113 protein-coding genes, 2 tRNA genes, 1 pseudogene and 1 riboswitch (2 of these 117 running past the window's edge) are annotated in these 110161 nt (G+C 72.3%); of the genes and pseudogenes, 68 read left to right on the forward strand and 48 right to left on the reverse strand.

Annotated features, from left to right (window positions below):
* Positions 1-4199, reverse strand: the 5' portion of a protein-coding gene (locus tag ACN27D_RS13605) for an HAD-IC family P-type ATPase (protein ID WP_421499223.1). It extends 316 nt beyond the left edge of the window; only the first 4199 of its 4515 coding nucleotides appear in the window; its start codon is at positions 4197-4199; its stop codon lies off the left edge, out of view.
* 211 nt (positions 4200-4410) lie between these two features.
* On the opposite strand from ACN27D_RS13605, the gene ACN27D_RS13610 reads away from it, so the two are divergent.
* The 4 genes from ACN27D_RS13610 to ACN27D_RS13625 all read left to right on the forward strand — a co-directional run bounded on the left by ACN27D_RS13610 (position 4411) and on the right by ACN27D_RS13625 (position 7748).
* Positions 4411-5787, forward strand: a complete 1377-nt coding sequence (locus ACN27D_RS13610; protein ID WP_421499224.1) for an MFS transporter — start codon at positions 4411-4413, stop codon at positions 5785-5787.
* Positions 5788-6126: 339 nt separating this feature from the next.
* A complete protein-coding gene (locus tag ACN27D_RS13615; RefSeq protein ID WP_421499225.1) occupies positions 6127-6906 on the forward strand; it encodes an SDR family oxidoreductase in 780 nt (259 codons plus the stop codon).
* A gap of 36 nt (positions 6907-6942) precedes the next feature.
* The gene (locus ACN27D_RS13620; protein WP_421499226.1) at positions 6943-7140 is read left to right on the forward strand and encodes a hypothetical protein; all 198 of its coding nucleotides are present in this window, start codon (positions 6943-6945) and stop codon (positions 7138-7140) included.
* Positions 7141-7199: 59 nt separating this feature from the next.
* The gene (locus tag ACN27D_RS13625) at positions 7200-7748 is read left to right on the forward strand and encodes a YbaK/EbsC family protein (RefSeq protein WP_421501144.1); all 549 of its coding nucleotides are present in this window, start codon (positions 7200-7202) and stop codon (positions 7746-7748) included.
* Positions 7749-7784: 36 nt separating this feature from the next.
* On the opposite strand, the gene ACN27D_RS13630 is transcribed toward ACN27D_RS13625, so the two are convergent.
* The 4 genes from ACN27D_RS13630 to ACN27D_RS13645 all read right to left on the reverse strand — a co-directional run bounded on the left by ACN27D_RS13630 (position 7785) and on the right by ACN27D_RS13645 (position 11186).
* Entirely contained in the window at positions 7785-8417 is a 633-nt protein-coding gene (locus tag ACN27D_RS13630; protein WP_121685758.1) for a DsbA family oxidoreductase, read from the reverse strand.
* Positions 8418-8437: 20 nt separating this feature from the next.
* The gene (locus tag ACN27D_RS13635; protein WP_013283255.1) at positions 8438-8863 is read right to left on the reverse strand and encodes a SufE family protein; all 426 of its coding nucleotides are present in this window, start codon (positions 8861-8863) and stop codon (positions 8438-8440) included.
* Between the two features lie 79 nt (positions 8864-8942).
* A complete protein-coding gene (locus ACN27D_RS13640) occupies positions 8943-9362 on the reverse strand; it encodes a CBS domain-containing protein (RefSeq protein ID WP_120572489.1) in 420 nt (139 codons plus the stop codon).
* 54 nt (positions 9363-9416) lie between these two features.
* Positions 9417-11186 carry a proline--tRNA ligase gene (locus ACN27D_RS13645; protein WP_421499227.1) on the reverse strand — a complete coding sequence of 590 codons (1770 nt, stop codon included), beginning with the start codon at positions 11184-11186 and terminating at the stop codon, positions 9417-9419.
* A 94-nt stretch (positions 11187-11280) separates the two neighbouring features.
* Between ACN27D_RS13645 and ACN27D_RS13650 the strand changes: the two genes are divergently transcribed.
* Positions 11281-11655, forward strand: a complete 375-nt coding sequence (locus ACN27D_RS13650) for a VOC family protein (protein ID WP_120572487.1) — start codon at positions 11281-11283, stop codon at positions 11653-11655.
* 24 nt (positions 11656-11679) lie between these two features.
* On the opposite strand, the gene ACN27D_RS13655 is transcribed toward ACN27D_RS13650, so the two are convergent.
* The 4 genes from ACN27D_RS13655 to ACN27D_RS13670 are packed head-to-tail and all read right to left on the reverse strand — an operon-like array spanning position 11680 to position 13977.
* A complete protein-coding gene (locus ACN27D_RS13655) occupies positions 11680-12444 on the reverse strand; it encodes an ABC transporter permease (protein WP_121685754.1) in 765 nt (254 codons plus the stop codon).
* Positions 12441-13253: an ABC transporter ATP-binding protein gene (locus ACN27D_RS13660; RefSeq protein ID WP_421499228.1), complete on the reverse strand. Its 813-nt coding sequence runs from the start codon at positions 13251-13253 to the stop codon at positions 12441-12443. Before ACN27D_RS13660 ends, ACN27D_RS13655 begins: the two co-directional genes overlap by 4 nt.
* On the reverse strand, positions 13250-13627 hold the full coding sequence (locus ACN27D_RS13665; RefSeq protein WP_421499229.1) for a DUF1048 domain-containing protein: 378 nt from the start codon (positions 13625-13627) through the stop codon (positions 13250-13252). The genes ACN27D_RS13660 and ACN27D_RS13665 overlap by 4 nt, the downstream gene beginning before the upstream one ends.
* A 2-nt stretch (positions 13628-13629) precedes the next feature.
* Positions 13630-13977, reverse strand: a complete 348-nt coding sequence (locus ACN27D_RS13670) for a PadR family transcriptional regulator (RefSeq protein ID WP_013473327.1) — start codon at positions 13975-13977, stop codon at positions 13630-13632.
* Between the two features lie 128 nt (positions 13978-14105).
* Between ACN27D_RS13670 and ACN27D_RS13675 the strand changes: the two genes are divergently transcribed.
* Positions 14106-14873: a class I SAM-dependent methyltransferase gene (locus tag ACN27D_RS13675; RefSeq protein WP_013473328.1), complete on the forward strand. Its 768-nt coding sequence runs from the start codon at positions 14106-14108 to the stop codon at positions 14871-14873.
* Here ACN27D_RS13675 and ACN27D_RS13680 read toward each other — a convergent pair.
* Entirely contained in the window at positions 14848-15042 is a 195-nt protein-coding gene (locus ACN27D_RS13680; protein WP_364811130.1) for a DUF397 domain-containing protein, read from the reverse strand. The genes ACN27D_RS13675 and ACN27D_RS13680 overlap by 26 nt on opposite strands.
* A complete protein-coding gene (locus ACN27D_RS13685) occupies positions 15033-15731 on the reverse strand; it encodes a DUF5753 domain-containing protein (RefSeq protein WP_421499230.1) in 699 nt (232 codons plus the stop codon). Before ACN27D_RS13685 ends, ACN27D_RS13680 begins: the two co-directional genes overlap by 10 nt.
* Here ACN27D_RS13685 and ACN27D_RS13690 point away from each other — a divergent pair.
* From ACN27D_RS13690 to ACN27D_RS13715, 6 genes are all read left to right on the forward strand, one after another.
* Positions 15730-16065, forward strand: coding sequence for a hypothetical protein (locus tag ACN27D_RS13690; RefSeq protein WP_252451212.1), 336 nt, complete (start codon positions 15730-15732; stop codon positions 16063-16065). The two genes, ACN27D_RS13685 and ACN27D_RS13690, sit on opposite strands and share 2 nt — an antisense overlap.
* Positions 16062-16619, forward strand: coding sequence for a putative immunity protein (locus ACN27D_RS13695; protein ID WP_421499231.1), 558 nt, complete (start codon positions 16062-16064; stop codon positions 16617-16619). The genes ACN27D_RS13690 and ACN27D_RS13695 overlap by 4 nt, the downstream gene beginning before the upstream one ends.
* Positions 16616-17131, forward strand: a complete 516-nt coding sequence (locus ACN27D_RS13700) for a putative immunity protein (RefSeq protein ID WP_421499232.1) — start codon at positions 16616-16618, stop codon at positions 17129-17131. The genes ACN27D_RS13695 and ACN27D_RS13700 overlap by 4 nt, the downstream gene beginning before the upstream one ends.
* A gap of 114 nt (positions 17132-17245) precedes the next feature.
* A complete protein-coding gene (locus tag ACN27D_RS13705) occupies positions 17246-17776 on the forward strand; it encodes a SigE family RNA polymerase sigma factor (RefSeq protein WP_421499233.1) in 531 nt (176 codons plus the stop codon).
* A complete protein-coding gene (locus ACN27D_RS13710; protein ID WP_421499234.1) occupies positions 17773-18903 on the forward strand; it encodes a hypothetical protein in 1131 nt (376 codons plus the stop codon). Before ACN27D_RS13705 ends, ACN27D_RS13710 begins: the two co-directional genes overlap by 4 nt.
* Before the next feature lie 170 nt (positions 18904-19073).
* A complete protein-coding gene (locus ACN27D_RS13715; protein ID WP_421499235.1) occupies positions 19074-20087 on the forward strand; it encodes a hypothetical protein in 1014 nt (337 codons plus the stop codon).
* A 52-nt stretch (positions 20088-20139) separates the two neighbouring features.
* Here the strand turns inward: ACN27D_RS13715 and ACN27D_RS13720 are convergent, their stop codons facing one another.
* Both ACN27D_RS13720 and ACN27D_RS13725 read right to left on the reverse strand, forming a co-directional pair.
* Positions 20140-21543 carry a PQQ-like beta-propeller repeat protein gene (locus ACN27D_RS13720; RefSeq protein WP_421499236.1) on the reverse strand — a complete coding sequence of 468 codons (1404 nt, stop codon included), beginning with the start codon at positions 21541-21543 and terminating at the stop codon, positions 20140-20142.
* A 19-nt stretch (positions 21544-21562) separates the two neighbouring features.
* On the reverse strand, positions 21563-23047 hold the full coding sequence (locus ACN27D_RS13725; protein WP_421499237.1) for a hypothetical protein: 1485 nt from the start codon (positions 23045-23047) through the stop codon (positions 21563-21565).
* A 255-nt stretch (positions 23048-23302) separates the two neighbouring features.
* Between ACN27D_RS13725 and ACN27D_RS13730 the strand changes: the two genes are divergently transcribed.
* The 3 genes from ACN27D_RS13730 to ACN27D_RS13740 are packed head-to-tail and all read left to right on the forward strand — an operon-like array spanning position 23303 to position 25465.
* Positions 23303-24073: an SGNH/GDSL hydrolase family protein gene (locus ACN27D_RS13730; protein ID WP_120572474.1), complete on the forward strand. Its 771-nt coding sequence runs from the start codon at positions 23303-23305 to the stop codon at positions 24071-24073.
* A gap of 2 nt (positions 24074-24075) precedes the next feature.
* Positions 24076-24522 carry a hypothetical protein gene (locus ACN27D_RS13735; RefSeq protein ID WP_357823348.1) on the forward strand — a complete coding sequence of 149 codons (447 nt, stop codon included), beginning with the start codon at positions 24076-24078 and terminating at the stop codon, positions 24520-24522.
* Positions 24523-24562: 40 nt separating this feature from the next.
* Complete coding sequence (locus tag ACN27D_RS13740) at positions 24563-25465, forward strand: sulfurtransferase (RefSeq protein ID WP_121685746.1); 903 nt, start codon at positions 24563-24565, stop codon at positions 25463-25465.
* A gap of 84 nt (positions 25466-25549) precedes the next feature.
* Here the strand turns inward: ACN27D_RS13740 and ACN27D_RS13745 are convergent, their stop codons facing one another.
* Genes ACN27D_RS13745 through ACN27D_RS13755 form a run of 3 tightly spaced genes read right to left on the reverse strand, consistent with a single transcriptional unit; the run spans position 25550 to position 27886 of the window.
* Positions 25550-26743, reverse strand: a complete 1194-nt coding sequence (locus ACN27D_RS13745) for a hypothetical protein (RefSeq protein ID WP_357823344.1) — start codon at positions 26741-26743, stop codon at positions 25550-25552.
* Complete coding sequence (locus ACN27D_RS13750) at positions 26740-27270, reverse strand: SigE family RNA polymerase sigma factor (protein WP_184977550.1); 531 nt, start codon at positions 27268-27270, stop codon at positions 26740-26742. The genes ACN27D_RS13745 and ACN27D_RS13750 overlap by 4 nt, the downstream gene beginning before the upstream one ends.
* Positions 27271-27286: 16 nt before the next feature.
* Entirely contained in the window at positions 27287-27886 is a 600-nt protein-coding gene (locus tag ACN27D_RS13755) for a TetR family transcriptional regulator (RefSeq protein ID WP_121686476.1), read from the reverse strand.
* Between the two features lie 90 nt (positions 27887-27976).
* Between ACN27D_RS13755 and ACN27D_RS13760 the strand changes: the two genes are divergently transcribed.
* From ACN27D_RS13760 to ACN27D_RS13800, 9 genes are all read left to right on the forward strand, one after another.
* Positions 27977-29116, forward strand: coding sequence for an FAD-dependent monooxygenase (locus ACN27D_RS13760; protein WP_421499238.1), 1140 nt, complete (start codon positions 27977-27979; stop codon positions 29114-29116).
* A 163-nt stretch (positions 29117-29279) separates the two neighbouring features.
* Positions 29280-31073, forward strand: a complete 1794-nt coding sequence (locus tag ACN27D_RS13765; RefSeq protein ID WP_421499239.1) for an HSP90 family protein — start codon at positions 29280-29282, stop codon at positions 31071-31073.
* Positions 31066-33909, forward strand: a complete 2844-nt coding sequence (locus ACN27D_RS13770) for a hypothetical protein (protein ID WP_421499240.1) — start codon at positions 31066-31068, stop codon at positions 33907-33909. The genes ACN27D_RS13765 and ACN27D_RS13770 overlap by 8 nt, the downstream gene beginning before the upstream one ends.
* Positions 33910-33980: 71 nt before the next feature.
* Positions 33981-34595, forward strand: coding sequence for a TetR/AcrR family transcriptional regulator (locus tag ACN27D_RS13775; protein ID WP_120572441.1), 615 nt, complete (start codon positions 33981-33983; stop codon positions 34593-34595).
* A gap of 77 nt (positions 34596-34672) precedes the next feature.
* A complete protein-coding gene (locus ACN27D_RS13780) occupies positions 34673-36040 on the forward strand; it encodes an acetyl-CoA carboxylase biotin carboxylase subunit (protein WP_421501145.1) in 1368 nt (455 codons plus the stop codon).
* Positions 36041-36081: 41 nt separating this feature from the next.
* Positions 36082-37002, forward strand: coding sequence for a hydroxymethylglutaryl-CoA lyase (locus ACN27D_RS13785; protein WP_358170645.1), 921 nt, complete (start codon positions 36082-36084; stop codon positions 37000-37002).
* 204 nt (positions 37003-37206) lie between these two features.
* On the forward strand, positions 37207-38739 hold the full coding sequence (locus ACN27D_RS13790; RefSeq protein ID WP_421499241.1) for an acyl-CoA carboxylase subunit beta: 1533 nt from the start codon (positions 37207-37209) through the stop codon (positions 38737-38739).
* Positions 38740-38826: 87 nt separating this feature from the next.
* The gene (locus ACN27D_RS13795; RefSeq protein ID WP_030499564.1) at positions 38827-39975 is read left to right on the forward strand and encodes an acyl-CoA dehydrogenase family protein; all 1149 of its coding nucleotides are present in this window, start codon (positions 38827-38829) and stop codon (positions 39973-39975) included.
* A 100-nt stretch (positions 39976-40075) separates the two neighbouring features.
* The gene (locus ACN27D_RS13800; RefSeq protein ID WP_421499242.1) at positions 40076-42613 is read left to right on the forward strand and encodes an ATP-binding protein; all 2538 of its coding nucleotides are present in this window, start codon (positions 40076-40078) and stop codon (positions 42611-42613) included.
* Positions 42614-42851: 238 nt separating this feature from the next.
* Here the strand turns inward: ACN27D_RS13800 and ACN27D_RS13805 are convergent, their stop codons facing one another.
* The gene (locus ACN27D_RS13805; protein ID WP_120572439.1) at positions 42852-43343 is read right to left on the reverse strand and encodes a MarR family winged helix-turn-helix transcriptional regulator; all 492 of its coding nucleotides are present in this window, start codon (positions 43341-43343) and stop codon (positions 42852-42854) included.
* Between the two features lie 101 nt (positions 43344-43444).
* Here ACN27D_RS13805 and ACN27D_RS13810 point away from each other — a divergent pair, with 101 nt between their 5' ends.
* Complete coding sequence (locus tag ACN27D_RS13810; RefSeq protein ID WP_120572438.1) at positions 43445-44026, forward strand: YceI family protein; 582 nt, start codon at positions 43445-43447, stop codon at positions 44024-44026.
* A gap of 255 nt (positions 44027-44281) precedes the next feature.
* Positions 44282-45760 (forward strand): glutamate--cysteine ligase, encoded by a 1479-nt coding sequence (locus ACN27D_RS13815; protein ID WP_120572437.1) that lies wholly within the window; start codon positions 44282-44284, stop codon positions 45758-45760.
* 135 nt (positions 45761-45895) lie between these two features.
* Here the strand turns inward: ACN27D_RS13815 and ACN27D_RS13820 are convergent, their stop codons facing one another.
* Positions 45896-47425: a hypothetical protein gene (locus ACN27D_RS13820; RefSeq protein WP_421499243.1), complete on the reverse strand. Its 1530-nt coding sequence runs from the start codon at positions 47423-47425 to the stop codon at positions 45896-45898.
* Positions 47426-47528: 103 nt separating this feature from the next.
* Here ACN27D_RS13820 and ACN27D_RS13825 point away from each other — a divergent pair, with 103 nt between their 5' ends.
* The gene (locus tag ACN27D_RS13825) at positions 47529-48200 is read left to right on the forward strand and encodes a PASTA domain-containing protein (RefSeq protein ID WP_421499244.1); all 672 of its coding nucleotides are present in this window, start codon (positions 47529-47531) and stop codon (positions 48198-48200) included.
* A 97-nt stretch (positions 48201-48297) separates the two neighbouring features.
* Complete coding sequence (locus ACN27D_RS13830; RefSeq protein ID WP_421499245.1) at positions 48298-49317, forward strand: PASTA domain-containing protein; 1020 nt, start codon at positions 48298-48300, stop codon at positions 49315-49317.
* Between the two features lie 13 nt (positions 49318-49330).
* On the opposite strand, the gene ACN27D_RS13835 is transcribed toward ACN27D_RS13830, so the two are convergent.
* Both ACN27D_RS13835 and ACN27D_RS13840 read right to left on the reverse strand, forming a co-directional pair.
* A complete protein-coding gene (locus ACN27D_RS13835) occupies positions 49331-49807 on the reverse strand; it encodes a hypothetical protein (RefSeq protein WP_421501146.1) in 477 nt (158 codons plus the stop codon).
* A gap of 104 nt (positions 49808-49911) precedes the next feature.
* Positions 49912-50199 carry a hypothetical protein gene (locus ACN27D_RS13840; RefSeq protein WP_120572432.1) on the reverse strand — a complete coding sequence of 96 codons (288 nt, stop codon included), beginning with the start codon at positions 50197-50199 and terminating at the stop codon, positions 49912-49914.
* Positions 50200-50932: 733 nt separating this feature from the next.
* Between ACN27D_RS13840 and ACN27D_RS13845 the strand changes: the two genes are divergently transcribed.
* From ACN27D_RS13845 to ACN27D_RS13855, 3 genes are all read left to right on the forward strand, one after another.
* Complete coding sequence (locus tag ACN27D_RS13845) at positions 50933-51814, forward strand: helix-turn-helix domain-containing protein (protein WP_121686539.1); 882 nt, start codon at positions 50933-50935, stop codon at positions 51812-51814.
* The gene (locus ACN27D_RS13850; protein WP_013283299.1) at positions 51784-52005 is read left to right on the forward strand and encodes a DUF397 domain-containing protein; all 222 of its coding nucleotides are present in this window, start codon (positions 51784-51786) and stop codon (positions 52003-52005) included. Before ACN27D_RS13845 ends, ACN27D_RS13850 begins: the two co-directional genes overlap by 31 nt.
* 149 nt (positions 52006-52154) lie before the next feature.
* Positions 52155-52553: a hypothetical protein gene (locus ACN27D_RS13855; protein WP_091413673.1), complete on the forward strand. Its 399-nt coding sequence runs from the start codon at positions 52155-52157 to the stop codon at positions 52551-52553.
* On the opposite strand, the gene ACN27D_RS13860 is transcribed toward ACN27D_RS13855, so the two are convergent.
* From ACN27D_RS13860 to ACN27D_RS13875, 4 genes are all read right to left on the reverse strand, one after another.
* Positions 52521-53123, reverse strand: a complete 603-nt coding sequence (locus ACN27D_RS13860; protein WP_121686538.1) for a hypothetical protein — start codon at positions 53121-53123, stop codon at positions 52521-52523. The genes ACN27D_RS13855 and ACN27D_RS13860 overlap by 33 nt on opposite strands.
* Before the next feature lie 86 nt (positions 53124-53209).
* Entirely contained in the window at positions 53210-54016 is an 807-nt protein-coding gene (locus ACN27D_RS13865) for a WecB/TagA/CpsF family glycosyltransferase (protein WP_120574068.1), read from the reverse strand.
* Positions 54013-55122, reverse strand: coding sequence for an NAD-dependent epimerase/dehydratase family protein (locus ACN27D_RS13870; protein ID WP_175438584.1), 1110 nt, complete (start codon positions 55120-55122; stop codon positions 54013-54015). The genes ACN27D_RS13865 and ACN27D_RS13870 overlap by 4 nt, the downstream gene beginning before the upstream one ends.
* Positions 55123-55193: 71 nt before the next feature.
* Positions 55194-55279, reverse strand: a tRNA-Leu gene (locus ACN27D_RS13875).
* A 209-nt stretch (positions 55280-55488) separates the two neighbouring features.
* Between ACN27D_RS13875 and ACN27D_RS13880 the strand changes: the two genes are divergently transcribed.
* The 8 genes from ACN27D_RS13880 to ACN27D_RS13915 all read left to right on the forward strand — a co-directional run bounded on the left by ACN27D_RS13880 (position 55489) and on the right by ACN27D_RS13915 (position 64892).
* Complete coding sequence (locus tag ACN27D_RS13880; RefSeq protein WP_026267912.1) at positions 55489-56277, forward strand: FhaA domain-containing protein; 789 nt, start codon at positions 55489-55491, stop codon at positions 56275-56277.
* Between the two features lie 6 nt (positions 56278-56283).
* A complete protein-coding gene (locus tag ACN27D_RS13885; protein WP_013283305.1) occupies positions 56284-56769 on the forward strand; it encodes an FHA domain-containing protein FhaB/FipA in 486 nt (161 codons plus the stop codon).
* Positions 56766-58208 carry a PP2C family protein-serine/threonine phosphatase gene (locus ACN27D_RS13890; RefSeq protein ID WP_120572428.1) on the forward strand — a complete coding sequence of 481 codons (1443 nt, stop codon included), beginning with the start codon at positions 56766-56768 and terminating at the stop codon, positions 58206-58208. Before ACN27D_RS13885 ends, ACN27D_RS13890 begins: the two co-directional genes overlap by 4 nt.
* A gap of 28 nt (positions 58209-58236) precedes the next feature.
* Entirely contained in the window at positions 58237-59730 is a 1494-nt protein-coding gene (locus ACN27D_RS13895; protein WP_121686537.1) for an FtsW/RodA/SpoVE family cell cycle protein, read from the forward strand.
* Positions 59727-61235, forward strand: a complete 1509-nt coding sequence (locus ACN27D_RS13900; RefSeq protein ID WP_421499246.1) for a peptidoglycan D,D-transpeptidase FtsI family protein — start codon at positions 59727-59729, stop codon at positions 61233-61235. Before ACN27D_RS13895 ends, ACN27D_RS13900 begins: the two co-directional genes overlap by 4 nt.
* 1 nt (position 61236) lies before the next feature.
* Positions 61237-62622, forward strand: a complete 1386-nt coding sequence (locus ACN27D_RS13905) for a serine/threonine-protein kinase (protein ID WP_120572425.1) — start codon at positions 61237-61239, stop codon at positions 62620-62622.
* Positions 62619-64442: a Stk1 family PASTA domain-containing Ser/Thr kinase gene (gene pknB, locus ACN27D_RS13910; protein WP_121686499.1), complete on the forward strand. Its 1824-nt coding sequence runs from the start codon at positions 62619-62621 to the stop codon at positions 64440-64442. Before ACN27D_RS13905 ends, pknB begins: the two co-directional genes overlap by 4 nt.
* A gap of 237 nt (positions 64443-64679) precedes the next feature.
* Positions 64680-64892: a hypothetical protein gene (locus tag ACN27D_RS13915; protein WP_233586222.1), complete on the forward strand. Its 213-nt coding sequence runs from the start codon at positions 64680-64682 to the stop codon at positions 64890-64892.
* Positions 64893-65200: 308 nt separating this feature from the next.
* Here the strand turns inward: ACN27D_RS13915 and ACN27D_RS13920 are convergent, their stop codons facing one another.
* The 4 genes from ACN27D_RS13920 to ACN27D_RS13935 all read right to left on the reverse strand — a co-directional run bounded on the left by ACN27D_RS13920 (position 65201) and on the right by ACN27D_RS13935 (position 69340).
* On the reverse strand, positions 65201-66637 hold the full coding sequence (locus tag ACN27D_RS13920; protein WP_121686498.1) for an IS1380 family transposase: 1437 nt from the start codon (positions 66635-66637) through the stop codon (positions 65201-65203).
* Between the two features lie 148 nt (positions 66638-66785).
* Positions 66786-67871: an IS630 family transposase gene (locus ACN27D_RS13925; RefSeq protein ID WP_121686497.1), complete on the reverse strand. Its 1086-nt coding sequence runs from the start codon at positions 67869-67871 to the stop codon at positions 66786-66788.
* Positions 67872-68903: 1032 nt separating this feature from the next.
* Entirely contained in the window at positions 68904-69164 is a 261-nt protein-coding gene (locus ACN27D_RS13930; protein ID WP_158614828.1) for a transposase domain-containing protein, read from the reverse strand.
* On the reverse strand, positions 69143-69340 hold the full coding sequence (locus ACN27D_RS13935) for a hypothetical protein (RefSeq protein WP_233586221.1): 198 nt from the start codon (positions 69338-69340) through the stop codon (positions 69143-69145). Before ACN27D_RS13935 ends, ACN27D_RS13930 begins: the two co-directional genes overlap by 22 nt.
* Before the next feature lie 26 nt (positions 69341-69366).
* Here ACN27D_RS13935 and ACN27D_RS13940 point away from each other — a divergent pair, with 26 nt between their 5' ends.
* Positions 69367-69612: a hypothetical protein gene (locus ACN27D_RS13940; RefSeq protein ID WP_358170657.1), complete on the forward strand. Its 246-nt coding sequence runs from the start codon at positions 69367-69369 to the stop codon at positions 69610-69612.
* On the opposite strand, the pseudogene ACN27D_RS13945 reads toward ACN27D_RS13940, so the two are convergent.
* The 5 genes and pseudogenes from ACN27D_RS13945 to ACN27D_RS13965 form a co-directional block, all read right to left on the reverse strand.
* A pseudogene (locus ACN27D_RS13945) lies at positions 69507-69794 on the reverse strand (transposase family protein); the annotation flags it as partial. The gene ACN27D_RS13940 and the pseudogene ACN27D_RS13945 sit on opposite strands and share 106 nt — an antisense overlap.
* Before the next feature lie 427 nt (positions 69795-70221).
* On the reverse strand, positions 70222-70872 hold the full coding sequence (locus tag ACN27D_RS13950; RefSeq protein WP_121686501.1) for an aminodeoxychorismate/anthranilate synthase component II: 651 nt from the start codon (positions 70870-70872) through the stop codon (positions 70222-70224).
* Positions 70873-70877: 5 nt separating this feature from the next.
* Positions 70878-71150 (reverse strand): hypothetical protein, encoded by a 273-nt coding sequence (locus tag ACN27D_RS13955; RefSeq protein ID WP_120572423.1) that lies wholly within the window; start codon positions 71148-71150, stop codon positions 70878-70880.
* Positions 71151-71153: 3 nt separating this feature from the next.
* The gene (locus ACN27D_RS13960; RefSeq protein WP_421499247.1) at positions 71154-72851 is read right to left on the reverse strand and encodes a class E sortase; all 1698 of its coding nucleotides are present in this window, start codon (positions 72849-72851) and stop codon (positions 71154-71156) included.
* The gene (locus ACN27D_RS13965) at positions 72848-73654 is read right to left on the reverse strand and encodes a DUF881 domain-containing protein (RefSeq protein WP_120572421.1); all 807 of its coding nucleotides are present in this window, start codon (positions 73652-73654) and stop codon (positions 72848-72850) included. Before ACN27D_RS13965 ends, ACN27D_RS13960 begins: the two co-directional genes overlap by 4 nt.
* A 230-nt stretch (positions 73655-73884) precedes the next feature.
* Between ACN27D_RS13965 and ACN27D_RS13970 the strand changes: the two genes are divergently transcribed.
* The gene (locus ACN27D_RS13970) at positions 73885-74148 is read left to right on the forward strand and encodes a cell division protein CrgA (RefSeq protein WP_018785565.1); all 264 of its coding nucleotides are present in this window, start codon (positions 73885-73887) and stop codon (positions 74146-74148) included.
* Between the two features lie 179 nt (positions 74149-74327).
* Positions 74328-76571 (forward strand): (Fe-S)-binding protein, encoded by a 2244-nt coding sequence (locus tag ACN27D_RS13975; protein WP_121686615.1) that lies wholly within the window; start codon positions 74328-74330, stop codon positions 76569-76571.
* Positions 76572-76637: 66 nt separating this feature from the next.
* Here ACN27D_RS13975 and ACN27D_RS13980 read toward each other — a convergent pair whose 3' ends face one another.
* A complete protein-coding gene (locus ACN27D_RS13980; protein WP_121686614.1) occupies positions 76638-77315 on the reverse strand; it encodes a GOLPH3/VPS74 family protein in 678 nt (225 codons plus the stop codon).
* Positions 77316-77396: 81 nt separating this feature from the next.
* Here ACN27D_RS13980 and ACN27D_RS13985 point away from each other — a divergent pair, with 81 nt between their 5' ends.
* The 3 genes from ACN27D_RS13985 to ACN27D_RS13995 all read left to right on the forward strand — a co-directional run bounded on the left by ACN27D_RS13985 (position 77397) and on the right by ACN27D_RS13995 (position 80882).
* Entirely contained in the window at positions 77397-78704 is a 1308-nt protein-coding gene (locus ACN27D_RS13985) for a hemolysin family protein (protein WP_421499248.1), read from the forward strand.
* The gene (locus tag ACN27D_RS13990; RefSeq protein ID WP_120572417.1) at positions 78697-79701 is read left to right on the forward strand and encodes a hemolysin family protein; all 1005 of its coding nucleotides are present in this window, start codon (positions 78697-78699) and stop codon (positions 79699-79701) included. The genes ACN27D_RS13985 and ACN27D_RS13990 overlap by 8 nt, the downstream gene beginning before the upstream one ends.
* 170 nt (positions 79702-79871) lie before the next feature.
* The gene (locus ACN27D_RS13995; RefSeq protein WP_120574067.1) at positions 79872-80882 is read left to right on the forward strand and encodes a C40 family peptidase; all 1011 of its coding nucleotides are present in this window, start codon (positions 79872-79874) and stop codon (positions 80880-80882) included.
* Between the two features lie 71 nt (positions 80883-80953).
* Here the strand turns inward: ACN27D_RS13995 and ACN27D_RS14000 are convergent, their stop codons facing one another.
* Positions 80954-82987 carry an N-acetylmuramoyl-L-alanine amidase gene (locus tag ACN27D_RS14000; protein WP_421499249.1) on the reverse strand — a complete coding sequence of 678 codons (2034 nt, stop codon included), beginning with the start codon at positions 82985-82987 and terminating at the stop codon, positions 80954-80956.
* Positions 82988-83224: 237 nt separating this feature from the next.
* Positions 83225-83359: riboswitch (cyclic di-AMP (ydaO/yuaA leader) on the forward strand.
* A gap of 13 nt (positions 83360-83372) precedes the next feature.
* Here ACN27D_RS14000 and ACN27D_RS14005 point away from each other — a divergent pair.
* Positions 83373-84407, forward strand: a complete 1035-nt coding sequence (locus ACN27D_RS14005) for an NlpC/P60 family protein (protein ID WP_421499250.1) — start codon at positions 83373-83375, stop codon at positions 84405-84407.
* A 63-nt stretch (positions 84408-84470) separates the two neighbouring features.
* On the opposite strand, the gene dcd is transcribed toward ACN27D_RS14005, so the two are convergent.
* The gene (dcd, locus tag ACN27D_RS14010; RefSeq protein ID WP_013283324.1) at positions 84471-85049 is read right to left on the reverse strand and encodes a dCTP deaminase; all 579 of its coding nucleotides are present in this window, start codon (positions 85047-85049) and stop codon (positions 84471-84473) included.
* 78 nt (positions 85050-85127) lie between these two features.
* Between dcd and ACN27D_RS14015 the strand changes: the two genes are divergently transcribed.
* Positions 85128-85673: a pyridoxamine 5'-phosphate oxidase family protein gene (locus tag ACN27D_RS14015; RefSeq protein ID WP_421499251.1), complete on the forward strand. Its 546-nt coding sequence runs from the start codon at positions 85128-85130 to the stop codon at positions 85671-85673.
* A gap of 69 nt (positions 85674-85742) precedes the next feature.
* Here the strand turns inward: ACN27D_RS14015 and ACN27D_RS14020 are convergent, their stop codons facing one another.
* Complete coding sequence (locus tag ACN27D_RS14020) at positions 85743-86735, reverse strand: zinc metalloprotease (protein WP_350814404.1); 993 nt, start codon at positions 86733-86735, stop codon at positions 85743-85745.
* A gap of 269 nt (positions 86736-87004) precedes the next feature.
* On the opposite strand from ACN27D_RS14020, the gene ACN27D_RS14025 reads away from it, so the two are divergent.
* Positions 87005-87078: transfer RNA gene (locus ACN27D_RS14025), tRNA-Gly, on the forward strand.
* Between the two features lie 371 nt (positions 87079-87449).
* Here ACN27D_RS14025 and ACN27D_RS14030 read toward each other — a convergent pair.
* Entirely contained in the window at positions 87450-87734 is a 285-nt protein-coding gene (locus ACN27D_RS14030; RefSeq protein WP_358191693.1) for a barstar family protein, read from the reverse strand.
* A 453-nt stretch (positions 87735-88187) separates the two neighbouring features.
* Here ACN27D_RS14030 and ACN27D_RS14035 point away from each other — a divergent pair, with 453 nt between their 5' ends.
* A complete protein-coding gene (locus tag ACN27D_RS14035) occupies positions 88188-88607 on the forward strand; it encodes a hypothetical protein (RefSeq protein WP_421499252.1) in 420 nt (139 codons plus the stop codon).
* Between the two features lie 116 nt (positions 88608-88723).
* On the opposite strand, the gene ACN27D_RS14040 is transcribed toward ACN27D_RS14035, so the two are convergent.
* Positions 88724-88921: a hypothetical protein gene (locus ACN27D_RS14040; RefSeq protein WP_421499253.1), complete on the reverse strand. Its 198-nt coding sequence runs from the start codon at positions 88919-88921 to the stop codon at positions 88724-88726.
* Positions 88922-89001: 80 nt separating this feature from the next.
* Between ACN27D_RS14040 and ACN27D_RS14045 the strand changes: the two genes are divergently transcribed.
* The 5 genes from ACN27D_RS14045 (at position 89002) to ACN27D_RS14065 (ending at position 92548) form a co-directional block, all read left to right on the forward strand.
* Positions 89002-89394, forward strand: coding sequence for a hypothetical protein (locus tag ACN27D_RS14045; RefSeq protein ID WP_364807882.1), 393 nt, complete (start codon positions 89002-89004; stop codon positions 89392-89394).
* 220 nt (positions 89395-89614) lie between these two features.
* Positions 89615-90034 (forward strand): hypothetical protein, encoded by a 420-nt coding sequence (locus tag ACN27D_RS14050; protein WP_364807884.1) that lies wholly within the window; start codon positions 89615-89617, stop codon positions 90032-90034.
* A gap of 105 nt (positions 90035-90139) precedes the next feature.
* Positions 90140-90985, forward strand: a complete 846-nt coding sequence (locus tag ACN27D_RS14055) for a helix-turn-helix domain-containing protein (protein WP_121686601.1) — start codon at positions 90140-90142, stop codon at positions 90983-90985.
* A 98-nt stretch (positions 90986-91083) separates the two neighbouring features.
* Positions 91084-92061, forward strand: coding sequence for an alpha/beta hydrolase (locus ACN27D_RS14060; RefSeq protein ID WP_421499254.1), 978 nt, complete (start codon positions 91084-91086; stop codon positions 92059-92061).
* A 37-nt stretch (positions 92062-92098) separates the two neighbouring features.
* On the forward strand, positions 92099-92548 hold the full coding sequence (locus tag ACN27D_RS14065; RefSeq protein WP_421501147.1) for a CPCC family cysteine-rich protein: 450 nt from the start codon (positions 92099-92101) through the stop codon (positions 92546-92548).
* A 50-nt stretch (positions 92549-92598) separates the two neighbouring features.
* Here ACN27D_RS14065 and ACN27D_RS14070 read toward each other — a convergent pair whose 3' ends face one another.
* Positions 92599-93375, reverse strand: coding sequence for a hypothetical protein (locus tag ACN27D_RS14070; protein ID WP_421499255.1), 777 nt, complete (start codon positions 93373-93375; stop codon positions 92599-92601).
* 159 nt (positions 93376-93534) lie between these two features.
* On the opposite strand from ACN27D_RS14070, the gene ACN27D_RS14075 reads away from it, so the two are divergent.
* Complete coding sequence (locus tag ACN27D_RS14075; RefSeq protein WP_421499256.1) at positions 93535-94146, forward strand: dihydrofolate reductase family protein; 612 nt, start codon at positions 93535-93537, stop codon at positions 94144-94146.
* On the opposite strand, the gene ACN27D_RS14080 is transcribed toward ACN27D_RS14075, so the two are convergent.
* Together ACN27D_RS14080 and ACN27D_RS14085 are read right to left on the reverse strand one after the other, a co-directional pair.
* Entirely contained in the window at positions 94125-94646 is a 522-nt protein-coding gene (locus ACN27D_RS14080) for a GNAT family N-acetyltransferase (protein WP_421499257.1), read from the reverse strand. The genes ACN27D_RS14075 and ACN27D_RS14080 overlap by 22 nt on opposite strands.
* Positions 94647-94655: 9 nt before the next feature.
* Positions 94656-95051: a VOC family protein gene (locus ACN27D_RS14085; RefSeq protein WP_121686597.1), complete on the reverse strand. Its 396-nt coding sequence runs from the start codon at positions 95049-95051 to the stop codon at positions 94656-94658.
* A gap of 88 nt (positions 95052-95139) precedes the next feature.
* On the opposite strand from ACN27D_RS14085, the gene ACN27D_RS14090 reads away from it, so the two are divergent.
* From ACN27D_RS14090 to ACN27D_RS14105, 4 genes are all read left to right on the forward strand, one after another.
* Positions 95140-96033, forward strand: coding sequence for a LysR family transcriptional regulator (locus tag ACN27D_RS14090; protein ID WP_421499258.1), 894 nt, complete (start codon positions 95140-95142; stop codon positions 96031-96033).
* A gap of 32 nt (positions 96034-96065) precedes the next feature.
* Entirely contained in the window at positions 96066-96632 is a 567-nt protein-coding gene (locus ACN27D_RS14095) for an NUDIX hydrolase (protein ID WP_421499259.1), read from the forward strand.
* A gap of 77 nt (positions 96633-96709) precedes the next feature.
* Positions 96710-97762 (forward strand): MerR family transcriptional regulator, encoded by a 1053-nt coding sequence (locus ACN27D_RS14100; protein ID WP_421499260.1) that lies wholly within the window; start codon positions 96710-96712, stop codon positions 97760-97762.
* 50 nt (positions 97763-97812) lie between these two features.
* Entirely contained in the window at positions 97813-98694 is an 882-nt protein-coding gene (locus ACN27D_RS14105; protein ID WP_121686617.1) for an LLM class flavin-dependent oxidoreductase, read from the forward strand.
* Here ACN27D_RS14105 and ACN27D_RS14110 read toward each other — a convergent pair.
* Both ACN27D_RS14110 and ACN27D_RS14115 read right to left on the reverse strand, forming a co-directional pair.
* Positions 98691-99104: an ASCH domain-containing protein gene (locus ACN27D_RS14110; RefSeq protein WP_151500991.1), complete on the reverse strand. Its 414-nt coding sequence runs from the start codon at positions 99102-99104 to the stop codon at positions 98691-98693. The two genes, ACN27D_RS14105 and ACN27D_RS14110, sit on opposite strands and share 4 nt — an antisense overlap.
* A gap of 53 nt (positions 99105-99157) precedes the next feature.
* Entirely contained in the window at positions 99158-99706 is a 549-nt protein-coding gene (locus tag ACN27D_RS14115) for a phosphoribosyltransferase (RefSeq protein ID WP_421499261.1), read from the reverse strand.
* Between the two features lie 160 nt (positions 99707-99866).
* Between ACN27D_RS14115 and ACN27D_RS14120 the strand changes: the two genes are divergently transcribed.
* The 4 genes from ACN27D_RS14120 to ACN27D_RS14135 all read left to right on the forward strand — a co-directional run bounded on the left by ACN27D_RS14120 (position 99867) and on the right by ACN27D_RS14135 (position 104123).
* Positions 99867-100499, forward strand: a complete 633-nt coding sequence (locus ACN27D_RS14120; RefSeq protein WP_421499262.1) for a septal ring lytic transglycosylase RlpA family protein — start codon at positions 99867-99869, stop codon at positions 100497-100499.
* Positions 100500-100567: 68 nt separating this feature from the next.
* Complete coding sequence (locus ACN27D_RS14125; RefSeq protein WP_421499263.1) at positions 100568-101695, forward strand: PP2C family protein-serine/threonine phosphatase; 1128 nt, start codon at positions 100568-100570, stop codon at positions 101693-101695.
* A 116-nt stretch (positions 101696-101811) separates the two neighbouring features.
* The gene (locus ACN27D_RS14130; RefSeq protein WP_120572400.1) at positions 101812-103668 is read left to right on the forward strand and encodes an acyl-CoA dehydrogenase; all 1857 of its coding nucleotides are present in this window, start codon (positions 101812-101814) and stop codon (positions 103666-103668) included.
* A 185-nt stretch (positions 103669-103853) separates the two neighbouring features.
* Positions 103854-104123 (forward strand): DUF6458 family protein, encoded by a 270-nt coding sequence (locus ACN27D_RS14135; RefSeq protein WP_013283345.1) that lies wholly within the window; start codon positions 103854-103856, stop codon positions 104121-104123.
* Positions 104124-104132: 9 nt separating this feature from the next.
* Here the strand turns inward: ACN27D_RS14135 and ACN27D_RS14140 are convergent, their stop codons facing one another.
* On the reverse strand, positions 104133-104999 hold the full coding sequence (locus ACN27D_RS14140) for an aldo/keto reductase family oxidoreductase (protein ID WP_357235707.1): 867 nt from the start codon (positions 104997-104999) through the stop codon (positions 104133-104135).
* A 139-nt stretch (positions 105000-105138) separates the two neighbouring features.
* Here ACN27D_RS14140 and ACN27D_RS14145 point away from each other — a divergent pair, with 139 nt between their 5' ends.
* On the forward strand, positions 105139-105546 hold the full coding sequence (locus ACN27D_RS14145; protein ID WP_120572398.1) for a winged helix-turn-helix transcriptional regulator: 408 nt from the start codon (positions 105139-105141) through the stop codon (positions 105544-105546).
* Between the two features lie 9 nt (positions 105547-105555).
* On the opposite strand, the gene ACN27D_RS14150 is transcribed toward ACN27D_RS14145, so the two are convergent.
* Positions 105556-106092 (reverse strand): SixA phosphatase family protein, encoded by a 537-nt coding sequence (locus ACN27D_RS14150; RefSeq protein ID WP_120572397.1) that lies wholly within the window; start codon positions 106090-106092, stop codon positions 105556-105558.
* A gap of 117 nt (positions 106093-106209) precedes the next feature.
* Between ACN27D_RS14150 and ACN27D_RS14155 the strand changes: the two genes are divergently transcribed.
* Positions 106210-106500, forward strand: coding sequence for a DUF6458 family protein (locus tag ACN27D_RS14155; RefSeq protein WP_120572396.1), 291 nt, complete (start codon positions 106210-106212; stop codon positions 106498-106500).
* A 109-nt stretch (positions 106501-106609) separates the two neighbouring features.
* On the opposite strand, the gene trhA is transcribed toward ACN27D_RS14155, so the two are convergent.
* Positions 106610-107287, reverse strand: a complete 678-nt coding sequence (gene trhA, locus ACN27D_RS14160) for a PAQR family membrane homeostasis protein TrhA (RefSeq protein WP_121685723.1) — start codon at positions 107285-107287, stop codon at positions 106610-106612.
* A gap of 75 nt (positions 107288-107362) precedes the next feature.
* Here trhA and ACN27D_RS14165 point away from each other — a divergent pair, with 75 nt between their 5' ends.
* The 3 genes from ACN27D_RS14165 to ACN27D_RS14175 are packed head-to-tail and all read left to right on the forward strand — an operon-like array spanning position 107363 to position 109576.
* Positions 107363-107977, forward strand: coding sequence for a 5-oxoprolinase subunit B family protein (locus tag ACN27D_RS14165; RefSeq protein ID WP_421499264.1), 615 nt, complete (start codon positions 107363-107365; stop codon positions 107975-107977).
* On the forward strand, positions 107974-108843 hold the full coding sequence (locus ACN27D_RS14170; RefSeq protein WP_421499265.1) for a biotin-dependent carboxyltransferase family protein: 870 nt from the start codon (positions 107974-107976) through the stop codon (positions 108841-108843). The genes ACN27D_RS14165 and ACN27D_RS14170 overlap by 4 nt, the downstream gene beginning before the upstream one ends.
* Positions 108827-109576 (forward strand): LamB/YcsF family protein, encoded by a 750-nt coding sequence (locus ACN27D_RS14175; protein ID WP_421499266.1) that lies wholly within the window; start codon positions 108827-108829, stop codon positions 109574-109576. The genes ACN27D_RS14170 and ACN27D_RS14175 overlap by 17 nt, the downstream gene beginning before the upstream one ends.
* 9 nt (positions 109577-109585) lie before the next feature.
* On the opposite strand, the gene ACN27D_RS14180 is transcribed toward ACN27D_RS14175, so the two are convergent.
* Positions 109586-110161, reverse strand: the 3' portion of a protein-coding gene (locus ACN27D_RS14180; protein WP_421499267.1) for an NHL domain-containing thioredoxin family protein. The gene runs 1263 nt beyond the window's last position; 576 of the gene's 1839 nt are visible here — the last part of the coding sequence; its start codon lies beyond the right edge, outside the window; it ends in the stop codon at positions 109586-109588.

The following is a 110161-nucleotide window of genomic DNA, read 5'->3' on the forward strand; positions in this document are numbered from 1 at the left end:
CGCCGCTGGGTGCCGGTCCACCTGGCGATCGTCCAGCCGGCGGTCGCGCCCAGCGTGGTCGACGCCGCGCGCAGGCCGATCTCCCGGGTCATCGTGACGCCGAGCGAGGAGTCCGGCCCCTCCCGCAGCAGGTGGTCGGCGCTGTCGTCGGCGGGCGGACGGACCGCGATGGCGAGCGCGGGCGCCAGGTCGGTGAGCAGGTTGACCAGCAGGAGTTGCCGGCCGTTCAGCGCGGACCGGCCGGTCGCGGCGGCGGTCAGCACGCTGAACGCGATCTCGCCGAGGTTGCCGCCGACCAGGATGCTCAGCGCGTGCCGTACCGACGACCACATGGCCCGTCCCTCGACGAGCGTGGCGATGATCGTCTCCAGCCGGTCGTCGGTGACCACCAGGTCGGCGGCGGCGCGGGCGGCGGGAGTGCCCCGTTGACCGAGAGCGATACCGACGTCGGCGAGCCGGATCGCCGGGGCGTCGTTGGCGCCGTCACCCGTCATCGCGACGGTGCGGTCCTGGCGCTGCAACGCCTGGATGATCCGTACCTTGTGGGCGGGCGTGCAGCGTGCCACCACGTCGGTCGCCATCAGGCGCTCGGCGAGCGCGGCGTCGTCCAGCCGGTCCAGGTCGCTGGCCGTGACGACGCGCTGCCCGCCGTCGTCCGGGCTGATCGCGGCGGCGATCGCCTCGGCGGTGGCCGGATGGTCGCCGGTGATCATGACGGTGTGCACGCCCGCGGCCCGGATCCGGGCCACCGCCGGCCGGGCGCTCTCCCGGACCCCGTCGGCGAGCGTCAGGAAACCCACGAAGACCAGGCCGTCGACCTGCTCGTCGCTCACCTGCTCGGTGGAGACCGGGCACTCGGCCACGGCGAGGATGCGGTGCCCGGCGCCGGCCCGCCCCGCCAGCATGGCCTGCACCTCCTCGCGTCCGGCCGCGTCGAGCGGCCGGTCCCCCTCGGCGGTTCGGCGGGACGCGCAGCGCGGCAGCACCGACTCGGGGGCGCCCTTCACGCTCAGCAGCAGCCCGCCGGCGGCACGGCCGACAGCGGCGCTGTAGCCGCGGGACGGCTCGAACGGCAGCCCGGCCGTGGCGGTCCAGTCCGCCGCTCCGGTCCGCTCGTCCACCCCGGCGGCCTCCGCGCCGTGGCGTACCGTCCGGTCGGTCTGCTGCGGCAACTCGTCCGGGTCGGCGGCGGACGGGGTGGCCCGCACCGCGGCGGCCAGCGTCGACCGCAGCGGCTCGTCCAGGTCGTCCAACGCGGCGTACCGGCCGTCGCCAGTACCCACCCCGGCCAGCAGCAGCTTCCCCTCGGTGAGCGTGCCGGTCTTGTCGAAACAGAGCACGTCGACCCGGCCCAGCGCCTCGATCGTCCGGGGGTTGCGGACCAGGGCGCCGTGCTCGGCCAGCCGCCGCGCCGCCGCCAGCTGCGCGGCGCTGACCAGGAACGGCAGCCCCTCCGGCACCGACGCCACGGCCAGGTTCGCGGCGGTCGCCGCCGTTTCGGCAAGGGGTACGCCCCGAAGCAGTCCCGCCCCGGCCACAGCGATCGCCGAGGCGGCCGCCAGGGGTACGGCGCTGCTGGTCAGCTTGCCGAGCCGCGCCTCCACGCCACTGGCGGGCGGGGCCTCCCGGGCCATGGCGAGGCTCCGCCCGGCCTCGGTCTCCGCGCCGGTGGCCACCACCACCGCGGTGCCGTGGCCGGCGGCGACAGTGGTGCCCTCGAACAGCATCGAGTGCCGTTCGGCGATGGCCGCCGCCACCACCGGATCGGGGCTCTTCGCCACCGGCAGCGACTCGCCGGTCAGCGACGACTCGTCCGCCTCCAGCCCGTCGCTGGTCAGCACCCGGCAGTCGGCCGGTACGGCGTCCCCGGAGCTGACGGTGATCACGTCGCCGCGTACCAGGTCCTCGGCGGGTACCACCCGCTCCTCGCCGTCGCGCACCACCCGGGCGGTGACCGCCGAGCGGGACAGCAACTCGGCCAGGGACCGTTCGGTGTTGCGCTGGTGCACGGCGCCGACCAGCGCCGAACCGCCCACCACGCCGCCGACCAGTGCGGCGTCGACGAGGGAGCCGAACGCGGCGGAGAGCACCGCGCCGGCGGCCAGCACCGGGGTGAGCGGGTTGGACAGCTCCTCGACGAACGAGCGGAGCAGCCCGGCCGGGCCGTGCTCGTCCCCGACCTCGACCCGCCGGCGGCGGGCCGCCTCCTCGTCGGTCAGCCCGGACGGGCCGGTGTCGAGCTGGTCCAGGACGGTCTGCGCCGGCATGAGATGCCAGGCGGTGAGCGCGGGCATCGGGGCGCCGGTACGGTCCGGCAGCCGGTGCGCCCGGAACACGCCGTGCGCGAACGCGAGCGCCGCCGCGCCGTTCACCGCCGCCAGGGCCGGTCGGGGCAGGCGCCGCCGGTCGGCGGTGAACGCGCCGAGCGCACCGAGCCCGCTGCCGGCCATGGCGATCCGGATGTTCTGCTCGGTCATCCGGCGGGCCACCCCGGCGGCGTCGATCAGCAGGGCCGGCACGCGCAGGTCGTCGCCGACGAGCAGGTGCGCGCCCCACGGCGGCAGGTCGTCCGGGCCGTACACGCCGAGGCCGCAGTCGGACGCGGCGAGCGCCGACCGCTCACCGGAGACGACCATCACCACAGCGCCCTCGCGTTGCAGGTCGTGCACCGAGTCGGCGAGCCCGGGGCCGCCGGGCACGAGCAGGTCCGCGAAGTCGTACCGGCCGTCGTCCGGGCCGCCGACCACGAGCCGCAGGCCCGCCTGGCGGGCGGCCGACGCCAGCGCGTCCACGCCGGGCGCGGGCTCCGGCTCGACCCGCAGTACGGCGGCGAGCCGGCCGTTCTCGGCCAGCCCGAGCAGCCGTCCACCGTCGGCGCGCAGCCGGGCGCTGTCCGGGGTGTCCCCGGGATCGTCGGCGCCGAGGCGGTCCAGCGGGCCGATCCGCCAGCCGCCGTCGGCGCGTACCGCGTCCGGCTCGTCCGGGTCGAACAACGCGAACGCCCGGGCGGAGACCCGCCCGGTGTCGGCGTCGGCCAGCGGCGCGAGGTCGGCCAGGACCCCCCGGTCCGAGCCGAGCACCGCGGCGTCCAGCACCACCGTGTCGATCCGGTCCAGCTCACGCAGCACGCTGCGGTCCATTGCGATCACACCGCGCCGGGCGAGCATCCGGCCGAGCTGGGCGCCGTACCCCTCGCGGCCGGAGCCGGGTGCCTTCGGCAGCGAGGACAGCGCCAGCGCGGCGGCCCGCTTCGGTCCCAGCACCGGCAGCGCCGCCGCCCCGGCGACCGCGCCGGCCGGGAGCACCCGCTTGGCGTACCGCTCGGGCTGCCCGTCCGGCACCGGGCAGGGCCGCTCGCCGTCGGGTACCCGGGCGACCGCGTGCTCCGGGTCGCCGGTCAGGCGCGGTTCGGCCCGGCTCCACGCGGCCAGTTGGGCACCCGCCTCACCCCACTGCACGACGCGCTGCGCGCCGTCGAGCACGATCCCGGCCCACCCGCCGGTGAGGCCCTGCACCACGGCCTCGGCCAGGGGGAACAGCACTTCGGCGCGCGGGTCGGCACGGATGCCCAGGCCGGCCAGCGCGTGCAGCTTCGGGTGCAGGTCGACAGCGCCCAGCAGACCGGCCACCTCGGCCGGAATCGGGGTCAGCGGCAGCACGCGGGTGGCGGCGGAGATACCCAACCCGAGCACGTCGGACAGCAGCGCGCCGAACGTCCGCGCGGTACGCGGGCCGTCCTCGGGCGGCTGCGGCGGTTCGATCTCCGGGTCCGGCTCGTACGGGCAGGTCCGCTCGACACGGGCCACCGTGGCGATCAGGTCGCGCAGCTTCGGCGCCGGATCCCCGGTGGCCACCACCACCCGGCCGGACGGCGCGTTCACCCGCGCCCAGGTCACACCCGGCATCGACTCCAGCGCCGCCTCGACCTGACGGGCCAGCCGGTCACCGCCGTCCTGGCAGACGCCGTGCACCTCGATGTGATGGCGGCCGTCCTGCGACCACACCCGGCGGCTGGTCAGCCCGGTGAGGCGAGCCAGCCGGGCCGCGGCCGTACCGACGCTGCCCGCGACCTCGGTGACCCGGGCCGGCACGGCGTCCGTGGGCAGGGCCGACCCGACGGTACGCGCGACGCGCGCGGCGGCCTCCGGTACGACCGTCGGCGACAGCAGGAGGCCGGCGAAGCGTCCCAGCGAGGTCATCGAGTCGTACGGCCGGGCAGTCGGTTGAAGGTGTCGCAGCCGTACGCCATCTCGCCTCCCGGTCTCGTCCCGGCGGCCCGACTTCCCGGCGCGGCGTCCGTTATGCCACCTCGACGGCAGAAGTTTCCGGCGTCGGCCCGCCGTTGCCGCGCGGGGCGAGACGCGCGACACAGTTGACCTCAACCGGGGGTGAGGTCCGAGGCTGAACGCCATGACCAGCACCACCGCCGTACCGGCTGATCCACCCGTCGACCTGTGGTCGCCGCGCCTGCGGGCGATGACCGTGGGCAGCGTCGCCCTGGTGTCCCTGCTCGCGTTCGAGGCGCTGGCGGTGGGCACCGCCATGCCGACAGTGGCGCGCAGCCTCGACGGGCTCGGCCTGTACGCGCTGGCGTTCGGCGGCTCGTTCGCCTCCGGCGTGGTGGCGATGGTCGCCTCCGGCATCTGGTGCGACGCGCGCGGGCCACGCCCGGCCATGTGGCACGGGGTCGTCTGGTTCGTCGCCGGCCTGGTGGTGGCCGGTGCCGCCACGACCATGGAGGTGCTGGTCGTCGGGCGGGTGGTGCAGGGCTTCGGCTCCGGACTGGTCTCGGTGGCGCTCTACGTGGTCGTCGGCCAGGCGTACCCGGAGCAGTTGCGGCGTCGGATCTTCGCCGCGTTCGCCGCGGCGTGGGTGGTGCCGTCGCTCGTCGGTCCGGCACTGGCCGGGCTGATCGTGGAACATCTGGGCTGGCGGTGGGTGTTCCTCGCGGTGCCGGCGGTGGCGATCCCGGCGGCGCTGCTGGTCCAGCCGGGTCTGCGGGCGCTGACCGCCACCGTGGCGACCCGGCCGCCGGCGGGTGCCCTGGCCCGGATCGGCTGGGCCTGCGGGGCGGGGGCGAGCGCCGCACTGCTGCACTACGGGGGGCAGCAGCGCGGCGTGCTCGCCGCCGCACTGATCGCCGGGGCGCTGGCCGGGCTGTTCGTCTGCGTGCCGCACCTGCTGCCGGCCGGTTTCCTGCGCGCGGCACGGGGACTGCCGACGGTGATCGGGCTGCGCGCGCTGGCGTCGGCGGCGTTCGTGGCCGCCGAGGTGGTGATCCCGCTGATGCTGTCCCGGGAGCGTGGTTTCTCGCCCACCGGCGCCGGCCTGGTGCTGACCGTCGGTGCGCTGTCCTGGTCGGTGGGCTCGTGGATCCAGGGCCGGATCGGCTCACCCCGTTCGGCGGCGACGCTGCCCCGGGCCGGGCTGGCCTGCATCACCATCGGTACGGCGGGCGTGGCGTCTGCGCTGGTGCCCGGACTGCCGGTGCTGCCGGCCGTGCTGAGCTGGTCGGTGGCCGGGCTGGGCATGGGCCTGCTCTATCCGTCGCTGTCGGTGCTCACCCTGGAGCAGTCCGCCCCCGCCGAGCAGGGCCGCAACAGTTCCGCGCTGCAACTGGGCGACTCGCTCGCCGCCGCCACGGTGCTGGCGCTCACCGGCGCGGTCCTGGCCGCCGGTTCGTCCCCCGGCCCGGCCGGCTACGCCACCACGCTGGCCGTCGCAGCCGCCTGCGCCCTGCTCGGCCTGGTTCTGGCCGGTCGAGTCTCCCCCCGCCCCGCCATGTGACCGCCCCCGCCCCCGGCCACCTGACCGCCCGGAGCCCGACCGCCCCACCCGTTACCCCTGCTCCCTGTCCCGCCCTTCCCGGTTGATCAAGGAGTTCGGGTGAGATTCCGGGCCGCCGTCCGACACAAACTCCTTGATCAACCGGGAGGGCGAGGGGAGCGGAGGGGCCGAGGGGGTGGGGTGCGGGCTGAGGTGGGGTGATCCGGGCCGGGCGGGCCGTCGGATGGCGCAGGATCGGGTGGAGGGCTGCCGAGCGGGCGGCTGTCACGATCCGGGTCGGCGTTCCGTCCCACCGGGGAGCCGCGGTGTGGCGGCTGCGCGTGAGCGGGAGGAGTGGCGATGCGGGTGCTGGTGACCGGGGCGACCGGGCGGCTCGGGCGGGTGGCGGTACCGCGGCTGCGGGACGAGGGCTTCACGCTCCGGGCGGCCAGCCGCCGGCCGCGTACCGGGGACGGGGTCGAGTGGGTCACCGCCGACCTGGCCACCGGCGCCGGGCTGGCGGAGGCGGTCGCCGGGGTGGACGCGGTGCTGCACCTGGCCTCGTCGCCGCAGCGGCGCACCCACGACGTCGATGTGCTCGGTACCCGTCGGCTCGCCGTGGCCGCCGGTCACGCCGGGGTGCGTCACCTGGTCTTCGTGTCGATCGTCGGCGTCGACCGGGTGCCGCTCGGCTACTACCGGCACAAGCTCGCGGCCGAGCAGGTGGTGGCCGCCGGGCCGGCGCCGTGGAGCGTGCTGCGGGCGACCCAGTTCCCGGAGTTCCTGGCCGGGCTGCTGAGCGGCGCGAGCCGCCTCGGCCCGGTGATCGGGGACCGGGCGGTGCTCGCCCAGCCGGTCGACCCCGGTGAGGTGGCGGACCGGCTCGCGGTCCTGCTGCTGGCCGGGCCGTCGAACCGGGTGGAGGACTTCGGCGGACCGGAGGTGCTGCGCTTCGACGAGGCGGCCCGTACCTGGCTCGCGGCCCGGCGGGTACGCCGTCCGCTGCTGCCGGTCCGGATTCCCGGCCGGCTCGGGCGGGAGCTGCGCGCGGGTGGTCTCACCACGACCGCCACGCCGACGGGCACCCGGACCTGGGCCGACTACCTCGCGGACACGTACGGGGGAACCGGCGGAAGGTGAGAACCGGTCGGGTCCGCACCGGCCTACGGTGACGGCATGCTGGTCTTCGTCGCCACAGTGGTCCTCTACGTCTTCGGTTTCGTCTTCCTCTACGGCGTGATCCGGGTCGGCGTCCGGCACGGCATCGAGGACGCCGAGGCGAACCGTCCCGAGGTGCTGCGCCGCCGGCAGCTCACCACCACCGAGAACCGGGACTTCGCCCAGGAGAACGCCTTCCTCAGCAATCCCAACTGAAGGGCGCGGGCGGGGTCCGGCAGGTCGATCCGCCGGGCGGGTGCGAGGATCGCGGCATGATGGGGACGCTGAAGACGGAGCCGGCCCGGACGCGGCTCGACCTGCTGGCCCCGCCGGTCGCCGCCGCGGTGCAGGCGTGGCCGGGCGAGGCCCCGGTGGACGTGGACGACGTGCTGGTCGCCCCGATCGACGCCGACCTGGCCGACACCGCTGCCTTCTGCGAGGCGTACGAGGTGGGGCTGGAGGAGTCGGCCAACTGCGTGGTGGTCGCCGGTAAGCGCGGCGGCGAGACCCGGTACGCGGCCTGCGTCGTGCTCGCCACCACCCGCGCCGACGTGAACGGCGTGGTCCGCAAGCTGCTCGACGTGCGCAAGGCGAGCTTCGCGCCGATGGCCGAGGCGGTCGAGCTGAGCGGCATGGAGTACGGCGGGATCACGCCGATCGGCCTGCCGGCGGACTGGCCGATCCTCGTCGACTCCCGGGTGGTCGCCACGGCGCACGTGATCATCGGGTCGGGCGTACGGCACAGCAAGATCGCCCTGCCCGGGCCGGCGCTGGGTGCGCTGCCCGGGGCGAGGGTGGTGGAGGACCTGGCCAAACCGGCCTAGGTCCTCATCCGCATCGATCTTGTTCCACGTGAAACATCAGGCTGCCGCTTCGCGCTGCTCCACCTCGCGCAGCGCGGCGAGCAGCGTCTCCGGCTCCTGGGCGCCGGTGACCGCGTACTTCCCGGCCAGCACGAACGTCGGCACGCTGGAGACGCCGAGCTGGTGGGCGGTGCTCAGGTCGGCGGCGACCTCCCGGCGGCCTAGGTTCGACTCCAGGTACTGCCGCGCCTCGGTCTCGTCCAGCCCGGCCTCACCGGCCAGCGTGACGAGCGCGTCGATCGAGCCGACGTCGACGCCGTCGTGGAAGTGCGCCCGGTAGAGCCGCTCGACCATCTCGGCGGAGCGCCCGTGCTCGGTGGCGAACCGCACCAGCCGGTGCGCGTCGAACGTGTTCGCGGCCACCGCGCGGTCGAACCGCAGGTCGAGGCCCGCGCCCGCGGCGACGCCCGTCACGTGCGCGGCCATGCCCTCGGCCTTGTCCCGTCCGCCGAACTTGTCGCCGAGCGCCTCCAGTAGCGGCTTCGGCTCGGTGACCGGCGTCGGGTCCAGCTGGAACGGCCGGAACCGGACGGTCACCTCGCCGTCGTACGACTCCAGGGCCTGTTCCAGCCGGCGCTTGCCGATCCAGCACCAGGGGCAGACCACGTCGGCGTAGATCTCGATGTCCATGACCAGCGACAACCCGCGGGTCAGGAGATCTGTTCCCGGACCTGTCGCTTGAGCCGGGCCAGGATGGCGGTGCCGCCGCGCACCCGCAGCGGGCTGATCGCCTGGGCCAGGCCCATCCGCTGGTAGAGGTCGTCCGGTACGGCCAGCACCTCCTCGGCGCTCGCCCCGGCCAGCCCTTCGGCGAGGATGCCGGCGAACGCCCGGGTGGTGGGCGCCTCCGGCGGGCAGTCGAAGACGGTGCTCACGGTCTTGTCCGCGTTCACCTCGGCACGCAGGAAGAACGCGGTCTGGCACTCGGGGACCTGCTCCAGCTCCTCCCGGTTCACGCCCTCGGGCAGGGGCGGGATCACGTCGGCGAACTCCAGCAGCATCTCCAGGACGACGTCGCGGGGCGCGGCGGCGAACTCGTCGACGATCTCGGCCAGCTTGGTCGGCATCTCGGGCATGGGTCGAGGCTATCCGCCGCCGCGCGTCGCCACCCGGCGGTGCCGGGCGAGGCCCCGCCGCACGTGCGGGGCCCCGTCCTCACGCGTTCGGTGCGGCCTCGCTGATGTCGCTGAGCGCCGACTGGGGGTCGAGCTGCATGGCGAGGTCGCCGAGGGAGACGATGCCGACGAGCTTGCGGTCGCTGTCGCACACGAGCACCCGGCGGATGTTGCGCTCGCGCATCAGCGCCGCCGCCTCGTTCGCCGTGCAGTGCTGCTCGATCATCACCACCTCGCGGGTGATGATCGAGCCGATCGTGGTGGTGCCGGGGTCGGCGCGCTCGGCGACCGCCCGGACCACGATGTCGCGGTCGGTCAGCATGCCGGCGAGCGTGGCGCCGTCGGTCACCACCACGTCGCCGATGTCCGACTCCTTCATCACCCGGGCCGCCTCGTCCAACGGGGTCTCCGCCGAGAGGTAGACCACCTGCCTGGTCATCACGTCACTGACGCGGAACATGAGAGCCTCCGAAAGCTTCGGTCGATCCGTCTGCGGTACCCGGTGGCGCGCTCGCTACACCCCGTCGCGGCGCGTCGCGTCCACCTCGTCGCGCAGGCGCTCCACGATGGCCTCCACCGGCAGTTCAATGCGCTCGCCGGTGGCCCGGTCGCGCAGTTCCACGTACCCCTCGGCCAGGCGGCGGCCGACCACGACGGCGCGCGGGATGCCGATCAGCTCGGCGTCGGTGAACTTCACCCCGGCCGACACGTGCGTGCGGTCGTCGACCAGCACCCGCAAGCCGCCGGCGGCGAGGCGCCCGCCGAGGTCGAGCGCCGCGTCGAGCTGCGGCCCCTTCCCGGCGGCGATCAGGTGTACGTCACACGGCGCGACAGCGGCCGGCCAGACCAGCCCACGGTCGTCGTGGTGCTGTTCGGCCACGGCGGCGACCGCCCGGGACACGCCGATGCCGTAGCAGCCCATGGTGGGCCGGACCGGCTTGCCCTGAGGGCCGAGCACGTCGACCGCGAACGCGTCGGTGTACCGGCGTCCGAGTTGGAAGATGTGCCCGACCTCGATGCCCCGCCGGATCGTCAGCTCGCCGTCGGCGCAGGCCGGGCAGGGGTCGCCGGGCCGCACCTCGGCGGCCTCGATCGTGCCGTCCGGTACGAAGTCGCGCCCGCACACCACGTCGGTGGCGTGCCGGCCCGGCTCGTTCGCCCCGGTCAACCACGCGGTGCCGGACACCACGCGGGGGTCGACCAGGTAGCGGATGCCGTGCTTGGCCAGGATCTGCGGCCCGATGTAGCCGCGGACCAGTTCCGGGTGCGCGTCCCAGTCCTCGAAGACCGCCACCGTGGCGGGGGCCAGCACCGCCTCGACCCGCTTGAGGTCCACCTCGCGGTCGCCGGGCAGGCCGATCACCAGCGGCTCGCCCTGTTCGACGCCGGGCCGGCGGACGGTGAGGACCACGTTCTTCAACGTGTCGGCGGCGGTCCAGCCGGTGCGCCCGCCCAGTTTCCGGGCCTCGGCCAGCTCCACCAGGGCGGCGATGGTCGGCGTCTCCGGGGTGTCGTGCACCTCGGCGGGCGGGTGCGCATCCGGGTCACCGGCGGCCGGGGCGCGGGTCACCACCGCCTCGGTGTTCGCCGCGTAGTCGCAGGCGGTGCAGCCGACGAACGTGTCCTCGCCGACGGGCGTGGCGGCCAGGAACTCCTCCGACGCGGACCCACCCATCGCGCCGGACATCGCGTGGACGGTGGTGAAGTCCAGCCCGAGCCGGGTGAAGACGCGCGCGTAGGCCGCCCGGTGCCGGTCGTACGCCGCCTGGAGCCCGGCCTCGTCCAGGTCGAACGAGTAGGCGTCCTTCATCAGGAACTCGCGCCCGCGCAGCAGACCGGCCCGGGGCCGCGCCTCGTCGCGGAACTTGGTCTGGATCTGGAACAGCGTCACCGGGAAGTCCCGGTACGAGGTGAACAGATCCTTCACCAGCAGCGCGGCCAGTTCCTCGTGGGTCGGTGCGAGCAGGTGCTCGGCGCCCTTGCGGTCGGCGAGCGTGAAGATGTCGTCCCCGTACTCGGTCCACCGCCCGCTGGTTCGGTACGGCTCGGCCGGGAGCAGCGCCGGGAAGTGCACCTCCTGGTCGCCGATCGCGGTCATCTCGTCCCGCACGATAGCGGTGATCCGGTCCAGGACGAGCTTGCCCAGCGGCAGCCAGGTGTAGCCGCCCGGCGCGGCCCGGCGGACGTAACCGGCGCGCAGCAGCAGCCGGTGGCTCGGCACCTCCGCGTCGGCCGGGTCCTCGCGCAGGGTCCGGAGCAGCAGGGTCGACATGCGCAGCAGCATTGCCGCAGCTTATGGCGCGAGCGGACGACCGGGCGATCCCTTTCCGCGCCCGTGCCGGGTGAGGTTGTCGCAGGAGCGGGGTAGGAAGGGCGGCATGGTGGATCGACCGACGTTGGAGCTGAGCAGTTTCGTGCTCGACGCACCGTCCGCACAGGACCTGGCCGCGTTCTACGAGCGGCTGCTCGGCTGGTCCCGCCGCGAGGACGAGCCCGACTGGGTGGTGCTGGCCCCGCCGGCCGGCGGGACGTGGCTGGCCTTCCAGGACGAGCCGGCCTACGTGCGCCCGGTGTGGCCCGCCGGGCCCGGCGACCCGCCGATGATGACCCACCTGGACATCAAGGTCGACGACCTGGAGGCCGCCTCGGCGTACGCGGTGTCGGTGGGCGCGACGGTGGCCGACTTCCAGCCGCAGGACGACGTCCGGGTGCACCTCGACCCGGCCGGTCACCCGTTCTGCCTCTACCTGTGACGGGTGACCGGCTCCCACGGCCGGCTAGCTGACCTTGGTGCGGTAGATCGCCGTCGCGGCGGCGTAGGCGGCCAGGAGCAGGCCGGCGCACCAGGCGAGCGCGATCCAGACGTCGTTGCCGACGGGTTGCTGAGCGAAGAGCGCGCGGAGGGTGTTCACGATCGATGTCACCGGCTGGTTGTCGGCGAACCAGGCGACCGGGCCGGGCATCGAGTCGGTGGGGACGAACGCCGAGCTGATGAAGGGCAGGAAGATCAGCGGGTAGCTGAAGGCGCTCGCGCCGTCGACGGTCTTGGCGGACAGGCCCGCGATGACGGCGACCCAGGTCAGGGCGAGGGTGAACAGGATCAGGATGCCGGCTGCGGCGAGCCAGCCGACCACCGATGCGCCCGTCCGGAATCCCATGATCAGGGCGACGCCCGTGACGATCACGAGCGAGGCCAGGTTGGCGACGAGCGAGGTCAGGACATGCGCCCAGAGCACTGAGGGCCGCGGGATCGGCATCGACTGGAAGCGCTCGAAGATGCCGCCCTGCATGTCGAGGAACAGGCGGTACGCCGTGTAGGCGATGCCGGACGCGATCGTGATCAGGAGGATGCCCGGCAGCATGTAGTTGATGTACGACTCGCCGGATCCGGTGTTGATGGCTCCACCGAGCACGTACACGAAGAGCAGCATCAGCGCGACGGGGGTGACAGCCGTGGTGATGATGGTGTCCGGGCTGCGGAGGATGTGCCGCAGGGAGCGGCCGGTGAGGGTTCCGGTGTCGCTGAGGACGTGGGTGGTCATCGGGATTCCTCTCCTGCGGGCACGGCTGCCTTGTCGGCGGCCCTGGCGGTGTGGCCCACGAGGGCGAGGAAGACGTCCTCAAGGGTCGGCTGCTTCTCGACGTACTCGACCTTCGCGGTCGGGAGGAGCTGCTTCAGCTCGGCGAGAGTGCCGTTCTGGATGATCGTTCCCTCGTGCAGGATCGCGATCCGGTCGGCGAGTTGCTCGGCCTCGTCGAGGTACTGGGTGGTGAGCAGGATGGTGGTGCCGTCCTCGGCGAGCTGCCGCACTGTCCGCCAGACCTCGATGCGGGCCTGCGGGTCGAGGCCGGTGGTCGGCTCGTCGAGGAACACGACCGGCGGGTTGCCGACGAGACTCATCGCGATGTCCAGCCGCCGGCGCATGCCGCCCGAGTACGTCCCCGCCCGGCGGTTCCCGGCGTCGGTGAGGGAGAAACGGGCCAGCATGTCGTCGGCGACCGCACCCGGATTCCTCAGGTGGCGGAGCTTCGCGACCAGGACCAGGTTCTCCCGGCCGGTGAGCACTTCGTCGACGGCGGCGAACTGGCCGGTCAGGCTGATCGACTTGCGTACCTCGGCGGGAGCCGAAGCGACGTCGAAGCCGTGGACGGTCGCGGTGCCGGTGTCCGCCTTGAGCAGCGTCGACAGGATCCGCACGAGCGTGGTCTTTCCGGCGCCGTTCGAGCCGAGCAGAGCGAAGATGCTCCCGGCCGTCACCTCGAAGTCGACGCCCCGCAGCACGTGCAGGTCCTTGTAGGACTTGGTGATGTCCCGAACCCGGATGGCGGGTTCGCGCGTCGCGGTGGTCATGAGTGTTCCTCCCCGCTGTCGCCGGCGGCGGCTTCGATCGCCTTCCGGAGGCGCTCGCGCTCCTTGTCCATCCACTGCCTCCCGGAGTACGCGGACACGAACGTCTCGGCGAACTCGACCGGGTCGTCGCCGACGATCGCGCGGACGGGCGTGTTGTCGGCGACCGCGCGCTCCCAGAGGTCCACGGAGTCGCCGAGCATCGCGACGAGTGTGTTCCCGTCGACGATCCCGCCCTGGTACATGAAGTACCGCTGGAGCGCCTTGGCCGCGCTGCGATGGGGTTCCGGCAGGGCCTCCATGCGGGCCATGTGCCGCTTGTACTGCTTCTTCTGGTCGAGCGATCCGACGAGCGTCTCGATCCACTTCGCGGCCATGCTCATGCTCCTTCGTCGTGCCGGTCGTCGTTGTCACGAAGGTGGTCGATGCGTTCCGCGAGGACGCTCCACGTCCGCCAGAACTCGGCGAGCTGATCCCGCCCCTTTGCGTTGATCGAATACACCTTCCGCGGGGGCCCCTTCTCGGAGGGAACCTTCTCCACGTCCACGAAACCGCGTTGCTCGACGCGGACGAGCAGCGCGTAGATGGTGCCTTCCGCGATGTCCGAGAATCCGCGGTCGCGCAGCCAGGCGGTGATCTCGTAGCCGTACGCGGATCGGCGGGCCAGGATCGCCAGGACGATGCCTTCGAGGGTGCCCTTCAGCATCTCCGTCATCTGGTTGGCCATGTCCTCGTTCCCTCGTTCCCTCGCTATCAAGCGTCGCTGAGTACCAGTAGAAAGTAACACTAGGTACCGGTAGTTAGCAACGCTTAATACCGGGGATCCCGGAGAGCCGCTTCCTCTAGGTTCGGCGGATGACCACCACTCCGTCGGCTCGCGCCGTGAGCCAGTACGCGACGACCACCGGCAACCTGACCGCCCGCATCGCACTGCACTCGTACGGCACGAACCCGCAGGGCTGGTTCGCCTGGCTGGGCGAGCGGCTGCCGCTGACCGGGGACGTGCTGGAGGTGGGTGCCGGCACCGGCGAGCTGTGGCGCCGGGTCGGCCGTCGCGGCCGGCTCACCCTCACCGACTTCTCACCCGCCATGTGCGCGCGGCTGCGCGAGGTGCCCGGCGCCCGGGTGCTGCGCTGCGACGCCACGTACCTGCCGTTCCGAGCCGGCGTCGCCGACGCGGTGATCGCCAACAGCATGCTCTACCACCTGGACGACCCGGACGCCGCGCTGCGCGAGTTCGCCCGGGTGCTGCGCCCCGGCGGGCGGCTGGCCGTCGCCGTGAACGGCCGCGACCACCTGGCCGAGCTGAACACGCTCGGCCCGGTGATCGGCCGTCCGGACCTGGCCGTCCGGTTCCACGACCGGAACGACGTGACCGCCGAGGCGACACCGGCCCGGGTCGCCGCCCACTTCGACGACGTGACGGTCGAGCGCTACCCGGACGAGCTGGTGGTGCCCGCCGCGGAGCCGATCCTGGCGTACGTCGCCAGCATGATCGGGCCGCTCACCGCCGCGCAGGAGGCGGCCGCCCGCGCCGCGATCCAGGCCCGCATCGACGCCGAAGGCGCCTTCCGGGTACGCAAGCACACCGTGCTGATCAGCGCGGCGCGCGGCTCCCGCTGACCCGGACGAAGGCACGCCAGGCGTCGGGCGTGAAGGTCAGCACGGGTCCGGCCGGGTCCTTGCTGTCCCGTACCCCGACCACACCGGCCAGATTGTCCGCCACCTCGACACAGTCGCCCTGGGTGCCGCTGCGGCTGGACTTCCGCCAGATCGCTCCGGTCAGCTCCACGAGGTCATCACGTCCTTCATCAGCTCGACCGACTGTCGGCGCGGTAGTGCCTCGCTGCGGACACTCTCCCATCTGGACAGCAGGATAGCCACGTCCTCGTCCTTGTCGACCACGACGCCGCCGAGTTGGTTCTCCAGGTGGCCGACCCAGCCGCCGTCTGTTCCCCGGGCCAGCGCGAACGGTCCGACCAGGCCGACGTGCATGGTGACCGAGGCCGGCACGATGTGGATGTCGACCTGCGGGCGCTCGGCGCACTCGACCAGGTGCGCGATCTGCTCGGCCATGAGTCCGCGGTAGCCCTCGTCGGCGCGGCGCAGGACGGACTCCTCGATGACGGCGATGTACTTCGGGCGGCTCGGGTCGGACAGGATGGACTGCCGGTCCAGCCGCACCCCGAGCCGCCGTTCCACCTCGTCATCCGTGATCAGATCGTCCGTGCGGATCATCGCCCGGGCGTAGTTTGCGGTCTGGAGCAGTCCGGGCACCAGGGTCAGTTGGTAGGTGCGCAACTGCTGCGCCTGGCGTTCGGCTTCCAGCCAGGGGCGGAACCAGCTCGGCTGGCCGTCGCGCTCGGCGAGCTTGAGCAGCGACGTCAACAGCCCGCCGGTGCCGAGCACCTCCCGGCCTCTCCCCGGACCGGCCGCGACGGCTTCCGAGCGTAGTGGTGTCGTCAGCAGACTGTCACGCATGAACCTTCCCGTACCGCGGCTCGGGCCGTACCCCGATCGGCCCCGCCCCTACCCGCCGGACCACCCGGCTCACCTGCCGATCCGGCCGCTCTGGCTCTGCCGCGCCTGCGGCGGACCGTGGCCCTGCGCGCAGGCCCGGCTGCTGCTCAAGGTCGAGTACGCGGACCACCCCGTCGACCTGGCGGTCTACCTGTCCGGGCTCTACCACGAGGCCACCCACGACCTGTTCCGCCTCAATCCACACGACGGGCCGACCCCGCGCGAGCTGTTCGAGAGGTTCGTCGGCTGGGGCCCGTACCGGCGGAGCATCACCGATACGATGCCCGCGACATGACAGCGCCCGGGGACTTCGACCTGACGACGGACGAGCTGCGCGAGGTGGCGCGGTACGCGGTCCGGCACGCGGAGGACGTCCTCCCGGTCTACGAGCGGGCGGTTCCCGGTGACCCGCGTCCCCGTGCGGCCGTCGACGCGGCCTGGACGTTCGTGCGCGGCGCCGCCCGGACGAAGCTCCAGCGGGTCACGTCCCTCGACGCGCACCGGGCCGCCCGGTCCGCGCCCACCGAGGCCGCGCGCCTGGCCGCCCGGGCCGCCGGTGACGCCGCGGCGGCCGCGTACCTGCACCCGATCGCGAAGGCCACCCAGGTCGGCCACATCCTGCGGGCCGCCGCCAACGCCGCGCGCGTCGCCGAACTGGAGGCGGGCGGCGACGAGACCGCCGGCGAGGCGCCGCTGGAACGATCCCGGCGGCTCGCCACGCCCGTGCTCGTCGACGTGCTCCGCCGCTACCCGCCGGTGACCGGCGGCGGCAGCCGGGTCGCCCGGCTAATGAGCAGCCTCGACCACGACCTGCGCCGGGGTGACGCCGGGGCGGAGGTCGCGCCGTGATCCTGCCGAAGATCCGCGATCCCCGGTTCACTACGATCCGCCGGGGCGGCACGCTCACCGACGATCACCACCACCTGCTGGCGCTCTGGGCGGCCACGTGCGCCGAGCACGTCCTCGGGCTGTTCGAGGCGGTCCGGCCGGACGATCCGCGTCCGCGGGAGGCGATCGAGCACGCCCGGGCCTGGGTGCGGGGCGAGGTCAGGATGATGCAGGCGCGCGCGGCCGGCGGGCACGCCATGGGCGCGGCCCGGGACCTGCGCGGGGCGGCACGCAACGCCGCGTACGCCGCCGGTCAGGCCGCCGTCGTGGCGCACGTGGCCGCCCACGAACTCGGCGCCGCCGCGTACGCGATCAAGGCCGTACGCGCGGCGGCGCCCGCCGGTCTCGGCGAGGCGGCCGGGCGCGACGAGTGCCGATGGCAGCGCGACCAGCTCCCGGCGGAGATCCGCGACCTGGTCCTGGACGACCAGCGCCTGCGCAACGACATCTGCTGGTCTGTCTTCGACTGCTGACGCCGGCGGTGCCGGTCGAGAAGGAGTCACCGGCGGCGGCAACCATGGCGTGGACAACTGGCGTCTCGGAAGGCATCACGCTGATGCACCACCTGACCCCAAGGACCGGCTCGTGTGGACCCTCTCCTGAATGAGTTCGACCTGTTCGTCCGAACTCGCACCCCCGCGTTACTGCGATCCGCCTACCTGCTGACCGGCGACCAGCACCTGGCCGAGGATCTCGTCCAGTCCGCGCTCGCCCGTACCCACCGTGCCTGGAACCGGTTGCACGAGACCGGCAACGTGGAGGCGTACACCCGAAAGATCATGTACCACCTGCAGGTCTCCTGGTGGCGGCGCCGCCGGGTGGCCGAGTCGATGCCGGGCGACATGCCCGAGCCGCGCGGAGGCGACTCGACCCCCGACCACGCCCAGCAGACCACGCTCCGGCTGACCCTCCGGTCCGCGCTGGCCCGGCTGTCCGCCAAGCAACGGGCCGTGCTGGTCCTGCGGTTCTTCGAGGACCGCACCGAATCCGAGGCCGCCGAACTGCTCGGCGTGACCGTCGGCACCGTCAAGAGCCAGACCTCCAAGGCGCTGGCGAAGCTGCGCAGCGTGGCCCCGGAGCTCGCCGAGCTGTACGTCACGGAAGGAACCGCCCGATGAACCAGGACCGACTGCGTTTCGACCTGGCCGACCTGGCCGAGGAGGTCACCCCGGTCGACCTGCGTGACCGGGCGCTGCGTACCTCGCGGCGGCTCGGCATCCAGCGGGCCGTCGCCACCTCCGCCGCCGCACTCGTGGTGCTGGCCGCCGCGACCGGGACGGCACTGGCGATCCGGCCGAACAGCCAGGCGCCCGCACCGGCCGGCCCGTCGGTCACAGTCACCGCCCCGCCGGTCGAGCCGTCCCGTACGCCCTCCACCGACCCGTCCCGCACGTCGTCCGCCGACGCGAGCACCGCCACGGGTCAGGCGCAGTCGGCGCTGACCGGCACCCGCTACTACCTGGAGCAGACGTCCACCCGATCGCGGATCCACGAGGTCCGTGGCACCCGGGACCGGGTCGTCCACGAGGTCGTCCACGAGGCTGACTCTCGCTGCGAGGCCAACAGCGTCAGCATCTCCCCGGACGGCAAGCGGGTGGTGTGGGTGCAGGACAGCACCGACAACGCGAACGGGGTGCTGCTGATCGCCACCGTCGGAGAGAAGGGGGCGACGACCCTCGCGGAGGGGATCAGTTGCCTCGGTGCCCGGCCGCTGCGGTGGAAGGGCGACGACCTGTTGATGGTGCAGCGGAAGAACCGCCAGTCCGTGCTCTACGACGTGACGGCCAACAAGCAGGTCGTCGGCGACCCGGGCCAGGAGACCAAACGCTGCTGGTCCGCCGACGGCACCTGGCTGGCCGCCGAGTCGGACGGCAAGCCCTACGTCTCGGACACCACCGACCTGCGGCAGTACACCTACACCCCACCCGCGCAGGAGGCCGCGAAGTGGGGCGGCTGGGAGGCCCGCAGCGTGTCCACCGACGGCCGCTACGTGGCAGTGGGCTGGATCGGCACCGACCCGTCCCGCCGGGACGGCAGCTTCGCGGTGGTCGACACCAGGACCAGCAAGGTGGTCGACCTGCCCGGCACGGGCGAGGTGCGGAGCATCCTGTTCAGCGCCGACGGTACGGTGCTGCTGCGGCGCGGTACCGGCATCACGGTCCTCGACCGTGAGTTCAAGCCACTCCGCACGGTGACCGAGCCGGCCCCGACCCGGAGCCGGGCACTGCTGGCGTACGTGCCCTGAGCCGCCTCAGACAACCCCTACAGGCCCCTGGCGCTTCGTGCGCCGGGGGCCTGTCCGCGTCCGCCGACCCGGGCCGAAGTTCTTTCGATCAAGCGGCAACCATGCAGATCGAAACCGACGTCTGGGAGTGCATCAGAGACGCGCACCAACCAACCCCCGAGGATCGAATCGTGAACGTCATCGTCACCAGCGCCCGCGGACTACGTACCGTCGCCGCCCTCGCCGCCGCCGCGTTCGTCGCCGTGGGCGTGAGCGCCTGCGGCGACGGCGGGTCCACGCCGTCCGCCCCCGCAGCCGGGCAGTCGTCCGCCGCCGCACCGTCGTCCGCCGCCCCGAGCCCGTCGGACGCCTCCTCCGCCGCACTGCCCGGCACCCGGTACTACCTGTCGTTCGGCGAGCAGGCCGCGGAGGTGCACGTCGTCAAGGGCGGTACCGACCGGGTGAGCGCCAGCGTCCCGTACGGCGGCGGCGACTGCGTCCGGAACACCATCACCATCTCGCCGTACGGCGAGCGGCTGGCCTGGGTGGAGGGAGCGGCCGGAGCGGAGGCCGGCAAGCTCGTGACCACCCGGATCGACGGCAGCGACCGGGCCACCATCGCGGCGGAGCCGCCCTTCTCCGGCAAGGCGCCCTGCGACGGCGGCGACCCGCTCGTGTGGAACACCAACGACCGGGTGCTGGTGCAGCAGGACGGCCACATGGCGCTCATCGACCTGAGCAGCCGCAAGCCCGCCGACGGCGACGCCGGCAACGAGACTCTGAAGTGGTGGACGCCGGACGGCCGCAACTGGGCCGCCGTCTCCGAGGGCCGGCCGTACGCGACGACCGACCCGAAGGTGACGTTCTACCACTACACGCCGCCGGCGGCCCAGGCGGCCCGCTACGACGGCTGGCGGGTCCGCAGCGTCTCGGCGGACGGCCGGTACGTGGCCGTCGGTTGGATCAACAAGGACGAGACCCGCAACGACGGGAGCTTCGCGGTGGTCGACACCAGGACCAGCAAGGTGGTCGACCTGCCCGGCACGGGCGAGGTACGGAGCATCCTGTTCAGCACCGACGGCACGGTGCTGGTCCGGCGCGACAACGGCATCAGCGTGCTGGACAAGCGTTTCCAGCCGGTCGGGACGGTGACCGAGCCGGCCGGGCTGAGCGGGGCGCCGCTGCTGGCTTACGTGCCTGCCTGACGACAGGCGACGCGGGGCGGGTCACCGGCGGGTGGCCCGCCCCGCGTCGTACTCAGCGCAGGACGGTGATCGCCGCGTCCGCGGTGACGTGCTTCCACGGCACCAGCACCACTGTGCCGTCGCGCTCCAGCACCTTCGCGTCGCTGCCCTCGGTGCCGGCCGACAGCGGCGCCTCGGCCAGCACGCTCACCGCGCCGGTGGCCGGGTCGATGCGGACCAGCCGCGGGGCGAGATCCCGCCGGTCGCCCACCTCCCACGCCAGCACGCCCTGCTCGTCGAGGCGGATGAGTTCCACCTCGCCGTCGGTGTGCCCGGCCGACACCCAGCGCCGCTTGCCGGTGGCCAGGTCGATCGCCACCACCTGGTTGGCCTGGCGCATCTTGCCGCCGACGTTCGTCGCCTCGGTGGGCAGGTAGAGCGTGTCCGCGTCGGCCAGGTACGGCCGGATCTCCGGCCCGCTGACCGTGTTGGAGCGGTTGATCGGAAGGTCGCTGAACCGCGTACCGTCGACGGGGTTGCCGAACGTGGCCCGCGCCTTGCCGGCGGCGTCGCGCGCGACGAACGTCTCGCTGACCAGGCCGGGCAGGCTGACCAGCGGGTCGACGCTCAGCACCCCGGCGCTCTGCTGCGCGGCGGGCAGTTTCTGCTGCCAGCGCGGCTTGCCGGTGGCCGGGTCCAGGCCGAGCAGCGCGCCCTGGTCGCCGTCACAGCGCGCGGTGACCACCGCCTGCGTCCCGGCGGCCTGCGCCTGGGTCAGACGGCAGTCGCGACCGGGCAGCAGCCGGTCGGCGTCGGTCTGCCACAGCCGCTTGCCGTCGGCCAGCGAGTAGCCGAGAACGCTCTCGCCGCTGCGCACGACCACCTGCCCGGCGGCCACGGACAGGTCCGGGGCGACGATCTCGGACCGGCCCGTCCGGCGTTCGACCGGGAACGTGGCCCGCCACGTCTGCGTGCCGCCGGCCGCGTCGAAACCGACGAGCGTGTCGCAGGAGTCGGCGGAACCGAGCGCCACCACACCCCGCCCCTCGGCCAGCGTCTGGGCGGCCGCGCACAGCGAGGACGCCTGCGGCGCGGGCACGCCCCACGCCTGGGCGCCGTCGCCGAGCCGGTAGGCGATGATCCCGTCCGGCTGGGCCCGGACCACGGCGTCACCGACCAGCCAGGCGCCGAACATGTCCTGCCCGTCGTACGTCTTCAGCCCGTTGCGCTGCCGCTCCGGGAAGTCCAGCACCCACGCGGTGCGCAGCTTCTTCCCGTCGTCGTCACCGCCGCCGACCAGCCGGGACACGCCGTAGGCGGTGCCGCCCGCGACCGCGAGCACCGCCACCAGGCCACCGGCGACGAGCAACGCCATGCGCCCGCGCCGCTTCGGCGCCGACGGCGGCGCACCGGCCGGACCCGGCCGGCCCACCGGCGGGTACGCGGGCGGCGGGTACTGCTGGTGCTGATAGGTCATCGGTCGTCTCCCGTTTCCGTCAGCCGTCCAGTTCGCGGACGTAGTCGGCCCAGCCGGCCCGGAACTCGTCGAGCGACACGCCGAGCACGTCCCGGGCGGCGCGGTCGGTCGGGGTGCCGGCGTAGACCGCCTCGACGAAGCGGAACAGCTTCGGCTCGCCGTGCTTCTCGGCGAGGTGGTTCATCGCGGTGTGCCCGAGCCAGTAGTGGAAGGTCAGCATCCCGGGGTTGTCCCAGTCGCTGTTGCCGGGCAGCGCGCCGTTCCAGCCGTTGCGGACCATCTGCCGCGACGGCGCGGTACGGTCGCTGGCGGCCAGCGGGCGGCCGTGGAAGGCGATGTACTCGGCGAAGCCCTCCACCACCCACTCGTCGAGCTTGCTGAACTCGTCCACGGCGGCCAGGTCGGTGCGGAGTGTCATCAGGGAGTGCGCGATCTCGTGCCGCAACACCATGTGGGCGTCGTTGTCGCCGCCGGAGCGGGTGAAGTAACGATCGCTGGTGTCCACCACGACGCGGGTGCCGCCGATCGTGTCCTTGCCGTCCTTGCGTTCGGCGGCGACCATGCCCACCGAGTAGCCCGCCTCGGTGGCCTTCTCGGTGCCGATCCGGTAGAGCGAGGTCATCTCGTCCTTGCCGTGGGCGAGCGTGACGACGAACTTGTCCGACAGCGGCTCGGGCGGCGCGTTGGCCCGCCACACGGCCAGGTTGCTCGTCACCGCCTTGTCGACGGCCGGGGCGTACCGCCTCGCCACGCCGGCCCGGGCCGCGTCGGTGATGATCAGGGCGAACGGGGTCCGCTCGACGTGGATCTCCTGCCACTTGTCCCACGGCCCGGGGTAGTAGACGGTCTTCGAGTCGCCGTTGCCGCCGGCCGGCGCGCCGGTCACCGCGGTGACCTGGATGGGCGCGTCCTTGCCGGCGCGGACGATCGTCCAGCGGTACCACTCGGCGACCGGTGCCAGGTCGAAGCCGTCCAGCTGGTGCACGAAGGAGACGTCGAGCTGGAACGTGATGCCCTGCCCGAAGGTGTCGCTCACGCGGCCCTGCTTCTCGATCATCTCGTAGCGGGCCACCGACAGCGGCAGCTTCGCCAGGTTGCGGAACAGCTGGGCCTGCCCGGTGACGAGCTCCTTACGGGCCGGGTCGAACGCGGCCAGGTAGCCGTCCAGGTCCTTCGCCGCCAGCGCCGTGCTGTGCCGGTCGAGCAGGGCGGTCAGCTCGGCGTCCGTGACGGTGACGCCGTTCGCGCCGGCCGCCGCCTTCGGCGCCGGGCCGTCCTCGTCGTCGCCGCGCATGCCCAGCCCGACGCCGACCGCCGTGCCGGCGCAGACCGCCAGCGCGAGCGCGCCCGCAGCGAGCCCGATCCAGAGCCCACGGCGGGACTTCGGTGCCGGGGGCGGCGGCCCCCACGGCCCCGGCTGCGCGGGCGGCGGTGCCGCGCCGTACCGGGGGTCGGCGTTGCCGGGCGGTGGCCAGCCCGCCGCCGGTGGGTGCCCCTGCGTCATGTGGTTCCTCGCTCGTGCCGGGTGCGGGACCGGCCGGACGGTTTTCGCACAGCCGGATGACGGCAGACATCATCCCCGGTCCGGGCGACGGATTCTGCCCCGCCGGACGTGTCGGACGGATTTGTCCCGCCGGGTGGCGCTCGTGAACAGGACGTCGAGACATCCGCCACGTCCGGCGTCCAGGGCCAGCGGGACCGGCCCGCGCGGTGACAGACTGTGCGACGCACTTCTGCCGGGACGTCTGAGGGAGGCGCCGTGCGCTGGCGCAGCTACGTGGCGGTGGGCGACAGCTTCACCGAGGGCATGGACGACGCATATCCGGACGGCAGCTACCGGGGCTGGGCCGATCTGGTCGCCACCCGCCTCGCCGCCGAGGCCGGTCCCGACTTCGGGTACGCCAATCTGGCCATCCGGGGCCGGCTGTTCCCGAACGTGGTGGCCGAGCAGGTGCCCGCCGCGCTGGCGATGAAGCCCGACCTGATCAGCTTCGCGGCCGGCGGCAACGACGTGCTGCGCCGCAGCTTCGACGCGGACGCGTTCGTCCCCCGCTTCGACGCGGTCGTGCAGCGGCTGCGGTCCGGCGGCAGCGACGTGGTGCTGTTCCGGTTCGCCGACGTGATGTCCCGGCTGCCCGGCCAGCGCATGATGGCCCCGCGCGTGGCGCTGCTCAACCGGGTGGTCGGCGAGGTGGCCGAGCGGCACGGCGCGATCCTGGTCGACCTGTACGCCGACGACACCTACCTCAACCCGCTGCTCTGGAGCACCGACCGGATTCACCTGTCCGCGGAGGGCCACCGCCGGGTCGCCGCGCAGGTGCTCACCGCGCTCGGCGTCGGCTGCGAGGAGGAGTGGCTGCTGGTGCCGCCGCACCCGGCGCCCAGCCCGTGGCTCGCCGCGCGCGCCGCCGACCTGCGGTGGGCCGGCAAGCACCTGGCGCCGTGGATCAAGCGCCGGCTGACCGGGCGGTCCTCCGGCGACTTCATCACCGCGAAACGGCCGGTGCTCGGGCCGGTCGAGGCCGACTGAGCGTGCGTACGGTCCACGCCGCCGACCTGCTGCGGCTGACCGTCGACGACCCGCCCCGCGCCGGGCTGGCGGTCGTGGTCGCCGGTGACCGGGTCGAGGCGATCGTGCCGGCGGCCGAGCTGTCCGGCGCGTACCCCGGAGTGCGGGTGCGGCGGTGGGCCGGCACGCTCGGGCCGGCGCTCGTGCACGACGGCCCGTTGCCCCCGGCGCCCACGCCCCGCGAGCGGGTGCACGCGCTGTTCCGGCTCGGCGCCGCCGCGGTGCTCGACGACCATGTCACCGATCCCGCACTGCGGTCCGCCGCGGCCCGTAACGACGTGGCGGTGCTGCCGGTCGCCCGGCCGCCCGCGCTGGTGACCGGCGGGCGGGCCGACCTCGCCGTGTTCGGCCCGGACGGCTCCTGCCTGGCGACAGTGGTCGCGGGCCGGCTGGTACACCGCCGCGCCTGACCGGCACCGCACTCCACTGATCCGGCGTACCTTGGGGATCATGCCTGTGCCGAGCGATCCGCATCCCCACCTCCAGTCGTACGCCGACCCGCAGCGCCTCGTCACCACCGAGTGGCTGGCCGAGCACCTGGGCGACGAAGGGCTCGTGGTGGTCGAGTCCGACGAGGACGTGCTCCTCTACGACACCGGCCACATCCCCGGCGCCGTCAAGGTCGACTGGCACACCGAACTCAACGACCAGGTCACCCGCGACTACCTGGACGCCGCGAGCTTCGCCGAGCTGTGCGCGGCCAAGGGCATCGGGCGGGACGACACGGTCGTCTTCTACGGCGACAACTTCAACTGGTGGGCGGCGTACGCCCTCTGGGTCTTCTCCCTCTTCGGTCACGCGGACGTGCGGCTGCTCGACGGCGGCCGGCAGAAGTGGATCGCCGAGGGGCGGGAGCTGACCCGGGACAAGGTGAGCCGGCCCCGCGCCTCGTACCCGGTGCCGGAGCGCAACGACGCGCCGATCCGCGCGTACCGGGAACAGGTCATGGCGCACGTGGCGGCCGGCCGGCCGCTCGTGGACGTGCGGTCGCCCGGCGAGTACACCGGCGAGATGCTGCACATGCCGGACTACCCGCAGGAGGGCGCGCTGCGCGGCGGGCACATCCCGGGCGCGGTGAGCAAGCCGTGGAAGTCCGCCGCGAACGACGACGGCACGTTCAAGTCCGCCGACGAGCTGCGCGCCATCTACGCCGACCAGCTCGGGCTGAGCCCGTCCGACGACGTGGTGGCGTACTGCCGGATCGGTGAGCGGTCCAGCCACACCTGGTTCGTGCTGCACCACCTGCTCGGGTTCCCGCAGGTGCGCAACTACGACGGCTCGTGGACCGAGTGGGGCAACCTGGTCCGGGCGCCCGTCGTGAAGGGCGACCAGCCCGGCGGCCTGACCCGCTGAGCGTCCGGCCGGTCCCGCCGTCACCGCGCGGCGGGACCGGCCGCGTTCCGCTCGGCTCCGCTCGGCGGGACCGGCCGGGACCGGTCAGCCGGCGGCGATCGACAGCCGCCCGGGGACGTTGCTCGCCACCCAGTCGACAGCGCCGGTCTCCGGCCGCCACCGGGCCAGCCCGGCGTCGTAGCGGAGCAGCAGTGCGCCGTCGGCGGTCCAGCCGTACACCTCGCAGCACCCCTTCGCCCGGTCCTCGCGGCCCAGGTCGAGCAGGCGGGTCACCGCCCCGGTGCGGGCGTCGAGCACCGCCACGCCCTCGGCTCCGATCATCGTGCCGGCGGCGCCCGCGGTGGTGGTCCACCCGGCCTGGCCGATCCGGTCGCCGCGCTGCCAGCCCCGCCCGTAGACCTCGTTCACCTGGTAACCGGGGGGAAGCTCCCCGGTGGTCACCGGCCGCCGCTCCGGCGCGCCACCGGAGGCGGGGAACCGGCGTACGGTCAGGCCGCCGTCCCCGGACCAGCCGCCCACTGTGAACAGGTCGCCGGGCCGGGCCGGCTCGGGCACGACGAGCGTCCAGGGGTCGACCGGGAGCTTCCGTGCCGATCCGGTGCGCCGGTCCAGTTCGTACGCGGTGTCGTTGTCGCCGACCACCAGCCGGTCCCCGGCCCAGACCACGTGCTCCAGGTAGCCGGTGAGCGGGTAGCGGCGCACCGCGCCGTCGGTGAGGCCGACCACGACGACCTCGCCGGTCTGCGCGAACGCGGCGGTCCGGCCGTCCGGCGACAGGCTGCCCGGCTTGAGCGGAGCGGCCTCGTTGCCCCCGGCGTCGCGGGTGGGTGCGAGCGTCACCACGTCGAGTTCCCGGACCATGCCGTCGTCACCCAGCACCCGGACCGGGCCGGCCTCGCCGGTCTCCGGGTCGATCGGCTGATACAGCGCCAGCGCCCGGCGCACCGGGCGGTCGGACAGGCCGTAGGCGACCCGGTCGCCGAGCCGGCCCAGCGGGTCGCCCGCCTGTCCGAGCCGGTCCGGGGGCCGCTGCACCACCGGCGCGCTCGGTGCCGAGGTCACAGTCGGGCGGGCCGGTGTGGCGGGGGGCGGGCCGGCGCGGTGCAGCAGTGCCGTCGTACCGCCGCCGAGCAGGACCACGGCGACGGCCGCGGCGCCGGCGGCCCGGCGGGCGCGGCGGACCCGCCCGGCCCGGTCCCATCCGGTCTCGGCCGGCCGGGTCGGCCGGATCTCCTCGGCGGCCCGGGTCAGCAGCCGGGTCAGCTCGGGCTCGTTCACGGGCTCGCCTCCATCCCGGTCACCAGGTCGTCTCCGGACGTGCCGGGGGCGGGTACGACGTCGCGCAGCCGGCGCAACGCGTCGTGGCACTGGCTCTTGACCGTGCCGACGGTGACGCCGAGCGCCTCGGCGGTGGCGACCTCGGTCAGATCCTCGAAGTAGCGCAGCACCACGACGGCCCGCTGGCGTGGCGGCAGCCGGTCCAGCGCCGCGCGCACGGTGAGCCGCAGCGCGGCGTCGGCGTCGGCGCCCGGCCGGTCCGGCGGGTACGCGCTGAGCCACTCCCGCCGCCGGCGTCGCCACCAGGAGACGGCGTCGCGGTAGAGGATGGCGCGCACGTACGCGGCCGGGTCGCCGTCGCGCACCGACGACCAGCGCAGCGCCAGCTTGAGCAGCGCGTCCTGGAGCAGGTCCTCGGCCTGGTGGCGGTTCCCGCAGATCAGGTACGCGGCGCGCAGCAGCCGGTGCTGGTGCGCCTCGACGAAGGCGAGGTAGTCCGCGCGCCCGTCGTCCGCGTCGCGCCCCATCCGGCTCCTCCCTCCGTCACCCGCCAGACGCGCGGGACGGGGGCAAAGGTTGGGTCAGGTAGCGCTGAATCGTCGGGCCGACCCAGGTGGCCAGTTCCTCCGGGTCGAGGTCCACCACCGGTGGCAGCCGGACGACGTACCGGGTGAGCGCGAGACCGAGGATCTGGCTGGCCACCAGGCCGGCCCGGCGGGCGGCGGTCGCCGGGTCGGCAACGCAACTGGCCACCGCTGTGGCGAGCTGGCCGGCGAAGACGCCGCGCATCCGTTCGGCCGCGCCGGGGTTGGTGGCGGCGGCCCGGAGCAGGGCGACGAGTGTCCCGTCCGCCTCCCAGCGGCGCACGAAGTGCCGGGTCAGTGTCTCGCCGAGCCGGTCCGGCGGCACCTCGGCCAGGTCGGGCAGGCGCAGGTCGAACTCGGCCGCCGCGGCGAAGAGTCCCTCCTTGCTGCCGTAGTAGCGCATCACCATCGAGGGGTCGATGCGGGCGTCGGCGGCGATGGCCCGGATGGTGGCCCGGTCGTAGCCGTCGGTGGCGAAGCGTTCCCGGGCGGCGCGCAGGATGGCCGCCCGGGTGGCGTCCGAGCGGCGGGCGCGGGTGGCGGGTTCGGTCACGTCCACGACTGTATGCCAACACGTGTTGACATCGGCTCTACAGTGAAGCCAACAAGCGTTGGCAAACAGTTGTTGACCCGACCCGGAGGTGGAACGATGCTGCCCGAACGCACTGACGTCCTCGTGGTGGGAGCCGGGCCGACCGGCCTGGCCGTGGCGGTGACGCTGGCCGGGCACGGCGTGACCGCGACAGTCGTCGACCGGCTCGCCGAGCCGCCGGTCACGTCGCGCGCCGCGGTCGTGCACGCCGGCACCCTGGAGGTGCTGGACCGGATCGGGATCGCCGCGCCGCTCGCCGCCCGAGGGCTGCGCTCGGCCCGGTTCAGCGTCCGCGACCGGGACCGGGTGCTGCTCACCGTCCCCTTCGACCGGTTGCCGTCGCGTTACCCGTACGCGCTGCTGATCTCGCAGGCCGAGACCGAGGCGGTGCTCACCGACCGGCTCACCGCGCTCGGCGGGCGCGTGCTGCGGCCGTACGAGATGACCGGGCTGGACCTCGACGGCGACGGCGCCGTCGCGCGCTTCGACGGCGGCCGCGCGGTCCGGGCGCGCTGGGTCGTCGGTGCGGACGGGATGCACAGCCGGGTCCGCGAACTCGCCGGCATCGGCTTCGGCGGCCCGGCCGACCCCGGGGAGTCGTTCCTGCTCGCCGACGTCCACGTGGACAGCACGCTGCCGCGCGACCAGGTGAGCCTCTTCCTGTCCCGGCAGGGCCCACTGGTCTGGGCGCCGCTGCCCGACGGCACGGTCCGGCTGGTCGCCACGGTGGACGACGCGCCGCGCGACCCGCAGGCGCACCACTTCCAGGCGCTGCTCGACGAGCGCGGTCCGGCGCGCCGGCCGGACCGGGTCACCGGCATGGCGTGGTCGTCCCGGTTCCGCATCCACCACCGGATCGCGAGCACGTACCGCTCCGGCCCGATGCTGCTCGCCGGGGACGCGGCGCACGTGCACAGCCCCGCCGGTGGGCAGGGGATGAACCTCGGCCTGCGGGACGCGGTCGCCCTCGGCGACGCGCTCGCCGCCGGGCCGCAGGCCCTCGACGGGTACGCCGCCGACCGCCGCCCCCTCGCCGAGGAGGTGCTGGGTTTCGCCGCCGGCCTGACCCGGCTCGCCGCCGCCCCGCCGCCACTCCGCCCGCTACGCAACCTGCTGCTCCGCCTCGTCTCCACAGTGCCCCCGGCCCGGAACCGAATCGCCACTCGCCTCGCCGGCTTCGAACCCTCACCCCGTTGATCTTGCAGTTGCGGCCCTTGTCTGGTCCTTTTTGTGCGTGTTCGCCTGGGCGGAAACTGCAAGATCGGTGAGGAGGTGGGCGGGAGGGGAGGGGTGAAACGGGACGGACACTGTCGGCGCTGACCGGTACGGTGAGCGCCGAAAATCCGAACCGGGAGCGCGATTGGACCGCACCTTCCAGGTGGACCTCCGTGGCGTGGTCGACCTGCTCAGTCATCACCTCTACGGCAGTCCGCGGGTGTACGTGCGCGAGCTGCTCCAGAACGCCGTCGACGCGATCACCGCACGGCGGTCCGCCGAGCCGGAAGCCCCGGCGCGGGTCCGCATCGAGCCGCCGGAACTGACCGGCGACGGGACGCTGCGCGTGCACGACACCGGCATCGGCCTGACCGAGGCGCAGGTGCACGAGCTGCTCGCCACCATCGGCCGCAGCTCCAAGCGCGACGAGCTGGGCTTCTCCCGGCACGAGTTCCTCGGCCAGTTCGGCATCGGCCTGCTCTCCTGCTTCCTGGTGGCGGACGAGATCCGGGTGGTCACCCGGCACGCCGACGAGCCCACAGTGCTCTGGACGGGCTGGTCCGACGGGCGGTACGCGGTGCGGCTCGCCGAGCCGGAGCAGGCCCGGGACGAGCCCGGCACCACAGTCACGCTGGTGCCCCGGCGCGACGCCGACCAGTGGCTCGGCGTACCCACCGTCACCGAGCTGGCCCGCCTCTACGGCGGCCTGCTGCCGGTCGACGTCCGGGTCGGTGACACGCCGACCACCTCCGGCCCGCCGCCGTGGCCGACCACACCCGGTGCGCCGGTGGACCGGGCCGCGCTCCAGCGGTACGCGCAGGAGCTGCTCGGGTTCGTCCCGTTCGACGTGGTGCCGCTGTCGGTGCCCGAGGCCGGCCTCACCGGCGTGGCGTTCATCCTGCCCGCCGCGGTGAACCCGGCCGCCCGGGCCGGGCACCGGGTCTACCTCAAGCGGATGCTGCTCAGCGAGCACGCCGACGGGCTGCTGCCCGAGTGGGCCTTCTTCGCCCACTGCGTGGTCGACGCCAGTGAGCTGCGCCCCACCGCCAGCCGCGAGGCGCTCTACGAGGACACGCTGCTCACCTCCGTCCGGGAGGCGCTCGGCGACCAGATCCGCGGCTGGCTGGTCCGGCTCGCCAAGCACGACCCGCGCCGGCTCGGCGAGTTCCTCCAGGTGCACCACCTGGGGGTCAAGGCGCTCGCGATGCACGACGACGAGATGCTGCGGCTGGTCGACCAGTGGTGGCCGATGGACACCAACGTCGGCACGCTCACGCTCGCCGAGTTCCGGCAGCGGCACGGCGTGCTCCGGTACGCCGCCAGCCTGGACGAGTTCCGCCAGCTCGCCGCCGTGGCCGCCGCGCAGGACCTGGCAATGGTCAACGCCGGCTACACGTACGACACCGAGCTGATCGAGCGGCTGCCCACCGTGGACCGGTCGGTGCTGATCGAACGGCTGGAGCCGAGCGACCTCACCACCCGGTTCGAGATCCTCGACCCGGCGACCGAGCTGGCCCTGCGGCCGTTCCTCACCGCCGCGCAGCGGGCCCTGGAACGGCTCGGCTGCGAGGTCGTGATCCGGGCGTACGACCCGGTCTCGCTGCCGGCGCTCTACCTGGTGTCCCGGTCGGCCGCGTTCCACGACCAGCTCGCCGCCAGCCGGGACAAGGCCGACGAGCTGTGGGGCGGCGTGCTCGACGCGCTCGCCGCCTCCGCCCCGCCGGACCGGCCGCAACTCGTGCTCAACCACCGCAACCCGCTGGTCCGCCGGGTCACCACGCTCGCCGACCCGGAGCTGGTCGGGCTGGCCGTCGAGGCGCTCTACGGGCAGGCCCTGCTGCTCGGGCACCACCCGATCCGGGCGGCCGACGCCGCACTGCTGAACAGTTCCTTCCTCGGCCTGCTGGGCCGGGCCGTACCGGGAGAGACCCGTGACTGACGACGACCTCTGGCGGATGCACCACGAGATCGAATCCATGCCGTACGGCCCGGGACAGATCGCCGCACTGGAACAGTTGCTGCGCCGCGCCGACGCGGGCGACGACCGGCACCTCGCCTTCGCCGCCCGGGTCACCGGCACCACGGCGTACGTCTACGGCGGCGAACCGGCGAAGTCCTTCGTCACGTTCTCCTGGTGCCTGGCCGAGTACGACAAGGATCCGCAGCCCTACCACCAGCGCTACACGCACCAGCTGCTCTGGTTCTTCAAGTACATGGTCAACGCCATGGTGAAGTTCCCGGAGCTGCCGCTGGACCGGACGTACGCGGTGCTCGACGACATGGAACGGCGCTACCGCGACTCCGGGCACTCGCTCCAGGCCGTCTACAAGCACCGCTACCTGGTGGCCGCGCACCTGGGCGACGACGAGGCGGCGGAGCAGTGGTACCGCAAGTGGATGACCACGCCCCGCGACGCGCTGTCGGACTGCGCCGGCTGCGACCCGACCACGCAGGTCGCGCACCTGGTGCGGCACGGCCGGCACGAGGAGGCGGTGGCGCTGGCCGAGCCGGTGCTCGCCGGGCGGCTGACCTGTAGCGAGCAGCCGCAGGGGATCCTCACCGCGCTGCTCACGCCCTACCGGGAGACCGGCCGGGGCGACGCCGCGCGGGACGCGCACCGGGAGGCGTACCGGCGGGTGCGCGGCAACCTGGCCGACCTGTGGGACATCGCCGACCACGTCGAGTTCTGCACCGTGACCGGCAACGAGGCCCGCGCGCTGGAGCTGGTCGAGCGGCACCTGGACTGGCTGGACCGGGCGCCCACCCCGGCTGCCGCGATGCACTTCGCGGCAGCCGCCTCGGCGGCGCTGCGTCAGGTGCCGGCCGAGCTGACGGTGCACCGCCGCGCCTCCGGCGAGCGGCCGGCCGCGGACGTGCCGGCGGGCGCGCTCGCCGACGAGCTGGCCGCGACGGCGACCGCGCTGGCCGAGCGCTTCGACGCGCGCAACGGCACCACGCACCAGTCCGGGTTGATCGCCCGCAAGTTGGCGGCCGGGCCGGTCGGTGAGCATCTGCCGCTGTCCGCGAGCCTGCGCCGCCCGGCGGTGCCCGCGCCGCGTACCGGCCCGGACGCTCCGGCGCCCTCCGCGCAGCCGGTCACCGTGCCGGCCGACGCCGGTGCCGACGAGCTGCTCGCGCTGGCCGAGGAGTGCTGGCGCACCAACCGCCGGGACGGGCTGGTCGCCGCGTTGCGCGCGTACGACGAGCGGTTCGGCGACGCGGACCTGCCCCCGACCACCCGGGCCTGGCGGCTGGAGCTGCGGGCCGGCGAGCTGTCCCAGGACGACGACGGCGTACCGGTGGCGATCGAGGTCAACCGGGAGGCGCTGGCCGCGTGGCGGGAGGTGCCGGACCCGCTGCGCGCCCAGGTGGTGGCCGGGCGGCTCGGTGTGCTGCTCAGCATGGCCGAGGAGAGCGCGGACGAGGGCCTGGCCCTGGCCCGGGAGTCGGCCGACTACCTGACCGAGCACGGCGGGCCGCGTGACCGGGCCGCCGGCTGGGACCGCCTCGCCCTGGCCCACGTGCACGGCGAGCGGTGGGCGGAGGCGCTCGACGCGCTCGACCGGGCGGAGGCGGAGGCGGACGCCGATCCGTGGCTGGCCGGGCGGGTCGCGCTGCACCGCACGCACGTGCTGGAGCAGCTCGAACGGGCCGAGGAGTTCCGGGACGCGGCGGCGCGGTCCCGCCGGCTGGCGGGCGAGCTGGGCGACGCCGAGATGCTCACCGGCGCCTGCCTGGCGTACGCCCGCGCCACCGACGATCCGGCCGACGCGGTGGCCGCCTGTGAGGAGGCGCTGTCCGTGGCACCGGCCGGTGCGCACCTGCCGCTGCGGGTGACCCGGGGCCGGGCGCTGATGGCCGCCGACCGGGCCGGCGAGGCGGTGGAGGATCTGGCCGAGGCGGTCACCCTCTGCGTCGAGCAGGGGCTGGAGGGCGACGCGCTGCTGCGCTGGGAGCTGGCCGAGGCGTACCGGGTGGCCGGGCGGCTGGCCGAGGCCGCCGAGGTGGCCGAGGAGGCGGTGCTCGGGCTCGACCGGGCCGGTGCGCAGGCCGAGGCGGACCGGTGCCGGCACCTGCTGTCGGGCATCTACGCGGGGCTCGGCGAGACGGATCTGGCGCTCGCGGTGCTCGACACGCTGGCCGAGAACCTGGACGGGCCGGACAATCTCCCCCACCGGGCGCAGGTGCTGGAGGAGTCCGGTGGCCTGCTCTACGACGCCGACCGGGACGCCCTGGCCGCGCAGCGGTTCGCGGCGGCGGCGACCGCCTGGCGGCTCGCCGGCTACCAGGTGGACGAGTTGCGGGCCCGGCGGCGGGAGCTGCTCGCCCTGCACTGGTCCGGTGACCTGCCGGCCGCGGTGGCCGCGATCGAGCGGGTGGACGAGGCAGCGGCCGCGCTGCCGGTCGGCGCCGACGAGCCGCCGGTGGTCACGTACGAGCGGGCGATGGCCGCCGACGCGGTGGCCCGGGTGCTGATCGGCGAGGACCGGCTCACCGCCGCGCTGGACCGGGTGGACGGCGTGCCGGAGCGCCTGCGGTCGATCGAGGCGTTCGGCGAGGCCGCCCAGGTCGAGGTGCTGACCGGCGAGCTGCTGCTGCGTGACGGCCGGCCGGAGCAGGCCGAAGGGCTGCTGCGCCCGGTCCTCGGCGGGCTGCCCACCGGTTCCCGCCCGGCCACGCAGGCCGCCTGGCTGCTGGCCCGCGCGCTCGACGAGCAGGGCCGGGAGGCCGATGCGGCGAAGGTCCGCGCCGACCACGGCATCGAGGAGGACTGACGCGACGGGCTGGGGCAACCGTTGGGTAACCGCGGCTGCCCCAGCTCGAACGCGAGGTCTAGGCTGGTCCGGTGGCGGTGGAACAGCAGGCACGGGGGGCGGCGGGTGCGGCCCGGCGCCGGTCCCGGCGGGACGAGATCCTGGAGATCGCGGTCGGCCTCTTCGCGGCGCGCGGCTACCACGGTGTGTCGATGGACGACATCGGCGCGGCGGCCGGGGTCACCGGTCCGGCGCTCTACCACCACTTCGCCGGCAAGGAGGCGATGCTCGTCGCCGCGCTGATTCCGGTGAGCGAGGGGTTGCTCGCGGGCGGGCGGGAACGTGCCGCCGGTCACCCGGGCGACCCGCGTGCGGCGCTGGAGTCGCTGATCGACTTCCACGTCGACTTCGCGCTGGCCAACCCGGCGGTGATCGCGTTGCACCTGCACGAGCTGGACCGCCTCCCGGACGAGCCGCGCCGCCGGATCCGCCGGCTCCAGCGGATGTACGTCGAGGAATGGGTCACCGTGCTGACCGCGCTGCACCCCGGCCTGCCCGACGGCGAGGCCCGGGTGCTCGCCCACGCGGCGTTCGGCCTGATGAACTCGACCCCGTTCCTCGGCGGCGAGGTGGACCGCCGGCGCCGGGCCGAGCTGCTGCGCGGCGCGACCCTCGCGGCCCTGCTCGCGCCCACCGACCCGACCTGACACGCCGCGCTCACCTTAACGCGTGTTAAGAAGAGACCCCGGCTTTGCGTCGAGAAGGGGTCACGTCCGTGCAGAAGATGATCGAATCGTTGTTGGTCGCGAATCGGGGGGAGATCGCACGGCGGATCATCCGTACCGGCAGGCGGCTCGGGATCCGGACGATCGCGGTGCACTCGGAGGCCGACGGCGGGCTGCCGTTCGTGACCGAGGCCGACGAGGCGGTCTGCGTCGGCCCGGCGAACCCGGCGCAGAGCTACCGGAACGCCGACGCGATCCTCGACGCCGCCCGTAGCACCGGCGCGCAGGCGATCCACCCCGGCTACGGCTTCCTGTCCGAGAACGCGGACTTCGCCCGTACCGTCGAAGGGGCCGGCCTGATCTGGGTCGGGCCCGGCGCCGACGCGATCACCGCGATGGGCGACAAGATCAACGCTCGGAACCTGATGGCGGCGGCCGGCGTGCCGGTCGCGCCCGGCACCACCGAGCCGGCGAGCGACCTGGACGCGGCGGTCGCGGCCGCCGCGGGGATCGGCTACCCGGTGATGGTCAAGGCCGCGGCGGGCGGCGGCGGCATGGGCATGGGCGTGGCCGCCGACGAAGCGGCGCTGCGCACCGAGTACGACAAGGTCCGCGCGTTCGCCGAGCGGATGTTCGGCGACGGGTCGGTGCTGATCGAGCGGTACTTCCCCCGGGTGCGCCACGTCGAGGTGCAGATCCTCGGCCTGGCCGACGGCCGTGTGGTGGCGCTCGGCGAGCGGGAGTGCTCGGTGCAGCGGCGCAACCAGAAGCTGGTCGAGGAGTCGCCGTCCCCGGCGGTCTCGCCCGAGCTGCGCGAGCGGTTCCTGGCCGCGGCGGTACGAGCGGGCGAGGCGGTGAACTACCGCAACGCAGGCACCGTCGAATGCTTGCTGGTCCCGCGTCAGCGGGATCTCAAGGGCGACAGCTCCGGCGCCGAGAAATTTTTCTTCCTGGAGATGAACACGCGGCTGCAGGTCGAGCACCCGGTCACCGAGTACGTCTACGGCGTCGACCTGGTCGAGGAGCAGTTGCGGGTGGCCGCCGGCCTGGCGCCGACGTTCGACCCGGACGCGCTCACCCCGCGCGGCCACGCGATCGAGCTGCGGATCAACGCCGAGGACCCGAAGCGCTTCCTGCCCGGTCCGGGCGCGATCACCACCTGGAACGAGCCGTCCGGCACCGGCGTGCGCGTCGACTCCGGCTACGTCGCCGGCAACACCGTCACGCCGTTCTACGACAGCCTGATGGCCAAGCTGATCCTCACCGGGGACACCCGCGAGGAGGCGGTCCAGCGGGCGCGGGCGGCTGTGGCCCAGTTCGAGATCGCCGGCCCGAAGTGCAACCTGCCGTTCTTCGCCGAGCTGCTGGAGAACGAGGAGTTCCTCTCCGGCGACTACGACACCGGCATCGTCTCCCGGATGCGCTGACGCCACCCGGTGTCATGCTCGACTCAAGTGAGGTGAACCTGATGGCGCAACTTCCGGAATCCGTGAGCATCCGTGAGGTCGGTCCCCGCGACGGCCTCCAGAACGAGGAGCCCATCCCCACCGACGCCAAGGTGCGGCTGCTCGACGCGCTGTCCCGCACCGGGGTACGCCGCATCGAGGCCGTCTCCTTCGTCCACCCGAAGGCGATCCCGCAGATGGCCGACGCCGACGAGGTGTGGCAGCGGGCGGAGAAGGTCGACGGGGTGCGCTACTCGGCCCTGGTGCCGAACACCCGTGGCGCGCAGCGGGCGCTGGCGGCCGGCTTCACCGAGATCGAGGTGGTGGTCTCGGCCAGCGACACGCACAACCGCCGCAACGTCAACCGCTCCACGGACGAGTCGCTCGACGACATCGCCGAGCTGATCGACCTGCTGCACGGCGCGGGCGCCACCGCCGAGGTGATCGTGGCGACCAGCTTCGGCTGCCCCTACGAGGGCGACGTGGACCCCCGCCGGGTCGCCGCGATCGTCGACCGCGTCGCCCGCGACGGCGCGGACCGGGTCGCCTTCGGCGACACCACGGGCATGGGTACGCCCCGGCGCGTCCGCGAACTGGTGACGGCGGTACGGGACCGCAACGCCCATCTGCCGGTGCTGCTGCACTTCCACAACACCCGGGGTACCGCCCTGGCGAACATGCTCACGGCGATGGAGTTGGGCGTCACCGAGTTCGACGCCAGCGTCGGCGGTCTCGGCGGCTGCCCGTACGCCCCGGGTGCCAGCGGCAACCTGGCCACCGAGGAGGCGGTGCACATGCTGCACGACATGGGCGTCGACACCGGCATCGACCTGGACGCCCTGATCGAGGCCGCCGAACTGGCCGAAACCCTGGTGGGCAAGAAGCTGCCCTCCGGAGTCCTCCGCGCCGGCCCCCGAACCCGCCTGACCCCCCTTCCCTCCTGACCCGTTCTATCTGGCGTTGATCAAGGGGTTTGTGTCCTCCGGGTGCCCGGATGAGGACACGAACTCCTTGATCGACGAAATGAGCGGGAGTGGACGGGGCGCGGGGGTGTGGCGGGGTGCCGGGGGAGGCGCGGGTGGGGTAGCCTAACGATCGTTCAGGTCGGTGGGCGCCCTGTGTGGGGGGCCGTGGCAACGGGAGTCGGCGTGACGCTCGACGGTGAGGCTCTGGAGCAGCTACGCAAGCGCGCCCGCGCCGGCGGAGCGGACAAGTACCACGCGGCCAACGCCGCGAAGGGGAAGCTGTTCGCCCGCGAGCGCGTGGCGTACCTGGTCGACGAGGGCTCCTTCGTCGAGGACGGGCTCTACGCCAACGCGATGGCCGACGGTCTGCCCGCCGACGGCGTGGTCACCGGCACCGCGACGATCGACGGCCGCCAGGTCTGCCTGATGGCCAACGACTCCACGGTCAAGGCCGGCAGCTGGGGCGCGCGTACCGTCGAGAAGATCATCCGGATCATCGAGCGGGCCTACGCGACCGGCGTCCCGATGGTCTACCTGGTCGACTCGGCCGGCGCCCGGATCACCGACCAGGTCGACCTGTTCCCCGGCCGGCGCGGCGCCGGCAAGATCTTCTGGAACCAGGTCCGCGCCTCCGGCTCGATCCCGCAGGTCTGCGCGCTGTTCGGGCCGAGCGCGGCGGGCGGGGCCTACATCCCGGCGTTCTGCGACGTGGTCGCCATGGTGGACGGCAACGCCAGCATGTACCTCGGCTCCGACCGCATGGTCGAGATGGTCACCGGCGAGAAGACCACGCTGGAGGCGATGGGCGGCGCCAAGGTGCACTGCGCCGAGTCCGGCGTGGGTCACTTCCTCTGCAAGACCGAGAACGACGCGCTCGACGTGGTGCGGACGTACCTGTCGTACCTGCCCTCGAACTGGAAGCAGGACCCGCCGGCCGCCGAGGCCGTGGACGCGCCGGAGAAGGCCGACCTGGCCGCGCTGGTCCCGGCCAGCGAGCGGCAGGCGTTCGACATGCGCCGGTACGTCAAGGGTCTGCTCGACTCCGGCAGCTTCTTCGAGATCCAGGCGCTGTGGGCCAAGGAGCTGACCATCGGGTTCGGCCGGCTGAACGGCGAGGTCGTCGGCGTGGTCGGCAACAACTCGATGTTCAAGGGCGGCGTGCTCTTCGTCGACTCGGCCGACAAGGCGACCCGGTTCGTGCAGCTCTGCGACGCGTTCAACGTGCCGCTGCTGTTCCTCAGCGACGTGCCCGGGTTCATGGTCGGCAGCGCGGTGGAGAAGCAGGGCATCATCCGGCACGGCGCGAAGATGATCACGGCGATCTCCGAGGCGACCGTACCCAAGATCTGTGTGGTGGTCCGCAAGGCGTACGGCGCGGGTCTGTACGCGATGGCCGGTCCCGGCTTCGAGCCGGACGCCACGATCGCGCTGCCCACCGCGAAGATCGCGGTGATGGGCGCGGAGGCCGCGGTGAACGCGGTCTACGCCAACAAGATCGCCGCCATCTCCGACGAGGCCGAGCGGGCCGCGTTCGTGGCCGCGAAGCGCGAGGAGTACGAGCGCGACATCGACGTGGTCCGCCTCGCCAGCGAGCTGGTGGTGGACGCGATCGTCGAGCCGCACGAGCTGCGCGCCGAGCTGGTCCGCCGGTTTGCCGCCGCGCGCGGCAAGGAGCGGAACTTCTCCCGGCGCCGGCACGGCGTCACCCCCGTCTGACCGGCCCACGCACCCGGTTCGACCCACCCACGCCCCGGCGTCACGAGCGCCCGGCCCGTCCGTACCGCGTCCCACCAGGAGGATCAGATGGACTTCCGGCTCAGCGACGAACAGGAGGCGCTGCGCTCCAGCGTGCGGGAGTTCGCCCGCGAGGTGGTCGCACCCACCATCGCCGAGCACTACGAGCAGCACACCTTCCCGTACGAGATCGTCCGTCAGATGGGCAAGATGGGCCTGTTCGGGCTGCCCTTCGCGGAGGAGCACGGTGGCATGGGCGGCGACTACTTCGCGCTCTGCCTGGCGCTGGAGGAGCTGGCCCGGGTCGACTCCAGCGTGGCGATCACGCTGGAGGCGGCGGTGTCGCTCGGCGCGATGCCGATCTACCGGTTCGGCACCGAGGAGCAGAAGGCGCAGTGGCTGCCGAAGCTGCTCAGCGGTGAGGCGCTGGCCGGGTTCGGGCTCACCGAGCCGGGCACCGGGTCGGACGCGGCCGGCACCCGGACGCGGGCCGTCCTGGACGGCGACGAGTGGGTGATCAACGGCTCGAAGGCGTTCATCACCAACTCCGGCACCGACATCACCGCGCTGGTCACCGTCACCGCCGTCACCGGTACGCGGCCGGACGGCGGCAAGGAGCTGTCCACGATCATCGTGCCGTCGGGCACGCCCGGTTTCACCGTCGCGCCCGGCTACTCCAAGGTCGGCTGGACCGCGTCGGACACGCACGAGCTGACGTTCGACGACTGCCGGGTGCCGGCGGCGAACCTGCTCGGCGAGCGCGGCCGGGGCTTCGCGCAGTTCCTGCGCATCCTGGACGAGGGCCGGATCGCCATCGCGGCGCTCGCCGTCGGCCTGGCCCAGGGCTGCGTGGACGAGTCGATCAAGTACGCGAAGGAGCGCCAGGCGTTCGGTCAGCCGATCGGCAACTACCAGGCGATCCAGTTCAAGATCGCGGACATGGAGATGAAGGCGCACACGGCCCGGCTGGCCTACTACGACGCGGCCGCCCGGATGCTCGCTGGTGAGCCGTTCAAGCGCCAGGCGGCCATCGCCAAGCTGCACGCCTCCACCGTCGCCGTGGACAACGCCCGCGAGGCGACGCAGATCCACGGCGGGTACGGCTTCATGAACGAGTACCCGGTGGCCCGCTTCTGGCGCGACTCCAAGATCCTGGAGATCGGCGAGGGCACCAGCGAGGTGCAGCGCATGATCATCGCGCGCGACCTCGGCATGTGAGGACGCCCGAAACCGCGCCCTGTCGGATATCGGCGGTGGACGGTCGGGTGGTTGACGATGGGCTGTGGAGCGTCGGAGTCCATCCGTAATCTTCGTGCCCATGACTCCGGATCATGACCGTGCGCGGGGCCCGGGCGGTCGTACCGGTCTGTCCGATCTGCTGCGCGGGCACCGGCTCGCCGTCGGCCTGACCCAGGCCGAGCTGGCGGACCGGGCCGGCGTGGGCGTACGGACGGTCCGCGATCTGGAACGGGGGCGGGCCACCCGGCCCCAGCGCACCACCGTCGACCTGCTGGCCGACGCGCTCGGCCTGAGCGGTGACGAGCGGCGCGAGTTCGTCGACACCGCCCGGCCCCCGGCATCCCGTCTTCCCGCCGCCGGTGCCGCCGCCGACGATCCGCCGGTGGCGCTGCCCCAGCCCGTACCGCTGTTCGGCCGGGAACGGGACGTGGCGGAGGTGTCCGGCCTGCTCGACGCGTACCCGGTGGTGAGCCTGGTGGGGCTCGCCGGGGTGGGCAAGACGGCGCTGGCCGTCACAGTCGCGCACGCGGTGGCGGCCCGCCACCCGGCGGGCGTGGCCGGGGTGCTCGTGGGTGAGGGCTCGGACACCCCCGACGTGCTCGCCGCGTCGGTGTCGATGTTCGGCGTGAACCGGCTGGCCGACCTGTCCTGCCGGATCGGCGACCGGCGGGCGCTGCTGCTCGTCGACGCCGTCGACCGGGCGCCGGACGCGGTGGCCGGGGCGCTGCGCGTCCTGACCGCCGCCGTGCCGACGCTGCGGGTGCTGGTGACCGGCCGCCGCCCGGCGGGCCTGCCCGGCGAGCTGGTCCGGCCGGTCGCGCCGCTCGACGTGCCACCGGCCGGCGTCGAGCCCGCCGATCAGGCCGACCTGGACCGCTGGCCGGCGGCGGCGCTGTTCGCCGCCCGCTTCGCCCAGGCCCGCCGGGAACCGCCCACCCCGGCCGAGCTGCCGGCGCTGGCCGCGCTCGTACGCCGGCTCGGCGGACTGCCGCTCGCCATCGAGCTGATGGCGGCACGGGGACGCATCCTCGACGTCACCGAACTGCTCGACCGCTACGGCGACCGCGTCCTGGACCTGACCGGCGTACGCCCCGGCTGGGAGCCCGCCGACACGTCCGCCGGCACTGTGACGCTGCGCGACGCGGTGGCGAGCAGCTATCACCTGCTCGCCACCGCCGACCGGGCGGCGCTGCGGCGGCTGTCCGCGTTCCGTAACCGCTGGTCGGTCGAGCTGGCCGAGGAACTGCTCGCCGACGGCGGCCGGCGGTGGGACGCCGCGCCGTTGCTGGACCGGCTGCGCGAGCTGGGCCTGCTCAGCGTCCGAGGCACCGGCCCGTTCCGGTTCCGCCTGCTGGACGCGGTCCGTGACTTCGCCGCGGAACAGGCCGACGCCGACGGCGAGACCGCCCGGATCCGGATGCGGCACGCGGCGGTGATCGCCGGTCTGGTCCACCGCACCGCGCCGGGCCTGGTGGGCGCACAGATGTCCGGTGCGGTGCGCGCGCTCGACGAGGCGACGAGCGACATCACCGCCGCGCTGACGTACGCCGCCGAGCACGCGCCGGAGACCGCGCTCCTGCTCGCCGCCTCACTGCCGCGATGGTGGCGGCTGCGCGGGCGGGACGTCTCCGGCCGCCGTCGGCTGCGTCGGCTGCTCGCCGATCCGCGTACCGCGGGTGCCCGGCCCACGCTGCGGGCCTGGGCCATGCTCGGCGCGGCCCGGCTGGCCGCCGAGCACGGCGCGGGCGCGGAGGAACTGCCGGCGGCCCGGGCCGCCCTGGTCGTCTTCGCCGAGGCGGGCGACGTGACCGGCGAGCTGTCCGCCCGTTCGGTGCTCTGCGCGCTGCTGCTCGGGCTCGGCGCGCACGACGAGGCCCGCGAGCAGGCCGAGGCCGCGCTGGCGGCGGCCACCCGGCACCACCGGGTACGCGAGATGGCCGTCGCCCAGGCGCACCTGACCTGGCACGACGTACGCGAAGGGCGGCTGGCCGGCGCCCGGCGGCGGCTGGCCACCGTCGACCGGCTGGCGGCACAGTGCGGTGACCAGCGCCTGCGTGTGCTGGCGCGGGCCGATCAGGCCGAGCTGACCCGCCTGGAGGGCCGGTTCGCCGAGGCGGTCGAGCAGGGGCGCCGGGTGGCCGCCGCGCTCGCGGAGCTGGGCGATCCCGGGCGGCGGCGCCGGACGGTCGGGGCGGTCGGGTTGGCGCTCGCCCACGCCGGCCGCACCGACGAGGCGCTGGCCACCGTCGCCGAGCTGTGGCCGTCGGGCGCGGTGCCGGGCCGGCGCCGTCCACCAGCGGTGGAGATGCTCGACCCGCCCGGCGCGGGCGGGGACGCCCGCACCGAGGACGCGCTGCGCGGGTTGATCGAGGGCCACGTGGCGCTGCACCGGGGAGACCGGGAGCTGGCGGCGGAGTGGTTCGCCGCGGCTGCGGACGCGGCGGAGGGAGTCGCCGACCGGCGGGATCTGGTCGAGGCGCTCGTGGGGCTGGCGGTCAGTACCGCTGACCCGCGTGTGCTGGACCGGCTGGACGCGGCGCGGCAGGTCACCGGCGTCAGCCTGCTACCGCAGGAGGAGGAGTTGCTGTTCTCCCTGTCGGCCCGGCGCGGGCGATGAGCGCCGGTGGACGGCGGGTCGCGTCGGCCGGGCACGGGGAGGCGGAGGGCGCGGGGGTGGCGCGAGCGAAGTAGCCCCCTGGTGCTGCCCCTCGCTCCACGCTCGCGCCAGCACCCCCCGGTGCCCCCCGCTGCCGGAAGACTACCGAGGCGTGACGACCGATTCGCGAATATACGGACCGCTTTGTCCGGCTGCCCTGGCGGTTCTGCCGGTCATTCTGCCGGTGAGTCGCGGACCTTCAGGCGGCGTCCTCGGCCGGCTCGGTGCTGCCGGCGGTGGCGCCCGGATGGACCGCGTCGCGCACCCGGCGCAGCCCGTCCAGCAGCCCGTCGAGCTGTGCCGGGTCGAGCTGGCTGGTGAACCACTGCTCGATGATCCGCAGATGGCCGGGAAGGACGTCGTCCAGCCGGCTCAGGCCGGCGGTGGTCACCACCGCGAAGGAGCTGCGCCGGTCGGACGGGCAGGCGCGCCGGCAGATCAGCCCGTCCCGCTCCATCCGGTCCACCACGCGGGTCACGCCGCTGGTGGAGAGCGAGGTCTGTGCGGCCAGATCGGTCATCCGCAGCTGGTTGTTGGGTGAGCGGGCGAGCCGGGTCAGCACCTCGAACTCGACCGGGGAGAGGCCGTGCTCCTCGAACTGGGCGGCGAACCGGGCGGCGAGCCCGGCATGCGCCTCGACGAGCAGGCCGACGGCAGTGATCCGGGGGTCGTCGAACACGTTCTGGTCCACGCCACCATCCTAGCAACACTTGACACGGGGAATATTGTCTCAACTATAGTTGCTCAGTCAGTCGTTGGGCTCCTAAACATTCTTCTCCGGAGGAGAGCATCATGACCAGCAGCACCGAGGCGACTACCCGCGACTGGGAGGGTCTCACCATCCCCACCCCCGGCACCTACGTGCTGGACGCCGCGCACAAGCGTGTCGGCTTCGTCGCGCGGCACATGATGGTCAGCAAGGTACGCGGTGAGTTCGCGGACGCCACCGCCACCATCACCGTCACCGACGACCCGATGCAGTCCACAGTCACCGCCAGCATCCAGGCGGCCAGCATCAACACCGCCCAGGCCGACCGCGACGCGCACCTGCGCAGCCCGGAGTTCCTCGACGCGGAGCAGTTCCCGACGCTGGAGTTCCGCAGCACCGAGGTGAAGTCCCGCGACGGCAACGAGTTCGTGCTCGTCGGCGAGCTGACCATCAAGGGCGTGACCCGTCAGGTCGAGCTCGAGGTGGAGTTCGAGGGCGTCGGCCGCAGCCCGTTCGGGCAGGACATCTTCGGCTTCTCCGCCTCCACCGAGATCGACCGCGAGGACTTCGGCCTGACCTGGAACGTGGCGCTGGAGACCGGCGGCGTCCTGGTCGGCCGCAAGGTCAAGATCGAGATCGAGGGTGAGGCCATCCGCCAGGGCTGAGCCCGGCACCGGCCCGCAGGGCCCGCACCGTCCGCCGACGGTGCGGGCCCTTCTCGCGTACGCCCCGGCGGTGCGAATCGTCACGTGAAGTTCTCCGCCAAGGACGCGCTGGTGACGGCGGTGACGGGGTACAGGTGCAGACCTGTCGCCCGTCCAGCCGGGCGGCGGGGTGGGCGCACTTACGCCCACCACGCGAATGGTTCACAATGCGTTGCGGAACGGTACGGTTCCGTCGCACCGGCGCCGGGAGGACACATGGGCAGAGACGTCGAGCAGGGCGCCTTCTCCCGGGAGGATCGGGTCCGCTACCGGCAGAAGGTCCGGCGATGTCTGGACGTGTTCGCGCTGATGCTCGACGACTTCGGCTTCGACGCCGACCGCCCGATGACCGGGCTGGAGATCGAGCTGAACCTGATCGACGCCGCCGCCGAACCGGCGATGCGCAACGACCAGATCCTGGCCGACATCGCCGACCCGCTGTTCCAGACCGAACTGGGGCAGTTCAACCTCGAACTGAACGCCTCGCCCCGGCTGATCGAGGGCGGCGGCTTCGCCGACTACGAGCAGGACCTGCGCAGCAGCCTCAGCCGCGCCGACGAGCGGGCCGCCAAGTCCGACGCGACGATCATGATGGTCGGCATCCTGCCCACGCTCACCGAACGCCACCTGGTCGCCGACAACCTCTCCACGAACGAGCGGTACCGCGTCCTCAACGACCAGATCGTCGGCGCCCGCGGCGAGGACATCGAACTGGACATCAACGGCGTCGAGCGGCTCCGTACGCACACCGACTCGATCGCGCCGGAGGCCGCCTGCACCAGCCTCCAGTTCCACCTCCAGGTCGCGCCGGACAGCTTCGCCGACTACTGGAACGCCTCCCAGGCGATCGCCGGCGTACAGGTCGCCGTCGGCGCCAACTCGCCGTTCCTCTACGGCCGGCAGCTCTGGGCGGAGACCCGGATCGCGCTGTTCCAGCAGGCCACCGACACCCGGCCCGACGAGCTGAAGGCCCAGGGCGTACGCCCTCGGGTGTGGTTCGGCGAGCGCTGGATCACCTCGATCTTCGACCTGTTCGAGGAGAACGTCCGCTACTTCCCGCCGCTGCTGCCCATCTGCGAGGAGGAGGACCCGGTCGAGGTGCTGCACGCCGGTGGCGTGCCCCAGCTCGGTGAGCTGCGACTGCACAACGGCACCGTCTACCGCTGGAACCGGCCGGTCTACGACATCATGAACGACCGCCCGCACCTGCGGGTGGAGAACCGGGTGCTGCCCGCCGGCCCGACGGTGGTGGACATGCTCGCCAACGCGGCGTTCTACTTCGGGCTGGCCCGCGGCCTCGCCGAGGCGGACCGTCCCATCTGGAGCCAGCTGACGTTCAGCTCAGCGGAGGAGAACTTCCACGCCGCCGCCCGGCGCGGCATCGAGGCGGTCCTGCACTGGCCTCGGCTCGGCGACGTGCCGGTCACCAAGCTCGTCCTCGACACGCTGCTGCCGGTGGCCGCGCAGGGGCTGGACCGGTTCGGCGTCGCCCCGGCCGAGCGGGACCGCCTGCTCGGCGTGATCGAGGGCCGCTGCCGTACCGGCCGCAACGGTGCGGTCTGGCAGACCGAGACGGTGTGGACGGCCGAGCGGACCCGGGGCCTGGACCGGGAAGCCGCGCTGCACCACATGGTCCAGCGGTACGCCGAGCTGCAACGCGGCAACGAGCCCGTCCACACCTGGCCCGTCGACTGACCCCCCGCCCGCCCGCCGTCCGCCCTCCCTCCGCCTCGTCGATCTTGCACTTGTCGCCCTGACAAACCTCCCATTCGGGAGATTCGAGGGGCCACTACTGCAAGATCGGCGCGGCTGGGTGGGTGTGGGGAGGGCTCAGCGGCCTCGGCGGCGGGTGGTGTCGGTGGTCGGCGGGTCGGTTGGGGAGGAAGGCTTGCCCGGGGACGGGAGGGCGTCCTGCGGGTTCGTTCCGTCGTGTGGTCCTGCGGGGACGGCCTGCTCGGATGCCTCCGGTTGCCGCTGCGGTGGTATGGCCCGGCCCCGGCGGCCGGTGGCGGACCGGGTGGCACGACCCCGCTCGGTCTCCGTCCGGCCGGATGCCGTGGCCGGTCCGTCCTCCACCCCGGTGTTCCGGCTCGGCCCGACCGACGTGTCCGGTGCCTTGTCCGGCGCGGTCGCCTGGTCGGCGAGGCCCGATGCCGACCGGCCCGGCGTCGACCGGCTCGACGCGGAGCCATCCGGCACGGACCGGCCCGACGCCGAGGTGTCTGACAGGCCCGAAGCCGATCCGCTCGCCGCCGACTTGTCCGACCGGCCCGCAGCCGACGTGCCCGACTTCGAGGTGCCCGACTTCGAGGTGTCCGACGGCGACGTGCCTGACCGGGTCGCAGCCTTCGTGTCCGACTTCGAGGTGCCCGACGGCGACTGCGGGTCCGCCTCGGTCGGGTCTGCGGGGGCCGGGTCGGCATCCCCGCTGATCTCGTCCGGCTCGCCGGTGCGCTGCCGTGGCAGTGTCACCCGCTCGGCGCTCCGGCGCTCGGCACGCTGGGCCAGCGCGGCCATCACCATCGAACCGCCGACACCGGCGATCACCGCGTAGGGGGCGATCAGATGGGCCGACAACTGTTCCGCGGCGATCCCGGCGAGGCGCGGCACGGCCAGCAGGTACGCCAGCGCGACGAGCAGCGGCCCGGCCGCCCCGGAGGCCGCCGCGCCGACGCGGATCTCGGGTGCACGGGCGGCTCGGCGGGCCGCCACCAGGCCGATCACCAGGGCGGAGAGCACCGACAGGAGCGCACCGGGCCAGTAGAAGTAGTCGCGGATCCAGAACGCGCCACGGTCCGCGCTGATCTGCCAGATGCCGAGCTGGGCGGTGGTCAGGCCACGACCGGCGACCACCCCGTCGACCACCGATACCACGGCGAGCAGCCAGAGCCAGCCGGTGGTGGCGATCAGGTTCGTGGCGGCGGCCCGGGTGTGCAGCGCCCAGACGGCGAGCAGCACACCGAGCAGCAGCCCCGCACCCGCGTACGCGGCGGCGACGACCTGCGGGGCGGAGACGTCCGGCACCCGTGCCGCCCGCGCCGGAACCGCCACCAGCAGCACGGTGACGATCGCGCCGGCACCCGCGGCGAGCGCCAGGCCGAGGCGGGGCAGTGTGCCCCGCGGCTCGTCGTCGCTCCCGCGCAGGCGCTGGGCGCAGACCGCACCGACGATGACCGATGTCGCCGCGATCCAGGTCGCCCAGGCGAGGCTCGCCACCCAGGCCGCCTCGGCCCGTACCGCGCCGGCCGGCGCCCAGTTGATGATGCCCAGCCCGTACCCGAAACCGAGCTGCGCGGCGCCCGCGCCGGCGGCGACGCCGAGCGCGGCGGCTGTCGATCCTCCCCAGCCCCGTCTGACCATGCCGGGGAGCGTAACGTCCCGAGGTCGGCGCGGCGAGTCGTGACGACAGGCCGTGACCGTTCCGCAGCAACGGATACGGTCGTCGATGATCGGGGCGGGGAGCATGACGGACGAGCGGGAACCGGTAGCCGACGGCGGCGGACCGGGGCGGGGCAGGATGCTCCTCGGCGGTGGCGTGGCCGTGATCCTGCTGGCGGTGATCGGTGCCAGCGTCGGGTGGATCCTCGCCGGTGAGCCGGAGCGCCCGGCCGCACCCGGCGACGCCGCACCGGTCGGTGCCCCGTCCACATCGGCCTCCGCGACCACAGCGCCGCCGACCGCCACCGCCCGGCCGACCGGTACGCGCAGCAGCGCCCCGGCCGGGCTCACGGTGCCCGAGGTGGTGGGCGTGGACTTCGAGCAGGCCCGCCGGGACCTGCGCGAGCGCCGGCTCGGCTGGCGCCTGGTGTTCGGTACTGGCGCCGGACGCACCGTGGAGCGCACCTCACCGGCTCCCGGCACCCCGGTGAAGCGCGGCACCACTGTCACCGTGTGGGTCGCCGGGCCGGCGCCGGCCGTCACCGTGCCCGACGTGAGCACGCTGTCCTGCTCCGACGCGGCCGACGACCTGGTGGAGGCGGGGCTCTATCCCCGGTACGCCACCGGACGCCAGGGTCCGGTCACAGCGCAGGAGCCGGTGGCCGGTGGCACCGCCCGGTGGAACGACCAGGTGACGCTCGCCTGTGGCGACAAGGCGTCCACGCCGCCGACTGTCTCCCCGTCGCCGACTCCCTGACGGGCGCGGCGCGCTGATCCCAGCCGGTGTCGCCGGGGACCGTTACGGTGGACGATCGAGGGCCGTGCGCCCCGTCCCGGTGGGGAAAGGACGTGCCATGAGCGACGACCGTCAGGAACCACCCGCCGGCGACGCGGACGCGACCCGGGCGCTGCCCCCGGACGCCGACGCGACCCGCGCGATGCCTCGCGACGCGGCCGGTGCAGACGCCGACCCGTCCCGAGCGTCGCCTCCCGAGCCGGACGCGGACGCCACGCGGGCGATGCCGAGGAACGCGGCCGGGGAGGACGCGGACGCCACCCGCGCCATGCCCCGGGGCGCAGCCGGCGAGGACGTGGACGCCACGCGGGCGATGCCGCGGAATGCAGCCGGGGAAGACGTGGAGGCGACCCGCGCCATGCCACGGAACGCGGGCGACGCCACCCGCCCGTTGCCCGGCACGCCGGCAGGACCGAGCGGGGCGGCAGGACCGGGCGGCCCCGCCGGGCAGGGCGGTCCGCGCCGTCCGCTCGACGCCACCGCCCCGCAGGAACCGGTGGGCGCCTGGTCCGGCCGGGCCGGGGTGCCGCCACCGCGGCCGGCGGGCTATCCCGAGCCCGGGGCCGAGTGGTACGGCGACGAGCAGGCCGGGCGCCGCTGGTGGATGCCGATCCTGCTCGGCATCCTGGCACTGCTCCTGCTCGGGTTGATCGGGGTGGGGGTGTGGCTGGCGCTGCGTGCCGCCGACCGGAACTCCGATCCGGGCCCGGCGGTGCCGAGCATCCCGGCGCAGACGAGCGCTGCCCCGACGACCGCCGCGCCGACCAGTGCCGCGCCGAGTAGCTCACCGCCGAGTACGCCCCCGGCCACGACCGCACCGGTCGAGGTGCCGATGCCGCCGCTGGTGGGGCTGCCGGAGGCGGCTGCCCGGGCGGCGCTCGACCGGCTGGACCTGGACTACCGGGTGCAGCGGCGGGCGTCGGACCGCCCCGCCGGCACGGTGATCTCCACCGATCCGGAGGCCGGTTACCCGGTGGGCGAGGACGACCGGGTCACCATCGTGGTGGCCGTACCCGCGCCGCCGACGAGCGGGCCGAGCACTCCCGGATCGGCTCCGGCGACGACCACCACGCCCTGACGCGCCCCTGACTTCACCACTGGCGTCTGCGGGTGCCGACCAGACCCAGCCCGGCCAGCGAGATGGCGAGCCCGAGCAGCCCGGAGTAGAACAGCGACCGGCTGAGGCTGTCGGTCGGGTCGGTGGGCCGTTCGGCGAGCGCGCCCTCGCCGCCCCCGGCACCCGAGGCCGGTTCGTCCTCGTCCTCCGCCGGGTCGGCGCCGGCCCAGCCGCCCTCGTCGTCCGGCTCGTCGGAGTCGGCGGCATCGGAGTCGGCCGTGTCGGAGTCGGCGTTGTCGGACCCGGCCGCGTCGGACCCCGACCGGCCTTCCTCTTCGGCCACGGTGATCTCCGGGGCCGGTACGGGCTCGGCGAGCTGCTGGGTGGCGGAGAAGGCGGGATGACGTACCGCGAGCGCGAGGGCGGTCGCGGTGACGAGGAAGAGGAAGAGCCCGAGGGCATAGCCGATACGGGACCGGTGGTGCCGGCGCGCGGCGGGCAAGTTGACCATGACCATCCCAGGTTCAGGGTCCATGGCGCGCGGGGTGGAACATGCCGGGGTGGGCGTACCGATTCTATGGCGACGGCACGCCCTCCCGACCGGGAATCGTGAGGTCAGCCGACCCGGACCGGGGTCCGGACCACCGGGCGGCGGGCCGTCCGCACCGTGTGCTGACGCGGAGCCGGCGCGGCCTGGAGCTGCCGCAACCCCTCCTGGTGTACGAAGATCGACCTCCGGTTGACCGCGTCCCCCGCCGCGTTCAACTCGTAGCCGTCGAGCCAGAGCCAACCGTCGTAGGTCGGCCAGTCGAGCACCCGGATCACCCGGAACATGATCGGTCGGAGGAACTGGACACTCGCCGCGCGTGTCACGTGCAGTACGTCACCGGAGCGGGGAAGCACATGGGCTCCTGGGAAGGTCGGCCGGCGGGACCGGCGAGGCTGAACGGGGGTCGGTGCGGTCCGGTGACGGGGGGTCTGCCTCGTGGACCGGCGGTCGGTGGGTCGGTGCTGGTCGGGCCGTACCCGCGGTGGCGGACCGCCACCCGACCATCACCCGGCTGCTCCCGGTTACCGCTCCCGCCGCCGCAGCCAAGCTGGCGTGCAGCGACGGGGTCTTCATTCCGGGGCAGGTCTCACGGCGCGGGACGGCTCCCCTCCGGCCGTCCCACGGATCGTGGTGTCACCACTCCCGGAGATCAAGCGAAGACGGTGAGTAACCCGTGCCATACGGACAGACTGCATCAGGGACGTGCGACATGCAAGTTGCACGTCGAGTTTTGCTGATAGGTGAGTCGGACACGCAAACACCGAAACTTGAAGCGTCAGGTATCGGAGCGGCACACTGGACGCCGGTTTCGCCCGTCGCGGCCGGTCGACGACCGGCACCACCCCTGCCGCGAACGCACACCCGCCGCCCGCCGGTCGCGCCCGCGGTGGGAGCCGAACCGGGGCGCGACCGACCGGAGGTAGCCGGGTGACTGTGAAGCGTGTTCCCGCAAGCCGATGGACGGCACCGTGAGCGCGAGGAGTGAGCCGGTCCTGCGAGCCCCGCAGTCGCGAACTGAGGTGGCACCGTGAGCGCGAGGAGTGAGCCGGTCCTGCGAGCCCCGCAGTCGCGAACTGAGGAGACTCCGTGAGCGAACGGCGCAGCCCCACCATCCGGCGACGCCGGCTGGGGGCGGAACTCCGCCGGCAGCGGGAGGCGGCGGGCATCACCATCGAAGTCGTCGCCGAGCAGTTGGAGTGCTCGGCGTCCAAGATCTCCCGGATCGAGACCGGCCACACCACGGCGACCCCGCGCGACGTACGCGACATGCTCCGCATCTACGGGGTGGTCGGCGCGGAGAGCGACGAGCTGGTGCAGATCGCCCGGGAGGCCCGGCAGAAGGGCTGGTGGCATCCGTACAGCACGGTGCTCGTCGGCGCGTACGTCGGCCTGGAGGCCGCGGCCAGCTCCATCCGCACGTACGAGCAGCAGGTGGTGCCGGGTCTGCTGGAGACGGAGGAGTACGCCGGTGCGATGATCCGGGCGGCCCGGCCGGACTTCACCGACGAACAGGTCGACACTCGGGTGCGTGTCCGTCTGGGCCGTCAGTCGTTGTTGACGCAGGACGATCCGGTCGATCTGTGGGTGGTGCTCGATGAGGCGGTGCTGAGCCGGCCGGTTGGCGGCGACGTGGTGATGCGTGGCCAGCTCAAGCGGTTGGTGGAGGTGGCCGAACTGCCGAACGTGACAGTGCAGGTCCTGCCCTTCGAGGTGGGAGCGCACGCCGGCATGGACGGGACCTTCACGATCCTCAGCTTCCCCGAGCCGAGTGATCCCGATGTCGTGTACGCGGAGAACGCCACGGGTGGGCTCTTCCTGGAGAAGAGTGACGAACTGCAGAAGTACAGCTTCATCTTCGATCACATTCGAGCAGCAGCCATGCGCCCGGAGGAGTCCATCGCACACATCGCGAAACTGGCAGAGGAGCCACTGTGGAAATGGCGACCAAGGAGTTCCCCGTGGACCTGACGCAGGCGACGTGGTTCAAGAGCTCGAAGAGCGGGCCGAACTGCGACAACTGCGTCGAGGTCGCGTACGTGACCGGGGCGGTCGGAGTGCGGGACTCGAAGGACAAGACCGGCCCGGCTCTGGTCTTCGCTCCGGGCGACTGGCACGCCTTCGTCGCCCGCGCCCGGAACGGCGTGTTCGGCCGGAGCTGACCGGCACCGAGATGTGGTCCCGCCCGGCAGCGCCGCCGGGCGGGACCATTCGCGTCCGGGTGCCCGCGCGGCGCCGGGCACCCGTCGCCAGTTCCGATCCGCCTCGTTGAACCGCACGGATCGGCAACCGAACAAGGCAGGCGAGACGGATGACGACGATCGGTTCAGAGAACCTCACCAGCGGCCCGGGCAAGCCCGAGCGTTTCGGTGGCAAGTACCGGGGTGCCCGCCGGGACACCGTCCTCACCGAGGTGGTCTCCGGTGACGGCGAGGACACCCGCGAGGGTGGCGTCCCCGAGCAGGCCGCGGCACCGTTGTCGCTGCCGTCGCTGGACCCCAACCCGCTGACCGAGCCGTCCTTCCCGCCGAGCGGCTGGCCGGTCGAGCAGCAGGAGTCCCTGGTGGACCACCCGCTGCTGCGTGGCCTGCTGATGGAGCTGCCGCCGAAGGGCAGCGTGCCTCCGCCCGGCTGGCTGGACCGCTGGTTCGAGGCGACCCGCGCGATCCTGGAACTGCTATACGTGCAGGGCGCGAGCCGGTCGCGCTGACACCGCCTCGGCGGCCGGCATCGCCCGCTCGACGAGCCGGTTGTGCCGAAGCGCGTGGCGCACGCCGATCGCGCACACGCCGAGCACCCCGACGGTGATCACCGGTCCGGCGACGCCCGGCGCGGCGAACAGATCGACGCCGACCGCCGGCAGCACCGCCACCAGCACCGCGATCGCCGTCGCCTGGAGCGGCAGCGCGATCAGCGGGTGCGCCGCCGCCGCGCGCAACCCGTGCGGGGCGGGCGTTCCCGGCGCCGCCGCGAACGCGCCCGCGCCGGACCGCAGCCGCCGGACCCGCCGTACCGTGCAGACCGCCACCACCGCCGCCGGCACCGCCGCGACGCCGAGTGCGGCGGCGGCCCGGTCCACTGTGGTGTCGCCGGCGCTCTGCAGGCCCGCGGCGAGGACCGCCGCGGTGAGCGCGAGGCCGGTCAGGACCAGGGCGGACAACCATCCGGTACGCCGGCGCAGCGCCCGGGCGCGGTCGATGCCGGGCAGGGCCTCCGCGACCAGTCCGGCGGCGAGCCAGACGGCGGCGACGGGAAGCAGCAGGGCGAGACGGTCATCCATGCCCCCTAGCCTTGCCCGTTCCGGCGTCCGCCGAATCCGGGACGGCACCCCGGTTCGTCCCGTACCCCTGCCCGTAGGGGTGGGGGTCAGACGTCGAACGTGGCGGGACGCCCGGTGGCCGGCGCGGGCGGTGTGGCCTTCCACAGGCCGGTCTTCTGGGCCGCGAGCCGGGCCAGGTAGGCCGGGTTGAGGATGACGTACCGGCGCCACAGGCGCTTGGGCTCCAGGCCGAGCCGCCAGAACCACTCCAGCCCGGCGCGCTGCATCCACGGTGGCGGGTTGCGCAGCAGGCCGGCGTGGTAGTCGAAGGCCGCGCCGACGGCCATCAGCGGCATGTCCAGCAGCGGGCGCATGGCGTACGCGAAGACCTCCTGGCGCGGGCAGCCCAGCCCGACCAGGACGAGGCGGGCGCCGCTGGCCCGGATCCGGTCGGCGATCTCGGCGTCCTCGCCCGGCGCGACGGCACGGAACTTGGACGGCTCGACTCCGGCGATCTTCAGCGCGGGGAACTTGCGCTCCAGCGCCGGGACGAGCCGGGACAGCGTCTCCTCGGTGGAGCCGTAGAGGTAGACGGGCAGCCCTTCCTCGGCGAACCGGGCGAGCACCCGTAGGGTCAGCTCCGGCCCGTAGACACGGTCGGTGAGCCCGGCGCCGTGCAGCAGGTTGAGCGCCCAGCGCACCGGCTGCCCGTCCGGGGTGACCACGTCGAACGAGTTGAGCCGGGCGTTGTGCGCCGGGTCGAGCACGCCGGTCATCACGCCGTGCACGGCGAGCGCGGTGAGCGCCAGCGGGCGGCGCTCGTGCGCGGCCGCCACCACGGCCTCGGTGGCCCGGGCGTAGTCGGTGGCGTCGACCCCGACGCCGAGCACGTTGCGCTTGGTCCCGGTGGTCATGCCTTCGGCACCCACTTGTCGACGTTGGCCTCGTAGATCTCGCGCAGGATCATCGGCACGTCGTACGTGATCTTCCAGGAGGGGTAGTGCTCCTCGAACCGGGCCATGCTGCTGACGTACCACTGGTGGTCGCCGGTGCGGGCCTGCTCGACGTAGTTGATCCGGGCCTCGCGGCCGGTGATCTCCTGGGCGATCCGGAACGCCTCGATGTGCGAGGTGTTCGAGTGCCGGCCGCCGCCGAGGTTGTAGACCTGGGCGGAGCGCGGCTCGCGGAAGAACGCCTCGAACGCGGTCAGCACGTCGTGCGAGTGGATCGCGTCCCGGACCATCTTCCCCTTGTAGCCGAAGAGGTTGTACGTCCGGCCCTCCATCACGCACCGCATCAGGTACGCCAGGAAACCGTGCAGCTCGGCGGCGGAGTGCGCCGGCCCGGTGAGCGTCCCGCCCCGGAAGCAGGCGGTCCTCATGTCGAAGTAGCGGCCGTACTCCTGGACCATCACGTCGGAGGCGACCTTCGAGGCGCCGAAGATCGAGTGCAGCGACTCGTCGATCGACATGTCCTCGGTGATGCCGTCGTACCAGCGGTGGTCCTCGGGCAGCTCGTAGCGGGTCTCCAGCTCGATCAGCGGGAGCGAGTTGGGCCGGTCGCCGTACACCTTGTTGGTGGAACAGTGGATGAACGGCGCGTCGATCGCGTGCCGGCGGGTGTTCTCCAGCACGTTCAGCGTGCCGCCGGCGTTCACGTCGAAGTCGGTGAACGGCTCCTTGGCGGCCCAGTCGTGGCTCGGCTGGGCGGCGCTGTGGATCACCACGGCGATGTCCTTGCCGTACCGCTTGAAGACCTGCTCCAGCCCGTCGCGGTCGCGGATGTCGACGGCGTGGTGGGTGTACGCGGAGCCGAGGTCGGCGGCGAGCCGGTCCAGGCTCCAGGCTGTGGAGCCGTCCTCGCCGAAGAAGTACCGCCGCATGTCGTTGTCGATGCCGACCACGTCGAGACCCAGTCCGGCGAAGTGCCGGGCCGCCTCGGAGCCGATCAGACCGCCGGAACCGGTCACCAACGCGACAGTCACACGCCACTCCTGGTCCGTGGGAGGCAGGGAAACCATCGGAGCATAGCGTGACGTCCGGAACGCCCCGATACGAAGCAAGGGCCCCGCGATGTGCGGAGCCCTTGTTCTGGTGGGGATGGGGGGAGTTGAACCCCCACGTCCTTTCGGACACACGGACCTGAACCGTGCGCGTCTGCCATTCCGCCACATCCCCGTGGCACGACCCGGAACACCATATCGCATCCCGCGCCCGCCATCTGCGGCGGGTGCCGGGACATATTACGCTGTCCACTGGCCACGCCACGAACGATCACCGCTCGTGGCGGGCGAAACTTTAGCACGTCCGCGGGCCTGGTCACGAACAGGCCGACGGCAGCCGGCCGAGCGGCGTGTGAGCTGCGGAGGCGGTGTCCGGATACCATCATTGCCTCGGGACCCGAGGAGGAGCCGGTGAGCGTGCTGCAACGCTTCGAGAAGCGTCTGGAAGGCCTGGTCGAGGGGGCCTTCGCCAAGGTCTTCAAAGGGGTGGTCCACCCCGTGGAGATCCTCAACGCCATGCAGCGGGAGGCCGAGGCGCACAAGGCGATCCTGGCCGGTGGGCGCACCCTTGTGCCCAACCGCTACGTGATCGATCTCTCGCCCTACGACCACAGTCGGCTGGCGCCGTACGCTGCGGCGCTGGCCCAGGAGCTGGCCCAGTCGCAGGCCGAGTTCATCGGCGAGCAGGCGTGGACGGTCTACGGCGACGTGATCGTCGAGGTCGAACGCGGTGAGGGCCTGGACACCGGCATGTTCCGGGTCACCGCCGAGGTCTACACCGGTGGGGACGTCGCCCCGGTCTCCGCGCCCGGCGGCTACGACGCCGGCCCGGCCTACCCGGCGTACGACCAGGGTGGCGGCTACGGCCCTCCGCCCGGTCACGGCGGCGGCCGCAACGTCCGCCTGGTCTCCGGCGACGGCCGCACCTACCCGCTCCAGATGGGCTCGACCGTGATCGGCCGCGGCGACCAGGCCAACCTGCGCCTGCCCGACGTCGGCATCTCCCGGCGCCACGCCCGGCTGGACTTCGACGGCGGCCAGGTGGTGCTGACCGACCTGGGCTCCACCAACGGCACGATGGTCAACGGCCAGCGGGTGTCGGCGGTAGCCCTCAACCCCGGCGACATGATCCAGCTCGGCACCACGACGCTGACCTTCCGCGTGGACGGCTGATCCGCGTTGCCGGAACTCGTCATCACCGTCGCCCGGTTCGGGTTCCTGATCCTGCTGTGGATCTTCGTGTTCACGGTGGTCGGCGTGATCCGCCGGGATCTCTTCGCCGGCGCCCGGTCGGGCCGGCTCGTGGCCGCGCCGCGGGGGATCGGCGCGTCGACCGGGCAGCCGGGGAAGCCGGCGAAGGCCAAGCGCGGCCGGGCCGCCCACCAGCTGGTGGTCACCGCCGGTCAGCTCGCCGGCACCCGGATCACGCTCGGGGAGGCCCAGATCACCATCGGCCGCGCGGAGGACTCGACCCTGGTGATCACCGACGACTACGCCTCGGCGCGACACGCCCGGCTGGTGCCCCGCGACGGGCAGTGGTACGTCGAGGACCTCGGATCGACTAACGGCACCTATCTCGATCGCGCTAAGGTCACCGGACCAACCCCCGTCCCCCTCGGCGTGCCGATCCGGATCGGCCGCACTTCCCTCGAATTACGGCCATGACTCTGACCCTGCGCTACGCGGCCCACAGCGACCGCGGTCTGATCCGAGACGGCAACCAGGATTCCGTCTACGCCGGACCGCGGCTGCTCGCCGTGGCCGACGGCATGGGCGGCATGGCCGCCGGTGACGTCGCCAGCAACATCGTCATCGGTGCCATGGCGCCACTCGACGAGGACGTCCCCGGTGACGCCCTGGTCGACGCGCTCCGCTCCGCCGTGGGCACCGCCAACCAGCAGCTCCGCGACACCGTGGACGCCAACCCGCAGCTGGAGGGGATGGGCACGACGCTCACCGCGACCCTCTTCTCCGGCAGCAAGCTCGGCATGGTCCACATCGGTGACTCGCGGGCCTATCTCCTGCGCAACGGCGAGTTCGCGCAGATCACCAAGGACGACACGTACGTCCAGATGCTCGTCGACGAGGGCCGGATCAGCGCGGAGGAGGCGAGCAGCCACCCCCAGCGCTCGCTGCTCACCCGGGCGCTCGACGGCCGCGACATCGACCCGGAGTACAGCGTCCGCCAGGTGCTGCCCGGCGACCGCTACCTGATCTGCTCCGACGGGCTCTCCGGCGTGGTCAGCGCGGAGACCATCGCGGACACCATGCGGGAGTACCCCGACCCGCAGCGGTGCGTGGAACGCCTGGTGCAGCTCGCGCTGCGCGGCGGCGGCCCGGACAACATCACCGTGATCATCGCCGACGCCACCGACCAGGACATCGTCGAGGCGTCCCCGATCGTCGGCGGCGCCGCCGCCCGCGACCGGGGCATGGCGACCTCGGCCGACGACTCCACCCCGGCGGCCCGCGCCTCGGCGCTGTCCGCCCCCCGGCCGCCCGCGCCCGAGGAGCCGGTGGACAACCGCGACGACGAGCCCGAGCGGCGTCGTCGCCGGCCGCTGCGTACCGCCGCCATGGTGCTGGCGCTCGCGGTGATCGTCGGCGGTGGCGCGTTCGGCGGATGGACGTACACCCAGCGGCAGTACTACGTCGGCGCCACCGACGACGGCCAGCTCGCGGTCTTCCGTGGGGTGCCCGGCCAGGTCGCCGGGCTGGACCTGTCGAACGTGCACGAGCGCAGCGAGGCCCGGCTCGACGACCTCACCCTGGCCGCCCAGGAACGGGTGAAGCAGGGCATCCAGGCCCGCAACGAGCCGGACGCGGAGCGCCGGCTGGCGGAGCTGACGAGCGAGGACCCGGCGAACCCGAACCTCAAGCCGCTCTGCCCGCCCGACCCGTCGCCCGGTGTGACCAGCCCGACCCCGGTGACGACGACGGGCGCGCTGAACCCGCAGGCCAGCGGCAGCCCCACACCGTCCGCGCCGCCTGCCGGCTCACCGACCTCCGGCGCGCCGTCGCCGACGTCGACCATCACGCCCGACGCCGTACCCTCCGACACCGTTCCGCCGGCCGACCCGGCGGGTTGCCGGTCGCCGGAGTGAGTGCCGGCTCGATCCCGAGGACGTATCCGTGACCGCAGCCGCCGTACCGGCCGCCTCGCCCGCTTCGACGGGCGAGCAGTCCGGCGTACGCCTGGCCCGGTCCCGGCGTAACGCCGAGCTGTCCCTGCTCCTGCTCGCCATGGTGCTCGTGGCGGCGTACGCGGCGATGGTCGAGGCGAAGGCGCTGGACACGATCACGCCCGACTTCTGGATCCCGGCCGCCGCACTGGGGCTGGTCTTCCTCGGCCTGCACCTGGTGATCCGCTGGCTGGCGCCGTACGCCGATCCGGCGCTGCTGCCCGCGGTGGCGCTGCTCAACGGCATCGGGGTCGGCTTCCTGCGGCGGTACGACCTGGCCAAGGCCACGCCCGCCGAGCGGGAGGACCTGGCCGTCTTCGCCGGCACCGGCGGCCGGCAGCTCGCCTGGACGCTCGCCGCGGTGGTGCTCGCCGCCGCTCTGCTGGCGATCCTGCGCGACCACCGCTCGCTGTCCCGGTACGCGTACACCCTGGGCCTGGCCGGCATCGTGCTGGTGATGATCCCGGCGTTGCTGCCGTCGCGGTTCTCCGAGATCAACGGCGCCAAGCTCTGGATCATCGTGCCCGGCCTGGGGCAGATCCAGCCGGGTGAGTTCGCCAAGCTGACCCTGCTGACGTTCTTCGCCTACTACCTGGTGCGCAAGCGCGAGGTGCTCTCGCTCGCGAGCCGGCGGGTGCTGGGCATCGACTTCCCGCGGGGGCGCGACCTCGGCCCGGTGCTCGTGGTGTGGCTGGTCAGCCTCCTGGTCCTGATCTTCGAGAAGGACCTGGGCACGTCGCTGCTCTACTTCGGCATGTTCGTGGTGACGCTCTACATCGCCACCGAGCGGGTGAGCTGGCTGCTCATCGGTCTGATCCTGTTCTTCGGCGGCGCCTACCTGGCGTACGTGCTGGGCAGCACCGTGGGCGGCCCGTTCGCGAACTTCTACGACCGGGCGCAGATCTGGCTGGACCCGTTCGCCGAGCCGTACGACAGGGGTTATCAGCTGGTGCAGGGGCTGCTCACGCTCGGCACCGGCGGCCTGTTCGGGGCCGGGCCGGGCGGCGGCCAGCCGGCACTGCTGCCCGAGGTGCAGACCGACTTCATCTTCGCCGGCATCGGTGAGGAGATCGGCCTGTTCGGTCTCTCCGCGCTGCTCGTGATCTACCTGCTGATCGTGGAGCGGGGCCTGCGGGCCGCGCTGGCGGTGCGGGACTCGTTCGGCAAGCTGCTCGCCGGTGGTCTGGCGTTCACGCTCGGCCTGCAGGTCTTCGTCATCGTCGGCGGCATCAGCAAGCTCATCCCGCTGACCGGTCAGACCACCCCGTTCCTGTCCGCCGGTGGCTCGTCGCTGATGGCGAACTGGCTGCTGATCGCGGTGCTGCTGCGGGTCTCCGACGGCGCCCGCCGCCCGGTGACCGGCGGCCGTGGTCCGGCCGCCCGGCCCGCAGGCGGTCCGCCCGAGCAGTTGCACGGCGCCCAGACGGAGGTGATCCGGCCGTGAACGCCCCCCTGCGCCGCGTCGGCGTTGTCGTGATCGTCCTGTTCGGGCTGCTGTTCGCGAACCTGAACTGGATCCAGGCCTACAAGGCCGACGAGTACCGCAACAGCGACTACAACGGCCGGGTTCAGGTCGCCGAGTACGACCGCAAGCGCGGCAACATCGAGGTCGGCGGCACCGCGTACGCGGTCAGCAAGGAGACCGGCGGTGAGCTGAAGTACCAGCGCACCTACCCGGGCGGGGCGATGTACGCGCACGTGCTCGGCTGGAAGCCGGTCAACGGCGGCGCGAGCGGCATCGAGCGGGTGGAGAACGACTTCCTGGCCGGCACCAGCGACGCGCTCATCGCCAGCCGGATCAAGGACATGTTCACCGGTGACGAGACCGGCGGCGGCAACGTGCTGCTGACGCTCTCCAAGGGTGCCCAGCAGACGGCGTACAAGCAGCTCAACGACAACCAGGTCGGCGCGACCAAGGGCGCGGCCATCGCGATCGACCCGCGTACCGGCGCGGTGCAGGCGCTGGTCTCCATGCCGAGCTTCGACCCGAACCCGCTGGCGAGTCACGACAGCACCGAGGCGGACCGGGCGTACAACGCGCTGGAGAAGGACAAGGACCGGCCGCTGGCGAACCGGGCGCTGTCCGAGACGCTGCCGCCGGGCTCCACCTTCAAGATCATCATGGCCGCGGCGGCGCTGGAGAACGGCGTCGGGCAGCAGACCCGCATCCCGGCCGGTTCCAGCTACACCGCGCCCGGCGCCGGTCAGCCGATCCGCAACGCCGCGCCGTCGATCTGCCCCGAGTCGCAGGTGACGCTGCGCGAGGCGGTGACCGAGTCCTGCAACACCGGCTTCGCCCAGCTCGGCGTACGCCTCGGCTCCGACAAGGTCAAGGAGAAGGCGAAGCAGTTCGGCTTCGAGCAGGAGGACCTCACCGTCGGCCAGCTCGGTGAGGGCGGCCTGCCGGTGGCCGCCAGCCGCACCGGCGACATGCAGAACCCGGACGGCAGCACCGACCAGGCCGCGCTGGCGCAGTCGTCGATCGGCCAGAACAACGTGCGGATGACCCCGTTGCAGGGCGCGATGATCGCCGCCGCGGTGGCCAACAAGGACGGCAAGCAGATGCGTCCCTACCTCGTCAAGCAGCTGCTCGGGCCGGACCGCACCACCGTCTACGACGCCGCCCAGCCGCGCGAGCTGCGCCGCCCGATCAGCGGCCAGGTCGCCGCCGACCTGCGCGACATGATGCAGAACGTGGTGAAGGAGGGCACCGGCCGCCGGGCTGCCATCGACGGCTTCGTGGTCGGCGGCAAGACCGGCACCGCCCAGTCCGGCCCGAACACCCCGGACCACGGCTGGTTCATCGGCTTCGCGCTGGACAAGGACGGCACGCCGCTCTCCGCGGTCTGCGTCGAGCTGGAGCAGGCGGGCAGCGGCGGCAGCGCCGAGGCAGCCCGCATCGCCGGCCGGATCATGGCGGCGGCGATCGCCGACTCCGGGAGGCGCTGACGTGCTCGGTCCGGGAGTCAAGCTCGGCAACCGCTACCGCCTCGACGAGCGGATCGCCAGCGGTGGCATGGGCGACGTGTGGCGCGGCACCGACCAGGTGCTGGGCCGTACCGTCGCGGTCAAGAGCCTGCTCCCGGCGCTGCTGGACGAACCGGGCTTCGCCGAGCGGTTCCGCGGCGAGGCCCGGACCATGGCCACCATCAACCACCCCGGCGTGGTCGACGTCTACGACTTCGGCAGCGACCAGCACATCGCGTTCCTGGTGATGGAGTACGTCGAGGGCGATGCGCTCTCCGCCACGCTCAGCCGCGTCGGCCGGCTGACCCCGGCCCGCACGATGGCGCTGCTGGCGCAGGCCGCCGACGCGTTGCACGCGGCGCACGAGAAGGGCATCGTGCACCGCGACGTGAAGCCCGGCAACCTGCTGGTCCGGCCGAACGGCACGCTCGTGCTCACCGACTTCGGCATCGCCCGCTCGGACCTGGTCGGCCAGCTCACCGCCGCCGGCTCGGTGCTCGGTACCGCCTCGTACATCTCGCCGGAGCAGGCCACCGGCGCTGTCGCCACCCCCGCCTCGGACGTCTACGCGCTGGGCGTGGTCGCGTACCAGTGCCTGGCCGGCCGCCGCCCGTTCGAGGGGGACAACCCCCTCGAAATCGCTATGAAGCACGTGCGGGACGCTCCGCGGGCGCTTCCGCCCGACATCCCACCACAGGTTCGCGCGATCGTGGAGCGGGCCATGGCGAAGGACCCGGCCGCGCGCTGGCCGAGCGCCGCCGCGCTGGCGAGCATCGCCCGGCAGGCCAAGCTCGCGCTCTCCCAGGCGGCACGCGCCGGGCACCCGATCTCCGGCGTACCCGCCTCGCCGGCCGCGCCCGTCGCGCGGGCGCAGGTGCCGACCGCCATGCCGCGTCCGCAGCCGCCGGCCGCCGCCCCCCGTCCGCAACCCCGGCCGCCCGTGTCCCCGGCCCACCCGCCGCTCGCCGCGCCGCGCCCGGCAGTGGTAGCGCACCCCGCCCCGCAGCCCCGCCCGCCGGTGGCGCCGCGCGGCGCGGCCCCCGTGCCGCAGCCACGCCCCGTTCCCCAGCACAACCCCCTGGGGTACGCGCGACCGCCCGCCGCCGCTCCGCCCCGGCGCTCCCGGTCCGGCCTGTGGACGACCGCGATCGTGGTGGCTGTACTGGTCATCCTCTGCTCGGGCGTGATTTCGTTCCTGTACCGGAAATACGGTGCTACCGCATCCGCTCCGGCGAGTGTGAGCGTGACCTCCGGCGCGGTGCAGCCGTACGGAGGCGACTATCCGGTCCGCACGTCGTACCGTCGTGAGGTACGCCTCCTGCCGGCCGGCGGCGGTACGACGACGAGCGAAGGACGAGAGACGCGATGACAGCGCAGGCCCGCCTGCTCGGTGGCAGGTATCAGGTCGGCGAGCTGCTGGGCTACGGCGGCATGGCCGAGGTGCACCGCGGCCGTGACCTCCGGCTCGGGCGGGATGTCGCGATCAAGATGCTCCGTGCCGACCTGGCCCGGGATGCCACCTTCCAGATGCGGTTCCGCCGCGAGGCGCAGAACGCCGCCTCGCTCAACCACCCGGCCATCGTCGCCGTCTACGACACCGGCGAGGAGACCGGCCCCACGGGCGAGACCCTGCCGTTCATCGTGATGGAGTTCGTCAACGGCCGGACCCTCAAGGAGGTCCTCGGCGTCGAGGGGCGGCTCCAGCCGCGCCGGGCGCTGGAGATCTGCGCCGACATGTGCGCCGCGCTGGAGTTCAGCCACCGGCACGGGATCATCCACCGGGACATCAAGCCCGGGAACGTGATGCTCACCCAGACCGGCCAGGTCAAGGTGATGGACTTCGGCATCGCCCGGGCGCTGGCCAGCGGCGCCACCACGATGACGCAGACCAGCGCGGTCATCGGCACCGCGCAGTACCTCTCCCCCGAGCAGGCGCGCGGCGAGGCGGTCGACGCCCGCTCCGACGTCTACGCGGCCGGCTGCGTGCTGTTCGAGCTGCTCTGCGGCCACCCGCCGTTCGTCGGGGACAGCCCGGTCAGCGTCGCGTACCAGCACGTACGGGAGCAGCCGCCGACGCCGAGCACGATCAACCCGGACGTCAACCCCGCTGTCGACGCCATCGTGCTCAAGGCGCTGTCGAAGAACCCGCTCAACCGCTACCAGAGCGCCGGCGAGATGCGGGCGGACCTGCTCCGCGCCGCCGCCGGCCGGCCGGTGCTCGCCACCCCGGTGATGCCGGCCGACGAGACCATGCCGATGGGCGCGGCCGCGGGCGGCGGATACCACCAGGCGCAGCAGACCCAGATGATGGGCCCGCAGACCCGCCAGCAGCCGGTGGCGCGGGTCGGCGACCCGGGCAAGCGCAAGAGCTCGTCCTGGGTGATCGCCGCGTTCGCCGCGCTCGGCGTGCTCGCGGTGATCGCGCTCGGCACCGCGCTCTGGCTCAACCAGGCCGGCAACGAGAAGGTGTCGGTGCCGCAGTTGGTGGGCCGTTCGCAGGCCGAGGCGCAGGCCGCGCTCAGCCAGGCCGGGCTGCGTTTCGCCCCCGGGGACCCGGTCAAGAACGCCGAGTGCAAGAAGGGCACCGTGGTCGAGCAGAACCCGCCGTTCGGCCAGCGGGTGGAGAAGAACAGCGCCGTGACGGTCCAGATCTGCGTCGGCCCGGACGAGGTCACCATCCCGCAGAGCTTGGTGGGCGGCAACTTCACTGCCGTGAAGGCGCAGCTGGAGAGCCTGGGGCTCACCGTCGAGCGCAAGGATGTCGACGACGATGCCCGGGAGGGCCAGGTCACCAGGGTGTCGCCCAAGGAGGGCAGCAAGGTGGCCCCGGAGAGCAAAGTGACGCTCGAGGTCTCCAGGGGCAACGTCATCACGGTGCCGGACGTCCGTGGCTTCACCGAGAACCAGGCGCGGAAGCAGTTGGAGGAAGCCGGTTTCCGAGTCAAGGTGCAGGACGGCAACGAGGTCGACCCGGCCGAGGCGGACAAGGTGAGCAGCCAGAGCCCGTCGGCCAGGAGCAAGCAGCCCAAGAACTCGACCGTGACCATCAGGGTCGACGTGCCGAAGGCCGAGGAGACCGAGAGCCCGTCCCCGAGCGAGACCCCCAGCGCGACACCGACCACGCCGGGTGGGGGCGGTGGCGGCTTCCCGTTCCCGACGGTCCCGCCGGCACGCGGCAACGGCGGCTGACCGACGCGGAATCACACTTGGCCGGGTCGTGTCCCCCGACTGGAAAGAGTGTTAATCGTCGGGCATCAACGTGATTCGATGTTCCTTGGGCGTTGGCATCGATTCCCGAGGAACTAATCACGGGATGAACTATGGCCGGTTCTCGGCGCGGCTCGCTGCGGTCGATCGCAATCATCGCAACCCTCCTGGCAAGTCTCGGGACAATTGCTCGGGCGGGGTGATCTCAATCCGCCCTACTTGACGCGCAATCTCGCTGATGGCTCGGTCGAGAAGTTCGTCGATCCCAAGGCAGAGGCGGTGGCGGCGTGGGGCGTACTTGCGGGCGGTTCTCACGTTCATGTCAAGCCGGCGGGCGGTCGCGTCATGGCCGCTCTACGCAACGCCGCCATCGGCGCACTCCGCACCGCCGGAATCACCAACATCGCCGCCGGCCCGCCATCATGCCCATGACAGCACCCGCCCGCTGGCACTCCTCGGCATCACCTGACGACTTTGCCGGGACCCTGATCCAAGGCTGCCCGACTCGCGGCCTTCGCCCGTGTCGCAGCAATCAACCCTCATGCATTGCTGAGATCACCTCACTACTGACTACGACAGCCGCCCCAATTGCTAGCCTCGGTCTTTCGCTAAGTGTTGATCAAGGCTTGTGGGCCTGTCTGTTGATCTTCTCGGGCTGGCCTGTGGTGGTGTGGGCATGGTGGTGGCCCGGCGCGTGGTCGGGTTCCTCCGAGGGCGCTCGGCGGGTCGGGGTGTCGGGTTCAGGTGATCGGTCGGGGTAGCGCGGCGAGGCGGTTGAACGCTGTGACGAGGTCGTTGGCCCAGGGCCAGTGCTGGGCGATGCGTAGCCGGGTTTGGCGGGCCGAGCGGGTGAGTCGGGCGGCGACGTGGAGTAGCCGGTAGCGCAGCTTCTTGGGTTCGGCTGCGGCAAGTTCGCCGTCCAGAAGTAGCAGTTGGGTCCAGGCGAGCAGGTCGATGCCGGTGAGGACGACTTCCAGCCAGGCGGCGTTGATGGCGAACACGCGGGAGGGGAATCGGCCGAAGCCGGTGTCCTTGCCGCAGCGGATGCGGTCCTCGACGCGGGCGTGACCGCGGTGGCGGGCCTCCAGGTACTGAATGGCGCCGTGGCCGGGTGGGGTGTCGGTGGCCAGTACCTGGTGTCGCATGCCTTCGATGGTGTCGAACAGGCTCAGTTGCGCGCCGGGGTGCGGCCGTTCGCGGCGCACGATGAACCGGGTTCCGGCCGGGAAGCCGTCGGCGGGGACCAGGCCGGTCAGTTCGGCCACGTGGGCGCCGTCGCGGGGTTCGCCGTCGGTGTCGAGGGCGGGCACCCACGTGCCGTGCTGTTTGGCGTGCAGGATCGCCTGCCGGATCGGTTCGGTGATGGCGACTCCGACGGAGAACGTGGTGTCCACTCCCTGCTTGCGCAGGTCGCGGATGTGCGCGAGGAACCCTTGGGTGCAGCCGGCCGAGTCGGTGCGGATCAGGATCGGGGTGCCGTGCCGGTGGGAGTCCGGGATCTGGGCCAGGGCGGCGTCGAGGACGGTGATGTGGTCGGCGGTGGTGTTCGACCCGGCCCGGCCCTCCCGCAGCAGGCCGGACAGGGCCTCGCGGGTGTTGTCCAGGAAGCAGAACAACGGGTGGTAGCCGAAGGTCTTCTTCCAGGTCGGGGTCGCTGATTGCTTGTCCGAGTGGCACAGCACGATCGAGGCGTCCAGATCGAGGACCAGGCCAGGGACCGGCTGGCCAGCCGCGGTTGTCTGCGGGAGCCGGCCGCGGGTCTCGGCCAGCTGGGCCCAGGCCAGCTGACGAGCCCGTGCCCGAGCGTCACGCAACCGACCCAGTGCCTCACCGTCCACGCCGGACAGGAGCCGCCACGCCGTCGGGTCCGACGCGACCGGACCGAACAAGTCCGCCGGGTCACGCAGCACGGCCAGGTCCGAGATCGCTTCACCACCGTCGGCGAGCATCACCGCCAGGTCCACCGCGACCCGGCCCGGGTCGTGCTGGCCACGCCGCCGCCGCAGACCGGCGAGGGCCTCACCGAACGCCCCGGTCAGCCCGGTCACCTCCGCGACATCAGCGAGGAGACGAGCGCTGGCATGGCCGACCACGCCACGCCCGTCGGCACTCACGATGATCTTCGGGCGCGCTCCGGTAGCCTTCACTCGGTAAGTGCCTTCCGTGCGGACGATCATGGGCCTTCGACAAGCCAGATCATCCCAGATCGGGAGGCACTTCCTCATTTCTGATCATGAACCACAGACGGCCTTACTGAACGGCCGAGGCTAGCTGACCAGGGCGTAGTCTCTGTTTAGGGGCAGGCGAGTCGTTGACGTTGAATTTCTAGTGTCGCGTGTCTGAGTTCTTTTGACGGTTGGCTTTGGTGAGGATTTGGTCGGCGGTCTTGGTCCAGGCGAACGGTTGGCAGCGTTCGTTGTAGGCGTCGATGAACCTGCGGATCGCGGCGATCAGGTCCGGGACGCTGGTGAAGGTGCCGCGGCGGATGGCTTGGCGGGTGATGATCCCGAAGAAGACCTCGACGAGGTTCATCCAGGATGCGCTGGTCGGGGTGAAGTGCATGGTGATGCGGGGGTGCTTGGCGAGCCAGGCCTTGACGTTCGGGCGGTTGTGGGTGGCGTAGTTGTCGCAGACCACGTGGAGTTCGACTCGGGGGTGAGCCTTGGCGACCTGCTTGAGGAAGGTCAGGAACTCGCCGTTGCGGTGACGGGGGTAGCAGGCGTCGGCGGTGATCCGGCCGGTGGCGACCTCCAGGGCGGCGAACAGGGTGGTGGTGCCGTGCCGCCTGTAGTCGTGGGTCCGTCGTTCGGCCTGGTCGAAGCGCATGGGCAGCAGTGGCGCGGTCCGGTCGAGTGCCTGGATCTGGGACTTCTCGTCGATGCATACGACCACGGCCTTGTCCGGGGGGTCGAGGTAGAGCCCGACCACATCGCGGATCTTGGCCTCCAACCGCGGGTCGGTGGAGAACTTGAACGTCTCGACCCGGTGGGGTTGCAGTCCCCAGTCCCGCCAGATCCGGGCGACCTCGGCGAAGCTGACGGGCGTGCCCTGCCTGGTCAACTGGTCGGCGAGGGTTCTGGCCGACCAGTGCGTGATGCCCAGGTCCGCCGGCGGCGGGTTCAGTGTCGCTGCCACCACGGCGGCCTCGTCGATGACCGGCGGGCGACCCGGGCGCGGCAGGTCCGCCAAGGCGCCGAGACCGCCGGCGGCGTATCGGGCCCGCCACGCGACCACGGTCTGGCGGCTCATCCCCACCCGCCGGGCGATCTCCGCATTCGACACGCCCTCAGCGGCCAGCAACACCATCCGAGCGCGCTGGACATGCCCGGCCGGCGCCGTGGACGAACGAGTCAACTCACGAAGACGAGCACCATCACCCGGACGGAGAACCAACGGCGCGGCTACAGACACGCCTCATTCTCCCGCACCCAAACCGTCAAGTCACTTCAGACACGCAACACTAGCCTAAAAAACGGCTTGACCTGGACTTATTGATTGATCGTTGACGAAGTAGTAGGGTGATGGCACACTTTCCATCATCGACACGCTACCCAGTGCAGGTTGACTAAGAGTGGCCGGCCTTGAAGACGCGCATTGCCAGTGAGTTCGGTGGCCCCATGCAGGTTCTTTCTGTCGGAGGTTAGGAGAAACCGTGCGTTTTGGAGTACGAATCAGAGCTGCGGCTGCGGTGATTTTCACGGCTCTTGCGTTTGGGGTATTCGGGATAGCTGGGCCAGCTCAGGCGGGTTGTAGTACAAGAGCCTTCGTCTACTACTACAAGTCGGGCAGCGAAGAGAAGGTCTGGAGTAGGTCATGCAGTGGAAGGTATCCTATAAATTCTGTCGGAGTTGGGATGTCAACTGGTCCTTGGTCGGGATATCTGACTGAGTCAGGTGGCAAGCAATGGTACTTCTGCGACTGGGAAGATTGGAGTTTTTATCCCGACTATCCGAGGTTCAAGGAAATTTACTTGAGTGCGACCAAGATGGCGCACTGTACTTGAACCCACTGACCTAAACTTTGGCCGATTTTGTGGTTTTGGGTACTTCTGGCACGGCGATGGTTATCTCGTACGTGACGTCGCGGGTACGTTCTGTTCTGCGTTGGCGGGTGTGCGAGGTCCGTTGTGTTGCCGGTCGTGGCGGTTAAGCGGCTGGCCGGCGATGGCGGCGACGAGCGTGGTGGCGGGGTCGGGGTCGTGGTGTCCGCAGTTGACGCAGGGGCCGCGGTCGGTGGCGAGGAGATTGCGGGTCAGGGCGAGTACGGCGGTGAAGCTGATCCCGTCAGGTCGACGTTCAGGTCGAAGGCGGTGTTCACGGCGAAGCGTACGAGGGCGTTGTGGACGGTCAGGAGGGACCCAGAGTTCCTGGTGGGCCAGTTGCGGGGTCTGTCCGCGTAGGCGGGTGCCGGGTTCGCGCAGAGTGCTTTTCAACCGGGCGTAGGTCAGTTCGATCTGCCATCGCTCGGCAAACAGCGCGGCGATCTGGTCGGCGGGATAGCGGACCCTCTCGGCACACCCTCAACCCGCACCCGCGGGATCCGCTCGGTCACCCGAGCGGTCACCACGCTGACGCTGTCCCGCCGGAACAGGCACAACCCGAGCACGATCATTGCGGTGACCGCGCCGGTCAGCACCCGCCGCCGGCCATCGACGTGTCCGGCCTCGGCCTGCGCCCGCCCGATCAGCTCCGCACCGGACAACACCGGCCGAGGTAGGTGACGTGCTCGCGTTGGCAGTGCAGGACGTCGGCGGTGATCACGGTGTCGCGTAGGTCGCTGATCTGGTCGAGCAGCGGCGCGAACCGGGTGATCTCGTTGGTCTTGCCGTCCACGTCGATGCTGGCCAGGACCACACCGGTGGCCTGGTCGCAGGCGGTCATCACGTGCCGGGCAGGGGTGCCGGTGGGTGCGGGAGCCGCGCAGGGTCTTGCCGTCGACGGCGATCGCCCGGCCGGCCGTTGAGGTGGTGGCGGTGGCCCGGCCGGCGAGCCAGACACTGATCGCCGCGGTCAGTAGTTGCGGGTCCATGGCCTGCAACAGCCGACGGATCATCGCCTGCGATGGGCGCCGGTCGGCAGTCATGCCCAAGGCGACAGCGGTTGCCGCCGGCACGTCGGCGACCCATTCGGCGATCGCGGCGTACGAGCGGTAGCCGGCGACCACAGCACACACCGCTGCGGTGACCACGACTGTCAGCCGGTGCCGAACACCTCGCCTGGCGCGTGGATCAGGCACACCAGCGAGCGCTTCGGGTAGCCCACCAGCGGTTTCGGCAACGGTCAGAGCCGGTGCGCAGGACAAGGATGAGATCAGCGATGATGGCAGCGCGGGCATGACTCACTTCGAACGATCAACATGGCGTAGAGAACCTTGATGATCTTCTGAGCCAGTCATGCCCGTCTTGCTGCCACCACCAACGGCGCTTCTACCCCAAGCCTCACAAGTCAGACACCGTCACGACTTTGCCGGGGCCCTGCCGAAGCTCCTGGCTGGAACATGTTGATCTAGTCAATCCATGTCCTACCAGGAGCTTCTCCACATCTCACACCCGACCCACACCCCGGACCGAAACCGGGACTATTGATCACTAAACGGCCTTGAGTTTAGGTCAGTAGTGGTAGTTGACCCTATATGTATCGTTGAAACGGAATCAAATTCAGCCGCTGCTTGGAGTACTAACTCCGGGTGCGTTGGAGTTGCGCCAGCAGATGAGGGCGCAGGCGAGGCTGAGGAAGGCTTGCTGCACAGGTTAAAGATCAAGTCAGGCGGCGGCGAAGGCGGCGCGGCGGCGGGCGTCCACCTCGGCGGCCAGCTCGGGAGCGCGCTCCAGCGCCTCCGGGAAGCCGCAGGCGGCAAGCCAGTTCGCCAGCATCAGGTGACCGCCCTCGGTCAGCACCGACTCGGGGTGGAACTGCACGCCCTCGATCGGCAGCGAGCGGTGCCGCATCGCCATCACCACGCCGGAGGCGGTCCGGCCGGTGACCTCCAGCTCGTCGGGAAGCGTCTCGGGCAGGACGGCCAGCGAGTGGTACCGGGTGGCGGTGAACGGGTCCGGCAGCCCGGCGAGCACGCCCACGCCGTCGTGGCGTACCTCCGAGGTCTTGCCGTGCAGCAGTTCCGGCGCGCGGGCCACAGTCGCGCCGAACGCCTCGCCGATCGCCTGGTGACCGAGGCAGACGCCGAAGATCGGGAGCTTGCCGGCGTACTCGCGGATCACGTCCAGGCAGATGCCGGCCCGGTCCGGGCTGCCCGGACCGGGTGACAGCAGGACACCGGCGGCGCCGGCGCGGCCCACCTCGGCGACGTCGATCTCGTCGTTGCGCCGCACCTCGCAGTCGGCGCCGAGCTGGCCGAGGTACTGCACGAGGTTGAAGACGAACGAGTCGTAGTTGTCGATCACCAGTACGCGCATCGGGGTCACCTGTTCGGGGTGGAGGGTGGGGCGTTGTTCGTCTCGGTGCTGTACGGCAGCTCCTCCTCGCCGGGCAGCCCGGTGGGTTCGGTGATCCCGCCGTCACCCGGTACGCCGGATTCCTGGGTGACCTGCACGTCGTCGAAGGGCAGCAGCGGTTCCGCCCACGGGAAGACCACGAACCAGAGCAGCGCGACGGTGGCGGTGGCCAGCACCAGCGAGCCGATCAGCTTGCCGGGCAGCCCGAACGGCAGCTTGCGCCAGATCCACGAGTACACGGCTCACGCCTCCAACTCGGCCGGGCGGCCCGCCGACTTGGCCTGCGTGTGGTCCAGCCGGGCATGGATGATCAACCGCTGGTAGTTGTCGAACTTCGGGTTGCAGGTCGTGAGCGTGAGCAGCTTCTCGCTGGCCTTCGCGTCCGGCTTGCCCGGCACCGGCGCGACCACCTCCACCTGGGACGGCTTGACGATCCGCTGCTGGTAGACCCGGTAGACGAGCCAGTCGGTCCTGGTCTCGACCACTATGGCGTCGCCGGTCTTCAGCTCGTCCAGCCGCCAGAACGTGGAGCGGATGCGGTGACCGGCGACGGAGAAGTTGCCCACCTCGCCGGGCATGGCGCTGTCCGGGTAGTGGCCCGGGGCGTACCGGATGTCCTCCGGGCTGACCCCCTCGACCACGACCCAGTGCTTGTCGAACCTGGGGATGTAGAGGCCGGCGACCGGCTTCCCCTTGGCCGGCGGCTTCGGCTTCACCGTGGGACCGGTGGTCGGGCCGACGGTCGGGTCCGCGGTGGCACCCCACTCCTGGGCGAGTTGGCTGTTCAGGTCGCTCTGGTGGGCCTCGACGATGACCGCCTTGCCCCAGATCTCGTACCCGGCGAAGAGGAGCACCACCAGCCCGAACGTGATCAGCAGCTCGCCGGTGCCCCGGACGACGGTGCGCAGCCGGGAGCCGACTGTGGGGCGGGTCAGCTCGGAGTAGACGCTGCGGTATCCGTCGCCGGTCTGCTCGGGCCGCAGCTGCACCACCCGCTCGCCGCGCCGGGGGCGGGGTGGCTCGGCGGGCGGCTCGCCGCCGCCGTCGCCGGTGTCCGGCGCCGGGGGCACCGCGCCCATCAGCCCGGTGGCGTCCAGGTGGGGGTTCGCGGGTGGGCGGGTGACGGCGGGCAGCACCGTCGTCGCCCCGGGGTCGGCCGGAGGGTTCCGGTCCGCGCCGGTCGGCCCGCCGAGAGGGGGTACGCCGGGCGGCCGTTCACCACCCCCCGGCGGTCGGCGAGCGTCCTCCGGCGGGCGTCCGCCGGTCTCCCACGGGCGGGTGCCCGCCTGCGGTGGCTGTCCGCCGCGGCCACCGCGCTCGGGCGGGACCGCCCCACCGGTGGAGTGGCGGACGGCGTTCTGCTGCCCTGCCGGTCCGTACCCCTCCGGCCGGTGTGCTACGTCGCCGGGCGCGGCGGGGCGCATCCCGGGGGCGGGACCACCCCGGGGCGCCGGGCCGTTCTGCGGAGGGCCGTTCTGCGCCGGCCCGTGGTGTGCGGGGCCGTTCTGCGCAGGGCTGTGGTGCGCGGGGCCGTGGTGTCCGGGGCTGTGGTGCGCGGGGCCGGCCGGGTGGGGCGTACCCCTGGGGGGAGGCTCGCTCGCCGAGGCGCGGAACCGGGAGTCGGCCTCGGCGCGGGAGGAGCCCGGCGGCTGGTGCGCCTGAGCGCCCGGCCACGGCGGCGGCGGAGCGGTCGGCGGGGCGGTCCGGGGCGAAGCGGACGGCGGCGGGACCGTCCGGGGCGGTCCGGGAGGCGGCGGGACGGGCGGCCGGGGGTCCGGGCCGCGCCGGGCCGGGGCGGTGTGGGCCGGACCGGCGTCGGGCCAGGGCAGGCCGAGCGGGGGTGGCGACGCCGGGGCCGGACGCTCGACCCGGGGGAGGAACGATGTCGGCTCCTCCCGGCGGTCGTGGCCGGCGCGTTCCCGGGGGTCGCCGCCGGTCACCGGGGCACCGTCGCCGATTGCAACGCGGTGGAGTCCTCGAACGCCGGCACGGTGACCGTGGAGACGCGCTCGACGTACCCGAGTTGGTAGTGGTCGGCCACTTCCTTGAACACCCGCACTCCCTCAGAGGCGGCGAGCGCCCGCTGGAGTTCCGCGGGATCGCCGATTGCCACGATCTTGAAAGGAGGGGAGTACACCCGGCCGTGCAGCAGCAGGGTGTTACCGACGCAGCGTACCGCGCTGGTGCTCAGCACGCGGACGTTCATGATTGACATGGCCTCCGCGCCGCCGGCCCAGAGCGCGTTGACGACCGCCTGGACGTCGCCCTGGTGCACCACCAGGTCGTCGTTGCTGGCGCCCTTCGGCAGCGGCTGGTCCGGCCGGCGGTCGGCGTCGTTCAGCTCGACCGTCACGCCGCTGCCGGTGAGCGCGGTGAATCCGGCGGCCTGCCGGCTGGCGGCGGCCCGGTCCCGCTCGGTCTTGATCGGCCCGTCGGCGCCGGCCAGCGCCTCGGTCTGCTCCTCCACCTCGGCGCGGAGCCGGGCGGCCTTCGCCTCGCTGGCGGCGACCTCCTCGCGGCGGTCCTCGATGAGCTGGGTGAGCTGGGGCCGGCGGTCCTCGCGCAGGGGCGTGCCGCCCGCGGTGGTGGCGGTGGTGGTGAAGAGCAGGCCGGCCGCGGCGGCGATCAGGGGTACGCCGATGGACCAGCCGGGGCGGCGCTGGCGGGCGCGCCGGGGCAGCAGGGCGGCTGCCGCGCGGCGGAGGACCTTCTGCCAGGAGGCGGCGCCGGACGTGTACTCCACCGGGCGTTCCCTTTCCCGTCGTCTCGTTCCGGCCCGCGCCGGTGCGAGCCGACCTGCTCGACCCGGAAAGTCCGCTCTTTCCGGTTACTGAGTGCACCGGCCTGGCCCCATTCGTGGCCTGGACGGTCCGTCGGGACTACGCTAGCTGTCGAACATTATTGGCCATGGACCGTCGCCCTCGCGCCCGGTTGTCAGGCCGGACGAGGTCGTACCCCCCTCTGGAGAGCGTCGTGCCCAAGTCTCAGGTCCGCAAGAAGAAGGTGTACACCCCGCCGACGGACGTGCGTCCGACGGCGACGGCGTCGACGCGCAAGCCTAGCCCCATCTGGCTGCCGGTCACGGCGGTCACGCTGATCGTGGTGGGCATCGGCTGGCTGGTCCTCTACTACCTGTCCGAGCAGGCGTACCCGGTCGCCAGCTGGGGCTACTGGAACCTCGCCGTCGGCTTCGGCGCGATGGTCTCGTCGCTGATCCTGCTCTCCCGCTGGCGCTGATCCGGCGCTGCCCCACCCCGGCGTAGGTCACGCCACGCCGCCCCTGCCCGGCGCTTCGACGCCGCTCCACCTAAGGTGTGCGCAGGGCGGCGTGGCCTGGTGCGAGAAGACTCACGTTACTGCTGGGTAACCTTGCGCGTAGGCTGCACGGACAAGCAGCAGACCGGGAGGCCAACTCGATGGGCAGCGTCCAGATCGTCACCACGATCCTCGCGGCCGCCATCACCGCCGTGGCGGTGTGGCTTGCGGTGCGCGCGGTCATGAAGATGACAGCCGTCATCCGGCTCGGCCAGCCCGCGCCGGAGCGGTTCGGCGACAAGGGCGCGCGCACGAAGCAGATGCTGGTGGAGACCGCCGGTCACACCCGCATGCTGAAGTGGAGCGTGGTCGGCGCCGCCCACTGGTTCGTGATGGTCGGCTTCATCGTGCTGTCGCTGCTGGTGCTGGAGGCCTACTTCGAGGTGGTCTCGACCGGCGGCGGGCTGCCGATCATCGGGCACTGGACGATCTTCGGTCTCGTCACCGAGTGGATCGGCATCCTCGGCCTGGTCGGCATTCTGGTGCTGATGGCGATCCGGCTGCGCAACCGGCCCGGCCGCGCGGAGAACCGCTCCCGGTTCACCGGCTCGACCATGTGGCAGGGCTACTTCGTCGAGTGGGTCGTCCTGCTGGTCCTGATCTTCGGTTTCGTGATCCGGGGCTTCAAGGTCGCCACCGACCACTTCGAGTACCCGGTCTGGGCCGCCCCGCTCAGCCACGCCGTCGGCTCGGTCCTCCCCAACTGGGAGGCGGGCGTCAGCGTCGCCGCGCTCATCAAGATCGCCATCTCGATGACCTGGCTCATCGTGATCTCGCTGAACGTCACCATGGGCGTGGCCTGGCACCGCTTCCTGGCGTTCCCGAACATCTTCTTCAAGCGCGACCCGGAGAAGCCGGCCGGCTCCGGCCTCGGCCCGCTGCGCCCGATGACCAGCGAGGGCAAGCCGCTGGACTTCGAGGAGGCCGACCCGGAGAAGGACCAGTTCGGTGTCGCCCACGTCGAGCAGTTCACCTGGAAGGGCCTGCTCGACTTCAGCACCTGCACCGAGTGCGGTCGCTGCCAGTCGCAGTGCCCCGCCTGGAACACCGGCAAGCCGCTGTCGCCGAAGCTGCTGGTGCTGAGCCTGCGCGACCACGCGTACGCCAAGGCGCCGTACCTGCTGGCCGGTGGCGGCAAGGACCTGACCGGCGAGGAGAAGGCCACGCAGGCGCAGCTCGCCCACATGGACGTGCTGGCCCTGGCCGAGGCCGACCGGCCGCTGATCGGCACCGCCGAGGAGGGCGGCGTCATCGACCCGGACGTGCTCTGGTCCTGCACCACCTGCGGCGCCTGCGTCGAGCAGTGCCCGGTGGACATCGAGCACGTGGACCACATCGTCGACATGCGCCGCTACCAGGTGCTGATCGAGTCGAGCTTCCCCTCCGAGGCCGGCGTCATGCTGCGCAACCTGGAGAACAAGGGCAACCCGTGGGGCGCCCCGCAGAACACCCGCGAGGACTGGACCAAGGGCCTCGGGTTCGAGGTGCCGCGGGTCGGCGAGGTCGACGACTTCGAGTACCTGTTCTGGGTCGGCTGCGCCGGCGCGTTCGAGGACCGGGCCAAGAAGACCACCCGCGCTGTGGCCACGCTGCTCAACGAGGCGGGCGTCAAGTTCGCCATCCTGGGCGAGGGCGAGACCTGCTCCGGTGACCCGGCCCGCCGCATCGGCAACGAGTTCGTCTTCCAGATGCTGGCCCAGCAGAACGTCGAGACGCTGAACGAGGCGTTCGAGGGCCGGGAGAAGAGCAAGCGCAAGATCGTCGCCACCTGCCCGCACTGCTTCAACACCCTGGGCAACGAGTACGGCCAGCTCGGCGGCGAGTTCGAGGTGGTGCACCACACCCAACTGCTGGCCCACCTGGTCAGCGCCGGCAAGCTCACCCCGGTGCAGCCGGTCGACGGCGGCGTGACCTACCACGACCCGTGCTACCTCGGCCGCCACAACCGGATCTTCGCCGCGCCGCGTGAGGTGCTCGGCAGTGCCATCGGAGATGGCCGCGGTGGCGCAGCTTCCGATTCCGGTGCAGGCCGCGACAGCGGCCTCGTCGAGATGCCGCGCAACAGCGAGCGCTCCTTCTGCTGCGGCGCTGGCGGCGCCCGGATGTGGATGGAGGAGAAGATCGGCAAGCGGATCAACGTGGACCGGGTCGAGGAGGCCATGTCCACCGGCGCGAAGACCATCGCGGTCGGCTGCCCGTTCTGCTCGACGATGCTCAACGACGGCGTGAACGGCAAGGGCGCGGGCGAGGACGTCGAGGTGGTCGACGTGGCCAGCGTGCTGCTGCGCTCGGTCAAGCCGGAGGCCCCGGCCGGTGAGCCGGAGGTCGCGCCGGCCGCGAGCTGAGGCGTACACCGGCAGGAGCCGGACCACGACGGCGGCGGCACCCGAGCGGTGCCGCCGCCGTCGCGTTCAGCTGGTCGTGGTGGTCATGATGGCGGCGCTCGTCCCGGCCGTCATCGCGACCATCAGCGCGGCCTGCATCTCCTCGATCGCCTTCTTGACGGCGGCCGACGCCCAGTCACCGGCCGCGATCTCGTCGATGCGCGCCTTGACCCGCTCCTTCGGCAGCTCGCGGAAGATCTTGCGGTCCAGGCCGACCGCGCGGGTCAGCGTGAGCAGCGCGGCGGTCCGGGCGTCGACCGGGCCGTCGGTGGTGAGCGCCGTCGTCATCCGTTGGCGGGCCGCGGTCTCCACCGCCGGCTCCGCGCCGGTCGGCGAGGGATAGCGGGTACGCGGGAAGACCAGCAGCACCCGGTCGGACTCCCGGCGCAGCACCCCGGCGTCGACGAGCCCGCCGAGCACCCGGTCCGGCAGGCCCTTGGCGAGCTTGCCGATCCAGTCCTTCGGCTTGCGCGGCCGGCCGGACCCCACGGTCGCCAGTGCCTCGTCCAGCAGCGGTACGCCGGTCGGCGTGGGATCGGTGACCACGAGACGCTTGTCCGCGACCTCCACCCGGCCGGCCAGGGCCAGTTCCAGCAGCACCGCACCGGCGAGGCCGTAGCCGAGGTGCGGACTGCCGAGCCGGTTCGCGCCGTCGTCGTCGTACGCGAGCAGGACCAGTTCGTCGGTGAGCAGCAGGCCGTCCATGCGTCCACGCTACGGGGGGCCCGCCATCGGCGCGCGCGTGCCACAATCACGCGCATCGACGGCCTTCTGCTTCTGACGCTGTTGCCCCTGGTCGGTTTCGTGCTGCTGACCGCCGGCAACGCGTTCTTCGTCGCGGCCGAGTTCGCCCTGGTCACGGTCGACCGGGCGGAGATCGACAGGCGGGCCGGCGAGGGGGACGGCCGGGCCGTCACGGTACGCCGCGCGCTGCGCGAGCTGTCGTTCCAGCTCTCCGGCGCGCAGCTCGGCATCACGCTCACCGCGTTGCTCACCGGCTACCTGGCCGAGCCCGCGCTCGCCCGGCTCTTCACGCCGCTGCTGCACCCGCTCGGCGGCGCGGAACGCTTCTCCGGCCTGCTCGCGCTGGCCCTGGCCACGCTCATCTCGATGCTGTTCGGCGAGCTGGTGCCGAAGAACCTGGCGCTGGCCCGCCCGATGCCGGCGGCGCTCGCCACCGCCGCGCCGATGCGGGCCTTCTCCCGCGCCTTCGGCTGGCTGATCCGGCTGCTCAACGAGTCCGCGAACCGGCTGGTGCGCCGCCTCGGCGTGGAGCCGCAGGAGGAACTGGCGAGCGCCCGCTCCCCGGAGGAGCTGGGTCTGCTCGCCGCCATCTCGGCCCGGGCCGGCGCGCTGCCGCCGGACACCGCGATGCTGCTGCGCCGCACCATCCGCTTCGGCGACAAGCGGGCCGCCGAGGCGATGACGCCCCGGGTGGACGTGACCGCGTTGCACGCCAGCACGACGGTGGCCGAGTTGCTGGAGGCGTCCCGGCGCACCGGCCGGACCCGGTTCCCGGTCTACGAGGAGACGCTCGACCTGGTCACCGGCGTCGCCGGGGTGCCCGACGCGCTGGGTGTGCCGCTGGCCCGCCGGGCCGCCACCACTGTCGCCGCCGTCGCCCGGGAACCGGTGTACGTCCCGGAGAGCCTCAACCTGAACGGGGTGCTGGCCGCGCTCAAGGCCGCCGGGGCGGACCTGGCGATCGTGGTGGACGAGTACGGGGGCACCGACGGCGTGGTGACAGTGGAGGATCTCGTCGAGGAGCTGGTCGGGGAGATCGCCGACGAGTTCGACCCGGACGCGGTGGACGGCTTCGGTCCGGTGGAGCTGACAGTGCCCGGCGGGGAGCGGACCGTCCTGACCGACGGTGTGCTGCGCGCCGACGAGCTGGTCGAGCAGACCGGGTTCCGGTTGCCCGACGGGCCGTACGAGACGCTCGGCGGGTTCCTCATGGCGCGGCTCGGCCACATCCCGGTGCCGGGCGAGACGGTCGACGAGGCCGGGTACGAGTTCACTGTGGTGGAGGTCGACCGGCACCGGATCGAGCAGGTGCGGGTGGTGCGCCCCGAGGAGCCCGACGACGGTGCCTGAACTACTCGTGGCGGTGGCGTTGCTGCTCGGCAACGCGTTCTTCGTGGGCAGCGAGTTCGCGCTGATCGCCTCCCGCCGTACGGTGATCGAACCGCTGGCGGCGACATCGAAGCGGGCCCGGCTGGCGCTGGCGGCGATGAACCAGATCCCGCTGATGATCGCCGGGGCGCAGCTCGGCATCACGGTCTGCTCGCTCGGTCTCGGCGCGATCGCCGAGCCGGCGCTGGCGCACCTGCTGGAGCCGCCGTTCGCCGCGCTGGGGCTGCCCGCCTCGGCGGTGCACCCGGTGTCGTTCGTCATCGCGCTGGCGGTGGTGGTGTTCCTGCACACGGTGGTCGGCGAGATGGTGCCGAAGAACATCACGCTGGCCGGCCCGGAGCCGTCGGCGCTCTGGCTCGGCCCGGCGATGCTGGCGTTCTGCCTGGCCACCAAGCCGCTGCTGCTGGCGATGAAGTGGGCGTCCCGGCAGGTGCTGCGGTGGTGGCGGGTGGAGGCCACCGACGCGGTGAAGACCGTGTTCACGGCCGAGGAACTGGCCGGGCTGGTCTCCCAGGCGCGTACCGAGGGACTGCTGGACGCCGAGGAGCACGCCCGGATCACCGGCGCGCTGGCCCTGCACAGCCGTACCGCTGCGGACGCGCTGCAACCCTGGTCCACCGTGACTACCGTGGCCGAGGACGTCTCACCGGCGTCGCTGGAGGTGCTGGCGACCCGTACCGGCCGGTCCCGCTTCCCGGTGGTGCAGCGGTCCACCCGCCGGGTGCTCGGTTTCGTGCACGTCAAGGACGTGCTCGGGTACGCCGGGGCGAGCCGCCGGGCGCCGGTGCCGGCCGCCGTCTACCGGCCGCTGGCGGTGGTGCCGCCGGACCGTACGCTCGCCGATCTGCTGCTCGCGATGCGCCGCGAACGCCGCCACATGGTGCTGGTCAGCGACGGACGCCGGCCGATGGGTGTGGTGACGCTCGACGACGTATTGACAGCCATCGTCGGGAGATGAAATGAATACCCTTGGTGTGCAATCGATTGCGGATACGTGATTGAACAAACGGTCGCCTTGATTCCATCGGACGCCTTCCCTAATGTGGGGCACCGACCGCTGTGGGTCGTCTGCCTCGAACTTCCCTCTCGCGAGGCGCCCGGCGGTCGGTTGCAAAGGAGTCCGTGCCGGTGGCAACCACGCCCCCTCAACGTCACGCCCCGAGCGCTCCACCCGGCCGGCGGGCCGGGTTCCAACGGGTGGTACGCCGTCTGGTCACCCTGGTCGCGGCCGCCGCGGTCGGCGCCGGGATGCTGACCGCCCCGGCGCACGCGGCACCGTCGGTCGACGAGATCGACGCGCAGATCGACAAGCAGTGGGAGCAGCTCGAACCCACCATCGAGCAGTTCAACAAGGTCCGCTCGCAGCTCCGGACCAACCAGAAGAAGTCCAAGGCGCTGAAGGACAAGATGGTGCCGCTGGAGCTGGCCTCCACGCTCGCCATGAACAAGGTCGGCGACATCGCGGCCCGGTACTACATCCAGGGCCCGTCGCAGGAGCTGGGCGCGCTGCTGGTGAACAGCAAGCCGGGCGCGCTGGCCGAGCAGCTGGTCATGCTGGACCGGATCGCCGACGACCAGCGCCGCCAGATCGCCGGTGTGCTCAAGGTGCGCGACGAGTACAACAGGCAGAAGGAGAAGCTCGACGCGCTGATCGCGCTGGAGATCAAGCAGCAGAACGACCTCGCGGCGAAGAAGAAGCAGATCGACTCGGAGATCAAGCGGCTGACCGCCATGCTCCCGGTGACCTCGATCCGCCCGGCGGGCTGCCCCAAGATCGACGGCGTGGTGAGCAGCGCCGCGCGGACCGCCATCAAGACGGCGTGCGCCCAGGTCGGTGACCCGTACGTGTGGGGCGCCACCGGCCCGAACTCGTTCGACTGCTCCGGTCTCACCCAGTACGCGTACAAGGCGGCCGGCATCTCGCTGACCCACTTCACCGGTGCCCAGTGGAACGAGGGCCGCAGGGTCTCCCGCTCCGAGGCCCGCCCCGGTGACCTGGTGTTCTTCGGCTCCGACCTGCATCACGTCGGGCTCTATCTCGGCAACGGGGTGATGGTGCACGCGCCACGTACCGGCAAACCGGTCCAGGTGTCGAGCATCAACACCCAGCCGCTCGCCGGCTTCGTCCGGGTCAGCTGACCCGCAACCCCTGACAGCGGGAAGGCCCCCGGTCCGCACGGACCGGGGGCCTTCTCGTGTGCGGTGACGGGTCAGCGCGGCGCGCCGACCGGGGACGGCAGGATCAGCACGTCGTCCAGGTTCACGAACATGATCCGGTGACCGAACTGGACCTGCACGTAGCGGTTCTCGCCGCGGACCACGGTCCGGTCACCCGGTGCGGAACCGTCGAACGAGACCGCCCGGTAGTACTCGCCCGGCAGCACCCCGCCGACCGCGTACCGCTGGCCGGCGGCGAACGTGTACTGCAGCGGCGAGATGGCCTGGTACGGGATGGTGTCCGGGTAGGCGGCCTGCTCCGGATAGGCCCGCCCGTACACCGGGATGGTGGCCTTGCCGGGCCGCGGCGTCACGACGAAGCCGGTGGCCCACTTGGCCGTCGGCGCGGAGGCCGGGTTGAGGAACCACGCCTTCTGGCCGAGGTACCAGATCGCCGTCCAGTCGCCCTGGCGGCCGGCGAGGGCGTACGTCTGGCCGGCCGAGGCGCGGGCGCCGTGGTCGGAGATGTACATGGTGTCCGGCGTGCCGTCCGGGCGCAGCCCGAGGTCGTTGACGAGCGGGGCGTCCGGGCTCGGCGCGGTCCGCAGGATCACGGCCGAGGAACCACGCGACGGGCACGGCTCGGCCGGCGGCCGGGGCGTCGGGACGCCGGGCGGCTGCTGGTTGCAGCCGGTGAACGCGGGCCGGTTGGTGGCGAAGTCCGGGTCGATGGTGACCAGGCCGGTCCGGGGCGTGCCGGTGCCGCGGAACGGCGCCTTCATCAGGTCGAAGTAGTGCGACCAGTCCCAGTACGGTCCCGGGTCCCAGTGCATGCCGCCCACGTTGGCGGCGGTGATGCCGGGCACGTTGTCGTGGCCGATGATGTGCTGGCGGTCCATCGGAATGCCGAGCTTCAGCGCCAGGTGACGCACCAGCTTGGCGGAGGTGCGGTACATCGCCTCGGTGTACCAGGTGCCCTGACCGGCGAAGCCTTCGTGCTCCAGGCCGATGGACTTCGCGTTGACGTACCAGTTGCCGGCGTGCCAGCCCACGTCCTTGGTCTTGATGTGCTGGGCGATGTAGCCGTCCACCGAGCGCAGCGTGTAGTGCCAGCCCAGGTAGTCGGCCCGCTTCACCAGGTCGACGCTCGGGCCGAAGTAGCCCTCGGTGTCGTGGATGACGATGTACTCGATCTTCTGCTGCTTCGGCCGGTCGCCCAGGTCGTGGTTGCCGTAGTCGCCCGGGTCGTCGCTGAGCTGCTCGTACGGCGCGGGGATCCAATCGCAGGCCAGCCGCACCGGGCACTCCAGCCCGTCCGGCCGCTCGGCGTTGCGCAGGCCGAGGCGGGCCAGGCGGGAACGGTCCGGCTTCGCGGCGGTGGCGGCGAGCGTGACCCGCTGGCCGTCGTCGGTGGTCCGGCTGGCCCCCTGGCCGAGCTGGTCGTACACCTCGTCGGCGAAGGCCGCCGCGGCGTCGGAGGTGTCCGCGCCGGAGTACCGGGCCACCGCCGCGTACCAGGCCGCCGGGTCGGTGCCGGCACCGACCGGCCCACCCAGGGCCTTCTGGTACGACGCCAGCAGCGCCGCGCCACCGCGGATGTTCGCGGCCGGGTCGGTCCGCAGCGTCCCCGCGTCGAGCCCGGTCAGCGCGGCGGCCGCGTCGAGCGTCTGGAGCGAGGCGGGCGGCAGCGGGGTCTCCCGCTGCGGCGCGGCGGCCGTGGCCGGGTCGAGCTTGAGCGGGCGGGCGTCGTCGCCGCGCGGGTCCTCGTCCTCGTCGACGTGGGCGCTGCCCGGCATGGCGAGGATGTGCGTGGCGTCGGTCAGGTGCATCGGGCCGTAGCCGCCGCTGGTGCTGGGCTGCCCGGTGTGCGTGTCCCAGCGGGACTCCAGATAGGAGACGCCGAGCAGCACGTTCTGCGGCACGCCGTACTCGGCCGCGGCGGCGGCGTATTGTTGTTGCCGGTCGCTCGCGGGCGCGGGCGTGTCCGGCGCGGCGGTCACCGGGCCGGTCGTCGCCAGCGCGGTGGCTGTCGCCACTGCGGCGGCGAGCAGTATCCGTCTGCCCGACGGCGGGGCGGAGAGGTGCATCGAACCTCCTGGACAGGGATGGGGGTCACTGCGTTTCCACCCTCACTCCGCACACCCGTGAGGGTCAATACCTTTCCAGTGGGTAATCAGCCTTGAAAGAAAATTTCACCTCCGCGCGGGTGCGGCACCGGATCGCGTACGGAGTGTCACGGCGCTGGAAGTTGCGGATCGATAACGGTGGTCCCTACTCTGGTGAATCGTCGGCCGCACGTCTCACCGTCCAACCCGGTCGGTGACGGTCCGACACCGCCGAGTCGCCTCCGGGCGAGCCGGGGAACCAGGTACCTGGGGTGAATCCGCAGCGATGCGGTAGGGCGGCTCCCTTCCCGCCCGAATCCGTCAGCTAACCCGGTAGGCGGTACGGAAGAAGGAGTACGGACGCCCGGTGGCACTCCATGCCCCGCGGCCGTCGTCGAACCGGTCGGCCGACCGGTCCTTCGTCGCGCCGCGTTCCCGCTGGTCCCGCTTCACCACCGCCCTCGCCGCACTGGTCGGCACCGCCGTCGTCCTGACCGGCGGCGCCACGGCGGCACACGCCGAACCCTCGGTCGCCGAGATCGAGGCCCAGATCGACCGCGACTGGAACAAGCTCGAACCGGTCATCGAACAGGTCAACGCCGTACGCGGGCAGCTCGCCGCGCGGCGCAAGCAGGCCGACGCGCTCGGCCGGCAGATCGCACCCCTCCAGGCCCGGGTGGACGCCGCACTCGGCCAGGTCGGCGGGCTCGCCGCCGACGCCTACAAGGGCGACAACCTCTCCACCGTGAACGCGCTGCTGGGCAGCCGTTCGCCCGGTGACCTGGTGAACGGCCTGGAACTGCTCGACCGCTTCGCGCACCGCCAGCACGAACAGGTGCGCTCCGTCGCCGCGCTGCGCGACGAACTGGCGGCGAAGAAGAAGCCGCTGGACGAGATGATCGCCGGCCTGGCGCGTACCGAGGCCCAGCTCGCGGCGAAGAAGAAGCAGATCGACGCCGAGATCGCCAAGCTGGAGAAGCTGCGGCTCAAGGTGTACGGCAAGGGTGGCGGCGGCCCGCTGCGCCCGGCGCCGTGCCCGGCCGGCTACCCCGGCGGCCCGGCCGGTGCGGCGGTCAAGTTCGCCTGCGCCCAGATCGGCAAGATCTACGTCTGGGGCGCGGCCGGACCGGACCACTTCGACTGCTCGGGCCTCACCATGGCGGCCTGGGCCAAGGGCGGCGTCTCACTGCCGCACAGCGCACGCCAGCAGCACGGCGTGACGAAGCGGATCAGCCGGGCCGAACTGCGCGCCGGTGACCTCGTCTTCTACTACAGCGACCTGCACCACGTGGCGATGTACGTGGGCGACGGCTGGGTGGTGCACGCCTCCCAGTCCGGCAAGCCCATCACCATGAAGCGGGTCGACGACGGCGACATCAACAGCTACGGCCGTCCCGGCTGAGGTCGTGCTCCGGGGCTCCGCCGGTGACGGCGGGGCCCCAGGCGCGGCGCCCCAAGCGCGGCGTCAGCGGGTCGGCCAGGTCCGCCAGCTCTGCCAGGACCGGCTCGGCGTCGGGCCGCGCTGCCCCTGGTAACGCGAACCGTAGACGGCCGAGCCGTACGGGTGCTCGGCCGGCGAGGAGAGCCGGAAGATGCAGAGCTGGCCGATCTTCATGCCCGGCCAGAGCGTGATCGGCAGATTCGCCACGTTCGACAGCTCCAGCGTGACGTGGCCGGAGAACCCCGGGTCGATGAAGCCGGCCGTCGAGTGGGTCAGCAACCCCAGCCGCCCCAGGCTCGACTTGCCCTCCAGCCGGCCCGCGAGCTGGTCACCCAGCGAGATCACCTCAAGCGTGGACGCGAGCACGAACTCGCCCGGGTGCAGCACGAACGGCTGCCCCTCCGGCACCTCCACCATCGAGGTCAGGTCGTCCTGCTGGATCGACGGGTCGATGTGCGTGTAGAGGTGGTTGTTGAAGACCCGGAACAGCCGGTCCAGGCGTACGTCGATGCTCGACGGCTGCACCAGCGTGGGCTCGAAGGGCTCCAGCGCGAGCGTGCCGGCCTTGATCTCGGAGACCAGGTCGCGGTCGGAGAGCAGCATCGGAACACCATAGCGACCGGTACGGGTGACCAGCGTGTCGCACTACATCTTCGTACACGTGTTCGATAGAGTGTCCACATGGCTTCCTGGTCCGAATTCGCCGCCGACGAGCCCCGCCTCGCCGACGAGCTCCGCCTCCTGATGCAGCAGTACGGGCCGGGCTTCGGCTACCTCGCCACGGTCCGCGCCGACGGCGGCCCCCGGGTCCATCCCGTCTCCCCGGTGATCACCGACGACGGCCTCTGGTGCTTCGTCATCGACTCGCCGAAGCGCCGCGACCTCGAACGCGACGGCCGCTACGCGCTGCACTCGTTCCCGCCGGAGGAGAGCGACGACGAGGCGTACGTCGCGGGCCGCGCCCGGCCGGTGACCGACCCGGCCACCGTGGCCCGGCTGGCCCGGATCGCCCGCGCGTCGCCGCAGGGCGACTGGCGACTGTTCGAGTTCACGGTCGAGGCGGCGATGCTGACCCGGCGCGACCCGGTGGCCCAGCCCGGCGCCGCCCCGCCGCAGGTGCGGGTCTGGCTCGACCCGCGCGGAGCCGAACCGGCCCGGCGGGAGCCGGTGGGCGCGGAGGCCCGGCGCGGCCGGCACGGCTTCGACACCCGCCGCCCGGCCGCCTGACCCGACCCGGAACGAAACGGTGCCGGCCCCGTCCGAGGACAGGGCCGGCACCGGTACGTGGTGCGAGGGTCAGGCCGCGCGGTAGGCGTTCCACGCGGTGAGCATGCGGCTCGCCTGGCCGGCGGTGAACTGGTACATGCAGGAGTCGTACGTGTAGTCCATGAAGTTGGTGATCGGGTCCTTGCCCGCGGTCGAGCAGGTGTCCCGCCCGGTCGGGCACTGGTACGCCGGCGACGCCTCGGCCGGGGTGTCGGAGACGCTGTCGCCCGAGCCGGAGCAGCCGCCCTGGAAGGTGTGGTAGAGGTTCAGCCAGTGGCCGACCTCGTGGGTGCCGGTGTCACCCTGGTTGTAGTTGGTCGCGGTGCCGCCGGGCAGCGACTCGTTGAGCACGACCACGCCGTCCATCTTGTCCAGCGTCCGCTTCGGGAACGTGGCCCAGCCCAGCAGGCTGTCGCTCAGCTCGCCGAGGTAGATGTTCAGCGTGTTCTTGCCGCCCTCACGCAGCGAGGTCTTCATCGAGCGCTCGGCGGAGGAGCCCTGCACGATCGGGTACCACGACGGGTTGGTCACCCGGTTGATCTTCGTGAGCTGGAACCCGAACGCGGTGGCGGCGCCGCCGGTCGAGCCCGCGTACGACTGGTTCAGCACGGTGATCTGCTGGTTGATCATCGAGTCGGTGATGTTGCCGCCGGCCCGGGTGCTGTTCTCCTGGATGACGTGCACGACGACCGGGATGGTCACGGTGGCCAGCGGCGCGACGGCGCCGGTCCGGAAGTTGGCCCGCTCGCGCTGCGCCGCGGCGAGGTCGGCCTCACGGTCACGGACCTGCTTGGCGGTCAGGTGGTTGGGGTCCAGCTTGGCGTTGCCACCCTTCGCGACGCGCGCGTTCGCGTGCTCGTCGGCGTGGGCGTCGGCCGGCTCGGCGCAGACGCCGGCCGGGGCGGCCGAGAAGGCCGAAGCAGCGGGGACGACGCCGACGGCGGCGGTGCTGAGCAGCAGCGCGAGGGTCGACGTCGCGACACCGGCGGTACGCCGGGTCAGCAGGTTGGGACGGAGTCCCATGGGCCCACCTCTTTCTGACGGCGTGCCAGGGGGTGTGTCACGCCGGTTCGGAAACGTGGGGCAGACGTTACATCCCATCGACAGATTTGAGAACGCCCATATGTTGCCGACGTGCAACTTCGCGCCGGCCGGCCTCGCTTGAGTGCTTGATCCACTCCAGCTCGGGGAGGTGGCGGGGTCAACCGCCCGCCGATGCCGCCACCTCGCCGAAGTGGCGCGGGCACCTGGATGCACGAGGGTGGGGGTCTTCAGGTAGAGTGGTGCCGCTTGCGGGTGTAGTTCAATGGCAGAACATCAGCTTCCCAAGCTGACAGTGCGGGTTCGATTCCCGTCACCCGCTCCACCGCGAAGGCCCCAGCTCAGGACAGGTTTCCTGGCTGGGGCCTCGGTCGTTCCTACCGCCTCTTGCGCTGGCCGTGCCCGGTACGTGCCCGATCGCGGCCCTTCTGATCTGCTCGCTGAGCCCACTCGCGATGTGCTCGTCGCTCCTTGGCGGTGTGCTGGTAGATCAACGCGGCGCGCGTGGAGGCGTGGCCCATTCGGGCCATGATCAGCCGATGTAGCCGACGCCTACGCGCAGGTGGGTGACTAATTGGGTGACGACCGGTGTGGACTCTCGCGGACAACGGCGGATCGCAGGGGATTCCTACGCAGGCGATGTGCTTACGCGAGTCGTGGCTAAACCTTCGTGATCATTCCTTCGGGACGAAGAGGTCATCGCAGCTCGAACGTGAAACGCTCCTCACGGCCAGCCTCTCGGTCCTCGGCTTCCACGGCTCGCAGGAGGCCGCAGATCCTTTTGAATCGCTCCGCTCCGAGATTCCTCTCGCTGACCTGCCAGTCAGTCCAGACGACGGCGACCGGGCGGGGAACATCCCTGCTCAGTCGGTCCCACAGAGCATCCAGATTCGCACCGTAGTGCGGCCCGAAGTCGAGAGCACGGGCCAGGAGCAGGTGAAGGTCGGCTTCGGTTCGGACCTCGGGGCCGTCGATTTCCAAGAGCAAATGTCCTCACCCGTCCCTGCTGGCAGCTACGCCACCGACGCGCCTCCTCGTCTGGGCTCAGGCTCGTGTCCGATCCGTGCCCGACACAGCGGGGCGACAGGCACACGTGAGCTGCCCGACGATCAACGTTCGGTAGCGATCTCCCTGATGCTGCAACTACCCACCGTGTAGATCAACCCGATTCCCAAGCTGACAGTGCGGGTTCGATTCCCGTCACCCGCTCCAGCGTGAAGGCCTTGATCAGGACGGCAGTCCCGGTCAGGGCCTTCGATGTTCCAGGGGTCACCAGCCTGCACGGGCCGATGGCCGCGGCTTCTTGCCGTCTTTCTCGCTAGGCGTGCCCTGCCGAGCTTGTAGTGGTTGGTGTCGGTGGCTGGTGTCATCGGGCGCCTAACCTAGCCGTGTGGAATCGCGTCGAGCAGGCCCCGGGGTGGGTGGTCGCTGCTGATGAAGTCGATGAATGATGTGTTCAACGAGGCGGTGGACTACGGGGTCGAGGGCGTGGTGCCGGTCGGTACACCCATCGGGGTGGAGAAGCTCTCGCACGTACACCGTGTCTTCAATGCCATCATGGGCGGCGGCCTGGGTTTTGCGGTGGAAGTGGTCGCGTCGGACGAGTTCAGGCGTGCTGTGGAGGGCTTCCGATACCTCGACCTTGGCGAGGTCGCGAACCTCCTCGCGGAACTGGTCGAGAGTTACGGAAGTTCCGGTTACGACGTCCGGAAGGAAGAGATCCTGGACGCCTTGCTCGTCGGCGCGCTGATCCATGACGCTTTTCGGCGGAAGGTCTCCGAGGCTCCATCCGACTTTGGGTTCGATACCTCAGTTCCTCACGATCCTGCTCCGGTTCAAGGTCAGCCCAGGTAGTAGGCGGCTCACCACCCGGCTTGCTCGGCCACGGAGAAGTTGTCAAAGTCGCCCGCGGCCTCGCAGTCGTGCAGGTAGCGGAGTGCTTCTATCGCATCCTCGGAGCCGTCCGGCCCTCAAGTGCGCCTTGGTGGCGTCCAGTCCCGCATCGCAGAGCAGTTCGACATCGATCGAGCAGTGGGCAGCCTCATGAGTTCGGTGTCCTGGTCGTGCTGATCCAGGTCCGCCTGGGCTCGGAGCATCTCGCGGATGTGAGGCAGGCCGGCGTCGGTCGGCCGCAGGCCGTAGTGGCGAATGATCTCGTCGTCGTTCACCGCTCTCCTTCGCGCGACCTGGCGCCGTCCGCAGGCGTCGTCGGGTGCCAGGCGTGGAGCCGGCGCCTATGGTTCTGCGCGTGAGTGAGAATGCGTTCGTCTTCCCGGCCGTGTCCAGGGCGGACGTGTTGCGGCTCCTGGGTGCCCTCGGTGAGACCCAGCCGGATCAGTGGGTCGGGCCGGGCTCGGTCTTCCTCTGGCTGGTGGAGGAACACCGTGACCTGTACCTCGACTGGGAGCCCGAGATGGTGGCGGAGTTGGAGCGCGCTGTCGGCGAGCGGCCGGCGTGGGCGGTCCAGGTGAACTACCGGTTGTCGCGGCGGCAGGAGGCAGTGGCAGCGATCCGGACGCTGCTCGGACGCGGTGGTGTCGCGGTGGACGACTTCGTCGGTCACGTCTGGACGACCCACGAAGTCGAGACCGATTCCGTCGTCCGTGGTGGCAGATTCGGCGAGCCGCCGGTTCGCACCTGACGTGCGGACGAGGTAGGGCTGCTGACGCCGGTGACTGGGGCGGTGAGCATCGGAAGAAGCGGTTCATGGGCGAGACGCAGGCCGGCGAGGTCGGACGTCGCGAACCAGGCCACGGCGTCGTGCTCGTCCGGTGCCCTGCGAGCCGGTCGCGAGGCCGCTGCCTGTCGGCCGTCGTCGGTACGATCGCGCGATCCCCATTTGTTGATCAACGGAGAGAACCGTGCAACTGCGCCTGAAGTACGCGCCCGTCCCGGAGAACGCAGCCCGGTTCGCGGGCGACATCGTGGTGTCAGCGGCCCAGGTCAGCGGCGTGCACCTGGACTACACGCCGGACAGCCTGGCATCCGTGGACTCCATCCTCGACGGCTTTCGGGCCGAGGGCCTCGCGGCTGGACAGGTGGCGGAGACTCTCTTCGGCTTCGGTTGCTATGTCGGCGAGGTGCTGACCCGGCATGCCGGTGGACGGTGGCGGGCAACGGCGGCAGACGAACTGGCCGTCGTCGGGTGGCCCATGGTGGTGGAGCTCGGCGGGCAGCGCTGGTGCAATCCGATTGCGAAGGCCTTCAAGCGACTGGAGAACGGTCCGGAGGACAGCCTCCGGTACTTCTACGCCGTGTTCGCACCGGGGGGAGCCCGCTAGCGAGGGCTGATCAGCTCGCCGCCTGGGCCGCTCACGTGCCCCGGGACGCCGCCTGGGCCAAGGCGGATCTCCGTTGTCGGTTGAGGTGACACGTACCATCGTGATGTGCGACCTACCGAGCCGGTGCGCTCCGGTTCGCCCGCCTGGGACATCGCGGTTCCGCAACGACCGGGCCGGTTGGCGGGGGTCACCATGGCGGGTTTCAGCGATCGGGCTGACGCCCCGGTCGAGGTCGAGGTCGTGCCGCACCCCGCCGTCATGGTGATCTTCGACCTCGGCGATCAGCCGCTCGTCGTCGACGACGGTGCCGGCCGGCAACAGCGAGGCTGCGTCACCGCCGGACTCGCGTCACCCCCTGGCGCGCAAGGACGAGGACAGGCCGGAAGCTTCGCGTGCCTTCAGGTGCGGCTGTCGCCTGTGATCGCGCACGCGGTCCTGGGTGCCGCATCGGAGCTGAGCGGGACCGTGACCGCCCTCGACGACCTCTGGGGGCGCGACGCCGCGCGAATCCAGGAGCGACTGCGCGCCGCCCGATCCTGGGACGACCGGTTCGCGATGGCCGAGGTGGCGCTGGCCCGGCGTCAGGACGTGGGCCGCGCGGTCGATGCGGAAGTCGCCTACTGCTGGAGGCGGATGGTGGCCGGCGGGGGACAGGTGCGGGTCGAGCGGTTGGCGGCCGAGGTCGGATGGAGCCGCAAACGGCTGTGGGCCCGATTCCGGTCCCAGATCGGACTCACCCCCAAGCGCGCCGCCCAACTCATCCGGTTCGATCGTGCGGCCCATCGCCTCGCCGCGGGTCAAAGCGCCGCAGCGGCGGCGGCAGACAGCGGTTACGCCGACCAGTCGCACCTCCACCGAGACGTCATGACCTTCACCGGAGCGACGCCCACGACCGTGGCGAACGCACCGTTCCTCGCCGTCGACGACGTCGCCTGGCCCGCCCGGCCCTGACGCCGGAGGGTGGGGAGTCCGTCCTGACATTCGTTCAATCCACCGGCATGCACCGGCTGTGACAGTGAGTCCACAGCGTCTGCATCCCGGAGGACAACATGAGAGGCAAAGCCCCACTGGGCACCCGGCTCCTGAGGGACACCCTGGACTGGGAGGCTCTGACCGACGAGCAGGTGATCGCCGCGCGCGAGAAGGCCAACCGAGTGGCATCGTCTCGTGCCGCACGGATCATCACCGGCTTCCCGGACCGCCGCGCACGCATCGAGGCAGCCTCCATCGATCTTCCAGGTCGACGCCTGGGCCTGCGCGTACACCGACCGAAGGACACCGGCCGGAAGCTGCCCCTGGTCGTCTCGTTCCACGGCGGAGGCTTCTTCGCGGGGACGGCTGCCCAGAACGACTGGCTCAACAGCCACCTCGCGGCCCGGTGCCCGGCGGTGGTCGTCTCGGTGGAGTACCGCCTCGCCCCGGAGCACCCGCTACCCCAACCGATCGACGACGGCTACGACACCGTCGTCCGGCTCGTCGAAGATGCCGCACAGTGGGGCGTCGATCCCGCAGCCGTCGCGGTCATGGGCGAGAGTGCCGGTGGCACGATCGCCGGACTCATCGCCCTGCGCGCCCGCAAGGACGGCCCGCCGCTGAGCGCCCAGGCGCTGTTCTACCCGGGCACGGACTGGACGGAGAGCATGACCGAGTACCCCTCGATCACGGAGAACGCCGACAACCCCACGCTGTCGGTGTCCCGGCTGCGCGCGGCCCGCAAGGTGAGCCTGCCGCCCACGCTCGACCCGCGCAGCGTGTCACCCCTCATGTTCGACGACCTCAGCGGACTGCCGCCGACACTGGTGATCACCGCCGCACTGGATCCGCTGGCCGACCACGGAAGCCGCTACGTCGAACGACTTCGCGAGGACGGCACCGACGCCCGCCTGACCTGCTACCCGAGAGCCACCCACACCTTCCTGAGCACTCCCGGTCTGGTGCCGGCCGCCCGGCCGGCGCGCCGCGAGATGGTCGCCTTCCTGCGCAGCCGTCTTCATCCGGTGCCCCCAGACCGGTTGTCTCCGGTTTGACAGGATTCAAGGCGTGGCTGATCGAGCGTCGAGATATGTGCGTCGTGGGCCGGAGGGTGGGCCGTATGCGTGTCCGTGCTGCCAGTGCCTCACGCTCGACGAGCGTGGCATGCACGGGATCTGCCTGGTGTGTTTCTGGCAGGATGACGGGACAGACGACCTCAGCGCCGACGAGTTGAGTGGGCCGAACGGGCTGACCCTGGCCGAGGCGCGGGAGAACTTCGAGCGATTCGGTGCCTGTGCCGGGCTGCGATCGGACTGGCCTGAGCAGTTCGAAGAACTGCGGAGCCGGCTCGCTGACGGGATGCCGGTCGATGCAGCCATCGCTCTGATGCGGGAGCGCGGCCTGGGCTGGTTGGAGTCGAAGAAACTTCTGTGGCACCTGGTGGTGCCGGATGTTCGCGCGGTGAGGCTGCTGATCGAGGGCAGCGCTACTTGGGCCGATCGCCGTTCGAGAGCTGACCGGCGCGGGCGACAGGGGGCGTGACCGCAGTGAAGGCCCTGGCCAGGACGTGAGTCCCGCCAGGGCTTTCGACGTCACTCAGGCCACGGGCGCCTGGAGCGCCACCGCGAGAGCGGTTTGTCGTACCGCTCGGAGTCGGGAAGGCTGAACCGGCGGATGTCCTCGAGCAGTTCGGCCGACGCGTCGTACTCGCGCAGGACGGTGGGCGCGTGTCGGATCACCCACAGTTGCAGAGCGGGGGCCCACGCGTCGATGTCGTGCCAGCTCGGCCACGGCAGCGCATCGCCCCGCAGGTCGTACATCCACTCATCGATGGCCTGGGCCAGGTGTCGCCGGGCCGGCTCGTCGGCCAGCGCCTCCGCCCAGTCGGCCAGCCACGGGGTGAGCTCTGTGGTGGCCTCGGCGAGGAACGACAGGGCCGCATGGGCGGGCACCTTCGCGTCGGGCTCGACCAGGACGTGCACCCACCACACGTTCAGGAACTTCCGCAGGGCGGCCTGTTGCTCTCTCGGCCACTCGTGCCAGGGGGAGACGGCGAAGAAGTCCGCCAGACTGCCCAGCCCGTCCATCAGCACGATTCGGCCGGTCACGAGGTGCTGGGTCACCTGGGGCAGGATCCGGCGCAGCAGCAGACCGGGATAGTGCCAGTCCATGGTCCAGTACGTGCGACGAAACAGGTCATCGTCGAGCGGCACGTCCGGCGTCTTCAGCAGTGCCAGTTCCTCCGCGCTGCCCCAGTGGCACTCGCAGTTGGACTCCTGCTCGTGGGCCGTCATGCCCTGGAACGCGACGGCCACACCCGCCAGTGCCTCGTCCAGGAGGACGCTTGTCTCAGTCCGATCGGGGATCATGGCGAAATCCGCCTTCGAGGACTCCGGAAGGCGTACGCCTGCCGAAGAGAATGATCTTACGCTGGAGGCGACAGGGGCACAGGTGATTCCGGCGGCGATGAGTTGCGGGTCGTGGCCGGGTCTGCCGGTTGACGGAGCAGAAACCGGAGGAGCGGACTCATGGGCAAGTTGATCGTGACAGAGTTCCTGACCCTCGACGGCGTGGCGCAGGCTCCCGGCGAACCCGACGAGGACCGCGAGGGCGGCTTCAGCCACGGCGGCTGGCAGATGCCGCTGCTCGACGAGAAGTCCGGCGCGGTGATGTTCCAGCAGGCGAGCAGCATGGACGCGCTCCTGCTGGGCCGCAAGACGTACGACATCTTCGCCGGCTACTGGCCCCAGGCGCCCGCGGACATCCCCTTCACCGGGCTGCTCAACGGCGTGCCCAAGTACGTGGCCAGCCGTACGCTCGCCGAACCGCTGACCTGGGCGAACTCGTCGCTGGTGCAGGGTGACCTCGCCGAGCGCGTCACCGAGATGAAGGCCCGCCACGACGAGGTGCACGTGATCGGCAGCCTGGACCTGGTGCAGTCGCTGCTGCGCCTGGGCCTGGTCGACCGGCTCAACCTGTGGCTGTACCCGGTGGTGCTCGGCACCGGGAAGCGGCTGTTCGGCGAGGGAACGGTGCCAAGTGCGCTGCGGCTCACCGAGTCGGTCACCCACGCCCACGGCACGCTGCAACTGACGTACGAGCCGGCCGGCGCGCCCGCCTACGGGGACGCGGCCGCGTAGGGAGCGCGGAGGTCGAGCGTGTGCCGCAGGCCGGGCTCCCCGTCCAGATCCACCGCGCAGTCGGGCACCGCGCCGCCCGGCACGAAACCGGCACGCCGGAGCACCGCCAGCGAGGCCGGGTTCGCCAGGGCCGCCGAGGCGACCAGCCGGCGCAGCCCGTACTCGGTGCGGGCCAGTTCGCAGACGCGCCGTACACCTTCACTCGCGAGCCCGCGCCCGGCGGCGCGCTCGGCCACCCGGTAGCCCAGCTCGGCGCTGCCGCCTGCGACGTCGACCAGGTTGAACCGCCCGAGCACGGTGCCGTGGTCGCCGACCAGCACGTGGAAGTGGCAGGTGCCGCGTTCCTGCTCGTCCAGCAGGGCCGCGTGCCGGGCGGCGTACCCGGTGAAGAAGTCGTCGCCCCGGTCGGGGACGTACCGGGCGAAGTACGCCCGGTTCTCCCGCTCGAACCGCAGCACGGCGGGTGCGTGGTGGGCGGCGAGTCGTTCCAGCTCCGGCATCGGACCAGGTTAGGCGTCGGCCGGATAGCAGCGCAGTTCGATTGTGTTGCCGTCCGGGTCGCTGACGTAGATCGAGGTGGCGGTGCCGCGCGCGCCGAAGCGCGGGACCGGGCCGGTCAGCACGGTGAACACGCCGGAGTCCACCACCCGCTGCCAGTCGACCGGTTCGACCACGAGGCAGAAGTGGTCCACGTTGGACCCGGCCGGGTCGCCCTTGATCAGGTCGATGATGGTGCCGGCGTCGACGCGTACGGACGGGAAGGGCACCTCGCCGGCCCGCCACCTGTCGACCCGCACCGGGGCCAGGCCGAGCGTGCCGCAGTAGAAGTCGAGTGAGCGTTCGACGTCGCTCACCGCGAGCACGAGGTGGTCGAAACCGGTCACCGTCACGAGATCGTTGTGCATGCCGTCAACCCTGGTCGGGCACGCCACCGGGACCAAGCCCGATCCGGACTACGATCGTTGACCCGCAGGCAACGACGGAGGTGGTCCGGTGCTGGAGCGGTACGAGATCGAGACGTTCCTGACCCTGGCCGAGGAACTGCACTTCGGGCGGACCGCCGAGCGGCTGCGGGTGAGCACCGGCCGGGTCAGCCACGTGGTGCGCAAGCTGGAACGCCGTATCGGCGCGCCGCTGTTCGAGCGCACCAGCCGGGTCGTCCGGCTCACCCCGATCGGTGCCCGCCTGGCCGAGGAGATGCGCCCTCTCGTGGCCGGCATCGAGGAGGCGGTGCAGCGGGCCGTGGACGCCGGGCGCGGGCTCACCGGCGAGCTGCGGGTGGCGTACGTCGGGGAGTCGACGGCCCCGGTGCTGCTGCGCGCGGTGGCCCGGTTCACCGAGCGCCACCCGGACTGCGAGGTGCACGTGCACGAGGCGCCGCTGGCCAGCACCCGATCGAGCCTGCTGGACGGCACCATCGACGTGCTGATCGCCTCGTACCCCTTCGACGGCATGGCGAACGGCCCGGTGCTGATGCGCGAGCGCCGGGTGCTCGCGGTGGCGGCGGGCCACCCGCTCGCGGCCGAGGAGTCGGTGTCGCTGGAGGTGCTCGGCGACCACCCGGTGGTGCAGTACCCGGCGGTGACCTCGACCGCGTTCAAGCAGGACCGCACGCCGGACCGCACCCCGGCGGGCCGCCCGGTGCCGAAGGGCCCGGTGGGCGGCAGCTTCTCCGAGATGCTGGCGCTCGTCGCGCTGGGGCGCGGGGTGCTGCCGGTGGGCGAGCAGGCCCGGCAGTTCTACGCCCGCCCGGACGTGGCCTACGTGCCGATCCACGACGCGCCGCCGATCTGTCGCGGTCCGGTGTGGCCGGCCGGGAACACCACGTCCCGGGTACGTGAGTTCGTCCGCGCGGCGGTCGACGCCAACCCGCTGCCGCCGGACTGACCTCGTCGTACCCGGGTGGCAGCATCGGCGGGATGCGGGACGAGATCCGGGCACTGGTCGACGAGCTGACACCGGGTGACGAGCAGGAGGCGCGACACCGGGAGGCGGCGCTTGCCTGGCTGGCCGGCACGGAGGACATCTTCCGGCGGGCCAAGCCGCGTACGCCGTCGCCGCACCTGGTCGCGTACTTCCTGCTCCGCGACGCCGCCGACGGCGCGGTACTGCTGGTCGACCACCGTCTTGCCGGCATGTGGCTGCCCAGCGGCGGGCACGTCGAGCCCGGCGAGCACCCGGCCGACACGGTGCGCCGCGAGCTGCTGGAGGAACTGGGCGTGGCGGCGGCCTTCGCGCCGCCGTTCGGCGAGCGCCCGGCGTTCCTCACCGTCACCGAGACGGTCGGCCCGCCCGAGCAGCGGCACACGGACGTCAGCCTCTGGTACGTGCTGTCCGCCCACCGCGGCCAGCGGTTCACGCCCGATCCGGTGGAGTTCGCCGGCATCCGCTGGTGGACGACGGCCGAGGTGGCCGGGGCGCCGGCCGGCACGATCGAGCCGCATCTGGGCCGGATGCTGACCAAACTGGCGGCAGCGACGCCTTGACCCGTCCCCTGCGGCAAGGCCCAGCGTGATCAGTGCCGGTCGCGGTGACCGGCACGAGGAGCGCGAGGGAGGACACGGTGCGACTGCTGACCATCGGCGCGTTCGCCCGCGCGACCGGCCTGAGCGCCAAGGCGTTGCGCATCTACGACGACTGCGGGCTGCTGCCCCCTGCCGCTGTGGACCCGCACTCGGGTTACCGCTACTACGCGCCGGAGCAACGGGACCGGGCACGGCTGATCGCCGGGCTGCGCCGGGCCGGGATGCCGCTGGCGGAGATCCGTACCGTCTGCGGTCTGCCGCCCGCTGCCGCCGCCGAGGCGCTCGACGCCTGGTGGCGGCGGGTCAGCGCGGACACCGCGGCGCGCGGCCGGGCCGTCGCGCTCCTCGTCGACAGGCTCAGCGAGAGGGGCACCACCATGTCCGAGACGACCTTCCGGTACGCGGCGCGCTGCGAGACCGGCACGGTCCGCGATTCCAACGAGGACACCGCGTACGCGAGCGCCACGCTGCTCGCGGTCGCCGACGGCGTACGCGGCCCGGCCGGGTCCACCGCCGGCGCCGAGGCGGTGGACGCGCTGCGGCCGTTGGAGCAGGCGGACACGCCGCAGGCCGATCTGCTCGCCGCACTGGCCGACGCGGTGACCCGGGCCGACCGGGCGGTACGCGGGCACGCCACCGACGCCGACCAGCCCGCCACCACGCTCACCGCGCTCGTACGGCGCGGCACCCGGCTCGCGCTGGTGCACGTCGGGGACAGCCGGGCGTACCTGCTGCGCGGCGGTGAGCTGTCCCGGCTCACCCAGGACCACACGTACGTGCAGACGCTCGTCGACCAGGGGCGGCTCACGCCGGCCGAGGCAGGGGCGCATCCGCAGCGGGCGCTGCTGGCCCGTGCGCTCGGCGCGGGCGCGGAGGTGGAGGCGGATCTGGCGCTGCGGACCGCGCTGCCCGGCGACCGCTACCTGCTCTGCTCCGACGGCCTCTCCGCAGTGGTGGACCCGGGCGCGCTGCACGCCGCGCTGGCGGAGGCGGACGACCCGGAGGCCGCCGTCGAGCGCCTGGTGGAGCTGGCGTACGCGGCGGGCGCGCCGGACAACATCGCCTGCGTGGTCGCCGACCTGGCGGCGTGATCACCGCGACCCGGGCCGGGTTGTCCGGCCCGGGTCGTACCCTGGCGATCATGCGAATCGGCATCGTGATCCTGCCCGACCAGCGCTGGTCGGAAGCGCGCCGGCGGTGGGCCCAGGTGGACGAGTGGGGCTTCGACCACGCCTGGACCTACGACCACCTGGGCTGGCGTGACCTGGTCGACGGCCCGTGGTTCGACTCGTGGACGACGCTCACCGCGGCGGCCGGCGTGACGTCCCGGGTGAAGCTGGGGACGCTCGTGGCCTCGCCGAACTTCCGGCACCCGGCGGCGTTCGCCCGGCAGGTGACGGCGCTCGACGACGTGTCCGGCGGCCGGGTGCTGCTCGGCCTCGGCGCGGGCGGCATCGGCTTCGACTCGGCCGTGCTCGGCGGCGAGACGCTGCCGCCGCGGCAGCGCGTGGACCGGTTCGCCGAGTTCACCGAGCTGCTCGACGCGATCCTGCGGGAGGACGGCACGACCTGGCGCGGGGAGTGGTTCACCGCTGTGGACGCGCGCAACAACCCCGGGTGCGTCCAGCAGCCCCGGGTGCCGTTCGTGCTGGCCGCGAACGGTCCCCGCTCGATGCGGCTGGTCGCCCGGTTCGGGCAGGGCTGGGTCACCACCGGGCTCGGCGGCGACGACGTCGAGACCTGGTGGGGCACGGTGGCGGAGCTGTCCGAGCGGATGGACCGCACGCTGGAGCAGGCCGGCCGCGACCCGGCGACGCTGGACCGCTACCTGTCGCTCGACTCGGCACCGGTGTTCTCGCTGACCAGCGCCGGCTTCCTCGCCGAGCAGGTGACCCGGGCGGCCCGGCTGGGCTTCACCGACGTGGTGACGCACTGGCCCCGGGCCAGCAGCTGGTACGCCGGCGACGAGGCGGTGCTGGTGGAGGCGGCGGCGCTGCTGCCGGAGCTGCGCCGGGCCGGCTAGGTGCCGACGCTGCCCTCGGTGGAGACCAGCCGGAACCGGAGGCAGACGATCCGGGTGTCGTCGGTGACCGGGGTGCCCTGCCGGGCCCAGTAGGCGCCGTGGCCCTCGCGCCACTCCTCGATCGACCGGTCGCCCTCGCCCTCGGCGCGGGCGAAGTCCCACGGCACGTCGGCGAAGCGCACCACCTCGACGCCGGTGACCTCCACGACGCCGACGAGCGCGTCGTTGTCGTCGACCAGGACCAGTCGCTCGCCGACGTACTCCAGTTCCTCGTTCTCGTCGTCGTACTCCTGGACCAGCCCGGCGGTGGCGGTCTTCACGCCGGAGAGCACGAGGGTGTTGAGCCGGGTGCGCAGCTCGCCGGGCGTGCCGAGGGCGAGTGCGCGCAATCCACCGATGCGGGGCCACATGCTGCCGACGCTACGGCACCGTACCGCCGTCGTTCATCCGGTTTGCCGGCGTCTCACGGCAACTCGTCGCCGGTGACCAGGGCGCGCAGACCCAGCCGCTCGCCGACCTCGGGCGGGCAGGTCGCGACCAGTGCGGCGGCACCGATCAGGTCGGCCCCGGCGTCCCGGACGACCCGGCCCAGCGCGTCCAGTTGCGCGCCGGTGTCGACCCAGTCGTCGACCAGCAGCACCCGGTCGCCGGAGTTCAGCCGCCGGCCGTCCACGCCGACCCGCAGCTGCCGTCCCCGGTAGTCAGGGGGTGTCTGCGCCCAGCGCGTCGGTCCGACCCGGCGCCGCTCGCCGCCGTCCTTGTACGCGGGCAGGAAACCGGCTCCGGCGGCGACCGCGACCAGCGGGCCGAGCAGCAGCCCGGTCACCTCGGGGGCGATCACGACGGTCGGGCGGTCCTCGGGGAACAGCCCGGCCAGTGCCGGACCGACCCGGGCGAGCACGTCGGGGTCGCACCACCAGCCGGAGATGTCGCTGACCAGGTGGGTGCTGCCCGGGCCGGGGTCGATCCATCCGAACAGCTCGATCAGGCGACGACTCAGCACGGTTTCCATCCTGGCGGATCGGTGGGCCGTTCGGCCGATCGACGGTGGCGTGATCGGCTACACGTACCAGGGTAAATGCGGGCATAGCACCATGATCACGTTGACTTCGGAAGTGCTTCTCTCGTTACGGTCCGGGCCGGTTTGTTCAGTTGACGAAAGGACCGGGCCGGTGGCTGCTAGGCACCTTCGTACCCGCAAGTTCTCCTCGCCCGCCGCCATCGCCGCGACCGCGGCGGTCGGTGTGGCGCTCGCGGTCGGCGGTACCGTCGGCGCCGTGCGGCTCACCTCCGCCGAGCCGCCCGCCGCACCGGTCGCGGTCGAGACGCTGCCCAGCACGCCCGCCCCCACGTCGGCCACCCCGTCGCCGAGCGCGTCGGCCTCGCCGAGCGCGAGCCTCAGCCCGTCGCCGAAGGCCACTCCGAGCCCGAAGGCGAGCCGCACCCAGGCGGCTTCCCGGAGCAAGGCGCGGACCGCCTCCCCGTCCCCGACGGCGAAGAAGACGAGCAGCCCGAAGGTCGTGGACAGCGGCTCCTGCGGCGCCTCCTTCTACGCCGAGGGCCAGATGACGGCGAACGGCGAGACGTTCAACCCGAACGCGCTCACCGCGGCGCACAAGACGCTGCCGTTCGACACCAAGGTCCGGGTCACCAATCCGGCCAACGGCAAGTCGGTGGTGGTGCGGATCAACGACCGTGGCCCGTTCATCGAGGGCCGGTGCCTGGACCTGTCCCGCGCCGCGTTCGCGACCATCGCCGCCACCGGCCTCGGCCACGTGAACGTCCGGTACGAGGTGCTCGGCTGACCGGCCACTCGGGCAGAACTTCCACGACCGACGGGCCAGGTTCATTCTCCCGTTCACGTCCATCAGGCATGCTGTCCGATGTACGCACGCAACCCTTCCAGCCGGGCCGAGGCCCGCTGAGTCCCGGATCCCGCGCCGGCCTCGGCGCGGCCCTCGCGCTGCTCGCGATCGTGGTCGCGGTGGAACTGGCGGACGGCCGACCGGCGCACTACCTCGCGCTGATGGTCGTCGCGCCGTTCCTCGCGGCGGCGCTGGCGTCCTGGCGGGTGGTGCTCGTGGTCGGTGGCCTGGCCACCGCCATCGGTGTCGGCTTCGCCGTCGCCGAACGGGGTAGCCCGCTGGTGACAGTGGTCAACGTGACGGCTGTCGGGGCGGCCACCGCGATCGCGGCCGCCACGGCGGCGATACGCCAGCGCCAGGCGGACCGGATCGCGGAGCTGTCCCGGCTCGCCTCGGTCGCCCAGCAGGCGGTGCTGCGGCCGCTCGGCCCGCAGGTCGGCACGCTTGCGGTGGCCGCCCGGTACATCTCGTCCACCGCCACGGCGGAGATCGGCGGCGACCTGTACGAGGTGATGGACACCCCGTACGGCGTGCGCATGATCATCGGCGACGTACGGGGCAAGGGGCTGGACGCGGTCCGCCTGGCCAGCATCGTGCTCGGCTCCTACCGGCACGTCGCGTACGAGCGGGCCGACCTGCGCGCGGTGGTGACCGACCTGGACCGCGCGGTGGCCCGCAACGTCGGCGACGAGGACTTCGTCACCGCGGCCCTGGTCGAGGAGCGCGGCGGCACGCTCACCATCGTCAACTGCGGGCACCCGCCGCCGCTGCTGCTGCGCCGGGGCGCGGTGATCCCGCTGGAGCCGCCCGCGCCCGCGCCGCCGCTCGGCTTCATGCCAGTGGTCCGCCCCCGGGTGGAGCGGCTGGAGCCGGGTGACCGGCTGCTGCTGTTCACCGACGGGCTGGGCGAGGCGCGCCGGGACGGCGAGTTCTTCCCCACCGCCGACCGCGCCTGGCGGCTGCTCGGCCACGGCACCGTCGCGGACGGGCTGGCCTCGTTGGAGACCGCCCTGGTCGAGTGGGTGCACGGCCGGCTTGACGACGACATCGCGCTGATCCTGATGGAGTACGTCGGCCCGCGCAGCACCACCGCATCCCCGGTACCGAGCTGGGAGGTCGGCGCCGCCGACGGATGAACGGGAAGTGTGTAATCGCTGTCACTTCCGAGATCCGCTTGTCGTTGCCTACCGGCGAGTAATACAGTCTGGAGTTACTGATCGGTAACACCTGTCCGGAAGCGGGGCCAGCGAGCATGACCCACTACAAGAGCAATGTGCGGGACCTCGAGTTCAACCTGTTCGAGGTATTCGGGGCGGACCGGACGCTCGGCCAGGCGCCGTTCACGGACCTGGACGTCGACACCGCCCGCAGCTTCCTCGGCGAGGTCGACCGCCTCGCCCGCGAGGATCTGGCCGCCAGCTACTCGGACAGCGACCGTAATCCGCCGGTCTTCGACCCGGCGACGTTCACCGCGCCGCTGCCGGAGTCGTTCAAGAAGTCGTACAAGGCGTTCATGGACTCCGAGTTCTGGCGCCTGGACCTGCCGGAGTCCCTGGGCGGCACCAACGCCCCGCGCGCCCTCTGGTGGTCGCTCGCCGAGCTGGTGCTCGGCGCCAACGCCCCGATCTGGATGTACGCCTCCGGCCCGTCCTTCGCCCACGTGCTGCACGTCGAGGGCACCGAGGAGCAGAAGAAGTGGGCCCGGCTGTTCATCGACAAGCAGTGGGGCTCGACCATGGTCCTCACCGAGCCGGACGCCGGCTCGGACGTGGGCGCCGGCCGTACCCGCGCGATCCAGCAGCCGGACGGCTCGTGGCACATCGAGGGCGTGAAGCGCTTCATCACCTCCGGTGAGCACGACCTGAGCGACAACATCGTCCACTACGTGCTGGCCCGTCCGGTCGGCGTCGAGGGCGTCGGCGGCCCGGGCACCAAGGGCCTGTCGCTGTTCGTCGTGCCGAAGTACCACTTCGACGCCGAGACCGGCGAGCTGGGCGAGCGCAACGGCGTCTACGCGACGAACGTCGAGCACAAGATGGGCCTGAAGGTCTCGAACACCTGCGAGGTGACCTTCGGCGAGCACGGTGTACCGGCCAAGGGCTGGCTGCTGGGCGAGAAGCACGACGGCATCCGCCAGATGTTCATGATCATCGAGTACGCCCGGATGCTCGTCGGCACCAAGGCGATCGCCACGCTCTCCACCGGCTACCTGAACGCGCTGGAATACGCCAAGAACCGGGTGCAGGGCGCGGACCTGACCCAGATGGCCGACAAGACCGCCCCGCGAGTGACCATCACCAACCACCCGGACGTGCGCCGCTCGCTGCTGCTGCAGAAGTCGTACGCCGAGGGCCTGCGCGCGCTGGTCTGCTACACCGCGACCTGGCAGGACAAGGTCACGATCGCCGAGGCGGCCGGTGACGAGAAGGCCACCAAGCTGGCGAAGCGGGTCAACGACCTGCTCCTGCCGCTGGTCAAGGGCGTCGGCTCGGAGCGGGCGTACGAGCTGCTCGGTCACGAGGCGCTCCAGACCTACGGCGGTTCGGGCTTCCTCCAGGACTACCCGCTGGAGCAGTACGTCCGGGACGCCAAGATCGACACCCTGTACGAGGGCACCACCGCGATCCAGAGCCTCGACCTGATCTTCCGGAAGATCGTCCGGGACAACGGCAAGGCCCTGATGGCGGTCGCCGCCGAGATCCAGGAGCACATCGCCTCCGAGGCCGGCAACGGCCAGCTCAAGGAGGAGCGTCAGGCGCTCGGCAAGGCGCTCGCCGAGATCCAGAACATCCTCGGCGTGATGACCGGCTGGCTGGGCGAGGCCCAGGGCGGCGACACCCGCGCGCTCTACAAGGTGGGCCTGAGCAGCCGCCGGTTCCTGCTGGCGATCGGCGACCTGGTGGTCGGCTGGCTGCTGCAGAAGCAGGCGGACGTGGCGCTGAAGGCGCTGGCCGGCGAGGTCTCGGCGGCCGACAAGTCCTTCTACACCGGCAAGGTCGCCGCGGCCCGGTTCTTCGCCCGCGAGGTGCTGCCCCGCATCGGCGCCGACCGCCGGATCATCGAGGGCACCGACCTGGAGATCATGGACCTCCCGGAGGAGGTCTTCTGAGCCCTTTCGGGGGCTTTCACCCCTGAAACGTCACTCTCCCCCTCATGACGACGGCCGGCGGGCACCAGCCCGCCGGCCGTCGTCGTGCGTGTGCCCGGGGTGGATAGGCGGCCCGGTGGCGGGTAACCGTCGCGGACCACGACCGGAGTACGCCCAAGGCCATCGCACGGGGGAGTGCAGCGCACATGGGCATTGGTAGCGCCATCTTTCTCATCGCGCTCGGCGCGATCATGACCTTCGCCATCCGGGCCAACGTCTGGTGGATCGACCTGCGCGCGGTCGGCTGGGTGTTCATCCTGGCCGGGCTGGGCGTCCTGCTGACCACGCTGTGGTTCTGGCAGGACCGTCGCAAGCGGGCCCGCACGCTCATCGTGGAGGAGAACCGGCTCTCGCATCCGACGGCGATGATGCCGCCGCCGCCCGACCCGCCGCCGCCGACGGCCCCGCCGTCCTGACGCCGCGTCTCAGCGGCCGATCCGGTCCAGCTCGGCGAGGTCGTCGCCGGAGAGGGTCAGCCCGGCTCCGGCGACGTTCTCGCGCAGGTGCGCGACGGACTTGGTGCCGGGGATCAGCAGGATGTTCGGCGAGCGCCGCAGCAGCCACGCCAGGGCGACGCCCATCGGCGTCGCTCCCAGGCGTTCGGCCACCGCCGACAACGCCGAGGACTGCAACGGGGTGAACCCGCCGAGCGGGAAGAACGGCACGTAGGCGACGCCCTGCCGGGCCAGCTCGTCGATCAGGTCGTCGTCCTGGCGGTGGGCCAGGTTGTACAGGTTCTGCACGCAGACGATCGGCGCGATCGACCGCGCCTCGGCCACCTGTTCCGGCGTCACGTTGCTCAGGCCCAGGTGGCGGATCAGACCCTCCTGCTGGAGCGTGGCGAGCGTGTCCAGCGCCTCGGCGAGCGACCCGGGCTGCGGCCCCGTGGCGTCGCCCAGCCGCAGGTTCACCAGGCCGAGCGCGTCCACGCCGAGCGTCTCCAGGTTCTCCCGGACCTGCCGGCGCAGGCTCTCCGGATCCCGTGCGGTGGGCCAGCCGCCCTGCTCGTCCCGGTCCGCGCCGACCTTGGTGACGACGTGCAGCGAATCCGGGTACGGGTGCAGCGCCTCCCGGATCAGCCGGTTGGTGACGAACGGCCCGTACGCCGCACTGGTGTCGATGTGGGTGATGCCGAGCGCGACCGCCTCGCGCAGCACCGCCAGGGCGCCGTCGTGGTCGGCGGGCGGTCCCATGACCCAGGGGCCGGCGAGCTGCATCGCGCCGTAGCCGAACCGGGTGACGGTCAGGTCGCCCAGCGTCCAGGTGCCGCCGGGAAGGGTGGTGCGGGCCATGCGTGTACCTCTTGGCTCTCGTCGTCCGTCACGGGCGCCGCCGGATCACAGCGCCCGGCCTCCACTATCGGCGTGTAACTTTCCGGGGGGAAGTAGGCACCTCAAAGTGCGTAGCTCACCGGCGTGGCAGGAGCAGAGCATGAGCAAGGCCGAGTACGACGCGTTCCTGGCCCAGTGCCCCAGCCGGCAACTGCTCGACCGGATCACCGACAAGTGGGTCACGCTGGTGCTGGCCGCGTTGCGCACCGACGGCTCGCACCGGTTCGGAGCGGACTGCGCCGGCGAGCCGCGACCGAGGCGATACTCCGAGCTGTTCCGCACGCTGCCCGGGGTCAGCCAGAAGATGCTCACCCAGACGCTGCGCGCCCTGGAGCGCGACGGAATGATCACCCGCACCGTGGAGCCGACGGTGCCGGTGACTGTCACCTACGAGCTGACCGACCTCGGGTACTCCCTGCACGAGATGATCCGGGGCCTGAAGACCTGGGCCGAGACGCACATGGACGACGTGCTCGCCAACCGGGCGACCTACGACAGCCGGGTCTGAGCCGTCCGCTCAGGCGCGGGCGGTGTGGCGGCCGGTGATCGGCGCGTTTCCCGGCGCGAGGTCGGCCCAGCGGGTCGTCGGCCGGTGCACCACCAGATCGGTGGTCCGTAGCCCGTCCGGGTCGGCCCGCTGCGGGTCGAGCAGCGCCGACAGCAGAGAGATCCCCGGGTTGTGCGCGACGAGCAGCACCGTCCCGGCGGTCGGCTCGACCGTCCACAGCAGCTCCAGCAGCTGATCCGGAAGCGCGTCGTACGCGGTCGGCTCGTATCGCACCGCGGGAGCCGAGCCCGCGGGACCGCCCTCCGGCGGGGAACCGCTCATGCCCATCGCCACGTCGTGCCAGGTCTGCCGGGTGCGCCGGGCGGGCGAGCAGAGGACCACGTCGGGGAGCAGCCCGTGCCGGGCCAGCCAGGCGCCCGCGGTGGCGGCGTCGGCGTGCCCGCGCGCGGTGAGCGACCGGTCCGTGTCCGGGAGGTCACCGGACTGCTCGGCCTTGGCGTGCCGCAGCAGCACCAGCGTCCGCTGCCCGTTCCTGCCGTCCGTCATACCGCCCAGCTTGCCTGATTGACGATCAAAGCGCCTGGGTATGTCGATGTGTGCCGCTACCTCATCCATGGCCGCGGCGGGCAGGAAACGCCAGCAGGACGCCAAGGAGGCGACGTCATGGGCATCGGTGCCAGCATCTTCCTCATCGCGCTCGGCGCGATCTTCGCGTTCGCCATCGACGCCAATCTGGGATGGCTGAACCTCAACGTGGTGGGCTGGGTGCTCATGCTCGCCGGCGTCGCCGGCCTGCTCACCACGCTCTACTTCTGGAACAGCCGCCGCCGGGTCGTGGCCGCCCCGGTACGGGAGCAGGTTGTCGCCGAGCCGGTGGTGCCGGTGCGTGACGACCGCGTCGTGCGCGAGGAGTACCGCGAGGTGCGCCGCCCGGGCTCGGGCTACCCGGCCTGACCCCCCGGAACCCGAGGGCCCCGCAACGGCGCGGGGCCCTCGCGCATGTCCGGAGTCCGGCGCGGCCCGGTCCGGCCCGAGGTGCGGTGCCGGCGCGGCGCGGTCCGGCTCAGGCGAACAACGCGAAGTAGATCGCGATGTGGTGGCAGATCGCGGCGACGAGCGTGCAGGCGTGGAAGAACTCGTGGTGCCCGAAGACGGTGGGCCACGGGTTCGGCCGGCGCAGCGCGTAGAACACCGCGCCCACGCTGTAGATCGCGCCGCCCACGCTCAGCAGCACCAGCGCGGTGACGCCACCGGCATGAAGGATCTGCGGCAGCATGGCCACCGCCACCCAGCCGAGCGCCAGGTAGAGCGGGGCGGAGACCCAGCGCGGCGCGTGCGGCCAGATCAGCTTCACCGCCACGCCCGCGATCGCGCCGCCCCAGACCAGGCTCAGCATGATCGTGGCCTGCCGGTTGTCCAGCAGCAGCGCGCAGAACGGTGTGTAGGTGCCGGCGATGAACACGAAGATCATCGAGTGGTCCATCCGGCGCATGATCTGGTAGCCGCGTTCGGACCAGACCCGCCGGTGGTAGAGCGCGCTGGTGCCGAACAGCCCGCACACGGTGAAGCTGTAGATCAGGCAGCTCACCAGCGGCGCCCAGCCGGGACGGCCGGCGGCGATCGAACACAGCACGATGCCGCAGACGAGAGCGGCGAAGAACGCGTACGCGTGCAGCCAGCCGCGCATGCGCGGCTTCCCGATGTCGGCCGGCCGGAGCCGGAACGGTGCGGAGGTCGTCACCTCAATAGGTTACGACGGCGTAGGTTACTTGCAAGTAGTGTGGACCGTCACGTCAGCCGACGGGAGGATGACCGGATGCGGATCCGGCCGGCCGGGGCGTACGCCCTGCTCCTCGACTGCGACGACGCGGAGCAGGCGCAGGCGTGGCAGGCCGAGCTGTGGCACCGCCGCGAGGCCGGCGAGCTGACCGCCACCGAGATCGTCCCCGGCGCGGTCACCGTGCTGCTCGACGGCGTACCGGACCCCGAGGCGGCCGCCGCCCGGATCACCGGCTGGCGGCCCCGGACCGCCGCCTCCGGCGCGGCCACCACCGAGGTCCGGGTGCCGGTCGTGTACGACGGCGAAGACCTCCCACGCGTCGCCGACCACTGGCAGGTGGACGTGCCCGCAGTCGTCGACCGGCTGCGGCGTACCGAGTTCCGAGTCGCGTTCTGCGGGTTCGCCCCCGGGTTCGCGTACCTGGCCGGGCTGCCGCCCGAGCTGGCCGTGCCCCGGCTCGCCACGCCGCGTACCCGGGTGCCGGCCGGCTCGGTCGCGCTCGCCGGCCCGTACGCGGGCATCTACCCCGCCGCGTCACCGGGCGGCTGGCTGCTCGTCGGCCGCACCGACCTGCCGCTGTTCGACGTGCACGCCGACCCGCCGGCCCGGCTCACCCCGGGCACCCGCGTCCGGCTGGCCGACGCACCGTGATCGAGGTGCTGCGGGCCGGCGCGCTCACTACCGTCCAGGACCAGGGCCGGCCCGGGTGGGCGCACCTCGGCGTACCCCGCTCCGGCGCGCTCGACCCGGCCGCCCTGCGCCTGGCCAACCGGCTCGTCGGCAACGACGAGCACGCCGCCGGGCTGGAGATCACCCTGACCGGCTGCGCGCTGCGCGTCACCCGGGCGGTGGCTGCCGCCCTCACCGGGGCCCCGGCCGACGTGGTCGTCGAGTGGCCGGCCGGAGCCGCGCGGCGGCGCCCGGCGGACGTGGGACGGCCGCTCGCGCTGCCCGCCGGGGCGGTGCTGCGCGTCGGACCGGCCCGCGCCGGGGTACGCACCTGGCTGGCCGTCAGCGGCGGGATCGCGGTCGAGCCGGTGCTCGGCAGCCGCGCCACCGACACGCTCTCCGGCCTGGGGCCGCCGCCGCTGCGCGACGGGGACCGGCTGCCCCTCGGCACCCCGGCCGGTCCACCCGCACCCGTCGACCTCGCCGTCACCGGTCCGCTCCCGGACGAACTGCGGCTCACCGTGCGTCCCGGCCCCCGGCAGGACTGGTTCACCCCCGAGGCGCTGGAGCTGCTGTGTCGCGACGCGTACACGGTGAGCCCGGACAGCAACCGGGTCGGCGCTCGGCTGGCCGGCGCGGCCCTGCCCCGCGCGGTCGCCGGCGAACTGCCCAGCGAGGGCCTGGTGCTCGGCGCGGTGCAGGTGCCGCCGTCGGGCCAACCGCTCGTCTTCCTGGCCGACCACCCGACCACCGGCGGGTACCCGGTCATCGGGGTGGTGGACGACGTGACCCCGCTCGCCCAGGCCCGGCCAGGCACTACGGTGACGTTTCATGGACCTCAACGCTGACCTGGGCGAGGGATTCGGAAGCTGGCGGCTGGGCGACGATCACGCACTGCTCGACCTGATCAGCTCCGCGAACGTCGCCTGCGGCTTCCACGCCGGTGACGCGGCCACCATGCACCGGGTCTGCGCCGGCGCCGCCGAACGCGGCGTCGCGGTGGGCGCGCAGGTCGGCTACCGCGACCTCGCCGGCTTCGGCCGGCGGCACATCGCGTACGACTTCGCCGAGCTGCGCGACGAGACGATCTACCAGCTCGGGGCGCTCGACGCCTTCTGCCGCCTGTACCGCACCCGGGTCCGCTACCTCAAACCCCACGGCGCGCTCTACCACGCGGCGGCCCGCGAGGAATCGCAGGCCGCCGCGCTGGTGGCGGCGATCAGCGGGTACGACCACGAGCTGCCGGTGCTCTGCCAGCCCGGCACCGTGCTGGCCCAGCTCGCGGCCGGTGCCGGCCTGCGGGTGGTGGCCGAGGGCTTCGCCGACCGCAACTACCTGCCCAACGGCACGCTGGTGCCGCGCAGCTCACCGGACGCGCTGGTGACCGACCCGGAGCAGGTGGCCGTCCGGGCGGTACGGATGGCAGTCGAGCGCACGCTCGTCGCCGTGGACGGGACGGTCGTCCCCGCCCCGGTCGAGTCGATCTGCCTGCACGGCGACAGCCCCGGCGCGGTGCGCTGCGCGGAACTGGTCCGCGCAGCGCTCATCGACGCCGGGGTGACCCCCACCCCGTTCGCCTGAACGGGACGGTCAGGACTCGTCCATGCCGCGCAGGACCAGCGGCACGCGGGTCGCGCCGCCGCTGACCACCCGCACCGGGACGCCCCAGTCCTGCCGGGTCAGGTGGCAGGCCGCGTGCTCCACGTCGGCGTCGCAGGTCGCCGCCTGGGCGGTCACCTGGAGCACCCCCTGCGCCACGTCGCCGCTGACCACCAGCTTGCGGGACAGGTCGGTGGTCGTGCCCGCGCCCTCGACCAGCAGCTCCGGTGGGGACGCCGAGACCACGAGCCGGGTCGACGGCCCGTACGTCTCGTCGAGCTTCTGCCCCGGCGCCGGCGTGAAGATCACGTCGAGCGTCAGCTCACCGGCCGCCACGTCGGTGGGCTTGCGCTCCAGCCGGTGCCGGGGGCCGTCCACCGTGTTCGCCCCGGCCGACGTCAGCGCGCCCGGCGCCAGCCGGGTCAGCCGGTGCGCGGCCGACTCGACCACCAGCACGTCGCCCTCACCGGTGAGCACCAGGTCGCTCGGCTCGGCCAGCCCGTCCGCCACGGTGCCCACCTGCCCGGTCTCCGGGTCGAAGCGGCGCACCGCACCGTTGTACGTGTC

The organism is Micromonospora sp. WMMD1274 (genome assembly GCF_049179035.1).
In the GTDB taxonomy this organism is placed as follows: Bacteria; Actinomycetota; Actinomycetes; order Mycobacteriales; family Micromonosporaceae; genus Micromonospora; species Micromonospora tulbaghiae.

Excerpts from the sequence above, each read along its gene's own strand:
- ACN27D_RS13610 (WP_421499224.1), top strand. The coding sequence starts at position 4,411 with ATGACCAGCACCACCGCCGTACCGGCTGATCCACCCGTCGACCTGTGG.
- ACN27D_RS13615 (WP_421499225.1), top strand. The coding sequence starts at position 6,127 with ATGCGGGTGCTGGTGACCGGGGCGACCGGGCGGCTCGGGCGGGTGGCG.
- ACN27D_RS13620 (WP_421499226.1), top strand. The coding sequence starts at position 6,943 with ATGCTGGTCTTCGTCGCCACAGTGGTCCTCTACGTCTTCGGTTTCGTC.
- ACN27D_RS13625 (WP_421501144.1), top strand. The coding sequence starts at position 7,200 with ATGGGGACGCTGAAGACGGAGCCGGCCCGGACGCGGCTCGACCTGCTG.
- ACN27D_RS13630 (WP_121685758.1), bottom strand. The coding sequence starts at position 8,417 with ATGGACATCGAGATCTACGCCGACGTGGTCTGCCCCTGGTGCTGGATC.
- ACN27D_RS13635 (WP_013283255.1), bottom strand. The coding sequence starts at position 8,863 with ATGCCCGAGATGCCGACCAAGCTGGCCGAGATCGTCGACGAGTTCGCC.
- ACN27D_RS13640 (WP_120572489.1), bottom strand. The coding sequence starts at position 9,362 with ATGTTCCGCGTCAGTGACGTGATGACCAGGCAGGTGGTCTACCTCTCG.
- ACN27D_RS13645 (WP_421499227.1), bottom strand. The coding sequence starts at position 11,186 with ATGCTGCTGCGCATGTCGACCCTGCTGCTCCGGACCCTGCGCGAGGAC.
- ACN27D_RS13650 (WP_120572487.1), top strand. The coding sequence starts at position 11,281 with ATGGTGGATCGACCGACGTTGGAGCTGAGCAGTTTCGTGCTCGACGCA.
- ACN27D_RS13655 (WP_121685754.1), bottom strand. The coding sequence starts at position 12,444 with ATGACCACCCACGTCCTCAGCGACACCGGAACCCTCACCGGCCGCTCC.
- ACN27D_RS13660 (WP_421499228.1), bottom strand. The coding sequence starts at position 13,253 with ATGACCACCGCGACGCGCGAACCCGCCATCCGGGTTCGGGACATCACC.
- ACN27D_RS13665 (WP_421499229.1), bottom strand. The coding sequence starts at position 13,627 with ATGGCCGCGAAGTGGATCGAGACGCTCGTCGGATCGCTCGACCAGAAG.
- ACN27D_RS13670 (WP_013473327.1), bottom strand. The coding sequence starts at position 13,977 with ATGGCCAACCAGATGACGGAGATGCTGAAGGGCACCCTCGAAGGCATC.
- ACN27D_RS13675 (WP_013473328.1), top strand. The coding sequence starts at position 14,106 with ATGACCACCACTCCGTCGGCTCGCGCCGTGAGCCAGTACGCGACGACC.
- ACN27D_RS13690 (WP_252451212.1), top strand. The coding sequence starts at position 15,730 with ATGAACCTTCCCGTACCGCGGCTCGGGCCGTACCCCGATCGGCCCCGC.
- ACN27D_RS13685 (WP_421499230.1), bottom strand. The coding sequence starts at position 15,731 with ATGCGTGACAGTCTGCTGACGACACCACTACGCTCGGAAGCCGTCGCG.
- ACN27D_RS13695 (WP_421499231.1), top strand. The coding sequence starts at position 16,062 with ATGACAGCGCCCGGGGACTTCGACCTGACGACGGACGAGCTGCGCGAG.
- ACN27D_RS13710 (WP_421499234.1), top strand. The coding sequence starts at position 17,773 with ATGAACCAGGACCGACTGCGTTTCGACCTGGCCGACCTGGCCGAGGAG.
- ACN27D_RS13720 (WP_421499236.1), bottom strand. The coding sequence starts at position 21,543 with ATGACCTATCAGCACCAGCAGTACCCGCCGCCCGCGTACCCGCCGGTG.
- ACN27D_RS13725 (WP_421499237.1), bottom strand. The coding sequence starts at position 23,047 with ATGACGCAGGGGCACCCACCGGCGGCGGGCTGGCCACCGCCCGGCAAC.
- ACN27D_RS13740 (WP_121685746.1), top strand. The coding sequence starts at position 24,563 with ATGCCTGTGCCGAGCGATCCGCATCCCCACCTCCAGTCGTACGCCGAC.
- ACN27D_RS13750 (WP_184977550.1), bottom strand. The coding sequence starts at position 27,270 with ATGGGGCGCGACGCGGACGACGGGCGCGCGGACTACCTCGCCTTCGTC.
- ACN27D_RS13760 (WP_421499238.1), top strand. The coding sequence starts at position 27,977 with ATGCTGCCCGAACGCACTGACGTCCTCGTGGTGGGAGCCGGGCCGACC.
- ACN27D_RS13780 (WP_421501145.1), top strand. The coding sequence starts at position 34,673 with ATGATCGAATCGTTGTTGGTCGCGAATCGGGGGGAGATCGCACGGCGG.
- ACN27D_RS13785 (WP_358170645.1), top strand. The coding sequence starts at position 36,082 with ATGGCGCAACTTCCGGAATCCGTGAGCATCCGTGAGGTCGGTCCCCGC.
- ACN27D_RS13795 (WP_030499564.1), top strand. The coding sequence starts at position 38,827 with ATGGACTTCCGGCTCAGCGACGAACAGGAGGCGCTGCGCTCCAGCGTG.
- ACN27D_RS13800 (WP_421499242.1), top strand. The coding sequence starts at position 40,076 with ATGACTCCGGATCATGACCGTGCGCGGGGCCCGGGCGGTCGTACCGGT.
- ACN27D_RS13810 (WP_120572438.1), top strand. The coding sequence starts at position 43,445 with ATGACCAGCAGCACCGAGGCGACTACCCGCGACTGGGAGGGTCTCACC.
- ACN27D_RS13815 (WP_120572437.1), top strand. The coding sequence starts at position 44,282 with ATGGGCAGAGACGTCGAGCAGGGCGCCTTCTCCCGGGAGGATCGGGTC.
- ACN27D_RS13820 (WP_421499243.1), bottom strand. The coding sequence starts at position 47,425 with ATGGTCAGACGGGGCTGGGGAGGATCGACAGCCGCCGCGCTCGGCGTC.
- ACN27D_RS13825 (WP_421499244.1), top strand. The coding sequence starts at position 47,529 with ATGACGGACGAGCGGGAACCGGTAGCCGACGGCGGCGGACCGGGGCGG.
- ACN27D_RS13830 (WP_421499245.1), top strand. The coding sequence starts at position 48,298 with ATGAGCGACGACCGTCAGGAACCACCCGCCGGCGACGCGGACGCGACC.
- ACN27D_RS13835 (WP_421501146.1), bottom strand. The coding sequence starts at position 49,807 with ATGGTCAACTTGCCCGCCGCGCGCCGGCACCACCGGTCCCGTATCGGC.
- ACN27D_RS13850 (WP_013283299.1), top strand. The coding sequence starts at position 51,784 with ATGGCGACCAAGGAGTTCCCCGTGGACCTGACGCAGGCGACGTGGTTC.
- ACN27D_RS13855 (WP_091413673.1), top strand. The coding sequence starts at position 52,155 with ATGACGACGATCGGTTCAGAGAACCTCACCAGCGGCCCGGGCAAGCCC.
- ACN27D_RS13860 (WP_121686538.1), bottom strand. The coding sequence starts at position 53,123 with ATGGATGACCGTCTCGCCCTGCTGCTTCCCGTCGCCGCCGTCTGGCTC.
- ACN27D_RS13865 (WP_120574068.1), bottom strand. The coding sequence starts at position 54,016 with ATGACCACCGGGACCAAGCGCAACGTGCTCGGCGTCGGGGTCGACGCC.
- ACN27D_RS13870 (WP_175438584.1), bottom strand. The coding sequence starts at position 55,122 with ATGGTTTCCCTGCCTCCCACGGACCAGGAGTGGCGTGTGACTGTCGCG.
- ACN27D_RS13890 (WP_120572428.1), top strand. The coding sequence starts at position 56,766 with ATGACTCTGACCCTGCGCTACGCGGCCCACAGCGACCGCGGTCTGATC.
- pknB (WP_121686499.1), top strand. The coding sequence starts at position 62,619 with ATGACAGCGCAGGCCCGCCTGCTCGGTGGCAGGTATCAGGTCGGCGAG.
- ACN27D_RS13920 (WP_121686498.1), bottom strand. The coding sequence starts at position 66,637 with ATGATCGTCCGCACGGAAGGCACTTACCGAGTGAAGGCTACCGGAGCG.
- ACN27D_RS13935 (WP_233586221.1), bottom strand. The coding sequence starts at position 69,340 with ATGACCGCCTGCGACCAGGCCACCGGTGTGGTCCTGGCCAGCATCGAC.
- ACN27D_RS13950 (WP_121686501.1), bottom strand. The coding sequence starts at position 70,872 with ATGCGCGTACTGGTGATCGACAACTACGACTCGTTCGTCTTCAACCTC.
- ACN27D_RS13975 (WP_121686615.1), top strand. The coding sequence starts at position 74,328 with ATGGGCAGCGTCCAGATCGTCACCACGATCCTCGCGGCCGCCATCACC.
- ACN27D_RS13980 (WP_121686614.1), bottom strand. The coding sequence starts at position 77,315 with ATGGACGGCCTGCTGCTCACCGACGAACTGGTCCTGCTCGCGTACGAC.
- ACN27D_RS14000 (WP_421499249.1), bottom strand. The coding sequence starts at position 82,987 with ATGCACCTCTCCGCCCCGCCGTCGGGCAGACGGATACTGCTCGCCGCC.
- dcd (WP_013283324.1), bottom strand. The coding sequence starts at position 85,049 with ATGCTGCTCTCCGACCGCGACCTGGTCTCCGAGATCAAGGCCGGCACG.
- ACN27D_RS14015 (WP_421499251.1), top strand. The coding sequence starts at position 85,128 with ATGGCTTCCTGGTCCGAATTCGCCGCCGACGAGCCCCGCCTCGCCGAC.
- ACN27D_RS14020 (WP_350814404.1), bottom strand. The coding sequence starts at position 86,735 with ATGGGACTCCGTCCCAACCTGCTGACCCGGCGTACCGCCGGTGTCGCG.
- ACN27D_RS14035 (WP_421499252.1), top strand. The coding sequence starts at position 88,188 with ATGAAGTCGATGAATGATGTGTTCAACGAGGCGGTGGACTACGGGGTC.
- ACN27D_RS14060 (WP_421499254.1), top strand. The coding sequence starts at position 91,084 with ATGAGAGGCAAAGCCCCACTGGGCACCCGGCTCCTGAGGGACACCCTG.
- ACN27D_RS14070 (WP_421499255.1), bottom strand. The coding sequence starts at position 93,375 with ATGATCCCCGATCGGACTGAGACAAGCGTCCTCCTGGACGAGGCACTG.
- ACN27D_RS14075 (WP_421499256.1), top strand. The coding sequence starts at position 93,535 with ATGGGCAAGTTGATCGTGACAGAGTTCCTGACCCTCGACGGCGTGGCG.
- ACN27D_RS14080 (WP_421499257.1), bottom strand. The coding sequence starts at position 94,646 with ATGCCGGAGCTGGAACGACTCGCCGCCCACCACGCACCCGCCGTGCTG.
- ACN27D_RS14085 (WP_121686597.1), bottom strand. The coding sequence starts at position 95,051 with ATGCACAACGATCTCGTGACGGTGACCGGTTTCGACCACCTCGTGCTC.
- ACN27D_RS14095 (WP_421499259.1), top strand. The coding sequence starts at position 96,066 with ATGCGGGACGAGATCCGGGCACTGGTCGACGAGCTGACACCGGGTGAC.
- ACN27D_RS14105 (WP_121686617.1), top strand. The coding sequence starts at position 97,813 with ATGCGAATCGGCATCGTGATCCTGCCCGACCAGCGCTGGTCGGAAGCG.
- ACN27D_RS14110 (WP_151500991.1), bottom strand. The coding sequence starts at position 99,104 with ATGTGGCCCCGCATCGGTGGATTGCGCGCACTCGCCCTCGGCACGCCC.
- ACN27D_RS14115 (WP_421499261.1), bottom strand. The coding sequence starts at position 99,706 with ATGGAAACCGTGCTGAGTCGTCGCCTGATCGAGCTGTTCGGATGGATC.
- ACN27D_RS14125 (WP_421499263.1), top strand. The coding sequence starts at position 100,568 with ATGCTGTCCGATGTACGCACGCAACCCTTCCAGCCGGGCCGAGGCCCG.
- ACN27D_RS14130 (WP_120572400.1), top strand. The coding sequence starts at position 101,812 with ATGACCCACTACAAGAGCAATGTGCGGGACCTCGAGTTCAACCTGTTC.
- ACN27D_RS14135 (WP_013283345.1), top strand. The coding sequence starts at position 103,854 with ATGGGCATTGGTAGCGCCATCTTTCTCATCGCGCTCGGCGCGATCATG.
- ACN27D_RS14140 (WP_357235707.1), bottom strand. The coding sequence starts at position 104,999 with ATGGCCCGCACCACCCTTCCCGGCGGCACCTGGACGCTGGGCGACCTG.
- ACN27D_RS14145 (WP_120572398.1), top strand. The coding sequence starts at position 105,139 with ATGAGCAAGGCCGAGTACGACGCGTTCCTGGCCCAGTGCCCCAGCCGG.
- ACN27D_RS14150 (WP_120572397.1), bottom strand. The coding sequence starts at position 106,092 with ATGACGGACGGCAGGAACGGGCAGCGGACGCTGGTGCTGCTGCGGCAC.
- ACN27D_RS14155 (WP_120572396.1), top strand. The coding sequence starts at position 106,210 with ATGGGCATCGGTGCCAGCATCTTCCTCATCGCGCTCGGCGCGATCTTC.
- ACN27D_RS14165 (WP_421499264.1), top strand. The coding sequence starts at position 107,363 with ATGCGGATCCGGCCGGCCGGGGCGTACGCCCTGCTCCTCGACTGCGAC.
- ACN27D_RS14175 (WP_421499266.1), top strand. The coding sequence starts at position 108,827 with ATGGACCTCAACGCTGACCTGGGCGAGGGATTCGGAAGCTGGCGGCTG.